108 protein-coding genes and 1 pseudogene (2 of these 109 cut by a window edge) are annotated in these 112834 nt (G+C 59.9%); 59 read left to right on the top strand and 50 right to left on the bottom strand.

What is annotated here, in order from left to right; all coding sequences use genetic code 11:
* Positions 1 to 442, bottom strand: partial view of an ABC transporter permease gene (locus tag ACYZT4_RS16765; protein WP_461981453.1) — the 5' portion only. It extends 275 nt beyond the left edge of the window; 442 of the gene's 717 nt are visible here — the first part of the coding sequence; the start codon lies at positions 440 to 442; its stop codon lies off the left edge, out of view.
* Positions 443 to 794: 352 nt separating this feature from the next.
* Here ACYZT4_RS16765 and ACYZT4_RS16760 point away from each other — a divergent pair, with 352 nt between their 5' ends.
* Positions 795 to 2378 (top strand): peptide chain release factor 3, encoded by a 1584-nt coding sequence (locus ACYZT4_RS16760; protein ID WP_461981451.1) that lies wholly within the window; start codon positions 795 to 797, stop codon positions 2376 to 2378.
* A gap of 248 nt (positions 2379 to 2626) precedes the next feature.
* Positions 2627 to 2878 (top strand): hypothetical protein, encoded by a 252-nt coding sequence (locus tag ACYZT4_RS16755; RefSeq protein ID WP_461981449.1) that lies wholly within the window; start codon positions 2627 to 2629, stop codon positions 2876 to 2878.
* A gap of 188 nt (positions 2879 to 3066) precedes the next feature.
* On the opposite strand, the gene ACYZT4_RS16750 is transcribed toward ACYZT4_RS16755, so the two are convergent.
* From ACYZT4_RS16750 to ACYZT4_RS16705, 10 genes are all read right to left on the bottom strand, one after another.
* A complete protein-coding gene (locus ACYZT4_RS16750) occupies positions 3067 to 4047 on the bottom strand; it encodes a peptide ABC transporter ATP-binding protein (RefSeq protein ID WP_461981447.1) in 981 nt (326 codons plus the stop codon).
* Positions 4047 to 5015: an ABC transporter ATP-binding protein gene (locus tag ACYZT4_RS16745; RefSeq protein ID WP_461981445.1), complete on the bottom strand. Its 969-nt coding sequence runs from the start codon at positions 5013 to 5015 to the stop codon at positions 4047 to 4049. The genes ACYZT4_RS16750 and ACYZT4_RS16745 overlap by 1 nt, the downstream gene beginning before the upstream one ends.
* Before the next feature lie 10 nt (positions 5016 to 5025).
* The gene (locus ACYZT4_RS16740) at positions 5026 to 5949 is read right to left on the bottom strand and encodes an ABC transporter permease subunit (protein WP_461981443.1); all 924 of its coding nucleotides are present in this window, start codon (positions 5947 to 5949) and stop codon (positions 5026 to 5028) included.
* A 10-nt stretch (positions 5950 to 5959) separates the two neighbouring features.
* The gene (locus ACYZT4_RS16735) at positions 5960 to 6970 is read right to left on the bottom strand and encodes an ABC transporter permease subunit (protein ID WP_461981441.1); all 1011 of its coding nucleotides are present in this window, start codon (positions 6968 to 6970) and stop codon (positions 5960 to 5962) included.
* A 72-nt stretch (positions 6971 to 7042) separates the two neighbouring features.
* Positions 7043 to 8638, bottom strand: a complete 1596-nt coding sequence (locus ACYZT4_RS16730) for an ABC transporter substrate-binding protein (RefSeq protein WP_461981439.1) — start codon at positions 8636 to 8638, stop codon at positions 7043 to 7045.
* 73 nt (positions 8639 to 8711) lie between these two features.
* Entirely contained in the window at positions 8712 to 10130 is a 1419-nt protein-coding gene (locus ACYZT4_RS16725) for an OprD family porin (RefSeq protein ID WP_461981437.1), read from the bottom strand.
* A gap of 176 nt (positions 10131 to 10306) precedes the next feature.
* Complete coding sequence (locus tag ACYZT4_RS16720) at positions 10307 to 11908, bottom strand: ABC transporter substrate-binding protein (RefSeq protein ID WP_461981435.1); 1602 nt, start codon at positions 11906 to 11908, stop codon at positions 10307 to 10309.
* 310 nt (positions 11909 to 12218) lie between these two features.
* Positions 12219 to 13844 carry an ABC transporter substrate-binding protein gene (locus ACYZT4_RS16715; RefSeq protein WP_461981433.1) on the bottom strand — a complete coding sequence of 542 codons (1626 nt, stop codon included), beginning with the start codon at positions 13842 to 13844 and terminating at the stop codon, positions 12219 to 12221.
* A 258-nt stretch (positions 13845 to 14102) separates the two neighbouring features.
* Positions 14103 to 15704 carry an ABC transporter substrate-binding protein gene (locus ACYZT4_RS16710; protein WP_461981431.1) on the bottom strand — a complete coding sequence of 534 codons (1602 nt, stop codon included), beginning with the start codon at positions 15702 to 15704 and terminating at the stop codon, positions 14103 to 14105.
* A 193-nt stretch (positions 15705 to 15897) separates the two neighbouring features.
* Positions 15898 to 16614 (bottom strand): SIMPL domain-containing protein, encoded by a 717-nt coding sequence (locus ACYZT4_RS16705; RefSeq protein ID WP_461981429.1) that lies wholly within the window; start codon positions 16612 to 16614, stop codon positions 15898 to 15900.
* Between the two features lie 227 nt (positions 16615 to 16841).
* Between ACYZT4_RS16705 and ACYZT4_RS16700 the strand changes: the two genes are divergently transcribed.
* From ACYZT4_RS16700 to ACYZT4_RS16685, 4 genes are all read left to right on the top strand, one after another.
* The gene (locus ACYZT4_RS16700; RefSeq protein WP_461981428.1) at positions 16842 to 18104 is read left to right on the top strand and encodes an ATP-binding protein; all 1263 of its coding nucleotides are present in this window, start codon (positions 16842 to 16844) and stop codon (positions 18102 to 18104) included.
* Positions 18097 to 18657 (top strand): response regulator transcription factor, encoded by a 561-nt coding sequence (locus tag ACYZT4_RS16695; RefSeq protein ID WP_003171731.1) that lies wholly within the window; start codon positions 18097 to 18099, stop codon positions 18655 to 18657. Before ACYZT4_RS16700 ends, ACYZT4_RS16695 begins: the two co-directional genes overlap by 8 nt.
* Before the next feature lie 97 nt (positions 18658 to 18754).
* Positions 18755 to 20482: an ABC transporter ATP-binding protein/permease gene (locus ACYZT4_RS16690; protein WP_461981426.1), complete on the top strand. Its 1728-nt coding sequence runs from the start codon at positions 18755 to 18757 to the stop codon at positions 20480 to 20482.
* A 112-nt stretch (positions 20483 to 20594) separates the two neighbouring features.
* Positions 20595 to 21344, top strand: a complete 750-nt coding sequence (locus ACYZT4_RS16685) for a FadR/GntR family transcriptional regulator (protein ID WP_461981423.1) — start codon at positions 20595 to 20597, stop codon at positions 21342 to 21344.
* A gap of 44 nt (positions 21345 to 21388) precedes the next feature.
* Here ACYZT4_RS16685 and ACYZT4_RS16680 read toward each other — a convergent pair whose 3' ends face one another.
* On the bottom strand, positions 21389 to 21766 hold the full coding sequence (locus ACYZT4_RS16680; RefSeq protein WP_461981421.1) for a hypothetical protein: 378 nt from the start codon (positions 21764 to 21766) through the stop codon (positions 21389 to 21391).
* 224 nt (positions 21767 to 21990) lie between these two features.
* Between ACYZT4_RS16680 and kdgD the strand changes: the two genes are divergently transcribed.
* The 5 genes from kdgD (at position 21991) to ACYZT4_RS16655 (ending at position 28567) form a co-directional block, all read left to right on the top strand.
* Complete coding sequence (kdgD, locus tag ACYZT4_RS16675; RefSeq protein WP_461981419.1) at positions 21991 to 22902, top strand: 5-dehydro-4-deoxyglucarate dehydratase; 912 nt, start codon at positions 21991 to 21993, stop codon at positions 22900 to 22902.
* A 60-nt stretch (positions 22903 to 22962) separates the two neighbouring features.
* Positions 22963 to 24408, top strand: a complete 1446-nt coding sequence (locus ACYZT4_RS16670; RefSeq protein WP_461981417.1) for an aldehyde dehydrogenase family protein — start codon at positions 22963 to 22965, stop codon at positions 24406 to 24408.
* Between the two features lie 167 nt (positions 24409 to 24575).
* Positions 24576 to 25946 carry an MFS transporter gene (locus ACYZT4_RS16665; RefSeq protein ID WP_461981415.1) on the top strand — a complete coding sequence of 457 codons (1371 nt, stop codon included), beginning with the start codon at positions 24576 to 24578 and terminating at the stop codon, positions 25944 to 25946.
* 11 nt (positions 25947 to 25957) lie between these two features.
* Complete coding sequence (garD, locus tag ACYZT4_RS16660) at positions 25958 to 27511, top strand: galactarate dehydratase (RefSeq protein WP_461981413.1); 1554 nt, start codon at positions 25958 to 25960, stop codon at positions 27509 to 27511.
* A 114-nt stretch (positions 27512 to 27625) separates the two neighbouring features.
* Positions 27626 to 28567: an AEC family transporter gene (locus ACYZT4_RS16655; RefSeq protein WP_461981411.1), complete on the top strand. Its 942-nt coding sequence runs from the start codon at positions 27626 to 27628 to the stop codon at positions 28565 to 28567.
* A 154-nt stretch (positions 28568 to 28721) separates the two neighbouring features.
* Here the strand turns inward: ACYZT4_RS16655 and ACYZT4_RS16650 are convergent, their stop codons facing one another.
* The 6 genes from ACYZT4_RS16650 to gatC form a co-directional block, all read right to left on the bottom strand.
* Entirely contained in the window at positions 28722 to 29102 is a 381-nt protein-coding gene (locus ACYZT4_RS16650) for a carboxymuconolactone decarboxylase family protein (RefSeq protein WP_461981410.1), read from the bottom strand.
* Positions 29099 to 30109, bottom strand: a complete 1011-nt coding sequence (locus tag ACYZT4_RS16645) for a calcium/sodium antiporter (protein ID WP_461981408.1) — start codon at positions 30107 to 30109, stop codon at positions 29099 to 29101. Before ACYZT4_RS16645 ends, ACYZT4_RS16650 begins: the two co-directional genes overlap by 4 nt.
* 100 nt (positions 30110 to 30209) lie before the next feature.
* A complete protein-coding gene (locus tag ACYZT4_RS16640) occupies positions 30210 to 30584 on the bottom strand; it encodes a septal ring lytic transglycosylase RlpA family protein (protein ID WP_461981406.1) in 375 nt (124 codons plus the stop codon).
* 154 nt (positions 30585 to 30738) lie between these two features.
* Complete coding sequence (gene gatB, locus ACYZT4_RS16635; RefSeq protein ID WP_461981404.1) at positions 30739 to 32184, bottom strand: Asp-tRNA(Asn)/Glu-tRNA(Gln) amidotransferase subunit GatB; 1446 nt, start codon at positions 32182 to 32184, stop codon at positions 30739 to 30741.
* A gap of 10 nt (positions 32185 to 32194) precedes the next feature.
* Entirely contained in the window at positions 32195 to 33646 is a 1452-nt protein-coding gene (gatA, locus tag ACYZT4_RS16630; protein WP_461981402.1) for an Asp-tRNA(Asn)/Glu-tRNA(Gln) amidotransferase subunit GatA, read from the bottom strand.
* Positions 33647 to 33662: 16 nt separating this feature from the next.
* The gene (gene gatC, locus ACYZT4_RS16625) at positions 33663 to 33950 is read right to left on the bottom strand and encodes an Asp-tRNA(Asn)/Glu-tRNA(Gln) amidotransferase subunit GatC (protein ID WP_008026876.1); all 288 of its coding nucleotides are present in this window, start codon (positions 33948 to 33950) and stop codon (positions 33663 to 33665) included.
* A 214-nt stretch (positions 33951 to 34164) separates the two neighbouring features.
* Between gatC and mreB the strand changes: the two genes are divergently transcribed.
* The 8 genes from mreB to tldD all read left to right on the top strand — a co-directional run bounded on the left by mreB (position 34165) and on the right by tldD (position 45445).
* Entirely contained in the window at positions 34165 to 35202 is a 1038-nt protein-coding gene (gene mreB / locus ACYZT4_RS16620; RefSeq protein ID WP_002555108.1) for a rod shape-determining protein MreB, read from the top strand.
* 188 nt (positions 35203 to 35390) lie between these two features.
* On the top strand, positions 35391 to 36455 hold the full coding sequence (gene mreC, locus ACYZT4_RS16615) for a rod shape-determining protein MreC (RefSeq protein WP_461988708.1): 1065 nt from the start codon (positions 35391 to 35393) through the stop codon (positions 36453 to 36455).
* Positions 36455 to 36946 (top strand): rod shape-determining protein MreD, encoded by a 492-nt coding sequence (mreD, locus tag ACYZT4_RS16610; protein ID WP_461981400.1) that lies wholly within the window; start codon positions 36455 to 36457, stop codon positions 36944 to 36946. Before mreC ends, mreD begins: the two co-directional genes overlap by 1 nt.
* 43 nt (positions 36947 to 36989) lie before the next feature.
* Positions 36990 to 37586 carry a Maf family protein gene (locus ACYZT4_RS16605; RefSeq protein ID WP_461981398.1) on the top strand — a complete coding sequence of 199 codons (597 nt, stop codon included), beginning with the start codon at positions 36990 to 36992 and terminating at the stop codon, positions 37584 to 37586.
* Between the two features lie 57 nt (positions 37587 to 37643).
* The gene (rng, locus tag ACYZT4_RS16600; protein ID WP_461981396.1) at positions 37644 to 39101 is read left to right on the top strand and encodes a ribonuclease G; all 1458 of its coding nucleotides are present in this window, start codon (positions 37644 to 37646) and stop codon (positions 39099 to 39101) included.
* A gap of 75 nt (positions 39102 to 39176) precedes the next feature.
* A complete protein-coding gene (locus ACYZT4_RS16595) occupies positions 39177 to 42980 on the top strand; it encodes a YhdP family protein (RefSeq protein WP_461981394.1) in 3804 nt (1267 codons plus the stop codon).
* Positions 42981 to 43135: 155 nt separating this feature from the next.
* Positions 43136 to 43984 carry a carbon-nitrogen hydrolase family protein gene (locus ACYZT4_RS16590; RefSeq protein ID WP_461981392.1) on the top strand — a complete coding sequence of 283 codons (849 nt, stop codon included), beginning with the start codon at positions 43136 to 43138 and terminating at the stop codon, positions 43982 to 43984.
* An 18-nt stretch (positions 43985 to 44002) separates the two neighbouring features.
* On the top strand, positions 44003 to 45445 hold the full coding sequence (tldD, locus tag ACYZT4_RS16585) for a metalloprotease TldD (RefSeq protein ID WP_461981390.1): 1443 nt from the start codon (positions 44003 to 44005) through the stop codon (positions 45443 to 45445).
* 48 nt (positions 45446 to 45493) lie between these two features.
* Here tldD and yjgA read toward each other — a convergent pair whose 3' ends face one another.
* Positions 45494 to 46018 carry a ribosome biogenesis factor YjgA gene (yjgA, locus tag ACYZT4_RS16580; RefSeq protein WP_007901505.1) on the bottom strand — a complete coding sequence of 175 codons (525 nt, stop codon included), beginning with the start codon at positions 46016 to 46018 and terminating at the stop codon, positions 45494 to 45496.
* Positions 46019 to 46126: 108 nt separating this feature from the next.
* Between yjgA and pmbA the strand changes: the two genes are divergently transcribed.
* Positions 46127 to 47473 carry a metalloprotease PmbA gene (gene pmbA, locus ACYZT4_RS16575; RefSeq protein WP_461981387.1) on the top strand — a complete coding sequence of 449 codons (1347 nt, stop codon included), beginning with the start codon at positions 46127 to 46129 and terminating at the stop codon, positions 47471 to 47473.
* 110 nt (positions 47474 to 47583) lie between these two features.
* Here pmbA and ACYZT4_RS16570 read toward each other — a convergent pair whose 3' ends face one another.
* From ACYZT4_RS16570 to ACYZT4_RS16525, 10 genes are all read right to left on the bottom strand, one after another.
* On the bottom strand, positions 47584 to 47856 hold the full coding sequence (locus ACYZT4_RS16570; protein ID WP_461981385.1) for an HPr family phosphocarrier protein: 273 nt from the start codon (positions 47854 to 47856) through the stop codon (positions 47584 to 47586).
* 15 nt (positions 47857 to 47871) lie between these two features.
* Entirely contained in the window at positions 47872 to 48729 is an 858-nt protein-coding gene (gene rapZ / locus ACYZT4_RS16565; RefSeq protein ID WP_461981383.1) for an RNase adapter RapZ, read from the bottom strand.
* 2 nt (positions 48730 to 48731) lie between these two features.
* Complete coding sequence (ptsN, locus tag ACYZT4_RS16560; RefSeq protein WP_461981381.1) at positions 48732 to 49196, bottom strand: PTS IIA-like nitrogen regulatory protein PtsN; 465 nt, start codon at positions 49194 to 49196, stop codon at positions 48732 to 48734.
* A gap of 12 nt (positions 49197 to 49208) precedes the next feature.
* Entirely contained in the window at positions 49209 to 49517 is a 309-nt protein-coding gene (gene hpf, locus ACYZT4_RS16555) for a ribosome hibernation-promoting factor, HPF/YfiA family (RefSeq protein WP_007941242.1), read from the bottom strand.
* 74 nt (positions 49518 to 49591) lie between these two features.
* A complete protein-coding gene (locus tag ACYZT4_RS16550; RefSeq protein WP_461981379.1) occupies positions 49592 to 51085 on the bottom strand; it encodes an RNA polymerase factor sigma-54 in 1494 nt (497 codons plus the stop codon).
* A 180-nt stretch (positions 51086 to 51265) separates the two neighbouring features.
* A complete protein-coding gene (gene lptB, locus ACYZT4_RS16545) occupies positions 51266 to 51991 on the bottom strand; it encodes an LPS export ABC transporter ATP-binding protein (RefSeq protein ID WP_027924532.1) in 726 nt (241 codons plus the stop codon).
* Positions 51991 to 52539 carry a lipopolysaccharide transport periplasmic protein LptA gene (gene lptA, locus ACYZT4_RS16540; RefSeq protein ID WP_461981376.1) on the bottom strand — a complete coding sequence of 183 codons (549 nt, stop codon included), beginning with the start codon at positions 52537 to 52539 and terminating at the stop codon, positions 51991 to 51993. Before lptA ends, lptB begins: the two co-directional genes overlap by 1 nt.
* Positions 52526 to 53098 carry an LPS export ABC transporter periplasmic protein LptC gene (lptC, locus tag ACYZT4_RS16535; RefSeq protein ID WP_461981374.1) on the bottom strand — a complete coding sequence of 191 codons (573 nt, stop codon included), beginning with the start codon at positions 53096 to 53098 and terminating at the stop codon, positions 52526 to 52528. Before lptC ends, lptA begins: the two co-directional genes overlap by 14 nt.
* 7 nt (positions 53099 to 53105) lie before the next feature.
* Complete coding sequence (locus tag ACYZT4_RS16530; RefSeq protein ID WP_461981372.1) at positions 53106 to 53630, bottom strand: KdsC family phosphatase; 525 nt, start codon at positions 53628 to 53630, stop codon at positions 53106 to 53108.
* Positions 53630 to 54604: a KpsF/GutQ family sugar-phosphate isomerase gene (locus ACYZT4_RS16525; protein ID WP_461981370.1), complete on the bottom strand. Its 975-nt coding sequence runs from the start codon at positions 54602 to 54604 to the stop codon at positions 53630 to 53632. The genes ACYZT4_RS16530 and ACYZT4_RS16525 overlap by 1 nt, the downstream gene beginning before the upstream one ends.
* Positions 54605 to 54880: 276 nt before the next feature.
* Here ACYZT4_RS16525 and ACYZT4_RS16520 point away from each other — a divergent pair, with 276 nt between their 5' ends.
* From ACYZT4_RS16520 to hisC, 10 genes are all read left to right on the top strand, one after another.
* Entirely contained in the window at positions 54881 to 55690 is an 810-nt protein-coding gene (locus tag ACYZT4_RS16520; protein WP_461981368.1) for an ATP-binding cassette domain-containing protein, read from the top strand.
* On the top strand, positions 55690 to 56487 hold the full coding sequence (gene mlaE / locus ACYZT4_RS16515) for a lipid asymmetry maintenance ABC transporter permease subunit MlaE (protein WP_461981366.1): 798 nt from the start codon (positions 55690 to 55692) through the stop codon (positions 56485 to 56487). Before ACYZT4_RS16520 ends, mlaE begins: the two co-directional genes overlap by 1 nt.
* Positions 56487 to 56954 (top strand): outer membrane lipid asymmetry maintenance protein MlaD, encoded by a 468-nt coding sequence (gene mlaD / locus ACYZT4_RS16510; protein WP_461981364.1) that lies wholly within the window; start codon positions 56487 to 56489, stop codon positions 56952 to 56954. Before mlaE ends, mlaD begins: the two co-directional genes overlap by 1 nt.
* Before the next feature lie 11 nt (positions 56955 to 56965).
* Positions 56966 to 57622 carry an MlaC/ttg2D family ABC transporter substrate-binding protein gene (locus tag ACYZT4_RS16505; protein ID WP_461981362.1) on the top strand — a complete coding sequence of 219 codons (657 nt, stop codon included), beginning with the start codon at positions 56966 to 56968 and terminating at the stop codon, positions 57620 to 57622.
* Positions 57619 to 57924 carry an STAS domain-containing protein gene (locus tag ACYZT4_RS16500; RefSeq protein WP_461981360.1) on the top strand — a complete coding sequence of 102 codons (306 nt, stop codon included), beginning with the start codon at positions 57619 to 57621 and terminating at the stop codon, positions 57922 to 57924. The genes ACYZT4_RS16505 and ACYZT4_RS16500 overlap by 4 nt, the downstream gene beginning before the upstream one ends.
* Positions 57925 to 58037: 113 nt before the next feature.
* Positions 58038 to 58277: a BolA family protein gene (locus ACYZT4_RS16495; protein ID WP_461981358.1), complete on the top strand. Its 240-nt coding sequence runs from the start codon at positions 58038 to 58040 to the stop codon at positions 58275 to 58277.
* Between the two features lie 22 nt (positions 58278 to 58299).
* Positions 58300 to 59565, top strand: a complete 1266-nt coding sequence (murA, locus tag ACYZT4_RS16490; RefSeq protein ID WP_461981356.1) for a UDP-N-acetylglucosamine 1-carboxyvinyltransferase — start codon at positions 58300 to 58302, stop codon at positions 59563 to 59565.
* Between the two features lie 142 nt (positions 59566 to 59707).
* Complete coding sequence (gene hisG / locus ACYZT4_RS16485) at positions 59708 to 60343, top strand: ATP phosphoribosyltransferase (protein WP_007901570.1); 636 nt, start codon at positions 59708 to 59710, stop codon at positions 60341 to 60343.
* 125 nt (positions 60344 to 60468) lie between these two features.
* Complete coding sequence (gene hisD / locus ACYZT4_RS16480) at positions 60469 to 61812, top strand: histidinol dehydrogenase (RefSeq protein WP_461981354.1); 1344 nt, start codon at positions 60469 to 60471, stop codon at positions 61810 to 61812.
* On the top strand, positions 61809 to 62861 hold the full coding sequence (gene hisC, locus ACYZT4_RS16475; RefSeq protein WP_461981352.1) for a histidinol-phosphate transaminase: 1053 nt from the start codon (positions 61809 to 61811) through the stop codon (positions 62859 to 62861). The genes hisD and hisC overlap by 4 nt, the downstream gene beginning before the upstream one ends.
* 119 nt (positions 62862 to 62980) lie before the next feature.
* Here the strand turns inward: hisC and ACYZT4_RS16470 are convergent, their stop codons facing one another.
* The 3 genes from ACYZT4_RS16470 to algW form a co-directional block, all read right to left on the bottom strand.
* Positions 62981 to 63700 carry a DUF4198 domain-containing protein gene (locus ACYZT4_RS16470; RefSeq protein ID WP_461988706.1) on the bottom strand — a complete coding sequence of 240 codons (720 nt, stop codon included), beginning with the start codon at positions 63698 to 63700 and terminating at the stop codon, positions 62981 to 62983.
* 17 nt (positions 63701 to 63717) lie between these two features.
* Positions 63718 to 65823 (bottom strand): TonB-dependent siderophore receptor, encoded by a 2106-nt coding sequence (locus tag ACYZT4_RS16465; protein WP_461981350.1) that lies wholly within the window; start codon positions 65821 to 65823, stop codon positions 63718 to 63720.
* Positions 65824 to 65909: 86 nt separating this feature from the next.
* Positions 65910 to 67070 (bottom strand): Do family serine endopeptidase AlgW, encoded by a 1161-nt coding sequence (gene algW / locus ACYZT4_RS16460; protein WP_461981348.1) that lies wholly within the window; start codon positions 67068 to 67070, stop codon positions 65910 to 65912.
* Between the two features lie 102 nt (positions 67071 to 67172).
* Between algW and ACYZT4_RS16455 the strand changes: the two genes are divergently transcribed.
* The 4 genes from ACYZT4_RS16455 (at position 67173) to cysN (ending at position 71496) form a co-directional block, all read left to right on the top strand.
* Positions 67173 to 67931: a Nif3-like dinuclear metal center hexameric protein gene (locus ACYZT4_RS16455; protein WP_461981346.1), complete on the top strand. Its 759-nt coding sequence runs from the start codon at positions 67173 to 67175 to the stop codon at positions 67929 to 67931.
* Positions 67932 to 68180: 249 nt separating this feature from the next.
* A complete protein-coding gene (cysD, locus tag ACYZT4_RS16450) occupies positions 68181 to 69098 on the top strand; it encodes a sulfate adenylyltransferase subunit CysD (RefSeq protein ID WP_461981344.1) in 918 nt (305 codons plus the stop codon).
* 104 nt (positions 69099 to 69202) lie between these two features.
* The gene (locus ACYZT4_RS16445; RefSeq protein ID WP_461981342.1) at positions 69203 to 69544 is read left to right on the top strand and encodes a four helix bundle protein; all 342 of its coding nucleotides are present in this window, start codon (positions 69203 to 69205) and stop codon (positions 69542 to 69544) included.
* A 53-nt stretch (positions 69545 to 69597) separates the two neighbouring features.
* Entirely contained in the window at positions 69598 to 71496 is a 1899-nt protein-coding gene (gene cysN, locus ACYZT4_RS16440; RefSeq protein WP_461981340.1) for a sulfate adenylyltransferase subunit CysN, read from the top strand.
* Between the two features lie 194 nt (positions 71497 to 71690).
* Here cysN and ACYZT4_RS16435 read toward each other — a convergent pair whose 3' ends face one another.
* From ACYZT4_RS16435 to ACYZT4_RS16425, 3 genes are read right to left on the bottom strand one after another with little or no spacing between them, the layout of a single operon-like run.
* On the bottom strand, positions 71691 to 72596 hold the full coding sequence (locus ACYZT4_RS16435; RefSeq protein ID WP_461981338.1) for an acyltransferase: 906 nt from the start codon (positions 72594 to 72596) through the stop codon (positions 71691 to 71693).
* On the bottom strand, positions 72597 to 74696 hold the full coding sequence (pta, locus tag ACYZT4_RS16430) for a phosphate acetyltransferase (RefSeq protein WP_461981336.1): 2100 nt from the start codon (positions 74694 to 74696) through the stop codon (positions 72597 to 72599).
* 59 nt (positions 74697 to 74755) lie between these two features.
* Positions 74756 to 75094 (bottom strand): DUF3565 domain-containing protein, encoded by a 339-nt coding sequence (locus ACYZT4_RS16425; protein ID WP_461981334.1) that lies wholly within the window; start codon positions 75092 to 75094, stop codon positions 74756 to 74758.
* On the opposite strand from ACYZT4_RS16425, the gene ACYZT4_RS16420 reads away from it, so the two are divergent.
* From ACYZT4_RS16420 to ACYZT4_RS16410, 3 genes are all read left to right on the top strand, one after another.
* A complete protein-coding gene (locus ACYZT4_RS16420; protein ID WP_150747628.1) occupies positions 75063 to 75548 on the top strand; it encodes an FKBP-type peptidyl-prolyl cis-trans isomerase in 486 nt (161 codons plus the stop codon). The two genes, ACYZT4_RS16425 and ACYZT4_RS16420, sit on opposite strands and share 32 nt — an antisense overlap.
* Positions 75549 to 75670: 122 nt before the next feature.
* Positions 75671 to 76153 carry a glutathione peroxidase gene (locus tag ACYZT4_RS16415; RefSeq protein ID WP_461981331.1) on the top strand — a complete coding sequence of 161 codons (483 nt, stop codon included), beginning with the start codon at positions 75671 to 75673 and terminating at the stop codon, positions 76151 to 76153.
* A gap of 218 nt (positions 76154 to 76371) precedes the next feature.
* Positions 76372 to 77475 (top strand): NADH:flavin oxidoreductase, encoded by a 1104-nt coding sequence (locus ACYZT4_RS16410; RefSeq protein WP_461981329.1) that lies wholly within the window; start codon positions 76372 to 76374, stop codon positions 77473 to 77475.
* Between the two features lie 112 nt (positions 77476 to 77587).
* Here ACYZT4_RS16410 and ACYZT4_RS16405 read toward each other — a convergent pair whose 3' ends face one another.
* Positions 77588 to 78787, bottom strand: a complete 1200-nt coding sequence (locus ACYZT4_RS16405; RefSeq protein ID WP_461981327.1) for a glycosyltransferase family 4 protein — start codon at positions 78785 to 78787, stop codon at positions 77588 to 77590.
* Positions 78788 to 78827: 40 nt separating this feature from the next.
* The gene (gene cysZ / locus ACYZT4_RS16400) at positions 78828 to 79580 is read right to left on the bottom strand and encodes a sulfate transporter CysZ (RefSeq protein ID WP_461981325.1); all 753 of its coding nucleotides are present in this window, start codon (positions 79578 to 79580) and stop codon (positions 78828 to 78830) included.
* A 314-nt stretch (positions 79581 to 79894) separates the two neighbouring features.
* On the opposite strand from cysZ, the gene trxB reads away from it, so the two are divergent.
* Entirely contained in the window at positions 79895 to 80857 is a 963-nt protein-coding gene (trxB, locus tag ACYZT4_RS16395; RefSeq protein ID WP_461981323.1) for a thioredoxin-disulfide reductase, read from the top strand.
* Positions 80858 to 81078: 221 nt separating this feature from the next.
* On the opposite strand, the gene ACYZT4_RS16390 is transcribed toward trxB, so the two are convergent.
* From ACYZT4_RS16390 to ACYZT4_RS16360, 7 genes are all read right to left on the bottom strand, one after another.
* Positions 81079 to 82329 (bottom strand): 2-aminoadipate transaminase, encoded by a 1251-nt coding sequence (locus tag ACYZT4_RS16390; RefSeq protein ID WP_461981321.1) that lies wholly within the window; start codon positions 82327 to 82329, stop codon positions 81079 to 81081.
* A gap of 227 nt (positions 82330 to 82556) precedes the next feature.
* On the bottom strand, positions 82557 to 82895 hold the full coding sequence (locus tag ACYZT4_RS16385) for a HopJ type III effector protein (protein ID WP_461981319.1): 339 nt from the start codon (positions 82893 to 82895) through the stop codon (positions 82557 to 82559).
* Positions 82888 to 83184 (bottom strand): DUF1244 domain-containing protein, encoded by a 297-nt coding sequence (locus tag ACYZT4_RS16380; RefSeq protein ID WP_461981317.1) that lies wholly within the window; start codon positions 83182 to 83184, stop codon positions 82888 to 82890. Before ACYZT4_RS16380 ends, ACYZT4_RS16385 begins: the two co-directional genes overlap by 8 nt.
* A 121-nt stretch (positions 83185 to 83305) precedes the next feature.
* On the bottom strand, positions 83306 to 83677 hold the full coding sequence (gene folX, locus ACYZT4_RS16375; RefSeq protein ID WP_461981315.1) for a dihydroneopterin triphosphate 2'-epimerase: 372 nt from the start codon (positions 83675 to 83677) through the stop codon (positions 83306 to 83308).
* Positions 83678 to 83679: 2 nt separating this feature from the next.
* A complete protein-coding gene (gene folE / locus ACYZT4_RS16370) occupies positions 83680 to 84270 on the bottom strand; it encodes a GTP cyclohydrolase I FolE (protein ID WP_461981313.1) in 591 nt (196 codons plus the stop codon).
* Positions 84271 to 84291: 21 nt separating this feature from the next.
* On the bottom strand, positions 84292 to 85002 hold the full coding sequence (gene folM, locus ACYZT4_RS16365; protein WP_461981311.1) for a dihydromonapterin reductase: 711 nt from the start codon (positions 85000 to 85002) through the stop codon (positions 84292 to 84294).
* A gap of 177 nt (positions 85003 to 85179) precedes the next feature.
* A complete protein-coding gene (locus ACYZT4_RS16360) occupies positions 85180 to 85749 on the bottom strand; it encodes an antibiotic biosynthesis monooxygenase (RefSeq protein WP_461981309.1) in 570 nt (189 codons plus the stop codon).
* Positions 85750 to 85960: 211 nt separating this feature from the next.
* On the opposite strand from ACYZT4_RS16360, the gene ACYZT4_RS16355 reads away from it, so the two are divergent.
* Positions 85961 to 86920 carry a MerR family transcriptional regulator gene (locus ACYZT4_RS16355; protein WP_461981307.1) on the top strand — a complete coding sequence of 320 codons (960 nt, stop codon included), beginning with the start codon at positions 85961 to 85963 and terminating at the stop codon, positions 86918 to 86920.
* 1 nt (position 86921) lies between these two features.
* On the opposite strand, the gene ACYZT4_RS16350 is transcribed toward ACYZT4_RS16355, so the two are convergent.
* Together ACYZT4_RS16350 and ACYZT4_RS16345 are read right to left on the bottom strand one after the other, a co-directional pair.
* Positions 86922 to 87527 (bottom strand): hypothetical protein, encoded by a 606-nt coding sequence (locus ACYZT4_RS16350; RefSeq protein ID WP_461981305.1) that lies wholly within the window; start codon positions 87525 to 87527, stop codon positions 86922 to 86924.
* A 54-nt stretch (positions 87528 to 87581) separates the two neighbouring features.
* Complete coding sequence (locus ACYZT4_RS16345; RefSeq protein ID WP_461981303.1) at positions 87582 to 88058, bottom strand: PAS domain-containing protein; 477 nt, start codon at positions 88056 to 88058, stop codon at positions 87582 to 87584.
* 102 nt (positions 88059 to 88160) lie between these two features.
* Between ACYZT4_RS16345 and ACYZT4_RS16340 the strand changes: the two genes are divergently transcribed.
* From ACYZT4_RS16340 to ACYZT4_RS16310, 7 genes are all read left to right on the top strand, one after another.
* The gene (locus tag ACYZT4_RS16340) at positions 88161 to 88619 is read left to right on the top strand and encodes a flavodoxin (protein WP_461981301.1); all 459 of its coding nucleotides are present in this window, start codon (positions 88161 to 88163) and stop codon (positions 88617 to 88619) included.
* Between the two features lie 157 nt (positions 88620 to 88776).
* Positions 88777 to 89559, top strand: a complete 783-nt coding sequence (locus tag ACYZT4_RS16335) for a class II aldolase/adducin family protein (protein WP_461981299.1) — start codon at positions 88777 to 88779, stop codon at positions 89557 to 89559.
* Positions 89559 to 90461 (top strand): alpha/beta fold hydrolase, encoded by a 903-nt coding sequence (locus tag ACYZT4_RS16330; RefSeq protein ID WP_461981297.1) that lies wholly within the window; start codon positions 89559 to 89561, stop codon positions 90459 to 90461. Before ACYZT4_RS16335 ends, ACYZT4_RS16330 begins: the two co-directional genes overlap by 1 nt.
* A 215-nt stretch (positions 90462 to 90676) precedes the next feature.
* Positions 90677 to 91588, top strand: coding sequence for an SDR family oxidoreductase (locus ACYZT4_RS16325; protein WP_461981295.1), 912 nt, complete (start codon positions 90677 to 90679; stop codon positions 91586 to 91588).
* A gap of 650 nt (positions 91589 to 92238) precedes the next feature.
* The gene (locus tag ACYZT4_RS16320) at positions 92239 to 94032 is read left to right on the top strand and encodes a DUF1302 domain-containing protein (RefSeq protein ID WP_461981293.1); all 1794 of its coding nucleotides are present in this window, start codon (positions 92239 to 92241) and stop codon (positions 94030 to 94032) included.
* 23 nt (positions 94033 to 94055) lie between these two features.
* Complete coding sequence (locus tag ACYZT4_RS16315; protein WP_461981291.1) at positions 94056 to 95423, top strand: DUF1329 domain-containing protein; 1368 nt, start codon at positions 94056 to 94058, stop codon at positions 95421 to 95423.
* Between the two features lie 139 nt (positions 95424 to 95562).
* On the top strand, positions 95563 to 98109 hold the full coding sequence (locus tag ACYZT4_RS16310; protein WP_461981289.1) for a LuxR C-terminal-related transcriptional regulator: 2547 nt from the start codon (positions 95563 to 95565) through the stop codon (positions 98107 to 98109).
* A gap of 24 nt (positions 98110 to 98133) precedes the next feature.
* Here ACYZT4_RS16310 and ACYZT4_RS16305 read toward each other — a convergent pair whose 3' ends face one another.
* Positions 98134 to 98919 carry an IclR family transcriptional regulator gene (locus ACYZT4_RS16305; protein WP_461981287.1) on the bottom strand — a complete coding sequence of 262 codons (786 nt, stop codon included), beginning with the start codon at positions 98917 to 98919 and terminating at the stop codon, positions 98134 to 98136.
* Between the two features lie 165 nt (positions 98920 to 99084).
* Here ACYZT4_RS16305 and hmgA point away from each other — a divergent pair, with 165 nt between their 5' ends.
* The 4 genes from hmgA to ACYZT4_RS16285 are packed head-to-tail and all read left to right on the top strand — an operon-like array spanning position 99085 to position 103752.
* Positions 99085 to 100389 (top strand): homogentisate 1,2-dioxygenase, encoded by a 1305-nt coding sequence (hmgA, locus tag ACYZT4_RS16300; RefSeq protein ID WP_461981285.1) that lies wholly within the window; start codon positions 99085 to 99087, stop codon positions 100387 to 100389.
* Between the two features lie 3 nt (positions 100390 to 100392).
* Positions 100393 to 101697 carry a fumarylacetoacetase gene (fahA, locus tag ACYZT4_RS16295; RefSeq protein ID WP_461981283.1) on the top strand — a complete coding sequence of 435 codons (1305 nt, stop codon included), beginning with the start codon at positions 100393 to 100395 and terminating at the stop codon, positions 101695 to 101697.
* A gap of 12 nt (positions 101698 to 101709) precedes the next feature.
* Positions 101710 to 102345: a maleylacetoacetate isomerase gene (maiA, locus tag ACYZT4_RS16290; protein WP_461981281.1), complete on the top strand. Its 636-nt coding sequence runs from the start codon at positions 101710 to 101712 to the stop codon at positions 102343 to 102345.
* Positions 102346 to 102390: 45 nt separating this feature from the next.
* Positions 102391 to 103752: an MFS transporter gene (locus ACYZT4_RS16285; RefSeq protein ID WP_461981279.1), complete on the top strand. Its 1362-nt coding sequence runs from the start codon at positions 102391 to 102393 to the stop codon at positions 103750 to 103752.
* Positions 103753 to 103817: 65 nt separating this feature from the next.
* Here the strand turns inward: ACYZT4_RS16285 and ACYZT4_RS16280 are convergent, their stop codons facing one another.
* The gene (locus ACYZT4_RS16280; RefSeq protein WP_461988705.1) at positions 103818 to 104621 is read right to left on the bottom strand and encodes a SirB1 family protein; all 804 of its coding nucleotides are present in this window, start codon (positions 104619 to 104621) and stop codon (positions 103818 to 103820) included.
* Positions 104622 to 104794: 173 nt separating this feature from the next.
* Here ACYZT4_RS16280 and ACYZT4_RS16275 point away from each other — a divergent pair, with 173 nt between their 5' ends.
* A complete protein-coding gene (locus ACYZT4_RS16275; protein WP_461981277.1) occupies positions 104795 to 105814 on the top strand; it encodes a Leu/Phe/Val dehydrogenase in 1020 nt (339 codons plus the stop codon).
* A gap of 143 nt (positions 105815 to 105957) precedes the next feature.
* On the opposite strand, the pseudogene ACYZT4_RS16270 reads toward ACYZT4_RS16275, so the two are convergent.
* Positions 105958 to 106212, bottom strand: a pseudogene (locus tag ACYZT4_RS16270) (YebG family protein); the annotation flags it as partial.
* Positions 106213 to 106498: 286 nt separating this feature from the next.
* On the opposite strand from ACYZT4_RS16270, the gene ACYZT4_RS16265 reads away from it, so the two are divergent.
* Complete coding sequence (locus ACYZT4_RS16265; RefSeq protein ID WP_461981275.1) at positions 106499 to 106999, top strand: phosphate-starvation-inducible protein PsiE; 501 nt, start codon at positions 106499 to 106501, stop codon at positions 106997 to 106999.
* Here the strand turns inward: ACYZT4_RS16265 and ACYZT4_RS16260 are convergent.
* On the bottom strand, positions 106996 to 107313 hold the full coding sequence (locus ACYZT4_RS16260; RefSeq protein ID WP_461981273.1) for a DUF3509 domain-containing protein: 318 nt from the start codon (positions 107311 to 107313) through the stop codon (positions 106996 to 106998). The genes ACYZT4_RS16265 and ACYZT4_RS16260 overlap by 4 nt on opposite strands.
* A gap of 512 nt (positions 107314 to 107825) precedes the next feature.
* On the opposite strand from ACYZT4_RS16260, the gene ACYZT4_RS16255 reads away from it, so the two are divergent.
* The 7 genes from ACYZT4_RS16255 to ACYZT4_RS16225 all read left to right on the top strand — a co-directional run.
* On the top strand, positions 107826 to 108233 hold the full coding sequence (locus tag ACYZT4_RS16255) for an HPF/RaiA family ribosome-associated protein (RefSeq protein WP_150710160.1): 408 nt from the start codon (positions 107826 to 107828) through the stop codon (positions 108231 to 108233).
* Positions 108234 to 108488: 255 nt separating this feature from the next.
* Complete coding sequence (locus tag ACYZT4_RS16250; protein WP_461981271.1) at positions 108489 to 108782, top strand: DUF3649 domain-containing protein; 294 nt, start codon at positions 108489 to 108491, stop codon at positions 108780 to 108782.
* Positions 108779 to 110359 carry a PepSY-associated TM helix domain-containing protein gene (locus ACYZT4_RS16245; RefSeq protein ID WP_461981269.1) on the top strand — a complete coding sequence of 527 codons (1581 nt, stop codon included), beginning with the start codon at positions 108779 to 108781 and terminating at the stop codon, positions 110357 to 110359. The genes ACYZT4_RS16250 and ACYZT4_RS16245 overlap by 4 nt, the downstream gene beginning before the upstream one ends.
* The gene (locus tag ACYZT4_RS16240) at positions 110360 to 110686 is read left to right on the top strand and encodes a DUF3325 domain-containing protein (protein ID WP_461981267.1); all 327 of its coding nucleotides are present in this window, start codon (positions 110360 to 110362) and stop codon (positions 110684 to 110686) included. It abuts the gene before it with no gap.
* A gap of 4 nt (positions 110687 to 110690) precedes the next feature.
* A complete protein-coding gene (locus ACYZT4_RS16235) occupies positions 110691 to 111254 on the top strand; it encodes an RNA polymerase sigma factor (protein ID WP_461981265.1) in 564 nt (187 codons plus the stop codon).
* Positions 111251 to 112237 (top strand): FecR family protein, encoded by a 987-nt coding sequence (locus tag ACYZT4_RS16230; RefSeq protein WP_461981263.1) that lies wholly within the window; start codon positions 111251 to 111253, stop codon positions 112235 to 112237. The genes ACYZT4_RS16235 and ACYZT4_RS16230 overlap by 4 nt, the downstream gene beginning before the upstream one ends.
* 170 nt (positions 112238 to 112407) lie before the next feature.
* Positions 112408 to 112834 carry the beginning of a TonB-dependent siderophore receptor gene (locus ACYZT4_RS16225; RefSeq protein WP_461981261.1) on the top strand. 1997 nt of this gene lie beyond the right edge of the window, so 427 of the gene's 2424 nt are visible here — the first part of the coding sequence; its start codon is at positions 112408 to 112410; the stop codon falls past the right edge of the window.

The following is a 112834-nucleotide window of genomic DNA, read 5'->3' as shown; positions in this document are numbered from 1 at the left end:
AAGGTGTCATGCCGATGCCGACAGCGGCTTCTTTCAAAGAACCCTGAACGTTTTTCAAGCCTTCATAAGTGTTGCGCACGATCGGCAACAGCGAGGCGAGGAACAGGGCGAGGATCGCCGGGCCGCTGCCGATGCCCAGAATCCCCAGGGCGATGGCCAGTACGGCGAGCGGCGGCACGGTGTTGCCGATGTTGAAGATCTGCATGAAGCGTTCAGCGCGATCCACCATGCTCGGACGGCTGAGGAAGACACCGGCGGGAATGCCCACAACGAGGGCGGCCAGCATTGAAACGAGGACGAGAACCAGATGAGCTTGCAGGTAAAACAACAAATCGTCGCGGTAATGTTCGATCGTGTTGATGCCAATCCAGTGGACCAGCAGGACCAGGAGCGCGACGACAACCGCACCTCCTATCAGCCCTTTGCCATAGCGAATAGCCACAGGCAGACTCCTTTTTTCTTTGTCGGCGACCGCAGTCCCACTTGGCAATGCCATTGCTGGCTGCCGGGAAATCAACGGTCGCGAGAAGCAGCTCTTCATGCGTGTGAAGTCGCATGAGATCGAGCCATAAGCGCAGCCTCGTCAGGCCAACTTGCTGATTTTCAGCCCCTGAAACGAGTGCTGTAACAGGGGAGTGGACGTCTGCACCTTTTAAAAGGTTCCATATTTAACAGCAGATAGCCACCCTTGATGTCCTGTCAAAGATCCGTGCGTCCGGGCGGGCGGTGGTCCGTGACGGTCGGTTTGCGCTATACTCGCCGCCCTTTTTTGAATCACCGCCAGGCGATTTCCCATGACCAGACAGGCCGCCGAAGTCGCGAAACGCCGCACTTTCGCCATTATTTCCCACCCCGATGCCGGTAAAACCACCATCACCGAGAAACTCTTGCTGATGGGCAAGGCGATTGCGATCGCCGGTACGGTGAAGTCGCGCAAGTCCGACCGCCATGCCACGTCCGACTGGATGGAAATGGAAAAGCAGCGGGGTATCTCGATTACCACGTCGGTCATGCAGTTTCCGTATCGCGATCACATGATCAACCTGCTCGACACCCCGGGCCACGAAGACTTCTCCGAAGATACCTACCGGACCCTGACGGCGGTGGATTCGGCTTTGATGGTGCTCGACGGCGGTAAAGGCGTAGAGCCACGGACCATCGCGCTGATGGACGTCTGCCGTCTGCGTGACACGCCGATTGTCAGCTTCATCAACAAACTTGACCGTGACATCCGTGACCCGATCGAACTGCTCGACGAAATCGAGGCAGTCCTGAAGATCAAGGCTGCGCCGATCACGTGGCCGATTGGTTGCTATCGCGATTTCAAGGGCGTTTATCACCTCGCCGACGACTACATCATTGTCTACACCGCCGGTCACGGGCACGAGCGCACCGATGTGAAAATCATCGAGAAGCTCGATTCCGATGAAGCCCGGGCGCACCTCGGTGATGAATACGATCGCTTTGTCGATCAGCTGGAACTGGTGCAGGGCGCCTGCCACGAATTCAACCAGCAGGAATTCCTCGATGGCCAACTGACGCCGGTGTTCTTCGGTACCGCACTGGGCAACTTCGGTGTCGATCACGTGCTCGACGCCGTGGTCAACTGGGCGCCGAAACCGCTGGCCCGTGTCGCCAACGAGCGCACCGTGGAACCGATAGAAGAGAAATTCGCCGGCTTCGTGTTCAAGATCCAGGCGAACATGGACCCAAAACACCGCGACCGTATCGCCTTCATGCGCATCTGCTCCGGCAAGTACGAAAAAGGCATGAAGATGCGTCATGTGCGCACGGGCAAGGACGTACGGATCGGCGATGCGCTGACGTTCTTCTCCTCCGAGCGTGAGCAACTGGAAGAAGCGTTCGCTGGCGACATCATCGGCCTGCACAACCACGGCACCATCCAGATCGGCGACACCTTCACCGAAGGCGAAGCCCTCGGCTTCACCGGCATCCCGCACTTCGCCCCGGAACTGTTCCGTCGCGTACGCCTGCGTGACCCGCTGAAGTCCAAGCAACTGCGTCAGGGCTTGCAGCAATTGGCCGAAGAGGGCGCGACCCAGGTGTTCTTCCCCGAGCGCAGCAACGACATCATCCTCGGCGCCGTCGGTGTGCTGCAGTTCGACGTGGTCGCCAGCCGCCTCAAAGAGGAATACAAGGTCGAGTGCTCCTACGAGCCGATCACCGTGTACTCCGCGCGTTGGATCGATTGCGACGATAAGAAGAAGCTCGAGGAATTGCGCATCAAAGCTGTGGAAAACCTCGCGGTCGACGGCGGTGGTCACCTGACCTACCTGGCCCCGACCCGGGTCAATCTGGCACTGATGGAAGAGCGTTGGCCAGACGTGAAATTCCGCGCGACGCGTGAGCATCACTGATCGCTGAGCTGCCACACCAAAACCCCGGTCGCGAAGGCACCGGGGTTTTTTAATGCCTGGCACAATCCCACCCATGTGCTACGCCGTTAGCGAATTCGGTGATAACGCTTATTCCAAACCAATCTCCCACCCACGGCATTTCCCGTCCACCGTTAGGGTCCTATTCAGGTAAACCCGGCCAATCGGCACTAGATTTCAATGAGTGCCGTCAGGCTCCCTCGCTTTACCTGCAAAGGATGGAATCGGCTATGAACATTTTTCAACGTATTGTGTTGGCGCTGAAGGTTTTGGTGATGTTGTCGGTGGGCATGTCGGCGGCATGGGCGGAGTGCCCGGAACATGGTGAGCAGGCGTCGAGCGGACAGGTGACCCAGGCTGTGTTGATGATCGCCAAATCTGAGTCTGAGCCCGGTGATCAGGGACAGGGCGGCAGTGCGGACGATGACGATTCGACCACTGAAGATCCCGATGCGGATACCGATGAAAATGAAGGGGCCTGATTAGGCAGGCAAAAGAAAACCCCTTCTTCCTCGGCTGATGCGCAGCCGGGAAGAAGGGGTTTGTGAAACAAACCGCAGATCCCGTGTAGGAGTGAGCCTGCTCGCGATTGCGGTGTGTCAGTCAGTATCTGCTGCTGATACATCGCCTTCGCGAGCAGACCCGTTCCTACAGGTTTTTCGTTAACCTGTTACGCCGCTCCGTCGAGGAACTGCTCAGCGTAATGGCACGCCACCTGCCGGCTATCAAGCAAGCGCAACGCCGGCTCTTCCGTGCTGCACCGCTCCGTCGCATACGGGCAGCGCTTGTGGAAAGCGCAGCCCGACGGCGGATTCAACGGGTTGGGCAACTCGCCGACGATTTTGATCTTCGGCTTGTTCGGGTCCGGGTGAATGGTCGGGGTCGCCGACAGCAGCGCCTGGGTGTACGGGTGCAGAGGACGGGCGTAGATGTCGTTCTTCGGGCCCATTTCCACCGGACGACCGAGGTACATCACCATCACGTCATCGGCGACGTGCTGCACCACCGCCAGGTTGTGCGAGATGAACACGTAGGCGGTGTTGAACTCTTGCTGCAGATCCATGAACAGGTTCAGCACTTGCGCCTGGATCGACACGTCCAGTGCCGACGTCGGCTCATCCGCCACCAGCACTTTTGGTTGCAGCATCATCGCGCGGGCGAGGGCGATACGCTGGCGTTGACCGCCAGAGAACATGTGCGGATAGCGCTGATAATGCTCAGGGCGCAAACCCACCTGCTTCATCATTGCCTGCACTTTCTCGCGACGTTCCGCGGCGCTCAGGCTGGTGTTGATCAGCAGCGGTTCGGCCAGCTGATCACCGACTTTCTGCCGAGGATTCAACGAGGCGTACGGGCTCTGGAACACCATCTGCACGTCTTTGCGCAGTTGTTTGCGCTGTGTCTTGTCGGCGCCGGTGACTTCCTGGCCGGCGATTTTCAAGGAGCCGGAGGACGGCTCTTCAATCAGGGTCAGGGCGCGGGCCAAGGTGGATTTGCCGCAACCGGATTCGCCAACGACGGCGAGGGTCTTGCCGGCTTCCAGTTCAAACGACACACCGTTCAGGGCGCGCACGGTCGCATGGCCCTTGAACAGGCCACGGGACACTTCGTAGTGACGGGTCAGGTCGCGGGCGGTTAGTACGACGGCCATTACGCCACCTCCTGATTCAGCGGGTAGAAGCAGCGGGCGAGGCTGTTGCTTTTCGGGTCAAGGGCCGGACGCTGCGCGCGGCAGCTTTCCTGCACATATGGGCAGCGTGGCGACAGCAGGCAGCCTTGCGGGCGGTCGTAACGACCGGGAACGATGCCCGGCAGTGTCGACAGGCGTGAGGCGCCGAGGCTGTGTTCAGGAATCGCCTTGAGCAGTGCTTCGCTGTACGGGTGCGCCGGAATGTCGAACAGTTGTGGCACCTGGCCGACTTCCACCGCTTGGCCGGCGTACATCACGCACACGCGCTGGGCGGTTTCGGCCACGACCGCGAGGTCGTGAGTGATCAGCACCAGGCCCATGTTCTGCTCTTTCTGCAACGCCAGCAGCAGGTCCATGATCTGCGCCTGAATCGTCACGTCGAGTGCCGTGGTTGGTTCGTCGGCGATCAGCAGTTTCGGCTCGCCGGCAATCGCCATGGCGATCGCGACACGCTGGCTCATACCGCCGGACAGTTGGTGCGGGTAGGCGTCCATACGGCTGGCGGCGCCCGGGATTTCGACTTTTTCCAGCAGCTCGATGGCACGCTTGCGCGCTTGCTTGCCAGACATTTTCAGGTGCAGGCGCAGCACTTCTTCGATCTGGAAACCGACGGTGTAGCTCGGGTTCAGTGCGGTCATCGGGTCCTGGAAGACCATGGCCAAGTCTTTGCCGACGATCTGCCGACGCTGGCGATTGCTCAGCTTGAGCATGTTCTTGCCGTCGAAATTCAGGGCGTCGGCGGTGACGATCCCCGGATGCTCGATCAGGCCCATCAGCGCCATCATGGTTACGGATTTACCGGAACCCGACTCGCCAACGATGGCCAGTACTTCGCCCTTGTCCACCGAGATGTCGAGGCCGTCGACCACCGGAACGGCGGTCTTGTCGCCGAAGCGAACGTTGAGATTCTTGATTTCTAACAGTGACATTTGAATCTCCTCAGGCGGCGTTCTTGAGTTTCGGGTCCAGCGCATCGCGCAGGCCGTCGCCCATCAAGTTGATTGCCAGCACGCTGAGCAAAATGGTCAAACCCGGCAGGCTTACCACCCACCATGCGCGTTCGATGTAGTCGCGGGCCGAAGCCAGCATGGTGCCCCACTCAGGGGTTGGCGGTTGTACGCCAAGGCCGAGGAAGCCCAGTGCGGCGGCATCGAGAATCGCCGAGGAGAAACTCAGGGTGGCCTGAACGATCAACGGCGCCATGCAGTTGGGCAGCACGGTGACGAACATCAGGCGTGGCAGACCGGCACCGGCCAGGCGTGCGGCAGTCACGTAGTCGCGGTTCAGTTCGCCCATCACCGCGGCGCGGGTCAGGCGAACATAAGACGGTAACGAAACCACGGCGATGGCAATGATGGTGTTGATCAGGCCAGGGCCGAGGATGGCGACAATCGCCACGGCCAGCAGCAGCGATGGCAGGGCCAGCATGATGTCCATGAGACGCATGATGGTCGGGCCTAAAACACGCGGGTAGAACCCGGCGAACAGGCCCAGCAGGATGCCCGGGATCAGCGACATCACCACCGACGACAAGCCGATCAGCAGCGACAGGCGCGAACCCTGGATCAGGCGCGACAGCAGGTCTCGACCCAATTCATCGGTGCCGAGCAGGAACTGGATCTGCCCACCTTCCAGCCAGGCTGGCGGGGTCAGCAGGAAGTCACGGTATTGCTCGCTCGGGTTATGCGGCGCAACCCACGGGGCGAACAGGGCGCAGAAAATCACCAGCAACATGAACATCAGGCCGGCGACGGCACCTTTGTTCTTGGAAAACGCTTGCCAGAATTCTTTGTACGGGGACGGATACAGCAGGCTTTGATCGACTGTTACCGCTGGATTTTGAGTTGAAGCTGGAGTGGTCATGGTCATGATCTCAGCGCTGGTGACGGATGCGTGGGTTGGCGAAGCCGTAGAGGATGTCCACCACGAAGTTCACCAGAATCACCAGGCAGGCGATTAACAGGATGCCGTTCTGCACCACGGGATAGTCCCGCGCGCCAATGGCTTCGATCAGCCACTTGCCGATGCCGGGCCAGGAGAAGATGGTTTCGGTCAGGACCGCACCGGCCAGCAACGTGCCGACTTGCAGGCCGACCACGGTCAACACCGGAATCAGTGCGTTGCGCAGGCCGTGCACGAACACCACGCGCGATGGCGACAGGCCTTTGGCGCGGGCCGTCCGGATGTAGTCTTCACGCAGCACTTCGAGCATCGAAGAACGGGTCATCCGCGCGATCACCGCCAGCGGGATGGTGCCGAGCACGATGGCTGGCAGGATCAGGTGATGCAGGGCATCGAAGAACGCACCGACGTCATCGGCCAGCAGCGTGTCGATGAGCATGAAGCCGGTACGCGGCTCGATGTCATAGAGCAGGTCGATCCGCCCGGACACCGGGGTCCAGCCCAGGGACACCGAGAAGAACATGATCAGGATCAGGCCCCACCAGAAGATCGGCATCGAATATCCCGCCAGGGAGATGCCCATCACCCCATGGTCGAACAGGGACCCTCGCTTGAGTGCCGCGATCACCCCGGCCAGAAGGCCAAGGATGCCGGCGAACAACAGGGCGGCCATGGACAGTTCCAGGGTCGCGGGGAATAGAGAGGTGAATTCGCTCCACACGCTTTCACGGGTCCGCAAGGATTCGCCGAGATCGCCGTGGGCCAGTTTGCCAATGTAATCCATGTATTGGGCATACAGCGGTTTGTTCAGACCAAGGCGTTCCATTGCCTGAGCATGCATTTCGGGGTCGACTCGTCGTTCGCCCATCATTACTTCAACGGGGTCGCCGGGAATCATGCGAATCAACGCGAAAGTCAGCAAGGTGATGCCGAAGAACGTGGGGATCAGTAACCCCAATCGGCGGGCAATAAAACTAAACATCTTGTGGTGTACCTCATCAGCCGGTTAGGCGTGCCCGGCATTCCTGGGTCAGGAATGCCGGTAGTTTCTTATCTACTTCACCTGGGTGGTGGCGAAGTTATTAGTGGTGAGCGGGCTAATGTTATAGCCCTCTACGTTCTTGCGCATTGCTGTGAACATTCTAGTGTGTGCGATGCTGATCCACGGTTGATCCTGGTTAAAAATAACCTGGGCCTGCTCGTACAGTGCTGCACGTTCCGCCGGATCGACTTTTTCACGAGCCTGATCGAGCAGGGTCTGGAACTTGTCATTGCACCAGCGTGCGTAGTTTTCGCCGTTCTTCGCCGCTTCGCAACTGAGCATAGGCGTCAGGAAGTTATCGGGGTCGCCGTTATCGCCCGCCCATCCGGCAGACACCATATCGTGCTCGCCGTTCTTCGCGCGTTTGAGCATTTCACCCCATTCCATGACGCGGATGTCGATTTTGATCCCGACTTTGGCGAGGTCGGCCTGCATCATTTGGGCACCGAGCATCGGGTTCGGGTTGGTCGCGCCACCGCCATTACGGGTGAACAGGGTGAACACGGTGCCTTCCGGAACGCCGGCTTCCTTCAACAGGGCACGGGCCTTGTCGAGGTCGCGAGCCGGGTTTTTCAGGCTGTGGTTATAGCCCAGCAGTGTGTCAGGGTACGGGTTCACCGCCACGGTTGCATTGCCTTTGCCAAACAGCGCGTTGACGGCCGCTTCCTTGTCGAAGGCAATATCGATGGCTTTGCGTACGCGCACATCACTCAGATATTTATGCGTGGTGTTGATGGCGATGTACGCAACGGTCATTGCGTTCATTTCATCGACTTTCAGCTTGTCGTCTTTCTTGATGCTCGGGATGTCATCCGGTTTCGGATACAACGCGATCTGGCACTCGTTGGCCTTCAGCTTCTGCAGGCGCACGTTGTTGTCGGTGGCGATGGCGAGGATCAGCGCATCAGCCGGTGGCTTGCCGCGGAAGTACTCCGGGTTGGCTTTGAAGCGAACCTGAGCATCCTTGTTGTAACGCTGGAAGATAAACGGGCCGGTACCGACCGGTTTGTTGTTGAGGTCGCCGGTCTTGTTCGCCTTGAGCAATTGGTCCGCGTATTCGGCGGAGTAGATCGACGAGAATGCCATGGCGATGTCGGCCAGGAACGGCGCTTCGCGGCGGGTCAGGGTGAAGGTGACCGTATTGTCGTCAACTTTTGCGACGCTTTTCAGCAGTTCCTTGAAGCCCATGCTTTCAAAGTACGGAAAGCCCACGCTCGACAGTTTGTGCCACGGGTGATTCGGGTCCAGCTGACGCTGGAAGCTCCAGACCACATCGTCGGCGTTCATGTCGCGGGTCGGCTTGAAGTAGTCGGTGGTGTGGAACTTGACGCCTTTACGCAGGTGGAACGTGTAGGTCAGACCGTCCTCGCTGATGTCCCAGGAATCGGCCAGTGCCGGAACCACTTCGGTGGTGCCAGGCTTGAAGTCCGCCAGACGATTGAAGATGGTTTCGGCCACCGCATCGGCTGTGACTGCAGTCGTGTACTGAACCATGTCAAAGCCTTCGGGACTGGCTTCGGTACAAACCACCAGGGGCTTGGCCGACACGCCAACGGCAACACTCAGCAACGCAGCCGCGATGGCCGCACGTAGGGGAAGCATTTTCATCAAAGAACCCTCTGCAATCGTTTAAAGGACAAAAGCCGAACGGCGGATTCGAATCAGCCGTTCGGCAGGTGCATTACAGAATGTTGAACGGGATGGTGGTCACGAGACGGAACTCATTCAGGCTGCCATCCGCCTGAAATTCACTGGCGCGGTGCGTGGTGTAGGTCGCGCGAACAGTGGTGGCTTTGAGCGGGCCAGTCTGCACGGCGTACGAAGTACCGATGCCGTATTCGTAGTGGTGCTCGCCATCCATCGCCTTCACGTCGGTGTAGCCGGTGCTGTTGTAGTGAGTACCGTCGATGCCCCAGCCGCGTGCCTGGTAGATGTTGAACTTCAGGCCTGGAATGCCGTATTCAGCCATGTTCAGACCGTAGGCGATCTGGAAGGATTTCTCGTTCGGGCCGTTGAAGTCCGACAGCAGGGAGTTGGCCAGGTAGATGCCGTTGGTTTCGTGCAGGTAGTCGAAGTACTCGTTACCGTTCACTTCCTGATACGAGAAGGTCAAGGAGTGAGCCGTGTGGGTCAGGCCAAACGATAGGGAGTAGGTATCGTTGTCGATCTGGCCAAGCTTGGCTTTGCCTTCGTCGACAGTTTTATAGTAGTTCAGGCCGGTGGTCAGACTTACGATCGAGCTGTCACCCAGTACATGGGTGGCGCCGAAGTAATACTGGTTCCACAGGTCTTCGGCCTGGGTGCCCCACACGCTCGTGGTCAGGCTGGCGAACGGCTGGTAGGTGATACCGGCGGTGTTGACGTGATCAGCTTCCGCACGGCCGTCGCCGTATTCGGAGCGGAACTTGCGCTGGCTTTGTTCGGTCCGCGGCGAGTTGCGATCGAAGGTGCCGAGGTCGAAGGACAGGTTTTCCAGTTCTTCGCTGTGCAGGGTCACGCCTTCAAAGCTCGAAGGCAGCGGACGGTTACCGATCACGTCTACTTGCGGGCTGCTGAAGTTCTGGCGGCCGGCAGTCAATGTGGTGTTGGAGAAGCGTGCCTTGACGTTGGCCAGGCCCAGTTTGCTCCACTGATCAACCGCGTCACCGCCGCTTTCGGTCAGGGTACGGTTGTTGCCACGGCCGCTGCGGCCAGGCTCTGGAGCACCGCCGTTGTTGGACGCGAGGTCTTTACGGTCGCGGTCCAGGGCGATGGCATTGTAGGCCGCCACTTCGGTGCTGAAGCCTACGGTGCCTTCGGTGAAGCCCGAGTTGTACTTGATGATGGTGCCTTGCACCCAGTTGATGCGGCGATCAGTGTCTTTGGTTACGCCATTGTCCCGGTAAGAAAGCGTCGCGCCGCGGCGGAACGACTCGTTGGCGTACCAGTTACGCGTGCTGCCGGTGACCGACTGGCCTTCGACAAAACCGGTGGCGGCGCTTTGGGCGCTCTTTTCCTTGACGGTGACTGGGGTGTAAGCCTGGCTTTGGGTTTCTGCGTAAGCCGTGGCGGTGATGCTGCTGATGGCCAAAGCCAGTAACGCAGTGCTGCTCAATTTCATGGGTGAAGCTCCTTACTTTCTATTTTTTTTATGCCGGTCTTTTTTGGTGATCCGGCTATTGGTTTACAACTCACTCAGGCATCGCAAACGTTTGCTATAAGCCATTTAGGCGAATTACGGCAATACGCCTGCGTGGGGGCAGAATTCCGCCCCCCGACGTTTCTTTGGTAATTCGGTTATTTTTCCAGGCTGACACCCGAGAACACGTTACGGCCGAACGGACTCACTTTGAATCCTTCGACTTTGGCGCTTAACGGCTGGTTGACCGTCGAGTGGGCGACAGGCGTGATCGGCACTTGCTGTTTGAGCAACTGCTGAGCCTGTTTGTAGAGCACGGTGCGCTGGTCACGGTCGGTGACGACCTTGGCTTGCTTGATCAGCTTGTCGTACGCCGGATCACACCATTGGGAATAATTGTTGCCGCCAATGGCGTCGCAGCTGTAAAGCGTGCCGAGCCAGTTGTCCGGGTCACCGTTGTCACCGGTCCAGCCAATCAGGCTGATGTCGTGTTCGCCATTCTTGGTGCGCTTGATGTACTCGCCCCATTCGTAGCTGACGATCTTCACTTTGAGGCCGATTTTCGCCCAGTCCGCCTGGAGCATTTCGGCCATCAACTTGGCGTTCGGGTTGTACGGACGCTGAACCGGCATCGCCCACAGAGTGATTTCGGTGCCTTCCTTCACGCCGGCAGCCTTGAGCAGTTCCTTGGCTTTTTCCGGGTTGTAGGCGGCGTCTTTAATGGTTTCGTCGTAGGACCATTGGGTCGGCGGCATGGCATTTTGAGCCAGTTGACCGGCGCCCTGGTAAACAGCGTTGAGAATGCTGTGCTTGTTCACCGCCATGTCCAGCGCCTGACGCACTTCGAGCTGGTCGAAGGGTTTGTGGCGCACGTTGTAGGCGATGTAGCCGAGGTTGAAACCGGGCTTTTCGATGAGCTTGAGTTTTGCGTCGTTCTTCAACGCGTCAACATCGGCAGGGCGCGGGTGCAAGGTGATCTGGCACTCGTTGGCCTTGAGCTTCTGCACCCGCACCGACGCATCGGTGTTGATCGCGAAAATCAGGTTGTCGAGCTTGACCCGGCTCGGGTCCCAGTACTGCTTGTTGCCGGTGTACCGGATGTTGGAGTCTTTCTGGTAACTCTTGAACGCAAACGGCCCGGTGCCGATCGGCTTCTGGTTGATGTCGCTCGGCTGGCCTTCGGCCAGCAGCTTGTCGGCGTACTCGGCGGACAGGATGGCGGCGAAGCTCATGGCAATGTTCTGGATGAACGCGGCGTCCACGCTGTTAAGCGTCATGACCACGGTCAGCGGCCCGGTCTTTTCGACCTTGGCGATGTTCTTGTTCAGGCTCATTCCGTTGAAGTACGGGAATTCGGTCGGGTAAGCCTTACGGAAAGGTTGCTGCGGATCAAGCATGCGATTAAACGTGAACAGCACGTCGTCGGCGTTGAAATCGCGGGTCGGCGTGAAGTACTTCGTCGTATGAAATTTCACCCCTTCGCGCAGGTGAAAGGTGTACGTGAGGCCGTCCTCGGAAATATCCCAGCTCGTTGCCAGGCCTGGTACGACGTTGGTAGCGCCTTTTTCAAACTCTGCCAGTCGGTTGTACAGCGGTTCGGCGGCGTCGTTATCGGTCGCGGTCGTGTACTGCGCGGTGTCGAAGCCAGCCGGGCTGCCTTCGGAGCAGAACACCAGGCTGTTATTGGCGGCCTGGCTGATGGAAGTGGCGGCCAACAGGCCGGTGCCCAGCAATGCGGATAAAATCAAGGTATGGCGCATGACGCTCCCTTTTCTCTTTTTCTTGTGTGTTTTTCAATGCGCCGCCGTCCCGTCCCTGGGGGTGGAAGCATCATTGATCTCAAGCCATGGCGTGCAGCAATAACCGAGGGCCCACGCATGAACGGGTCAGATCCCGACGGTATGAGCCGTGGGTCTGGCAGTAAATGCGAAGAGTCCTGAAGACTCGTAGGAAATGGCAACACGTCCGTTACCGCAGCTGTAGTACGCCACGGAAATAGATGTAGGTTGTTTCCTGCTTTCTCGGTAGATAAAGCAGCGGCGACGTCAGAAACGTCGCCGCTGCCCAATCTTATTTGCTGACGCTAACGCCGTAGAAGGAGTTCAAGCCGAACGGGCTGATCTTGAAGTCCTGCACTTCGTTGCGCATAGGCTGGAACACCGTCGAGTGAGCGATAGGTGTCATTGGAACGGCGTCCTTGAGGACGTGTTGCGCCTGTTTGTACAGTTCGGTGCGCTTGCCCTGGTCGGTCGTGCGCTTGGCTTCTTTGACGATGCCGTCGAACTTCTTGTCGCACCACTTGGAGAAGTTGTTGCCTTCCAGCGAGTCGCAGCCGAACAGCACGTTCAGCCAGTTGTCCGGATCACCATTGTCGCCGCTCCAGCCAATCAGCATTGCCTGGTTCTCGCCGCCTTTGGAACGCTTGATGTACTCACCCCATTCATAGCTGACGATCTTGACGTTCAGACCAATCTGCTTCCAGTCGGACTGGAGCATTTCAGCCATCAGTTTGGCGTTCGGGTTGTACGGACGCTGAACCGGCATCGCCCACAGGACAATTTCGGTACCTTCCTTGACGCCGGCTTCCTTCAGCAGCTCTTTGGCTTTTGCAGGATCGTACTTGGCGTCTTTGATGGTGGTGTCGTAGGACCACTGGGTCGGCGGCATGGCGTTGACGGCCAGTTGACCCGCACCCTGGTAAACAGAGTCAATGATCTGCTGCTTGTTGACGGCCATGTCCAGTGCCTGACGCACTTTCAGTTGGGCCAACGGGTTTGGCTCATTGCTGCCCTTGACCTTGTCCATCACGTTGTAGGCGATGTAACCCAAGTTGAAACCAGCCTGGTCAGGCACTTTCAGGGTCTTGTCTTCTTTCAACGCCTTCAGGTCGGCCGGACGCGGGAACAGAGTGATCTGGCACTCGCCCTTCTTCAGCTTCTGGATACGCACCGACGGGTCGGTGGTGATGGCGAAGATCAGGTTGTCGATCTTGACGTCGTCAGGCTTCCAGTAGTCCTTGTTCCCGGTGTAGCGGATGTTGGAGTCTTTCTGGTAGCTCTTGAATACGAACGGACCCGTGCCGATCGGCTTCTGGTTGATGTCGGCAGCTTTGCCTTCCTTGAGCAGCTGGGCAGCGTACTCGGCGGATTGCAGCGAGGCGAAACTCATGGCCATGTTCTGGATGAACGCGGCATCCACTTCTTTCAAAGTGAACTTGACGGTGTGGTCGTCGACTTTATCGATCTTGGTGATGTTGGTATCCATCCCCATGTCGGTGAAGTACGGGAATTCGGTCGGGTACGCCTTACGGAACGGATCATCCTTGTTAATCATGCGATTAAAGGTGAACAGCACGTCGTCGGCGTTGAACTCGCGAGTCGGCTTGAAGTACGAAGTGGTGTGGAACTTGACCCCTTCACGCAGGTGGAAGGTGTAAGTCAGGCCATCGTCGGAGATGTCCCACTTGGTCGCCAGACCAGGAATCACGGCGGTGCCGCCGCGCTCGAACTGAGTCAGACGGTTGAACATGGTTTCTGCAGAGGCGTCGAAGTCGGTGCCCGTAGTGTATTGACCAGGATCGAAACCGGCCGGGCTCCCTTCGGAGCAGAACACCAGATTACTCGCAGCTTGAGCGAACGGCGCGGCAGCCAACAAGCTGGCGCCGAATAAAAACGGAATGACCGTTTGTTTAAGCATGGTGGCCTCATGATTTGTTGTCATTTTTGAATTTGAGGACGACCTCGTGAGTCGTGCCTGCGGATACTTATGCAGGGGCCATACCCAATGCAAGATGTTGAATGGTCACAAGCCTTAAACAGTGGCACGAACGTACCTTAATGTCGCATATGTATAAATTGACGCGCATTTGACCGTTTGCGTGTCATTTTTTCGGTGCAAACCACGCACTGACGAGGTGCAACCGGGACGCATTGCGCACCCGGTTGGCGCGCGGTGTTACTTATTTATACCCACTCCATAGAAAGGGGTGAGGCCGAACGGGCTGATCCTGAAGTCGGTGACTTCCTTGCGCAGGGGCTGGAACACCGTCGAGTTCGCGATCGGTGTGATAGGTACTTGTTGCTTAAGGATTTGTTGCGCCTGTTGATACAGTTTGATCCGCTGCTCCCTGTCCGTGGACACCTTGGCTTGCTGGATCAGTTGGTCGTAGGCCGGGTCGCACCACTTGGCATAGTTGCTGCCCTTCACGGCGGCGCAGCTGTAGAGCACGCCAAGCCAGTTGTCGGGGTCGCCGTTGTCGCCGGTCCAGCCATAAATCATCGCGTCGTGCTCACCATTTTTGGCGCGTTTGATGTACTCGCCCCACTCATAGCTGACGATGTTGGCCTTGATGCCGATCTTCTCCCAATCCTGCTGGATCATTTGCGCCGACATCCGCGCATTGGGGTTCGAGGCACGCTGCACGGTCATGGCCCACAAATTAATGGTGGTACCGGGTGCAACCCCTGCTTCTTTCAGTAGCGCCTTGGCCTTGGTCGGGTCGTGGGGCGCGTCTTTGATGCTCAGGTCGTAGGACCATTGCGCCGGCGGCAAGGCGTTTTGCGCCAGTTGCCCGGCACTCTGATAAACCGCCTTGATGATCGCCGGTTTATCGATGGCCATGTCCAGCGCCTGACGGACTTTGAGCTGGTCCAGTGGCGGGTGGGTCACGTTGTAAGCGAGGAAGCCGAGGTTGAAACCGGCTTGCTTGAGGACGCGCAGGTTCGGGTCTTTCTCCATCACTTCGATGTCGGCGGGCCGTGGGTAGCCACTGACCTGGCACTCGCCGGCCTTGAGTTTCTGCAGACGCACGGCGGCGTCCGGGGTGATCGAGAAGATCAGGTTGTCGAGCTTCACGTCCTCGGGTTTCCAGTAGGCCTTGTTGGCGGCGTAGCGGATCTGCGAGTCCTTTTGATAGCGCTTGAACACGAACGGGCCGGTGCCGACCGGCTTCTGGTTGAGGTCCGGGGCTTTGCCTTCCTTTAAGAGCTGCGCGCCGTATTCGGCGGACTGCACCGAGGCGAAGCTCATGGCGAGGTTTTGCACGAACGCGGCGTCGAGGTTGTTCAGACTGAAACGGACGGTGTGGTCGTCGATTTTGTCGACGCTCTTAATGGTTTTGTTCAGGTCCATGTCGGTGAAGTACGGCGATTCGGCGGGGTAGGCTTTGCGGAACGCGTTCTGCGGGTCGAGCAGGCGCTGGAAGGTGAACAGCACGTCGTCGGCGTTGAAGTCGCGGGTCGGGGTGAAGTAGTCGGTGGTGTGGAACTTCACGCCTTCGCGCAGGTGGAAGGTGTACGTGAGGCCGTCCTGTGACACGTCCCAGGTGGTTGCCAGGCCGGGTTCGATTTCGGTGCCGCCGCGTTTGAATTGGGTAAGGCGGTTGAAAATGGTTTCGGCCGAGGCGTCGAAGTCGGTGCCGCTGGTGTATTGGCTGGGGTCGAAGCCTGCCGGGCTGGCTTCGGAGCAGTAGACCAGGGTGGTGGCGGCATGGACCAGTGGGGCTGTGGTGGCCAGGGCCAGGGCGATTAATAGTGGTTTGACGGTGATTCGTGGCATGGAGTCCCCGGGGGATTTGGGCGGCGGTATTTTCCTCAGCGTAGCGGTTTAGACGGGTTGGGCGAAAATATCCGTTTGTGCGGTGGACCTTGGTTTTGGGCATTGGCGTTGGTGGCTTTACCGCTTGTTTTACCCAAGCCATAAAAAAACGGCGATCATTTCGGTGATCGCCGTTTTTTTACGGGCTATCGAATCAAGGCATCAAGACTTCAATCGACCCATCCGCCGTCATGCTGACCTGGCTGGTGCCGGCTTCAACTTCCGGGGTCACCGGCGCTGCATCCATGCTGGCCGCTTTCATCATCATCGGGCCGCGCATGTACGGTTGTGGATAGCCGTTGCTGTTCAGGTTGAGGCTGACGATTTTGTAACCCTTGCCGCCCAACGCGTCGGTAGCCAGCTGCGCGCGGGCCTTGAAGGCGGTGACGGCGTCTTTGAGCAGGGCGTCTTCGCTGGCTTTGCGGGTCGGGGTGGCGATGGCGAAGTCCATGCCGCCCATTTTCAGGTCGGTCAACAGTTCGCCGGTGAGTTTCGACAGGGCGGCGAAGTCCGAGCTTTCCAGGCGCAATTCGGCGCGTTCGCGCCAGCCGGTGATTTTCTGGCCTTTGGTGTCGTAGATCGGGTAGCTGTTGCGGCTGCCTTGGCGCAGGGTGATGTCTTTGACTTGCTTGGCCTGGGCCAGTGCCTTGTTCATGGTGGTGCTGACGTCGGCTGCGAGTTTGGCCGGGTCGGTGTTTTGGTCTTCGGTGTAGAGGGTCACGATCATCAGGTCGCGAGCGACTTCCTGACTGACTTCGGCGCGCAGGGCGATCTGGTTGTAGTGAAGCTCGTCGGCAGCCAGTGCCGGGAGGCTGGCGACGGTGCCAGCGCTGAGGGCGAGTAGGGCGGCGCTGCGGCGGAAAGTGTGCATGAAAACTCCTTGGACGATGCGCAGGGGTTGGGTCCGAGCCTGCGTGAAACCATCAGACTCGATGGGGCAGCTGCAAGTTTCAAGCTGCACGCTACAAGAAAAAGCTTGCAGCTTGAAGCTAATAGCTCGCAGCAGCTGCTGTGGCGGTTTGCCGCACTTTTGCCTGTCAGCCCCCGTGCTTGGTTATACTCCGTACGATCCGCCTGGAGCGCTCATCAGGAGAGCTCATGCTCGCCGCCGTTCAAATCACTTCCGCCACCCGCCAGAATCTCTGGCGGCTGACGTTTATCCGCACGTTGGTGCTGGCGGCCCAGGCCGGTTCCGTGGGCCTGGCGTACTGGCTCGACTTGCTGCCGCTGCCCTGGTTTCAATTGGCCGCGACCCTCGGTTGTTCGATGTTGCTCTGTGCCTTCACGGCGATTCGCCTGCGCACTTCATGGCCGGTCACCGAACTTGAATACGCTGTGCAACTGGCGTGCGACCTGTTTATCCACAGCGCTTTGCTGTATTTCTCCGGCGGCTCGACCAACCCCTTCGTCTCTTATTACCTAGTGCCGCTGACCATCGCCGCCGTGACATTGCCGTGGCGCTACTCGGTGATTCTGTCGGGCATTGCGCTGACGATGTACACCTTGCTGCTGGCAGGTTTCTATCCGCTGCAAACTTTCCCGATTGCCCGGGAAAACCTGCAGGTCTACGGGATGTGGCTGAGCTTCGCGCTGGCGGCGGCGGTCATCACGTTCTTCGCCGCGCGCATGGCCGAAGAGCTGCGCCGGCAGGAAGAGCTGCGCGCGATCCGACGCGAAGAAGGCCTGCGTGACCAACAATTGCTGGCCGTCGCGACCGAAGCCGCCGGTGCCGCCCATGAACTGGGCACGCCACTGGCGACCATGAGCGTGCTGCTCAAGGAAATGCGTCAGGACCATCAAGACCCGATGTTGCAGGACGACCTGAGCGTGCTGCAGGATCAGGTCAAGCTCTGCAAGGAAACCCTTCAGCAGCTTGTTCGCGCGGCGGAAGCCAATCGGCGTCTGGCCGTGGAAATGCAAGACGTCACCGACTGGCTCGATGAGGCGCTGAACCGCTGGCACCTGATGCGTCCGGAAGCCAGTTATCGCTTCCAGCGTTTGGGCCAGGGCGTCGTGCCGCGCATGGCGCCACCGCCGGACCTGACCCAGGCGCTGCTGAATTTGCTCAACAACGCCGCGGACGCCTGTCCCGAAGGGCTGCAAGTGACGCTGGACTGGAATGCCGAGGATTTGACCATCAGCATTCGTGACCACGGCGCCGGTGTGCCGCTGGCCATTGCCGAGCAGATCGGCAAGCCATTCTTTACCACCAAGGGCAAAGGTTTCGGCCTGGGCCTGTTTTTGAGCAAGGCCAGCGTGACACGCGCCGGCGGCTCAGTGAAACTCTACAGTCATGAGGAAGGCGGTACGCTCACCGAGCTGCGCCTGCCCCGTGTCGCCCGAGGAGACGAACATGAGTGACGAGATCCAAGTCGAAGGCGAAGAACTGCCGCATTTGCTGCTGGTAGATGACGACGCGACGTTCACCCGCGTGATGGCACGCGCCATGAGCCGCCGGGGTTTTCGCGTCAGCACCGCCGGTTCCGCTGAAGAGGGCCTGACTATCGCCCAGGCTGACCTCCCGGATTACGCTGCGCTGGACCTGAAAATGGACGGCGATTCGGGTTTGGTGTTGCTGCCTAAATTGCTCGAACTCGACCCGGAAATGCGCGTGGTGATCCTCACCGGTTACTCGAGCATTGCCACCGCGGTGGAAGCGATCAAGCGCGGCGCCTGCAATTACCTGTGCAAACCGGCGGACGCCGACGACGTATTGGCCGCGCTGCTGTCCGAGCACGCCGACCTCGATACGCTGGTGCCGGAAAACCCGATGTCGGTGGACCGCTTGCAGTGGGAGCACATCCAGCGCGTGTTGACCGAGCACGAAGGCAACATCTCCGCCACCGCCCGCGCCCTGGGCATGCACCGCCGCACGCTGCAGCGCAAACTGCAAAAGCGTCCGGTCCGTCGCTGAACCTGCGCTGAACAAATGCCGGCCTCGCCTCGCGACAAACCGAACCGATCATCTATGATCGGTTCGTGCGTGTTTTTTTCTTTATCGAGCCTTTTTCATGAATCAGAACGCTGAATATTCCGCGGTCAATGATGCTGTGCGCGGGCAGTTCTTCCGCAAAGTCTGGGCGATGACCACGCCTTACTGGTTTAGCGAAGAGAAGGGCAAGGCCTGGACGCTGTTGATTGCGGTCATCGCGCTGTCGTTGTTCAGCGTAGGGATCTCGGTGTGGTTCAACACCTGGTACAAGGATTTCTACAACGCCTTGCAGCAAAAGGACGAAGCAGCATTCTGGCGGCTGATCCTGTATTTCTGCGGGATTGCGGCGGTGGCGATTGTCGGTGCTGTATACCGGCTCTACCTCACGCAAATGCTGACCATCCGCTGGCGGGCCTGGCTCACCGAAAAGTATTTCGCCCGCTGGCTCGGCGACAAGAATTACTACCAGCTGGAGCAGGGCGGTTACACCGATAACCCGGACCAGCGGATTTCTGAAGACCTGAATAACTTCACGTCCAATACCCTGGAACTGGGCATTGGCCTGCTGCGTAATATCGTCAGCCTGGTGTCGTTCTCGATCATTCTGTGGGGTGTTTCGGGCAGTATCGAAGTGCTCGGTGTGACCATCCCCGGCTATATGTTCTGGTGTGTGCTGGTCTATGCGGTGATCGGCAGCTGGTTGACGCATCTGATCGGTCGTCGCCTGATCGGCCTCAACAACCAACAACAACGCTTCGAAGCCGACCTGCGTTTCTCCATGGTACGGATTCGCGAAAACGCCGAAAGCATCGCGCTGTACAACGGCGAGCCCAATGAAAACCGTCGTTTGAGCGACCGCTTCGGCATGGTCTGGCACAACTTCTGGGACATCATGAAGGTGTCCAAACGCCTGACGTTCTTCACGTCCGGATACACCCAGGCTGCGATCATCTTCCCGTTCATGGTCGCCGCGCCGCGTTACTTTGCCGGCAAGATCGAACTGGGAGAACTGATGCAAATCAGTTCGGCGTTCGGCAACGTGCAGGAGAGTTTCAGCTGGTTCATCAGCGCGTACCAAAACCTCGCCGCGTGGCGCGCCACCTGTGATCGTCTGCTGAGTTTCCGTCAGGCCATGGCTGACAATGAAGACCGTGCACCGGCCATCGACGTGCAGAATTCGGGCTCGGCGCTGGAGGTGCACAACCTCGGCCTCGATCTGGCCGACGGTCGTCACCTGCTGACCAGCGCCGACATGACCGTGGAGGAGGGCGAGCGCGTCATGCTCAGCGGCCGTTCTGGCAGCGGCAAGTCCACCTTGCTGCGAGCGATGGGGCATCTGTGGCCTGCGGGTCATGGCAGCATTCGCCTGCCGGCGGCGCGTTACCTGTTCCTGCCGCAAAAACCCTACCTGCCAATCGGCACGTTGCGCGAAGCATTGAGTTATCCACAGCCTGGCGACACCTACAGCCACGAGCGCTACGTGCATGTGCTGGAAACCTGCCGTTTGCCTCATCTGGTTTCGCGACTGGATGAAGCCAACCACTGGCAACGCATGCTCTCGCCGGGTGAGCAACAACGCCTGGCCTTCGCCCGCGCGCTGCTTTATGCACCGCAATGGCTGTACATGGACGAAGCGACCTCGGCGATGGACGAAGAGGATGAAGCGTCGTTGTATCAGGCGTTGATCGATGAGATTCCGGGGCTGAGCATCGTCAGCGTCGGGCATCGCAGCAGTTTGAAACGATTCCATCCACGCCATGTGCGTATCGACAGCGGTCATCTGGTGGATCAAGCCGTGACCGCTTGATCACCCAAGCCCGCTCCCACACGGGAAACGGTGTTCATCCAGTGACTGTGATCGTACAACCGCGTTGAGCTATGATGCGGTTTCAGCCGAATTTTCGAGACAGACGTTACCCATGGAAAACCCGATCGACGTACCACGCCTCCCTCGCAAGCGCCGCAGCCTCGCACAGGAATTGGTGACGGTGCTGTCCGAGCAGATCCGCGACGGCCAACTCAAGCGCGGCGACAAATTGCCCACCGAGTCGGCCATCATGGATGCCCATGGCGTCAGCCGTACCGTGGTGCGCGAGGCGATTTCCCGTTTGCAGGCGGCCGGGCAGGTGGAAACCCGTCACGGCATCGGCACCTTCGTCCTCGATACCCCGAGCCCGAGCGGTTTCCGTATCGACCCGGCCACCGTGGTGACGCTGCGTGATGTGCTGGCGATTCTGGAACTGCGCATCAGCCTCGAAGTAGAGTCCGCCGGCCTCGCCGCACAACGTCGCAGCGCCGAACAGTTGGCGCTGATGCGCGCCGCGCTGGATGCCTTGAACGAAAGCGCGTCCCACGCCAGTGATGCCGTGGCCTCGGACTTTCAATTCCACCTGCAAATCGCGCTGTCGACCGGCAACCGTTACTTCACCGACATCATGACCCACCTCGGTACCAGCATCATTCCACGCACGCGCCTCAACTCGGCACGGCTGGCCCATGACGATCAGCAGCACTACATGGGGCGCCTGAGCCGTGAGCACGAAGAAATCTACGATGCGATTGCGCGCCAGGATTCCGATGCCGCGCGTGCAGCGATGCGTTTGCACCTGACGAATAGCCGCGAGCGGTTGCGCCATGCGCATGAAGAGGCTGAAGCCCAACGCGGCTAACCGCTGACCGAGATTGTTCCCACGCAGTGGGAACAATCATTGATTCAGCATTCAATCCGCATCAACAACGGTTCCGAGCAGGGCTCGAGGCTCGACTCATCCGCAAACTTGTAGCGCAATTCAACGGTCTGCCCTGCGTAACTCTCCAGAACCCCTTTCGGGATCTTCAGTTCGATCCCTGTCCGCTTCACCATGTCTTCAACGGTGTCGTCCCAAAACCCGGTGGACTCATCGACACCCCGCCACTCTGGCGCTTCCGGATTCCGCCCAAGCATCGGATACACATCCCAGTTCGGCGGAATATCGTTGGGCTCCGGCACCCGGGCGATCAAACAATCCCTCAACTGCGACAGCGTAACGACCGCGATCTGGTTGGGGGCGAGGCGTGGGAATTGGGGAAGTGTCGGGGGTAAAAAACTCATCGGTGGTGCGCTCCGTGCTAAGTCCGCCACGATCCATTCGCGGCAATGACAAACTCTAGGTGATGAATTCATGTCGTGCCGGTCACGACTTTTTCCAGGTATTTCCGTCCTGGCGATGAAATGCAGTTGACGGTTATTTTTTAAGTTGTACGATGACCTACAACTTCAGCGCAGGCTGAACGATTTCATCACACACACACGTTGCTACCCAGGGTGTTCGAATAATGAATCCACAAGAACTGAAGTCCATCCTCTCTTCCGGTCTGCTGTCTTTCCCGGTTACCGATTTCAACGCTCAGGGCGATTTCCATCGCGCGGGCTACATCAAACGTCTCGAATGGCTGGCCCCATACGGCGCCACGGCATTGTTCGCCGCGGGCGGCACCGGTGAGTTCTTCTCTCTGGCGGCCAGTGAATATTCGGAAATCATCAAGACGGCCGTCGACACCTGCGAAACCAGCGTGCCGATTCTGGCCGGCGTCGGCGGTTCGACTCGTCAAGCCATCGAATACGCACAGGAAGCCGAGCGTCTGGGCGCTAAAGGCCTGCTGCTGCTACCGCATTACCTGACCGAAGCCAGCCAGGACGGCGTTGCCGACCACGTTGAAGCCGTGTGCAAATCGGTGAAAATCGGCGTGGTGGTTTACAACCGCAACGTCTGCCGCCTGACTGCGCCGCTGCTGGAACGTCTGGCCGAGCGCTGCCCGAACCTGATCGGCTACAAGGATGGCCTGGGCGATATCGAGTTGATGGTGTCGATCCGTCGCCGCCTCGGCGATCGCTTCAGCTACCTGGGCGGTTTGCCGACCGCCGAAGTCTACGCCGCTGCTTACAAGGCACTGGGCGTTCCGGTCTACTCGTCCGCGGTGTTCAACTTCATCCCGAAAACCGCGATGGATTTCTACCACGCCATCGCCCGCGAAGATCACGCCACTGTTGGCAAGATCATCGACGACTTCTTCCTGCCGTACCTGGACATCCGTAACCGCAAATCCGGCTACGCGGTGAGCATCGTCAAGGCCGGGGCGAAAATTGCCGGCTATGACGCAGGTCCTGTGCGTGCACCGCTGACCGATCTGACTGGCGAAGAGTACGAAATGCTCGCCGCGCTGATCGACAAGCAAGGTGCGCAGTAACACAACCGATTAATAAGGCCGCTGAGCAATCAGCGGCTTTTTGCGTGAGGAGTCTTTCCAGTGGCTGATGCAAAACGTTTTGATAACTACATCAACGGTGAATGGGTTGCGGGCAGCGACTACTGCGCCAACATCAACCCGTCCGAACTGACCGACACCATCGGCAACTACGCCAAGGCCGACCTGGCTCAGGTTCATGCCGCGATCGACGCCGCGCGCGCCGCGTTCCCGGCCTGGTCCACTTCGGGCATTCAGGCGCGTCACGATTCGCTGGATAAAGTCGGTACTGAAATCCTCGCCCGTCGCGAAGAGCTCGGCACCTTGCTGGCCCGTGAAGAAGGCAAAACCTTGCCTGAAGCGATCGGCGAGGTGACCCGCGCCGGTAACATTTTCAAATTCTTCGCCGGTGAAACCCTGCGTCTGTCCGGCGACTACCTGCCGTCAGTGCGTCCGGGTGTGAACGTCGAAGTCACTCGTGAAGCGCTGGGCGTGGTCGGTCTGATCACCCCGTGGAACTTCCCGATCGCGATCCCTGCGTGGAAAATTGCCCCGGCCCTGGCCTACGGCAACTGCGTCGTGTTGAAACCTGCCGATCTGGTGCCGGGTTGCGCCTGGGCGCTGGCGGAAATCATCTCCCGCGCAGGCTTCCCGGCCGGCGTGTTCAACCTGGTGATGGGCAGCGGTCGTGTGGTTGGCGATGCCTTGGTGCAGAGTCCGAAAGTCGACGGCATCAGCTTCACCGGCTCGGTCGGTGTCGGCCGTCAGATCGCCGTCAGCGCTGTGTCGCGCCAGGCCAAGGTTCAGCTGGAAATGGGTGGCAAGAACCCGCAGATCATTCTTGACGACGCCGACCTCAAGCAAGCGGTCGAGCTGTCGGTACAGAGCGCGTTCTACTCCACCGGTCAGCGTTGCACCGCGTCGAGCCGCTTCATCGTTACCGCCGGCATTCACGATAAATTCGTTGAAGCCGTGGCCGAGCGCATGAAGTCGATCAAGGTCGGCCATGCACTGAAAGCCGGCACCGACATTGGTCCGGTGGTTTCGCAAGCGCAGCTTGAGCAAGACTTGAAGTACATCGACATCGGCCAGTCCGAAGGTGCACGTCTGGTGAGCGGCGGCGGTGTGGTCACGTGCGACACCGAAGGCTACTACCTCGCGCCAACGTTGTTTGCCGACAGCGAAGCCGCGATGCGTATCAGCCGTGAAGAGATCTTCGGTCCGGTGGCCAACGTGGTTCGCGTTGCCGATTACGAAGCCGCGCTGGCCATGGCAAATGACACCGAATTCGGTCTGTCGGCGGGCATCGCCACCACGTCGCTGAAGTACGCCAACCACTTCAAGCGCCATTCCCAGGCCGGGATGGTGATGGTCAACCTGCCGACGGCGGGCGTGGATTACCACGTGCCGTTCGGTGGGCGTAAAGGTTCCTCCTACGGGTCGCGCGAGCAGGGTCGCTATGCGCAAGAGTTCTACACCGTGGTGAAAACCAGCTACATCGGTTCGTAAACGTAACACCTTCTGTGGGAGCGATCCTGCTCGCGAAGGTCTCGAGGACGCGGCGTTCAGCCTGATACCCCGCGTTATCGTTGACGACCTTCGCGAGCAGGCTCGCTCCTACAGAAAATCAACACCGTTATTACCCGCATAAAAATAATCAGTGGGAGTACATCTACATGCAATCAACTCAGAAGCCGACTCACGTCCGCTATTTGATCCTGCTCATGCTGTTTCTGGTGACCACGATCAACTACGCCGACCGTGCGACTATCGCAATCGCCGGCTCCAGCCTGCAAAAAGACCTCGGCATCGACGCGGTCACCCTCGGTTACATCTTCTCTGCATTCGGTTGGGCCTACGTGGCCGGGCAAATTCCCGGTGGCTGGCTGCTGGACCGTTTCGGTTCGAAAAAAATCTACGCGCTAAGCATTTTCACCTGGTCGCTGTTCACCGTGTTGCAGGGCTGGGTCGGTGAGTTCGGCATGTCCACGGCAGTGGTTGCGCTGTTCATGCTGCGCTTCCTGGTAGGCCTGGCCGAAGCGCCATCCTTCCCCGGTAATGCACGCATTGTGGCGGCCTGGTTCCCGACTGCTGAACGCGGCACCGCTTCGGCGATCTTCAACTCGGCGCAGTACTTTGCCACCGTGTTGTTTGCACCGCTGATGGGCTGGATCGTCTACAGCTTCGGCTGGCAGCACGTGTTTCTCGTCATGGGCGTCATCGGTATTATCTTCTCCGGCATTTGGCTGAAGGTGATCTACAGTCCGCGCGAACACCCAATGATCAATGACGCCGAGTTCAAGCACATCGCCGACAACGGTGGCATGGTCGACATGGATCAGGACAAAGGCACACGCGCAAAAGGCGATGGTCCGAAGTGGGATTACATCCGTCAGCTGCTGACCAACCGCATGATGCTCGGCGTGTACCTCGGCCAATACTGCATCAACGGCATCACCTACTTCTTCCTGACCTGGTTCCCGGTTTACCTGGTGCAAGAACGCGGCATGACCATCCTCAAGGCCGGTTTCATCGCCTCGTTGCCGGCGATCTGCGGCTTTATTGGTGGTGTGCTCGGCGGGGTGATTTCCGATTACCTGTTGCGCAAAGGCCACTCGCTGACCTTCGCCCGAAAGGCACCGATCATCGCCGGTTTGCTGGTTTCCAGCAGCATCGTCGCCTGCAACTATGTCGATGTTGAGTGGATGATTGTCGGCTTCATGGCCCTGGCATTCTTCGGCAAAGGCGTGGGCGCGCTGGGTTGGGCTGTGGTGTCCGACACCTCGCCGAAACAGATCGCCGGTCTCAGCGGTGGCCTGTTCAATACCTTCGGTAATCTCGCATCGATCACCACCCCGATCGTGATTGGCTACATCATCGCTTCCACCGGCTCGTTCAAGTGGGCGCTGGTGTTTGTTGGTTGCAACGCACTGGTGGCAGTGTTCAGCTATCTGGTGATCGTCGGTCCGATCAAACGTGTGGTGCTCAAAGAGCCGCCAGTCAATGGTCCTGAAACCCACAACAAATTGTCACAAGCGCATTCCTGAGGAGCGGCGTCATGCAGTTGATTGAACATTCCGACTCGCCGCGCTACATCCGCCTGCACGAGCGGGACAATGTCGTGGTGGTGGTCAACGACCAGGGCGTGCCTGCCGGCACTGAATTCCCGGACGGTCTGGTGACCCTGGACTTCGTGCCGCAGAGCCACAAGGTCACCCTCGAGGACATCCCCGAGGGCGGCCAGGTGATTCGTTACGGCCAGACCATCGGCTACGCGTTGCAGCCGATTCCACGCGGCAGCTGGGTCAATGAAGATCAACTGCGCATGCCCACCGCGCCGCCGCTGGACAGCTTGCCGCTGTCCACCGAAGTGCCGGCTGCGCAGGCCCCGCTGGAAGGCTTCACGTTCGAGGGTTATCGCAACGCCGACGGCACCGTCGGCACGCGCAACATCCTCGGGATCACCACCACGGTGCAGTGCGTTACCGGTGTTCTGGATCATGCGGTCAAGCGCATCAAGGACGAGCTGCTGCCGCTTTATCCGAACGTCGATGACGTGGTCGCGATCACCCACAGTTACGGCTGCGGCGTGGCGATTACCGCCACCGACGCGTACATCCCGATCCGCACCGTGCGCAATCTGGCGCGCAACCCGAACCTGGGTGGCGAAGCGCTGGTGATCAGCCTGGGCTGCGAGAAATTGCAGGCCGGGCAGGTGATGCACGAGGGCGACAGTTCGGTGGATCTAAGCGATCCGTGGCTGTATCGCTTGCAGGATTCGAGTCACGGTTTCACTGAGATGATCGAGCAGATCATGGCGCTGGCCGAGACCCGGTTGAAGAAGCTTGATCAGCGTCGCCGGGAAACCGTGCCGGCGTCCGAGCTGATCCTCGGCATGCAGTGCGGCGGCAGCGATGCGTTCTCCGGGATCACTGCCAACCCGGCGCTCGGTTACGCCTCCGACCTGCTGTTGCGGGCCGGCGCGACGGTGATGTTTTCCGAAGTCACCGAAGTGCGCGATGCGATTTACCTGCTGACCTCCCGCGCAGAAACCGAGGAAGTGGCTCAGGAACTGGTGCGGGAAATGGACTGGTACGATCGTTACCTGGCCAAGGGCGAAGCGGATCGCAGCGCCAACACCACGCCGGGCAACAAGAAAGGCGGGTTGTCGAACATTGTCGAGAAGTCCCTCGGGTCAATCGTCAAGTCTGGCAGCAGCGCGATCAACGGCGTTCTGGGTCCTGGCGAACGCTTCAAGCGCAAAGGCCTGATTTTCTGCGCGACCCCGGCCAGTGATTTTGTCTGCGGGACGTTGCAACTGGCGGCGGGGATGAACCTGCATGTATTCACTACCGGTCGCGGTACGCCGTATGGTTTGGCGATGGCGCCGGTGGTGAAGGTGTCGACCCGCACCGAACTGGCGCAGCGCTGGCCGGACCTGATCGACATCGATGCCGGGCGGATTGCGACCGGGCGGGCGTCGATTGAAGACCTGGGCTGGGAGTTGTTTCACTACTACCTGGACGTGGCCAGCGGCAAGAAACAGACGTGGGCCGAGCAGCACAAGCTGCATAACGACATCACGTTGTTCAACCCGGCGCCGATTACCTGAGACCGCGTCGCCTGCATCGCTGGCTTGCCAGCGATAGCGGTCTACCAGACGCCAGAGGGCCGGGTGGCTTATCATTGGCGCCCTGACAACGCCCACCCAAGGTGAACCCCCGGCATGCTGGCTATCTTCCTCGAAACCCTGAATATCACCGCGCCGGTGTTTGCCATGCTGTTTCTGGGTGTGCTGCTCAAGCGCATCAACTGGATCAACGACAATTTCATTCACACGGCGTCGGCCCTGGTGTTCAACGTCACCATGCCGGCGTTGCTGTTTCTGGGCATCCTGCATGCCGACCTGCACGCGGCGCTGCAACCGTCGCTGCTGATCTATTTCTCCCTCGCCACGCTGGTCAGTTTCGCCATCGCCTGGGGCTGGGCGATCTGGAAATGTCCAAGAGAAGATCGCGGGATTTACACCCAGGGCGCCTTTCGCGGCAACAACGGCGTGATCGGTCTGGCGCTCGCGGCGAGCATGTACGGCGATTACGGGATCTCCCTCGGGGCGATTCTCGCGGCGCTGGTGATCTTGTTTTACAACACGCTGTCGACCATTGTGCTGGCGGTCTACAGCCCGGTGATCAAGTCCGATCCGTGGAGCATCTGCAAAAGCGTGATGAACAACCCGCTGATCATCAGCGTGTTTGCGGCGGCGCCGTTTGCGTATTTCAAGATCGGCTTGCCGGACTGGCTCGAGACATCAGGTCAGTACCTGGCGCAAACCACGCTGCCGCTGGCGTTGATCTGCATCGGCGGCACGCTGTCACTGGCGGCGATGCGCAAAAGCGGGTCGATGGCACTGAGTTCAAGTCTGGTGAAGATGATCGGCCTGCCGGTGCTGGCGACGCTGGGCGCTTGGCTCTGGGGATTTCGCGGGGCGGAGTTGGGGATTCTGTTCCTGTACTTCGGCAGTCCGACCGCCGCGGCCAGTTTTGTCATGGCACGGCAGGCCAACGGCAATCATGAACTGGCGGCAGCGATCATCGTCATCACCACGTTGATGGCGGCGGTGACCACCAATGTCGGGATCTTTTTGTTGCAGTGGGGCGGGTGGATCTAGGTTCATATCCTGCGATGTGTTCTCGGGCCTCATCGCGGGCAAGCCCGCTCCCACAGTTTTCTTTGTGGTTAATCAAATTGTGTTCACACCCAAAACCCTGTGGGAGCGGGCTTGCCCGCGATGACGGTCGATCAAACACCGTAAATACCGGGATTTACTCCGGCTTCTGATAGCTGTCGATCACTTCCTGCGCCGCCCGAAACGCATCGATTGCCGCCGGCACGCCGGCATATACCGCGCAATGCAGCAGCGCCTCGCGGATCTCTTCCACCGTGCACCCGTTGTTCAGTGCGCCGCGCACGTGACCTTTCAATTCTTGCGGACACTTCAGTGCGGTCAGTGCGGCGAGGGTGATCAGGCTGCGGGTTTTCAGCGGCAAGCCTTCGCGATTCCACACACTGCCCCAGGCGTGTTCATTGACGAAATCCTGCAGCGGCTGGGTGAACTCGGTGGCATTGCCCAATGCGCGATCGACGAACGCGTCGCCCATCACTTGGCGGCGCACTTCAACCCCCGCTTTTTTAGTCTCGGTCATGGCAATTCCCTCTTGTGGTGTTGGCGATGCCAGGCGCGCAGTGAAGTGAACAGCAGAAACGCCACCAGCGCCGGCAGGACGAAAAACAGCATCAGGTGTTCAAGCTTGCCGGCCAGCGGCATGCCGGTGGTAAATGACACCACGTGCAGCCCGTAGGCCAGGTACAAGCCGAGAAACAGCAAGCCTTCGGCGCGAGTCACCCGGTAGCCGGAATAAAACACCGGCAGGCACAGCGTTGCGACGCAGAGCATTACCGGCAAGTCGAAATCCAGCGCATTGGGCGAGACCGACAACGGCGACGGCGCAATCAGCGCGGTCACGCCCAGCACCCCCAGGAGGTTGAACAGGTTGCTGCCGATCACGTTCCCCACGGCAATGTCGCGCTGGCCGCGCAACGCCGCGATCAGCGAGGTGGCAAGTTCCGGCAGCGACGTGCTCACCGCCACGATGGTCAGGCCGATGATTCGCTCCGACAGCCCCAGGTCGGTGGCAACCGCCACTGCGGCGCCCAACAACAAGTGCCCGGCATACACCAGCATCGCCAAGCCGGCGACGATCATCAGCAAACTGCTGATCCACGGTACTTCAGGGCCGACCTGAGGGCTCGATTGCGGACGGGCCGAGTGCCGCGACTGACGCAGCAACAAGCCCAGGTACAGCGCCAGCGCGGTCAGCAGCATCACACCATCGGTACGGGTCAGCTCTTCATTCCATGCGAGAACGAACACCAGCAGGCTGGCGCCGATCATCAACGGAATGTCCAGACGCACCAATTGCCGCGACACCCGCAGCGGAATGATCAGCGCTGACAGCCCGAGGGTGACGAGGATGTTGAAAATGCTGCTGCCGATCACGCTGCCGACGGCGATGTCGGCGTTTTGCGCCAGCGTGGCTTGCAGGCTGACCGCCATTTGCGGGGCGCTGCTGCCGAGGGCGACGATGGTCAGGCCAATGATCAACGGCCGCACGTGCAGTCGCGCCGCCAGGCGCACGGCGGCGCGCACCATCAGCTCGGCTCCGGCGATCAATAGCACCAGGCCGCTGAGCAGTTCGATTACGCTGAGCAGGGGTATGTCGGCAAGTCCGAAAATGGTCGGGGCTCCGTGGTCAGTCGTCGATGGCTTGCACGCGAACCCGTGCGGTGCCGCTGCCGAGCATGCCCAATTGTTCGGCGGCTTCGTGGGACACATCGATCAGGCGCCCGCGAGTATGCGGCCCGCGATCATTGATCCGCACTACGCAGGATTTGTCGTTTTTCAGGTTGGTGACCTTTACCCGCGTGCCGAAGGGTAGCTGACGGTGGGCGGCGGTCAGGGAATTCTTGTCGAAACGCTCGCCACTGGCGGTGCGTTTGCCTTGGTGTTTGGCGCCGTAAAAGGACGCCACGCCTGTCTGGTCGTAGCCGTGTGGATCGACGATGTCGTTGCTGGCACAACCGGCCAGCAACGAGAGCAGGGCGCAGGCGCCGAGTAGACGCATCATTTAAAAGCTCCCACAAATGCTCCCCAAAACAACGGTAGGAGCGAGCCTGCTCGCGATGGTGGGTCAGCTACGAAGATGTCGACTGACACACCATCGCGAGCAGGCTCGCTCCTACAAGGATCTGAGCCAGACGTTAAACCTGGCTCCATGCTCATCAGCCTTCGAGCTTGCTTTTCAGCAGTTCGTTGACCTGTTGCGGGTTGGCTTTGCCTTTGGAGGCTTTCATGGCCTGGCCGACGAAGAAGCCGAACATCTTGCCGCGTTTGGCTTCGTCTGCCGCGCGGTATTGTTCGACCTGCTCGGCGTTGGCCGCGAGCATTTCGTCCAGCACCGCCGAGATCGCGCCGCTGTCGGTCACTTGCTTGAGGCCGCGCTTGTCGATGATCTCGTCGGCGCTGCCTTCGCCATTGGCCATGGCTTCAAACACCACTTTGGCGATCTTGCCGGAGATAGTGTTGTCCTTGATGCGCAGCAGCATGCCGCCCAGTTGCTCGGCGGTCACCGGGGACTGGTCGATGTCCAGACCTTGCTTGTTCAGCAGGCTGCCCAGTTCCACCATCACCCAGTTGGCCGCCAGCTTGGCGTCGCCGCTGATGCTCACGACTTTCTCGAAGTAATCGGCTTGCTCGCGGCTGGTGGCCAGGACGCTGGCGTCATAGACCGACAGACCGAACTGCTCCTGGAAACGCTCGCGTTTCTGCGGCGGCAATTCCGGCAGGGTGGCGCGCACTTCGTCGAGGAACGAGTTCTCGATGACCACCGGCAACAGGTCCGGATCGGGGAAGTAACGGTAGTCGTTGGCTTCCTCTTTGCTGCGCATCGGACGGGTTTCGTCTTTGTTCGGATCGTACAGACGGGTCTGCTGGATCACTTTGCCGCCGTCTTCGATCAGTTCGATCTGACGACGGACTTCGCTGTTGATCGCCTTCTCGATGAAGCGGAACGAGTTGACGTTTTTGATCTCGCAGCGAGTGCCATATTCAACCTGGCCCTTGGGCCGGATCGACACGTTGCAGTCGCAGCGCAGCGAGCCTTCGGCCATGTTGCCGTCGCAGATGCCGAGGTAACGCACCAGTGCGTGGATGGTCTTGACGTAGGCCACCGCTTCCTTGGCGTTGCGCATGTCCGGCTCGGAGACGATCTCCAGCAGCGGAGTGCCGGCGCGGTTCAGGTCGATACCGGTGGCGCCGTTGAACTCTTCGTGCAGGCTTTTGCCGGCGTCTTCTTCAAGGTGCGCACGGGTCACGCCGACACGTTTGATCGTGCCGTCGTCCAGTGCGATGTCCAGGTGACCCTTGCCGACGATCGGCAATTCCATCTGGCTGATCTGGTAGCCCTTCGGCAGGTCCGGGTAGAAATAGTTTTTACGGGCGAACACGTTGTGCTGGCCGATCTCGGCATCGATCGCGAGACCGAACATGACCGCCATGCGCACCGCTTCCTGGTTCAGCACCGGCAGTACGCCGGGCATGCCGAGGTCAACCAGGCTGGCCTGGGTGTTCGGCTCGGAACCGAAGGTGGTGGAACTACCGGAAAAGATTTTCGACCGGGTGGTGAGCTGAGTATGAATCTCCAGCCCGATCACGACTTCCCATTGCATGTGTTTCTCCTCAGAAGCCGGTTGGGGTGCGAGTGTGCCAGTCAGTGTTCTGCTGATACTGGTGCGCAACGTTGAGCAAACGGCCTTCCTGGAAATATGGAGCGAGCAGTTGCACGCCGACCGGCAGGCCATCGACGAAACCGGCAGGCATGGACAAGCCCGGCAGGCCAGCGAGGTTGGCGGTGATGGTGTAGACGTCCTCCAGGTACGCAGCGACCGGGTCGCTGTTCTTCGCGCCGAGCTTCCAGGCCGGGTTCGGCGTGGTGGGGCCGAGGATGATGTCGACCTCGTTAAAGGCGGCCATGAAGTCGTTCTTGATCAATCGACGGATCTTCTGCGCTTTCAGGTAATAGGCGTCGTAGTAACCGGCCGACAGCGCGTAGGCGCCGACCATGATCCGGCGCTGCACTTCCGGACCGAAACCTTCACCACGGGAGCGCTTGTAGAGGTCTTCGAGGTTTTTCGGGTGTTCGCAACGATGACCGAAGCGCACGCCGTCGAACCGCGACAGGTTGGACGAGGCCTCTGCCGGAGCGATCACGTAGTACGCAGGAATCGCGTGCTGCATGTTCGGCAGGCTGATGTCCTTGATCACGGCACCGAGGTTTTTCAGCGCTTCGACACTGGCCATGATCAGGTCAGCGATACGCGGGTCGAGACCCGCGCTGAAGTATTCCTTCGGCACCCCGATGCGCAGGCCTTGCAGCGAACCGTTGAGGTTGGCGCAGTAATCCGGCACGGGCTCGTCGATGCTGGTGGAGTCTTGCGGGTCGAAACCGGCCATGCCTTGTAGCAGGATCGCGCAATCTTCGGCGGTGCGCGCCAGAGGGCCGCCCTGATCGAGACTGGACGCGTAGGCAATCATGCCCCAGCGCGAAACGCGACCGTACGTCGGTTTCAGGCCGGTGAGGTTGGTCAGCGCGGCGGGTTGGCGGATCGAGCCGCCGGTGTCGGTGCCGGTCGCGGCAGGCAACAGGCGTGCAGCCACGGCGGCAGCGGAACCACCGGACGAACCGCCCGGCACGTGCTCCAGGTTCCACGGGTTTTTCACCGCGCCGTAATAGCTCGACTCATTGGCCGAACCCATGGCGAATTCGTCCATGTTGGTCTTGCCCAGCGTGACCGTGCCGGCCGCGGCGAGTTTGGCGACGACGGTGGCGTCGTACGGGGCCTTGAAGTTGTCGAGCATCTTCGAGCCGCAGCTGGTGCGGATGCCTTGGGTGCAGAACAGGTCTTTGTGGGCAATCGGCGCGCCGAGCAGGGCGCCGCTCTCACCCTTGGCCCGGCGTGCGTCAGCGGCTTTCGCCTGCTGGAGCGCCAGGTCTTCGGTGAGGCTGATGAAACTGTTGAGCTGAGGGTCGAGCTGGGCGATACGCGCCAGCAGGGTCTTGGTCAGCTCTTCGGCAGAAAACTTTTTATCGGCGAGTCCGCGGGCGATCTCGGCCAGAGTCAATTGATGCATTGCAGGCTCTTTCCCTTTAGTCGATGACTTTCGGAACCAGGTACAGGCCGTTTTCGACCGCTGGTGCGATGGACTGATAGGCCTCGCGATGATTGGTCTCGGTCACGACGTCGGCACGCAGGCGCTGGCTGGCTTCCAGTGGATGGGCGAGCGGTTCGATACCGTCGGTATTGACCGCCTGCATTTCGTCGACCAGTCCCAGAATGCTGTTCAGGGCCGAAGTGATGTGTGGAAGATCGGCATCATTAAGGCCCAGACAGGCCAGATGAGCGATTTTTTCCACGTCGGAGCGTTCAAGCGTCATGGGATTCTCCAGTGGAAGGAAAACAGAACGGATGCTATCCGTGTGTTAGATTGTCGGAACACTACCGCATTTCTACGGTCATAAGGCCGCGATTGTGGGGGTTGGTGCACAGAAAAGCGGCCAATTTAACATATTGGCGCCTTGCCCAAAATCCCTGTCGTTGTTAGAGTTTGCCGCACTTTTTTACCCACGCGTTGCCTAGGGTCCCTTTCCCATGTTCAAGAAACTGCGTGGCATGTTTTCCAGCGATCTTTCCATTGACCTGGGCACTGCCAACACCCTTATTTACGTGCGCGAGCGCGGAATCGTCCTGAATGAGCCATCGGTTGTGGCTATTCGGACACACGGTAACCAGAAAAGTGTCGTCGCTGTCGGCACTGAGGCCAAGCGCATGCTCGGCCGTACGCCGGGCAACATTGCTGCCATTCGTCCGATGAAGGATGGCGTGATTGCCGACTTCAGCGTCTGCGAAAAGATGCTGCAGTACTTTATCAACAAGGTTCACGAAAACAGCTTCCTGCAGCCAAGCCCTCGTGTGTTGATTTGCGTCCCGTGCAAATCCACCCAGGTTGAGCGTCGTGCCATCCGTGAATCGGCCCTCGGTGCCGGCGCACGTGAAGTGTTCCTGATCGAAGAGCCAATGGCTGCTGCGATCGGTGCCGGCCTGCCGGTTGAAGAAGCTCGCGGTTCGATGGTTGTCGACATCGGTGGCGGCACCACTGAAATCGCACTGATTTCCCTCAACGGTGTGGTTTACGCCGAATCCGTACGGGTTGGCGGCGACCGCTTCGACGAAGCGATCATCACCTACGTGCGTCGCAACTACGGCAGCCTGATCGGCGAATCCACCGCCGAGCGCATCAAGCAGGAAATCGGTACGGCCTACCCTGGCGGCGAAGTGCGTGAAGTCGACGTGCGTGGTCGTAATCTGGCGGAAGGCGTTCCACGCGCATTCACCCTGAACTCCAATGAAGTGCTGGAAGCTCTGCAAGAGTCCCTGGCCACCATCGTTCAGGCCGTGAAAAGTGCACTGGAGCAATCGCCTCCGGAGCTGGCCTCCGACATCGCCGAGCGTGGCCTGGTGCTGACCGGTGGTGGCGCCTTACTGCGTGACCTCGACAAGCTGCTGGCCCAGGAAACCGGTCTGCCGGTGATCGTTGCCGAAGATCCGCTGACCTGCGTAGCTCGCGGCGGTGGCCGTGCATTGGAAATGATGGATAAACACACCATGGATCTGCTGTCGAGCGAGTGATCTCGCCCGATGCATCTATGCTGTTGAGCGCGCAGGCGGCACTTTGCAGTGCTGCCTGTTGGCGTTTATCTTCTGTCAGTCTGTTTCCAGGCCGGTCTGCCGTATGAAAAAAGAAAATATTTGCCTGGGAGGAGCGGCTTATTAAACCGCTTTTCACCAAAGGGCCTTCACTGGGCGTGCGCTTGTTGGTGCTGGTCGTGCTATCGGTCGCGCTGATGGTCGTCGATGCCCGCTTCACACTGCTCAAGCCAGTGCGTAGTCAGATGTCGCTGGTACTGATGCAGTCTTACTGGATCACCGACCTGCCACAGCGGCTATGGCAAGGTGTGGCTAGCCAGTTTGGCAGCCGGACCGAGCTGGTCGCTGAAAACGAAAAACTCAAGACCGAAAACCTGCTGCTGCAGGGCCGCATGCAAAAGCTTGCCGCCCTCACCGAGCAGAACGTTCGGCTGCGCGAGTTGCTCAATTCTTCTGCGCTGGTCAACGAGAAGGTCGAAGTGGCCGAGTTGATCGGCATGGACCCCAACCCGTTCACCCACCGCATCATCATCAACAAAGGTGAGCGCGATGGTGTGGTCCTCGGTCAGCCGGTGCTTGATGCCCGCGGCCTGATGGGCCAGGTGGTCGAGTTGATGCCGTACACCTCCCGTGTACTGCTGCTGACCGACACCACCCACAGCATCCCCGTCCAGGTCAACCGTAACGGGCTGCGCGCGATTGCCAGCGGCACCGGTAACCCGGAGCGACTTGAACTGCGTCACGTCGCCGACACGGCGGACATCAAGGAAGGCGATCTGCTGGTCAGCTCCGGTCTTGGCCAGCGGTTCCCGGCGGGATACCCGGTCGCAACGGTCAAGGAAGTGATTCACGATTCCGGCCAACCGTTTGCGATTGTCCGTGCCGTGCCGACCGCTGCGTTGAACCGCAGCCGTTACCTGTTGCTGGTCTTCAGTGACAGTCGTACTGCCGAAGAACGCGCCAACGAAGCCGCTCAGGCCCAGGAAGCGCTGGATCAACACGGCGGCGGGCCGATGATTCCGCCCGTCGTGTCCAGACCCGCCACTATCCTTCCGGCGACAGTACCCGCTTCACCCGCTCCGGTTGCACCGACGCCGGCAGCTGCGCCTGTGCCGGCAGCACCTGCCGCAACCCCGGCGAAACCGGCCGCCAAGCCCGCTGCCAAACCTGCCGTTGTGAAGCCTGCTGCCAAACCGCCTGTCTCCGCGCCGGCTACCCCTGGGGGAAGAGAATAATGGTCGGTGCTACCGCCTCCCGAAACGGCTGGATGGTCTGGCTGACGTTCGCCATTGGCCTGTTGCTCAGCGTTTCGCCGCTGCCGCAATTCATGGAAATTCTCCGCCCGCTGTGGCTCGCCTTGTTGCTGGCGTTCTGGGCGTTGGCCATGCCGCAGAAAGTTGGCATGGTGACGGCGTGGTGCCTCGGCCTCGCCGAAGACGTGCTCTACGGCACATTGTTGGGCCAGAACGCATTGATCCTGACGCTCATCACTTTCCTGGTGCTGTCACTGCAACAGCGCCTGCGCATGTTCCCGATGTGGCAACAGAGTCTGGTCATCCTGGTGATCTTCGGCCTCGCGCAGTTGGTGCAACTCTGGCTCAGTGCCCTGACCGGCAACCGTCAGCCGACGCTGGCGCTGGTGCTGCCGGCGCTGGTCAGCGCGTTGCTCTGGCCATGGGTCAGCTACGGTTTGCGTGGTTTGCGCCGGCGTTACAAAATCAGCTAAACCGGTCAGGCATAAGCCCGTACCTCGACAGGGAGATGTCTGGATGAAACAGCTGTATCTCGCCTCTGGCTCGCCGCGTCGGCGTGAACTGCTCACGCAGATCGGCGTGCCGTTCTGCGCCATCAGCGCGGACATCGATGAAACCCCTGTGAATCATGAATCGCCATCGGCCTACGTCGAGCGTCTTGCGCGCGGCAAAGCCGAAGCCGGGCACGGGACGGTCGTGTCCAGCGCCGATTTTTGTGTGCTGGGCGCCGATACCGCCGTGGTGCTGAACGGGAAAATTCTCGGCAAACCGGTGGACGAAGCCGACGCGTGCGCCATGCTTATGATGCTGGCAGGACACGAACATGAAGTGCTCACCGCCATTGCCGTGCTCAATGCTGAGCGCTGCGAATCGCGTGTGGTACGCAGTCTGGTGCGTTTTCGCCCTATTGATCGCGCTGAAGCGGCGGCCTACTGGGCCAGCGGCGAACCAAGTGACAAGGCCGGCGGTTACGGCATTCAAGGCCTGGGTGGGGTGTTTGTCGCCGGGCTCGATGGCAGCTACTCAGCAGTGGTTGGACTGCCGCTGTGCGAAACCGCTGAGCTGCTCGGCCATTTCGGCATACCCTGTTGGCAAAACCTTAACGCGCGTTGAGCGTCGTACTGACAAGATGCGGCCATTATCGTGAACATGCCTGAACGAGACCCTGCCATGAGTGAAGAGATTCTGATCAACATCACGCCGATGGAATCGCGCGTGGCGGTGGTTGAAAACGGTGTCCTGCAAGAGGTCCATGTCGAGCGCACGCAGAAGCGCGGGATCGTCGGCAACATCTACAAAGGCAAAGTCGTGCGCGTTTTACCGGGCATGCAGGCGGCATTCGTCGACATTGGCCTGGACCGCGCGGCGTTTATTCATGCCTCGGAAATTTCCCTGCGAGAAGGCCCGACAGTCGAAAGCATCAGCGCGCTGGTTCATGAAGGTCAGAGCCTGGTGGTGCAAGTCACCAAGGACCCGATCGGTTCGAAGGGCGCGCGCCTGACCACTCAGCTGTCGATCCCTTCGCGGTATCTGGTGTACATGCCGCGCACCGCGCATGTCGGCATTTCGCTGAAGATCGAAGACGAAGCCGAGCGTGAACGCCTCAAGCAAGTGGTCACCGATTGCGTGGCCAAGGAAGGTATCAAGGAAGCTGGTGGTTTCATCCTGCGCACGGCTGCCGAAGGCGCCGGCGCCGACGAAATCCTCATGGACATCCGTTACCTGCGCAGGCTCTGGGACCAGATCAACGACCAGATCAAAACCATCGGTGCGCCGAGCGTGATCTACGAGGACCTTGGCCTGGCCCTGCGCACCTTGCGTGACCTGGTGAGCCCGAAGATCGAGAAGATCCGCATCGACTCCCGGGAAACCTTCCAGAAAACCACGCAGTTCGTCGCCGAACTCATGCCGGAAATCGCCGATCGCCTTGAGCATTATCCGGGTGAACGGCCGATTTTCGACCTGTACGGCGTCGAAGACGAAATCCAGAAAGCCCTCGAACGCAAAGTACCGCTGAAATCCGGCGGTTACCTGGTGGTGGACCCGGCGGAAGCCATGAGCACCATCGACGTCAACACCGGAGCGTTCGTCGGTCACCGCAACCTCGAAGAAACCATCTTCAAGACCAACCTCGAAGCCGCGACCGCCATCGCTCGCCAGCTGCGCCTGCGCAACCTGGGCGGGATCATCATCATCGACTTCATCGACATGGAAGACGAAGAGCACCAGCGTCAGGTATTGCGCACGCTGGAGAAACAACTGGAGCGTGATCACGCCAAGACCAACATCATCGGCATCACCGAGCTGGGCCTGGTGCAGATGACCCGCAAGCGCACCCGCGAAAGCCTCGAACAAGTGCTGTGCGAACCGTGCAGCAGCTGTCAGGGCCGGGGCAAGCTGAAGACGCCGGAAACCGTTTGCTACGAAATCTTCCGGGAAATCCTCCGCGAAGCTCGCGCCTATCAGGCTGAGGGCTATCGTGTATTGGCGAACCAGAAAGTCGTCGACCGTCTGCTGGATGAGGAGTCGGGCAACGTCGCCGAGCTGGAAGGTTTTATCGGGCGCACCATTCGGTTCCAGGTGGAAACCATGTATTCCCAGGAACAATACGACGTGGTGCTGCTCTGAAGCGCTGTATTTCAACTCGACTAGCAGGGCTGGCTTCAGCTTTTTGCAGTATTTTCGCCATGGGAGCCACCTGACATGGACCGTCTGACACGCATGTTGGCCGCACTGACCCGCTGGGGTCTGGGCCTGTGCGCGTTGGCTTTGGTGCTGATGGCGCTTTACGTCAGTCTCGGTCGCGAACTGACGCCGCTGGTGGCCGAGTATCGGGCGGAAGTCGAAACCCGGGCCGGCGCCGCGCTGGGCATGCCGCTGCACATCGGTGAACTGGAAGGTAACTGGCACGGTTTCGCACCGATTCTGCTGGCGCACGACGTGATGGTAGGCGAGGGCACCAACGCGCTGCGCCTGGATCAAGTGCGTGCGGTGCCGGACCTGTGGGCCAGCCTGCTGGCGCGCGAAGTGCGCATCGCTCATCTGGAACTCAATGGCCTGAAGATCAGCCTCAAGGAAGCCGCGGACGGTCAGTGGGCGCTGGAAGGTCTGCCGGTTCAGCAAGATCAGTCGCTGGACCCGGAACAATTGCTCAATCGTCTGCAAATGGTCCAGCAACTGTCGGTGCTCGACAGTCAGGTCACTTTGCAGCCACTGGATCAGCCGCCGCTGACCCTGACCTATGTGGCCCTGAACCTGAAAACCGGTGCCTCTCGTCAGCGACTCGACGCGCGGCTGACGTTGCCCGACGGTCAGCCCGTGGCCATGAGCCTGCGTACGCGCATTCGTGCCAGCGAGTGGAAGGACGGCGAAGCGGATGCCTACCTGAGCCTGCCGCAGAGCGACTGGTCAAAATGGCTACCGGAACGTCTGACCCGGCAATGGAATTTCTCCGAGATCAAGGCCGGTGGCGAGCTCTGGATCAACTGGAACAAGGGTGCGCTACAAAGCGCCGCCATTCGCTTGAATGCGCCGCAACTCAAGGGTGCCTACGCCGAGCGCAAGCCTGTACAGATTAAAAACCTGGCGCTCAACGGCTACTTCCAGCGCGGCTCTGACGGTGTCCTGGTCACTCTGGATTCCCTGGCCATGAACCTTGGGGAAACCCGCTGGGAATCGCACCTGCAACTCAAACAAAGCCTGGCCACCGACAAGGCTCAGGAGCTCTGGCACCTGCAAGCCGACCGGCTCGACCTCACGCCGCTGACCCCGTTGCTGAATGCCTTGGGCCCGTTGCCCGAAGGTGTCGCCATCGCCGTCGAGCGACTCAAGGTCACCGGTGGTTTGCGCAACGTGCTCGTCGATTTTCGGCCCAACGCCACCGACGACACCAAGGTCAGCTTCGCCGCCAACCTCGATCGGGTCGGTTTTAACGCTTATCACGGCGCGCCAGCCGCGCGGAATATCAGCGGCAGCATCAGCGGTGACCTTGGCCATGGCGAACTGCGCATGGACAGCAAGGATTTTGTCCTGCACCTGGACCCGATTTTCGCCAAACCATGGCAATACATACAGGCCAACGCCCGCCTGACCTGGAAAATCGACAAAGAAAGTTTCACCTTGATCGCGCCGTACCTGAAAGTTCTGGGCGAGGAGGGCAAGATTGCCGGCGACTTCCTGATCCGCCTGCATTTCGACCACACCCAGGAAGACTACATGGACCTGCGGGTCGGCATGCTCGAAGGCGATGGTAAATACACCGCCAAGTACCTGCCGGCGGTGCTCAGCCCGGGACTCGACGAATGGTTGCGCACAGCGATTCTCAAAGGCGCGGTAGACCAAGGTTTCTTCCAGTACCAGGGCTCGCTGAACCAAGGCGCGGCCGACGCTGATCGCAGCATCAGCCTGTTCTTCAAGGTTCACGATGCCGAACTGGCGTTCCAGCCGGGTTGGCCGCATGTCAGCAAGGTCTCGGGCGATGTGTTTGTCGAAGACAGCGGTGTGCGGATTCTGGCCAGCAAAGGCCAATTGCTCGACACCCAGGTGCGTGACATTTACGTCAACATTCCCCATGCCCCGGCCGGACAAAGCAGCCACCTGTTGCTCGACGGCGCGTTCGCCGGCGGGCTCGGTGATGGCCTGAAAATTCTTCAGGAAGCGCCAATCGGCACTGCCGACACCTTCGCCGGATGGGAGGGTGACGGTGATCTGCAGGGCAAGCTGAAACTGGATATCCCGCTGGCCAAAGGTGAGCAGCCGAAAATCCTCGTCGACTTCAAGACCGCCAAGGCGCGCCTGAAACTGGCGGATCCGGTGCTTGAGCTGACGCAACTCAAGGGCGATTTCCGTTTCGACAGCGCCAAAGGTTTGAGCGGTCAGAACATCATTGCGCGTGCCTTTGACAAACCGGTCACCGCACAGATTTTTGCTGATGGCAGTCCGGGCAGCCTCAAGACTCGTGTTACGGCTTCGGGGCAGGTCGAGGTGAAGAAACTTACCGACTGGCTGAGCGTCACGCAGCCGTTGCCGGTGTCCGGCCTGATTCCGTATTCGTTGCAGCTGAATCTGGACGGTGCCGACAGCCAGTTGATGGTCAACTCCAACCTTCAAGGCGTGGTGGTTGATCTGCCGGCGCCGTTCGGCATGGCCGCCGATGTCGGGCGCGACACGATGTTCCGCATGACCCTGCAAGGGCAGGAGCGGCGTTACTGGGTCAAATACGGCGACCTGGCGAGCTTCACCTTTGCGGCACCGCCCGGCAGTTTTGCTGACGGTCGTGGCGAGCTGTTCCTCGGCGGCGGCGACGCCACATTGCCTGGGGCCAAAGGCCTGCGCGTGCGCGGCGTGCTCTCGGAACTGGACGTCGGCCCGTGGAAAGACCTCGTCGACAAGTATGCCGGTCAGGACCCGGGCGGCAGCGCCAAGCAGTTGCTCAGCAGTGCGGATTTGCAGGTTGGCAAGCTCAGCGGCATGGGCACCACACTTGATAAGGCGTCGGTGCAGTTGAACCGCAAGCCGAACGCGTGGGCCTTGCAACTCGACAGTCAGCAGGTCAAGGGTGCCGTCGGAATCCCCGATACGAAAGCCACGCCGATCGCGGTCAATCTGCAATACGTTCGCCTGCCGGCGCCGGACCCGACCGTCCTCGCCGATGAAAACTCGCCGGATCCGTTGGCAACCGTGGACCCAAGCAAAATCCCGGCGCTGGACATCACCATCAATCAACTGTTCCAGGGGCAGGATTTGGTGGGGGGCTGGTCGCTGAAAGTACGTCCGACCGCCAAGGGCATCGCGCTCAATACACTGGATATGGGCCTAAAAGGCATTCTGCTGCAAGGCAATGGCGGCTGGGAAGGAGCGCCGGGCGCGTCCACCAGTTGGTTCAAGGGCCGGATCAGCGGCAAGAATCTCGCCGACGTGTTGAAAGGCTGGGGTTTTGCGCCAAGTGTCACCAGCGAAGATTTTCATATGGATGTCGACGGTAACTGGCCTGGCTCACCGGCCTGGCTGGCGTCCAAGCGTTTCTCCGGCACGTTGGATGCGTCGCTGAATAAAGGCCAGTTTGTCGAAGTCGAGGGCGGCGCGCAGGCGTTGCGGGTGTTTGGCCTGCTCAACTTCAACTCCATTGGCCGCCGTTTGCGCCTGGACTTCTCCGACCTCTTCGGCAAAGGCTTGAGTTATGACCGGGTCAAGGGGCTGCTGGTCGCGACCAACGGGATGTACGTGACCCGCGAGCCGATCGTGTTGACCGGGCCGTCGAGCAATATCGAGCTTAATGGCAAGCTGGATCTGGTCGGTGATCAGGTCGATGCAAAACTGTTGGTGACTTTGCCGGTGACCAACAACCTGCCAATTGCCGCGTTGATCGTCGGCGCCCCGGCCATCGGTGGCGCGTTGTTCCTGATCGACAAACTGATCGGTGATCGCGTAGCGCGCTTCGCCAGCGTGAAATACACCGTTAAAGGCCCGTGGAAAGAGCCGAAAATCACCTTCGACAAACCTTTCTGAAGCGAGGCGATGGAGTAGCATGGCTCAAACGACGTCCCCCCTTGTAGGAGCGAGCTTGCTCGCGAAAAACGCAGGGGTAACGCGTTTAACCTGGCAACCCGCGTTATCGTTCACGTCCATCGCGAGCGAGCTCGCCCTACAAGGTTGATGTCGATATGTCTTTTGCGGTGATTCAAATGGTCAGCCAGAGCGATGTGCTGGCCAATCTGGCCCAGGCCCGTCGCCTGCTCGAGCAAGCCGCGGCCTCGGGTGCGACGCTTGCCGTGCTGCCGGAAAACTTCGCCGCCATGGGCCGTCGCGACATCGCTGACATCGGCCGCGCGGAGGCTTTGGGTGACGGTCCAATCCTGCCCTGGTTGAAACAGACCGCCCGCGCCCTCAAGTTATGGATAGTCGCCGGCACATTGCCGTTGCCGCCGGTGGATCAGCCGACGGCGAAGGTGCATGCCTGTTCGCTCCTGGTCAATGACCACGGCGAGACAGTGGCGCGATACGACAAGTTGCACCTGTTCGACGTAGACGTGGCGGACACCCGCGGGCGATACCGTGAATCCGATGACTATGCTTATGGCAGTGGCGTGGTGGTGGCGGACACGCCCGTCGGTCGGGTCGGCCTGACGGTGTGTTACGACTTGCGCTTCCCCGAGCTGTACAGCGAATTGCGTGCTGCCGGCGCAGAATTGATTACCGCACCGTCGGCGTTTACCGCAGTGACCGGCGCGGCGCATTGGGAGGTGCTGATTCGTGCGCGGGCCATCGAGACCCAGTGTTATGTGCTCGCGGCGGCGCAAGGCGGAACGCACCCGGGGCCACGGGAAACCTATGGCCATGCTTCGATCGTCGACCCGTGGGGCCGTGTGCTGGCGCAACGGGATCAGGGCGAGGCCGTGCTGCTGGCCGAACGCGATAGCAGCGAACAGGCGTCCATCCGGGCGCGGATGCCGGTGTCCAGTCACCGGCGCTTTTTCTCGCAGGGCGCCCAGCGACCTGCCTCAGAACGATGAATTTAAGGCGTAAAGCATATGAGCGAGTTGTTGTCCTCAGTCAGTGACCACCTGTTAGCGCCCGGCGGCGTGACGATCGAGAGCCTGCAAGGTGTGCTCGGCGATCTGGCCGGCCCGGGCATCGACGCCGCCGACCTGTATTTCCAGGGGCAGATTTCCGAGTCCTGGGCGCTGGAAGACGGCATCGTCAAGGAAGGCAGCTTCAACCTCGACCAAGGCGTTGGCGTGCGGGCGCAATCGGGTGAGAAAACCGGTTTTGCCTACAGCAATGCCATCACCCTCGAAGCCCTCGGTGCGGCGTCTCGCGCGGCCCGTTCGATCTCGCGCGCCGGCCAGAATGGCACGGTGCAGGCGTTCACCACTCAGGATGTCGCCCAGCTGTACGGGCCGGACAACCCATTGGAAGTGCTGACCCGCGCCGAGAAAGTCGATCTGCTCAAGCGCATTGACGTCGCCACTCGTGCGCTCGATACGCGTATTCAGCAAGTGACCGTGAGCATGGCCGGCGTCTGGGAACGCATTCTGGTGGCGTCCACCGACGGCAGTCTGGCCGCAGATGTGCGGCCGTTGGTGCGCTTCAATGTCAGCGTGATCGTTGAGCAAAACGGCCGCCGCGAACGTGGCGGCCATGGCGGCGGCGGTCGTACCGATTACCGTTATTTCCTCGCCGAAGACCGTGCCATGGGTTATGCCCGTGAAGCCTTGCGCCAGGCACTGGTCAACCTTGAAGCCATTCCGGCACCGGCGGGAACATTGCCAGTGGTGTTGGGCTCTGGCTGGTCCGGCGTACTGTTGCATGAAGCCGTCGGCCACGGTCTGGAAGGCGATTTCAACCGCAAGGGCAGCTCTGCCTACAGTGGGCGCATGGGCGAAATGGTTGCATCCAAACTCTGCACCATCGTCGATGACGGCACGCTGGCCGGTCGTCGCGGTTCGCTGAGTGTCGACGACGAAGGCACGCCAACCGAGTGCACCACGTTGATCGAAAACGGCGTCCTCAAAGGCTATATGCAGGACAAACTCAATGCCCGCCTGATGGGCGTGGCCCGCACCGGCAACGGTCGCCGTGAATCCTACGCGCACCTGCCGATGCCGCGCATGACCAACACCTACATGCTGGCGGGCGAAAGCGACCCGGCGGAAATCATCGCCTCGGTGAAACGGGGCATCTACTGCGCCAACTTGGGCGGCGGCCAAGTGGACATCACCAGCGGCAAATTCGTGTTCTCCACCAGTGAGGCGTATTTGATCGAAGACGGCAAGATTACCGCCCCGGTCAAAGGCGCGACATTGATCGGCAACGGCCCTGAAGCGATGAGCAAGGTGTCGATGGTCGGCAACGATTTGTCGCTGGACAGCGGTGTGGGTACGTGCGGCAAGGATGGGCAGTCGGTGCCGGTAGGTGTCGGCCAGCCAACGCTGAAAATTGATGCGATCACTGTGGGTGGCACAGGATCGTAGGGGATGGAGCTTCGGGTGAACCGCTTAGCGGCTCACCCGATACGAGATTTAACGCAGACCGCGTTGCGTCTCGTCCAGCTCACGGATGTACTTGAAGATTTTACGGCTCGATGCCGGTGGCTTGTTGGTCGCCAGTTCGTGCTGGGCCTGACGGATCAGGGAGCGCAACTGCTGACGATCAGCCTCAGGGTAGTCGAGCACGAACTTCTCCAGGACTGCATCGTCGCCCGCGATCAAGCGATCGCGCCAGCGTTCCAGGCCATGGAAACGTTCGTTGTACTGCCGGGTGGAGGCATCGAGTTGATCGAGCAAAGTGAGAATGGCGTCAGTGTCCTGATCGCGCATCAGCTTGCCGATGAACATGAGGTGCCGTTTACGCGCGATATTCGCGGTGTGCTTGGGCGCATCGGCCAGTGCCCGGCGCATGGCGTCGGTCAACGGCAGTTTTGCCAGCAAGTCAGGCTTGAGCGTTGTAAGGCGTTCGCCGAGGTCAACCAGAGCATGCAGCTCGCGTTTAACCTGGGATTTGCTTTTTTCTCCCGTATCGAGGGAGTCGTCGTAAGAATCAACCATGGTGGCCGTCCGCAAAGAAACGCCGCCATGATAACCAGTCGGGGGCCGCTTGTCCGGCCCGGTCGCTCGAAGGCCTTTACCGAAAGCAGAATTTGAGTGGAGAACAGCATGAGTGCAGTTGAAAGCGTCGGCCCGCAAGCGTTGCCGGCACTGCAGGAACAGGTCGAGCAAATCATCGCTGAAGCCAAACGCCAAGGCGCCAGTGCCTGTGAAGTGGCGGTGTCCCTGGAGCAGGGCCTTTCGACTTCAGTACGCCAGCGTGAAGTGGAAACCGTTGAATTCAACCGCGATCAGGGCTTTGGCATCACCCTGTATGTGGGCCAGCGCAAGGGCTCGGCCAGCACCTCGGCCAGTGGGCCTGAAGCCATCCGCGAAACCGTCGCGGCGGCGTTGGCCATCGCCAAGCACACCTCCGAAGACGAAGCCTCGGGCCTGGCAGATGCCGCGCTGATGGCCAGGGACCTGCAGGATTTCGATCTTTTCCACGAATGGGATATCACGCCGGAGCAGGCCATCGAAAAAGCCTTGCTCTGTGAAGCCGCTGCATTCGATGCCGATGCACGGATCAAGAACGCCGATGGCACTACGCTGAGCACCCACCAGGGCTGCCGCGTCTACGGCAACAGTCACGGTTTTATCGGCGGTTATGCGTCGACTCGTCACAGCCTGAGCTGCGTTATGATCGCGGAAGCTGACGGCCAGATGCAGCGCGACTACTGGTACGACGTGAACCGCCAGGGCAACTTGCTCGCCGACCCGGTGAGCATCGGCCAGCGTGCCGCGCAACGTGCCGCGAGCCGTCTGGGCGCGCGGCCGGTGCCGACTTGTGAAGTGCCGGTGCTGTTTTCCGCTGAGCTGGCCGGTGGTTTGTTCGGCAGTTTCCTCTCGGCGATTTCCGGTGGCAGCCTGTATCGCAAATCGTCGTTCCTTGAAGGCACGCTCGGGCAGAAGCTGTTCCCGGAATGGCTGACCCTCGATGAGCGTCCGCACCTGATGCGGGCGATGGGCAGCTCGGCGTTCGATGGCGATGGTCTGGCAACCTACGCTAAACCGTTCGTCGAGAAGGGCGAGTTGGTGTCCTACATTCTCGGGACGTACTCCGGGCGCAAGCTCGGCATGCCGAGCACCGCCAACGCCGGCGGCGTGCATAACCTTTTCGTGACCCACGGCGACGAAGATCAGGCCGCCCTGATCCGTCGCATGGGCCGTGGCCTGCTGGTTACCGAACTGATGGGGCAAGGCCTGAATATGGTCACCGGCGATTACTCGCGCGGTGCGGCGGGTTATTGGGTGGAAAACGGTGAAATCCAGTTCGCCGTGCAGGAAGTGACCATCGCCGGGAACATGCGTGACATGTTCAAGCAGATCGTAGCGGTGGGGAATGACCTGGAACTGCGCAGCAACATTCGCACGGGTTCGGTACTGATCGAACGGATGATGGTGGCGGGTAGCTAAACCTCACCGTTGCACAAAAGGCGCGCCACCCATTGGGTGGCGCGCCTTTTTTATGTGCGGACTTTTGCAGCAACTGCCGAAGGCTGCCTTCGACAACTGCTACAACGGGGTTATTCGCCTTCGTCGAAGAAATTGTTGATCAGTGCCACCAGTGCATCCAGCGCTTCCTGTTCCTGCTCGCCTTCCGTGCTCAGATGGATTTTCGTGCCCTTGCCGGCCGCCAGCATCATCATGGCCATGATGCTTTTGCCGTCGACCATGGACTCAGGCGTGCGCCCGGCTCTGATCTGGCAGGGGAACTTGCCCGCCACCCCAACGAATTTGGCGGAAGCGCGGGCATGCAAACCCAGCTTGTTGATGATTTCGATTTCCAGAGCAGGCATCGCGATGTGGATCCTTTAGCTGAGGTCGCGGTGGCGGACCTGGACGTTCTTCAGGGATTTTTGCAGGACCTGGCCAAGACGTTCGGTCAGGTAGACGGAGCGGTGATGCCCGCCGGTGCAACCAATGGCAATGGTGACATAAGCGCGGTTGCTGGCGGCAAAGCGGGGCAGCCATTTAAGCAGGTACGAGGAAATGTCCTGGAACATTTCTTCGACATCCGGCTGGGCTGCCAGGTACTCGGCAACGGGTTGATCAAGTCCTGACTGCTCGCGCAGCTCGGGCTTCCAATAAGGGTTCGGCAGGCAACGCACGTCGAACACCAGGTCGGCGTCCACCGGCATGCCGCGCTTGAATCCAAAAGACTCGACCAAAAATGCGGTACCGGGTTCCGGCTGGTTCAGCAGCCGCAGCTTGATGGTATCGCGCAGTTGGTACAGGTTCAGGTTAGTGGTGTTGACCTTGAGATCGGCAAGGTCGGCAATCGGCCCGAGCAAGCTGGTTTCGTAGTTGATCGCCTCGGCCAGCGAGCGATTGGCACTGCTCAGCGGGTGACGCCGGCGGGTTTCCGAAAAGCGTTTGAGCAAGGTTTCTTCGTCGGCATCCAGGTACAGGACATCGCACTGGATATGCCGGCCGCGGAGTTCTTCGAGCAATTCCGGAAAACGACTTAAATGGCTCGGCAGGTTGCGCGCGTCGATGGAGACCGCAACCAGCGGCTGAGCCAGTTCGGTGTTAATCAGCGCTCGTTCGGCCAGTTCCGGCAGCAACCCGGCAGGCAGGTTGTCGATGCAGTAATAGCCACTGTCCTCGAGCACATCGAGCGCAGTACTTTTACCTGAGCCGGAACGGCCACTGACGATGATCAAGCGCATGATTAGTGCCCGTTTTGCTCGTCCAGGACAACCTGATACAAGGCTTCATTGCTCGAGGCGCTGCGCAGGCGATCACGGACTTCCTTGCGATCAAGCATGCTGGCGATCTGCCGGAGCAATTCAAGGTGCGCATCGGTAGCCGCTTCCGGGACCAGCAAAACAAACAGCAGGTCAACCGGGGCGCCGTCGATGGCGTCGAAATCGATGGGGGCGTCCAGGTGCATCAAGGCACTGATGGGCGAGGTGCAACCTTTGAGACGACAGTGAGGAATAGCGATGCCGTTACCAAACCCCGTCGAGCCGAGTTTTTCGCGGGCAATCAGAGCCTCGAAGACATCTTGCATCTCCAGACCCGGCACTTCGCGGGCGATCAGATTGGCAATTTGTTCGAGGGCTTTCTTTTTGCTGCCGCCCGGCACGTTCACGAGGGAACGGCCGGGGGTCAGGATGCTTTCAAGTCGGATCATGGGTAGGGAGTGTTAACGACCGGTCGCGCCCTGGAGTAGGCTCTGGGTCTTTTCCTTATGCTTTTTGAGTTGTTTATCCAGCTTGTCGGTCAATGCGTCGATCGCCGCGTACATATCGGTATGTTCCGCGTTGGCGACCACTTCATTACCGGGAATATGCAGCGTGGCTTCGATTTTCTGCTTGAGCTTTTCGACCGTCATCGTGACTTGCACGTTGGTGATCTTGTCGAAATGCCTCTCTAATCGTTCGAGTTTTTCGCCGATGTAGGTGCGAAGAGGTTCGGTCACTTCCAGTTGGTGTCCACTGATGTTGACTTGCATACAGCTTCTCCTTCGTTGCCAGTGCATAAAGCGGTAGATCAGATGATCTACCACTGGAACGCTGTGGCGTGGCTCTACATCAACCGCTTGCGTTCGCTCGAAGGCGCGATCCCGAGGGACTCGCGGTACTTGGCGACGGTGCGGCGAGCCACCTGAATGCCTTGTGCCTCCAGTAAACCAGCGATCTTGCTGTCACTCAACGGCTTTTTCTGATTTTCCGCGGCAACCAGTTTTTTGATGATCGCGCGGATGGCCGTGGACGAGCATTCACCGCCTTCGGAGGTACTCACGTGGCTGGAGAAAAAGTATTTCAGCTCATATATTCCCCGAGGGGTATGCATGAATTTTTGCGTGGTGACCCGGGAAATCGTCGACTCATGCATGCCTACCGCTTCGGCGATGTCATGCAGCACCAATGGTTTCATCGCTTCGTCGCCATACTCCAGAAAACCGCGCTGATGCTCGACGATCTGGGTGGCTACCTTCATCAGGGTTTCATTGCGGCTTTGCAGGCTCTTGATGAACCAGCGGGCTTCCTGCAGCTGATTGCGCATGAAGGTGTTGTCGGCACTGGTGTCGGCGCGGCGCACGAAACCGGCGTATTGGGCGTTGACCCGCAACCGTGGCACCGACTCCTGATTCAGTTCGACCAGCCAGCGCTCGTTATCCTTGCGCACGATCACGTCGGGCACCACGTATTCGGCCTCGCTGGACTCGATCTGCGAGCCCGGGCGCGGGTTAAGACTCTGCACCAGTTCAATGACCTGGCGCAGTTCATCTTCCTTGAGCTTCATGCGGCGCATCAACTGGCTGTAGTCGCGGCTGCCGAGCAGGTCAATGTAGTCGCTGACGAGGCGCTTGGCCTCGGCCAGCCATGGTGTCTTGGCGGACAGCTGACGCAATTGCAGCAGCAAGCATTCGCTCAGGTTGCGGGCACCGATGCCGGCCGGTTCGAATTGCTGGATGCGATGCAGGACGGCTTCGATCTCATCCAGTTCGATATCGAGTTCCGGGTCGAAGGCTTCGAGGATTTCCTCGAGTGATTCGTCCAGGTAACCCTGATTGTTGATGCAATCGATCAGGGTCACGGCGATCAGGCGATCGGTGTCGGACATCGGCGCAAGGTTCAGCTGCCACAGCAGGTGGCTTTGCAGGCTTTCGCCGGCCGATGTGCGGGTGGTGAAATCCCACTCGTCGTCATCGTTGCTCGGCAGACTGCTGGCGCTAGTCTGGTAGACATCTTCCCATGCAGTGTCGACGGGCAGTTCGTTGGGAATGCGCTCGTTCCAGTCGCCTTCCTCGAGGTTATCCACCGTCGGGGCGGTTTCCTGGTAGGAGGGTTCTGAAACGTCGGCGTTGGGTGGCTGTTCGGCTTTGTCGGCCAAGGGGTCGGCGTTATCGAAGTCGTCGCCTTCTTCCTGGCGTTCGAGCATCGGATTGGACTCCAGGGCCTCCTGGATTTCCTGTTGCAGATCCAGGGTCGACAATTGGAGCAGGCGGATGGCCTGTTGCAGCTGCGGTGTCATCGTCAGCTGCTGGCCCATTCTCAAGACTAGCGATGGTTTCATGGCAGGGGCTTAACACCTTATTCCCGGCGCACATGCGCCATCCACTACAGGGCGCCGGAGCGCCAAACATAAGCAAATTATATGCCTGAAACCCTAACGTTTGCCTAGAGCGCTGTAACAATAAAAAACTATTGATTTTTTATCGAGACAAACGCTCGGCGACAGCCAGCCAACTGGCGCTTACAGGCGGAACTCGTGGCCCAGATACACTTCCTTCACCAAGTCGTTGGCCAGGATGGTGGCAGAGTCACCTTCAGCGATCAGTTGGCCGTCGTTGACGATGTAAGCGGTTTCGCAGATATCCAGTGTTTCACGGACGTTGTGGTCCGTGATCAGCACACCAATGCCCTTGGCCTTGAGGTGGTAGATGATCTGTTTGATGTCGCCGACCGAAATCGGGTCCACACCGGCGAAAGGTTCGTCGAGGAGGATGAATTTCGGGTTGGTCGCCAGTGCGCGGGCGATTTCCACGCGGCGGCGTTCACCACCGGACAGGCTCATGCCGAGGTTGTCGCGAATGTGGCTGATGTGGAATTCCTGCAGCAGGCTTTCCAGCTCCTTGCGACGACCGGCCTTGTCCAGTTCCTTGCGCGTCTCGAGGATGGCCATGATGTTGTCGGCGACCGAGAGCTTGCGAAAGATCGACGCTTCTTGCGGCAGGTAGCCGATACCGGCTTTTGCACGGCCGTGCATCGGCTGGTGGCTGACGTCCAGGTCATCGATCAGAACGCGGCCCTGATCGGCCTGAACCAGGCCGACGATCATGTAGAAGCAGGTGGTTTTGCCGGCACCGTTCGGGCCGAGCAAGCCGACGATCTGACCACTGTCGATCGACAGGCTCACGTCACGCACGACCTGGCGGCTCTTGTAGCTCTTGGCCAGATGCTGAGCTTTCAGAGTTGCCATTACGGGGCCTTCTGCTCGCCGGCTTTCGGCTTGGGCTGAATCACCATGTCGATGCGCGGGCGCGACTCGGTGACTTTGGTGCCTGTGGCGCGACCGGCGGTGGCGAGCTTTTTGTTGGTGTCGTAGACGATTTTCTCGCCTTGGGTGACGTTACCGTCCTTGTCGACGACCTTGGCGCGATCGATCAGCACGACGCGGTCTTGCGAGGCGTGATACTGAATGGTGACGCCCCAGCCCTGAACCGGCTTGGTGTCGCCCGCCGTCTGCAACTGCTCGAAGTAGGCAAGGTTGCCCACCGAAGTCACGACGTCGATGTCGCCCGCAGGGGTGCGAGTCATGGTGACAGTATTGCCGGTGACCTTCATCGAGCCTTGGGTGATGATCACGTCACCTTTATAGGTGGCAATGCCGTTCTTGTCGTCCAGTTGGGCGTCGTCGGCCTGAATGCGGATGGGCTGCTGTTGATCGTTCGGCAGAGCCCAGGCGCTCACGCTTCCCAGTGCTGCGCCCAGACCGAGCAAAATAGGGAGAGTTTTAACGAGCCTCATACTGTCCTCTTACGTTCGATAGCAGGTGTATCCTGCTTTCTTTCAAATACGCTTTCATTCCCTTGCCAGTCGATACACCGCCAGCGCCGTCGATTCTAACGGGTTGCTCGGTCTGCGCATATTGCTGTTGCGGGAACACGGTCATGCGGGTGGAAGTAATCAGGGTCTTGCGGTCTTTCTCGTCGAAACGGGTGATGCGCACCGAGTCGATCAATTCGACCTGGGTCCCGTCCGGATTGACTTCGCCTTTTTCGCTCTGGACGTGCCAGGGGAACTCGGTGCCCCGGAACAGATTGAGGTCCGGATTGGTCAACAGCGTCACTTCAGTCGCCTTCAAGTGTTCAACCTTGTCCGACGTCATCTCGTATTGCAGGCCGCCATCCGGCAGGTACTGCACGCTGTGAGCGTTGGTGGCGTAATAGTCGATCGCGGTTTCGTCGACCTTTGCCGCTGGCTGGTCGAGGAAGCGTTCCGGACTGATGTTCCAGTAGCCGACCGCGGCAAAAATAGCGGCGATGCAACCGAACACCAGTATGTTGCGAAATTTCTTGCTCAGCATAGTTGGCTCACAGGTACGCGGCGTTGGCCGCATCGAGGCGGCCCTGGGCGCGCAGGATCAATTCGCAAAATTCGCGGGCAGCACCTTCGCCACCACGGGCCTGGGTGATGCCGTGGGCGTGTTCACGCACGAAGCTGGCGGCATTGGCCACCGCCATGCCCAGGCCGACGCGGCGAATTACCGGCAGGTCGGGCAGGTCGTCGCCGAGGTAGGCGACCTGTTCATAGCTTAGGTTGAGTTGGGCAAGTAGCTCGTCGAGCACCACCAGTTTATCTTCGCGACCCTGATAAACGTGAGGAATGCCGAGATTCTTCGCCCGACGCTCGACCACCGGGGTCTTGCGGCCGCTGATAATAGCGGTCTGAACGCCGGCCGCCATCAACATCTTTATGCCTTGGCCGTCGAGTGTGTTGAAAGTCTTGAATTCGCTGCCGTCTTCCAGAAAATACAAACGCCCGTCGGTCAGGACGCCATCGACGTCAAATACCGCCAGTTTGATGTTTTTGCCGCGTTGCAGCAGGTCATTGCTCATCACATTACTCCTGCACGCAGCAGATCGGACAGGTTGAAGGCGCCAATTGGGCGATCCTCCTTGTCCACCACCACCAATGCGTTGATTCGATGATCTTCCATGATTTTCAGTGCTTCGGCAGCCAGCATGTCGGCCCGGGCGGTCTTGCCGTGAACGGTCATGACCTCGTCGATGGTCGTGTGATGGATATCGATCGTGCGATCCAGGGTGCGGCGCAAATCACCGTCCGTGAAGATTCCGGCGAGTTTGCCGTCGGCTTCCACGATCGCGGTCATGCCCAGGCCCTTGCGGGTCATTTCCATCAAAGCGTCTTTGAGCAGGGTGCCACGTTGAACCTGCGGCAACTCTTGCCCTGCATGCATCACGGTTTCCACTTTGAGCAGCAGGCGGCGGCCGAGCGCGCCACCCGGATGGGAAAACGCGAAATCTTCCGCGGTGAAGCCGCGGGCTTCAAGCAATGCGACGGCCAAGGCGTCGCCCATGACGAGGGCGGCGGTGGTCGACGACGTGGGCGCCAGGTTCAGCGGGCAGGCTTCATGCTCGACGTGCACGTTGAGGTTGACCTCGGCCGCCTTGGCCAGCGGTGAATCGGGGTTGCCCGTTACGCTGATCAACTGGATGCCCAAGCGCTTGATCAACGGCAGCAGGGTGATAATTTCATTGGTGGAACCGGAGTTCGACAAGGCCAAAATGATGTCGTCGCGGGTGATCATGCCCATGTCGCCGTGGCTGGCTTCGGCCGGATGGACGAAAAAAGCCGTGGTGCCGGTGCTGGCCAGGGTCGCGGCGATCTTGTTGCCGATGTGTCCCGATTTGCCCATGCCGACCACAACCACGCGGCCTTTGCTGGCCAGAATCATCTCGCAAGCGCGTACGAAATCTGCGTCGATATGGGGCAGCAAGCCTTGTACGGCTTCCAGTTCGAGGCGGATGGTGCGTTGAGCTGATTGAATCAGGTCGCTGGATTGGCTCATGTCGGAAATCGTATAGCCTGATGAAAAGGCGGCGATTATAGCGGTAATGATCGAAACCCTCACGCAAGTTCGTCGTGCTTTGACAATCCCTGTAACCGAAACCCACTGATATGAAGCTTTTTGCCGATAACACTGGCGAACATGGCCCGCCTTGGCGCTTGGGCGCCGGGCCTTTGCAGTGATATAGTTCGCCGCCAGTTCGGCCCGCCCGGAGGGGATGTGCTTTCGTCAGAGAGACAGGCGTCCGAGTGAGAGGCTGCATCGCAAGGAGTTTAGATGAGTGCCGATAACGCCTACGCGGTCGAGCTGAAGGGACTGACCTTCAAGCGCGGTGCGCGCAGCATTTTCAATAACGTCGATATCCGTATTCCACGCGGCAAGGTCACCGGCATCATGGGACCTTCCGGGTGTGGCAAGACCACATTATTGCGTTTGATGGGCGCCCAGTTGCGCCCGACCAAGGGCGAAGTCTGGGTCAACGGTCAGAACCTGCCGAAGTTGTCGCGCAGCGATCTGTTCGATGCGCGCAAGCACATGGGTGTGCTGTTTCAGAGTGGCGCACTGTTTACCGATCTCGACGTGTTCGAGAACGTCGCCTTTCCGTTACGCGTTCATACCGAGCTTCCGGAAGAAATGATCCGGGACATCGTGCTGCTCAAATTACAGGCCGTCGGCCTGCGCGGCGCCATCGATTTGATGCCCGAGGAGCTGTCCGGCGGCATGAAGCGCCGCGTCGCGCTGGCCCGGGCGATTGCCCTCGATCCGCAGATTCTCATGTATGACGAACCCTTCGTCGGCCAGGACCCGATCGCCATGGGCGTATTGGTGCGCCTGATCCGTCTGCTCAACGACGCCCTGGGCATCACCAGCATCGTGGTCTCCCACGACCTGGCCGAGACCGCGAGCATCGCCGACTACATCTATGTAGTCGGCGAAGGCCAGGTGTTGGGGCAGGGCACGCCTGAGGAACTGATGAACTCGCAAGAGCCACGGATTCGCCAATTCATGACGGGCGAACCCGACGGCCCGGTCGCATACCACTTTCCAGCGACGGATTACCGCGCAGATCTTCTGGGGAAGCGTTGATGCGCAAGATTTCACTCATAGAACGTGTGCGCCGGTTTGGCCACGCGGCCATCGACGTGCTGGCGGTGTTCGGCCGTTCGACGATATTCCTGTTTCACGCCTTGCTCGGCCGTGGCGGCATCGGTGGCGGTTTCGGCCTGATGATCAAGCAGTTGCACTCGGTGGGCGTGATGTCCCTGGTGATCATCGTGGTCTCCGGGGTGTTCATCGGCATGGTGCTGGCGCTGCAAGGGTTCAACATCCTCTCCAGCTACGGTTCGGAGCAGGCGGTGGGGCAGATGGTTGCCCTGACCTTGTTGCGCGAGTTGGGCCCGGTGGTCACGGCATTGCTGTTCGCCGGACGCGCCGGTTCGGCCCTGACGGCGGAAATCGGCAACATGAAGTCCACCGAGCAGCTGTCCAGTCTGGAAATGATTGGTGTCGACCCGCTCAAATACATCGTTGCCCCGCGCCTGTGGGCCGGCTTCATTTCCCTGCCGGTGTTGGCGATGATTTTCAGCGTGGTGGGTATCTGGGGCGGTTCGTGGGTAGCCGTCGACTGGCTGGGTGTGTATGAAGGTTCCTACTGGTCCAACATGCAAAACAGCGTGACGTTCACTGACGATGTGCTCAACGGCATTATCAAAAGTATCGTTTTCGCCTTTGTCGTGACCTGGATCGCCGTATTCCAAGGCTATGACTGCGAGCCCACATCCGAGGGGATCAGTCGTGCCACTACCAAGACCGTGGTGTATGCCTCTTTGGCTGTGCTCGGCCTGGACTTTATTCTGACCGCCTTGATGTTTGGAGATTTCTGATGCAAAACCGCACCCTGGAAATCGGTGTCGGCCTTTTCTTGCTGGCTGGCATCCTGGCTTTGCTGTTGCTGGCGTTGCGGGTAAGTGGCCTGTCCCCGAGCGCAACCACCGATACCTATAAACTTTATGCGTACTTCGACAATATCGCCGGTTTGACGGTCAGAGCTAAAGTGACCATGGCCGGTGTGACCATCGGCAAGGTCACGGCGATCGATCTGGACCGCGACAGTTTCACCGGTCGGGTGACGATGCAACTGGAAAAGCGCGTAGATAACCTGCCGACTGACTCCACTGCATCTATTCTGACTGCTGGCCTGTTGGGCGAGAAATACATCGGCATCAGCGTGGGTGGTGAAGAAACCCTGCTCAAGGAGGGTGGGACCATTCATGACACCCAGTCGTCGCTGGTGCTCGAGGACCTGATCGGTAAATTCCTGCTCAATACCGTTAGCAAAGACGCCAAATGAGGAGCTTTTGAATGATCTCTACCTTGCGACGTGGGCTGTTGGTATTACTCGCAGCGCTGCCGATGCTGGCTAACGCCGTGGCTGCGCCTTCCGCGCATGATCTGGTGCAGGACACCACGACCCGGATGCTCGCCGACCTGTCGGCCAACAAAGACAAGTACAAGCAGGATCCGCAGGACTTTTACACGGCGCTGAATACGATTGTCGGGCCTGTTGTCGATGCCGAAGGCATTTCCAAGAGCATCATGACCGTCAAGTATTCGCGCAAAGCCACGCCTGCGCAGATGAAGACCTTTGAAGAAAACTTCAAGAAAGGCCTGTTCCAGTTTTATGGTAATGCGCTGCTCGAGTACAACAACCAGGGCATCACCGTCGAACCTGCCAAGGATGAGTCCGGCGACCGCACCAGCGTTGGCATGACCGTCAAAGGCAGCAACGGCGCGATCTATCCCGTGTCTTACACGCTGGAGAAGATCGATGGCGAGTGGAAGCTGCGCAACGTGATCATCAACGGCATCAACATTGGCAAGCTGTTCCGCGATCAGTTCGCCGACGCGATGCAACGCAATGGCAATGACCTGGACAAGACCATCAATGGTTGGGCCGGGGAAGTTGCCAAAGCCAAGCAAACCAGCGAGAAACAAACCACCGAGAAGCAGTCGCAATGAGTGTGTCGGCCATTCGCATGAGTGAATCCGGTGAGCTGATGCTCAGCGGCATGCTGGACTACCGCACCGGCCCGGGCCTGCGCAAGCAGGGCCAGGCGCTGATCAAGGCCAGCAAAGCCGCTGCATTTGTGGTGGATTGTTCGGCGGTGTTGAAATCCAGCAGTGTCGGTTTGTCGCTGCTGCTGTGTTTCATGCGTGATGCACAGGAGGCCGGCAAGGCGCTGAGCATCCGGGCGATGCCCGAAGACATGCGCGAAATCGCTCAGGTCAGCGAATTGACCGAGCTGTTGGCGCATCCCTAACCGCATCTATTAAGAAGCCCCCCGTCAGAGTCCTGCTTCGCGGGGTTCGCAGGCGCGGGGCTTTTTTGTATGATGTCCGACCCGCGCGCACAGGGCGCCGATTGAGGTTGAGCATGCAGGCCGTAGAAGTGAAGAGCTTCCTTGAAGGAAAGCTGCCAAACACGCTGGTGGAAGTTGAAGGCGAAGGCTGCAATTTCCAGCTGAACGTGATTAGCGATGAACTGGCGGCGTTGAGCCCGGTGAAGCGTCAGCAGCAGGTCTATGCCCATTTGAACCCATGGATTACCGATGGCAGCATCCATGCGGTCACTATGAAATTTTTCAGCAGCGCGGCCTGGGCCGAGCGCACCTGAGCCCAAGGGCGTCGAGATTCTTATGGATAAATTGATTATTAGCGGTGGCGCTCGTCTTGATGGCGAGATCCGCATTTCCGGGGCAAAAAACTCTGCCCTGCCGATCCTGGCTGCCACCTTGCTGTGCGATGGCCCGGTAACCGTTGCCAACCTGCCGCACCTGCACGACATCACCACCATGATCGAGCTGTTCGGTCGCATGGGCATTGAGCCGGTGATCGACGAGAAACTCAGCGTCGAAATCGACCCGCGCACCATCAAGACCCTGATCGCTCCGTACGAACTGGTTAAAACCATGCGTGCGTCGATCCTGGTACTCGGCCCGATGGTTGCCCGTTTCGGCGAAGCCGAAGTTGCACTGCCTGGCGGTTGCGCCATCGGTTCGCGTCCGGTGGACCTGCACATCCGTGGCCTTGAAGCCATGGGCGCGGTCATCGACGTTGAAGGCGGCTACATCAAGGCGAAGGCCCCTGAAGGTGGCCTGCGCGGTGCGCACTTCTTCTTCGACACCGTCAGCGTGACCGGTACCGAAAACATCATGATGGCCGCCGCCCTGGCCAAGGGTCGCAGCGTCCTGGCCAACGCCGCGCGCGAACCTGAAGTTGTCGACCTGGCGAACTTCCTGATCGCCATGGGTGCCAAAATCACTGGCGCCGGCACCGACACCATCACCATCGATGGCGTTGAGCGTCTGCACCCGACCACTTACAAAGTGATGCCGGACCGTATCGAAACCGGGACTTACCTGGTCGCTGCTGCCGTGACCGGCGGTCGTGTGAAGGTCAAGGACACCGATCCGACCATCCTCGAAGCCGTTCTCGAAAAACTCCGCGAGTCGGGTGCTGAAATCACCTGCGGCGAAGACTGGATCGAGCTGAACATGCACGGCAAGCGGCCGAAAGCCGTCAACGTGCGCACCGCTCCGTACCCGGCATTCCCGACTGACATGCAGGCGCAGTTCATCTCGCTCAACGCCATTGCCGAAGGCACCGGTGCCGTGATCGAGACGATCTTCGAAAACCGCTTCATGCACGTTTACGAACTGCACCGCATGGGCGCCAAGATCCAGGTCGAAGGCAACACCGCCATCGTCACCGGTACCGAGAAGCTGAAAGGCGCGCCAGTGATGGCCACCGACCTGCGTGCTTCGGCCAGCCTGGTGATCTCGGCGTTGATCGCTGAAGGTGACACCCTGATCGATCGCATCTACCACATCGACCGTGGTTACGAGTGCATCGAAGAGAAACTGCAGATGCTCGGCGCCAAGATCCGCCGCGTACCGGGCTAGTTCCTGCTGCATGGGCGCAAGGACGCGCCCGCTGGTTTCGTTTCAAATCGGGGCTGTCTTTTCATTATTGAGAAAGCCTCGATGTGTGTCCGGCGCCATTTGCGACCGGGCATCAGTAGCCTGATAAGGACTGACGTTTCCCATGTTGACCATCGCACTGTCCAAGGGCCGCATCCTTGACGACACCCTGCCGCTTCTGGCTGAAGCGGGCATCGTGCCGACCGAGAATCCGGACAAGAGCCGCAAGCTGATCATCCCCACGACCCAGGCCGATGTGCGCCTGCTGATCGTGCGCGCCACCGATGTGCCGACGTATGTCGAGCATGGTGCCGCTGACCTGGGCGTCGCCGGTAAAGATGTGTTGATGGAATATGGTGGCCAGGGTCTGTACGAGCCTCTGGACCTGCGAATCGCCCTGTGCAAGCTGATGACCGCTGGCCGTGTCGGCGATGTCGAGCCCAAGGGCCGTCTGCGGGTCGCGACCAAGTTCGTCAACGTTGCCAAGCGCTATTACGCCGAACAGGGCCGTCAGGTCGACATCATCAAGCTGTACGGCTCGATGGAACTGGCGCCGCTGATCGGTCTGGCGGACAAGATCATCGACGTGGTCGACACCGGCAATACCCTGCGCGCCAATGGCCTGGAACCTCAGGATTTCATTGCCGACATCAGTTCCCGGCTGATCGTCAACAAAGCTTCGATGAAAATGCAACACGCCCGTATCCAGGCGTTGATCGACACCCTGCGCAAGGCAGTGGAGTCTCGACACCGCGGCTGATTCACCTGCGCGACCTTGAGTCGCGCCCGTCTATCCGCCTCATAGCCAGAATCTCAGGTGCCCAAGCGGAAACGACTGCTAAGTTAGGGCGCCTGAGTTTTTGCCATTCCTATGAGGCTCTCGCTATGACCGCACCGACTGCAATTCGCCGACTCAACGCTGCTGACCCGGATTTCGCACATCATCTGGATCATCTGCTGAGCTGGGAAAGTGTGTCTGACGACTCGGTCAATCAGCGGGTGCTGGACATCATCAAAGCCGTGCGCGAGCGCGGCGATGCGGCGCTGGTGGAGTTCACCCAGAAGTTCGACGGCCTGGAAGTCGCCTCGATGGCCGACTTGATCCTGCCGCGCGAACGCCTGGAACTGGCGTTGACCCGTATTACAGTGCCTCAGCGTGAAGCGCTGGAAAAAGCCGCGACCCGCGTGCGCACTTATCACGAAAAACAGAAACAGGATTCCTGGAGCTACACCGAAGCCGACGGCACGGTGCTGGGCCAGAAGGTCACGCCGCTGGATCGCGCCGGCCTGTACGTGCCGGGCGGCAAGGCGTCGTACCCCTCGTCGGTGTTGATGAACGCGATTCCGGCCAAGGTCGCCGGCGTGACCGAAGTGGTCATGGTGGTGCCGACCCCGCGCGGTGAAATCAACGAACTGGTGCTGGCCGCCGCCTGCATCGCCGGCGTCGACCGCGTGTTTACCATCGGGGGCGCACAAGCGGTTGCCGCGCTGGCTTACGGCACCGAAAGCGTGCCGAAGGTCGACAAGGTCGTCGGCCCGGGCAACATCTATGTCGCCACCGCCAAGCGTCACGTATTCGGCCAGGTCGGTATCGACATGATCGCCGGCCCGTCGGAAATCCTCGTGGTGTGCGACGGCAAGACCGATCCGGACTGGATCGCCATGGACCTGTTCTCTCAGGCCGAGCACGACGAAGACGCTCAGGCGATTCTGGTCAGCCCGGACGCCGAGTTCCTCGACCAGGTTGCCGCCAGCATCGCCAAACTGCTGCCAACCATGGAACGCGCCGAGATCATCGAAACCTCGATCAATGGCCGTGGCGCCTTGATCAAGGTGCGCGATATGGAACAAGCCATCGAAGTGGCCAACCGCATTGCGCCGGAGCACCTGGAGTTGTCGGTCGCCGATCCGCAAGCGTGGTTGCCGCAGATCCGCCACGCGGGCGCGATCTTCATGGGCCGTCACACGTCTGAAGCCTTGGGCGACTACTGCGCCGGGCCGAACCACGTGCTGCCGACTTCTGGCACAGCGCGCTTCTCGTCGCCGCTGGGTGTGTACGACTTCCAGAAACGCTCGTCGATCATCTTTTGCTCCGAGCAGGGTGCGTCGGAACTGGGCAAGACCGCTTCGGTGCTCGCCCGTGGCGAGTCGCTGACGGCCCACGCCCGCAGCGCCGAATACCGCATCATCGACGAGCTCTCCATTGAAGGGCAGGGAAAACTGAAATGAGTAAATTCTGGAGTCCGTTCGTCAAGAACCTGGTGCCTTACGTGCCGGGTGAGCAGCCGAAACTGGCCAAACTGGTGAAGCTCAACACCAACGAAAACCCTTACGGTCCGTCGCCTAAAGCCTTGGCCGCGATGCAGACCGAACTGAATGACAACTTGCGTCTGTACCCGGACCCGAACAGTGATCTGCTGAAGAACGCCGTTGCCGACTATTACGGCGTGCAAAGCAATCAGGTGTTCCTGGGCAACGGTTCCGACGAAGTCTTGGCGCACATCTTCCACGGGTTGCTGCAGCACGATAAACCGCTGTTATTCCCGGACATCAGCTACAGCTTCTATCCGGTTTACTGTGGGTTGTACGGCATCAAGTTCGACGCGGTGCCGCTGGATGAGCAGTTCCGGATCGCCCCGGCGGACTACGCCAAACCGAACGGCGGGATCATTTTTCCCAACCCGAATGCGCCGACCGGTTGCCTGTTGGCGCTGGACGCGGTGGAGCAGATCCTCAAGGCCAGCCCGGATTCGGTGGTCGTGGTGGATGAGGCTTACATCGACTTCGGTGGCGAGACGGCAATCACCCTGGTGGACCGTTATCCAAACCTGCTGGTGACCCAGACGTTGTCCAAGTCCCGTTCACTGGCCGGCCTGCGGGTGGGTCTGGCGGTGGGGCATCCGGACCTGATCGAAGCGCTGGAGCGGATCAAGAACAGCTTCAACTCCTATCCGCTGGATCGTCTGGCGAATGTCGGGGCGGCGGCGGCGTTCGAGGACCGTGAGTACTTCGACAAGACGTGCCGGTTGGTGATCGAGAACCGTGAGAAGGTCGTCGCGCAATTGCAAGCGAAGGGCTTTGACGTGTTGCCGTCGGCGGCGAACTTCATCTTCGCCCGTCACCCGCAGCACGATGCGGCGGGACTGGCGGCGAAGTTGCGCGAGCAGGGCGTGATCGTGCGGCACTTCACGCAGGAGCGAATTGCCCAGTTCCTGCGGATTTCCATCGGCACGCCTGAGCAAAACCAGGCACTGATCGACGGTCTCGGCGACCTGTAAATCGCTTTCGCTGGCGAGCCAGCGCCTACAGATAATTGTGTCGTCCACAACGCTTGTGATTGACACAAATCCTGTAGGCGCGGGCTTGCCGGCGAAAGATCCGCCGCAGAATCGATGCCTTACTCGTGATGCGCCTCGCCGAGGAACGTCAGCGAACTGAACAGCCCCCGGCTGCTCACATCAGCGCTGCCCTGCACCGGCACTTCCATCTGCGCCGCAATCACATTCAGCCCCTCATTACGCACCTGCACCTGCGCTCGACCTTCCGAATCTGTTTCGGTACTCAGCGTATTCGGCGCACTGCGATAGTCGCCAATCAACTTCACGCCCGCCGCCGGTTTGCCGTCCAGCAGCACGCGCACCGGCAACGACTTGCCTGGCCCGACCGTTAACGGGTCGACCTCCGGCAGAATCAGCAATTTCATCTGCTCAAGCGCCGGCAACTTCGCCCCCGGTTGATAAATCGCCAGGCTGTACTTGAACGTCTGGATGGATTCAACCGCCCCGGGCACTTTAGTGCGTCCTTTGTTGACCCACTTTTTATCAGCGGTCCGCGACCACATGCCGTTGTTCAGCGCCACGGCCATGACGGCCGGTGGTTTCAGCGGTTGCAGGCGGGCGTGGTCGGCGAGGCGCTGGACGGACACCGGGATCATGTTGCCGCTGACGTCATAGGCCCAGGCACCGCTGATTTTCTGTGGTTTGAAGGTGTTGTCTTCGGCGCCGTGGCCGTAAACCACTTCGACAGTGCCGCGGCGCTGTTCGGTCCACAGGCCATGGGCCGAGACTTCAGCGGCGAAGAGCAGGGCGAGCAGCGCCAAGGGCTTGAGAGATTGCATTTGCATGGTGACGTCCTTTACAGGTTGAGTGTCAGGCTGACGGTGAAATTGCGCGGCTCACCGGGGCTGACCCAGTAGTTGCTGTAAGAGCGCTCGAAGTATTTCTCGTCGAAAAGGTTGTTCAGGTTCAGACCCACGATGACGTTGTCGCTGGCCTTGTAATGGGCCAGCAGGTCGACGGTGTGGTAAGCCGGTAGTTCGAAGTCGCTGCCGGCTTCACCCGAGCGATCGCCGACAAAGGTGAACGCCGCGCCGAGGTCTGAGCCGCGCAAGTAACCCTCCTGAAATTCATAAACCCCCAGCAGACTGCCGCTGCGCCTGGCCACGCCGAGGATGCGGCTGCCCGCAGGAATGGCTCTATCGCCCTTGGTGACTTCAGCATCGATATAGGCGAATGCGCCGATCACCCGCACGGCGTCGGTTACCTGGCCGGTGACTTGTAGATCGAAACCCTGGCTGCGAGCCTTGCCCATGGCGCGGCTGGTATCGGTGCCCGGATCGAGGGCGAGGACGTTTTCCTTGTCGATTCGAAACGCGGCGAGGGTACTGCTCAGGCGGTTGTCGAACAGCTCGCTCTTGATCCCCACCTCGTAGCCGACACCTTCTTCCGGGTCGAAGGATTTGCCAGCGGCGTCCAGTCCGTTGTTCGGTTTGAATGAAGTGGAGGCGTTGGCGAACAGACCGACTTCAGGTGTCAGTTGATAGAGCAGGCCTGCCCGTTGAGTCAGCGCATCGTTGCTCTGGCGGCTGGCTGTGCTGCGGGTGTGATCGTCGATGCCTTGCTCGAAATGTTCGAAGCGCGCACCGATCATGCCGCGCAGTTTGTCGGTGAAGATGATCTGATCCTGCAGGTTCAACGCATGGCTTTCGACGTGTTCGAAGATGTCCGTGCCGGAACGCGCGCCGTCGGGTTTGCGCTGGCCGTAGACGGGTTGGTAAATGTCGATGGTGTAGGGGGTGCCGGCAATGGTCGTGACCCGCTCATCCTTGCGGTAATTCTCGTATTCGCTGCCGATCAGCAGTTCGTGCTGCCAGGTGCCAAGGTCGAACACGCCGCTCAGTTCGAGTTGGGTGATGCTGTCGTGCCAATTGTTGTCACGCTCACGGTAGCGGCGGTTGACCGTGTGGCCGTTGGCATTCAACGGCCGGGTTTCCGAAGCGAAGCCCCAGAGTTTTCCTTCTTTGTAATGGCTGGCCAGGCGCAGCTTCCAACGGTCGTCGAGCTGATGTTCGAGCGCGGCTTGCAGACTATTGTTGTGGTTATCGATGTCGCCATCGTTGGGTTCGCCGAGGAAGGTCGAGCGCGAGACGCCGCTCCATTTATTGTTCGGCGCGACAATGCCACGGTCGAAGGTGGAGCTGTGGCGGACGAATTCGCTCTCCACCAGCACATGCGTGTCGGGGTTCAGTTGCCAACTGAAGGAGGGCGCGACGAACACGCGCTGGCTCTCGACGTGATCGCGGAAACTGTGGTTGTCCTCGACGGCCAGATTGACCCGCGAGAGCACATTGCCGTCGGTATCCAGCGGTGTGTTGACGTCCAGTGCGGTGCGATAGCGATCCCAGCTGCCAGCACTGGTCTGCAGCGTGGTGAAGGCGTGCGGTTGGGGTTTCTTGGTCACGATGTTCAACGTGCCACCCGGATCGCCTCGGCCATAAAGGCTGGCAGCCGGACCTTTGAGCACTTCTATTCGCTCGATGTTCGCCACGTCCGGCGTGCTCGGGTAGCCGCGATTGGCACTGAAACCGTCCTTGTAGAACTCCGATGTGCTGAAGCCGCGCACGCTGTATTCGTAGAGCGTCAGGCCACCGAAATTGTTCTGCTTCGATACGCCGCCGGCAAAGTCCAAGGCGCGTTCAACGCTGGTGCTGCCCAAGTCTTTGAGCACACTCGCAGGTACAACGCTGATCGATTGCGGGATGTCGCGGATAGCCGTGTCGGTCTTGGTCGCGCTGGAGGAGCGGGAGGCGCGATAGCCTTTGACGGGGCCGGTGGGGGATTCGTAGTCAGAGGTGACGCTGATCGCGTCCAGTTCGAGCGGGCTGGAATCTTCGGCGAAGACCGGATCTGCCAATAGACCAAGGGCCAGACCTGCCGCAGAAACCATGGTTCGAGACGACATGTTATGTTGTTCCAATAGTGATATTGAAACAATATAACATGTCTAATGAGAATGTCTTCCAACAGCCCGAGAATCTCGGGCCGGGCTTAGTTCTCTTCTTTTTCCTTCACGGGCGCGGGCGGTGGACGCAAGCCGATTTCCGCGGTCAGCTTCAATTCCTTGCCGTTACGCATCACCTGAACCGTGACCTTGTCGGTCGGTTTGATCCGCGCAACCTGGTTCATCGAGCGACGACCATCACCGGCCGGCTCGCCGTCGATGGCAAGAATCACGTCACCCAATTGCAAGCCAGCCTTCTGCGCCGGTCCGTCGCGGAAGATCCCCGCGACCACGATGCCCGGACGTCCCGACAGGCCAAACGACTCCGCCAGTTCCTGGGTCAATGGCTGTACTTCGATCCCTAGCCAGCCACGAATCACCTGGCCGTGTTCGATGATCGACTTCATTACTTCCATCGCCAGCTTCACCGGGATCGCGAAACCGATGCCCTGCGAACCGCCGGACTTGGAGAAGATCGCCGTGTTGATGCCGGTCAGGTTGCCATTGGCGTCTACTAGCGCACCGCCGGAGTTGCCCGGGTTGATCGCCGCGTCGGTCTGGATGAAATCTTCGTAGTTGTTCAGGCCCAACTGGTTGCGACCGGTGGCGCTGATGATGCCCATGGTCACGGTCTGGCCGACGCCGAACGGGTTGCCGATGGCCAGGGCCACGTCGCCGATGCGGATGTTATCGGAGCGACCCACGGTGATCGCCGGCAAGTTTTTCAAATCGATCTTCAACACCGCGAGGTCGGTTTCCGGGTCGCTGCCGATTACGCGGGCCAGGGTTTCACGGCCGTCCTTCAACGCCACCACAATCTGGTCGGCGCCGCTGGTCACGTGGTTGTTGGTCAGCAGATAACCTTCCGGGCTCATGATCACGCCGGAACCCAGGCTCGATTCCATGCGCTTCTGCTTCGGCGAGTTGTCGCCGAAGAAGCGCCGGAATTGCGGATCTTCAAACAGCGGATGGTTGGGCTTGTTGATGACCTTGGTGGTGTACAGGTTGACCACCGACGGCGCGGCGATGGTCACTGCGTCGGCATAGGACACCGGACCCTGTTGCACGAAGGTGGATTGCGGGGCTTGTTGCAGGTTGACGTCGAGGCTCGGCAACCCGACCCACTGCGGGTAACGCTGGATAATCAACAGAGCGATAAGCACGCCGGCCAACAGCGGCCAGCTGGAAAAACGCAGCGCCTTGAGCATTAAGCACGTCCTGAAAGGTTGCAGGCGGTATGAGACCGCCCATAATGTCGCGCATTATACGAGGCCGCGCGCGCCTCTGAACGGGATATTTAGGAGTCTTTTATGGCCGTCGCCCTGAGCACCCTGGTCGAAGAAGCCGACCGTTATCTGAACAGTGCCAAGATTGCCGATTATTGCCCCAACGGACTGCAGGTCGAAGGCCGGCCGCAGGTGATGCGCATCGTCAGCGGCGTTACTGCGAGCCAGGCATTGCTGGACGCCGCGGTCGAAGCGCAGGCCGATCTGGTGCTGGTGCATCACGGCTATTTCTGGAAGGGCGAGAACCCGTGCATCACCGGCATGAAACAGCGCCGCTTGAAAACCCTGCTTAAGCACGACATCAGCCTGCTGTCCTATCACTTGCCCCTGGACCTGCACCCGGACGTCGGCAACAACGTGCAATTGGCGCGTCAGCTGGACATTACCATCGAAGGCCCGCTCGATCCGGATAACGTCAAGGTGGTCGGTCTGGTCGGCTCGTTGAGCGAACCGGTGACGCCACGCGATTTCGCTCGCCGGGTGCAGGAAGTCATGGGTCGCGAGCCGCTGTTGATCGAAGGCAGCGAGATGATTCGCCGGGTCGGCTGGTGCACCGGTGGCGGCCAGGGTTACATCGATCAGGCCGTATTGGCCGGGGTCGACCTCTACCTCAGCGGCGAAGCCTCCGAGCAGACCTTTCACAGCGCCCGGGAAAACGACATCAGCTTCATTGCCGCCGGCCACCACGCCACCGAGCGCTACGGCGTGCAGGCGCTGGGGGATTACCTGGCGCGACGGTTTGCGCTGGAGCACATCTTCATCGATTGCCCGAATCCGATCTGAAAGTGCTCTCGATCAAACTGTAGGAGCGGGCTCGCGAAAACGATTCAACATCCAGCAATGGTGTCGACTGACTCACTGCTTTCGCGAGCAAGCCCGCTCCCACATTGACGGCTGGCGCCCAAACGGCGGGGTATATTCATATACCCTTTCGATCTAGCCCGCGTCCTGAATAGAAGAGGTCGCTGTGCTAGGATTCCCCGCTCGAACACGGCCCGCAGGCCGTCCATAAGATCGTTTTCGTGAGTAGCCATGGTCGACAAACTGACGCATTTGAAACAGCTGGAGGCCGAAAGCATCCACATCATCCGTGAGGTCGCCGCCGAGTTCGATAACCCGGTGATGCTGTACTCCGTCGGTAAAGACTCCGCCGTGATGCTGCACCTTGCGCGCAAGGCATTCTTCCCGGGCAAGCTGCCGTTCCCGGTGATGCACGTCGACACCCGGTGGAAGTTCAAGGAAATGTACGCGTTCCGCGACAAAATGGTCGAAGAGCTCGGCCTTGACCTGATCGTGCACGTAAATCCCGATGGCGTCGCGCAGGGCATCAACCCGCTGACGCACGGCAGTGCCAAGCACACCGATATCATGAAAACCGAAGGCCTCAAGCAGGCCCTCGACAAACACGGCTTCGACGCCGCGTTCGGTGGCGCCCGCCGCGACGAAGAAAAATCCCGTGCCAAAGAGCGCGTGTATTCCTTCCGCGACACCAAGCACCGCTGGGACCCGAAAAACCAGCGTCCAGAGCTGTGGAACGTCTACAACGGCAACGTCAACAAGGGCGAGTCGATTCGCGTGTTCCCGTTGTCGAACTGGACCGAACTTGATATCTGGCAGTACATCTACCTCGAAGGCATCCCGATCGTGCCACTGTATTTCGCCGCCGAGCGCGACGTCATCGAGATGAATGGCACCTGGATCATGATCGACGACGAACGCCTGCTCAATCACCTGAGCGACGAAGACAAGGCGCGCATCGTCAAGAAAAAGGTCCGTTTCCGCACATTGGGCGACTACCCGTTGACCGGTGCGGTCGAGTCCGAGGCGACCAGTCTGACCGACATCATTCAGGAAATGCTCCTGACGCGAACTTCCGAACGCCAGGGCCGGGTCATCGACCACGACGGCGCAGGCTCGATGGAAGAAAAGAAACGGCAGGGGTATTTCTAAGCTTTGAGTTACAAGCGGCAAGCTGCAAGTTAACGGCGGTATGCGTAACTTTGTAGTTTGGTGCTTGTGACCGGTTGCTGCGAGCCGTGCTTGGGTTGCTCGTTATGGATTTCGAGAGGCTGGTTGTCTGGCAGCGTAGCAAGTGTTTGGCGGTGGGTATTTACAGAGAGTTTGCGCGTTGCCGGGACTTTGGTTTCAAGGATCAAATCACCCGCTCCGCGCTTTCAGTACCTTCCAATATTGCTGAAGGCATGGAACGGCGCAGCGCAAAGGAAAAAGTTCGTTTTCTTTGGATTGCCAAGGCTTCCTGTGGAGAGTTACGCACGCAACTCCTCATTGCCCGTGAAATTGCTTACATCGCCGATCCACTGGCTGAAAATTGGATTACAGAAACTCGCGAGCTTTCAAGAATGCTCTGCGGCTTGATCAACACAATTTCTGACTAGCTGTACGCCGACAAGCTTGCCGCTTGAAGCTTACAGCTTGGAGCTCGAATGCAATGAGTCACGTATCTGATTTGATCAGCGAGGACATCCTCGCCTACCTGGGCCAGCACGAACGCAAGGAAATGCTGCGCTTCCTGACGTGTGGCAACGTCGATGACGGCAAGAGCACCCTCATCGGGCGCCTGCTGCACGACTCCAAGATGATCTACGAAGATCACCTGGAAGCCATCACCCGCGACTCGAAAAAAGTCGGCACCACCGGCGACGACATCGACCTGGCATTGCTGGTCGACGGCCTGCAGGCCGAGCGTGAGCAGGGCATCACCATCGATGTCGCCTACCGCTATTTCTCCACCGCCAAACGCAAATTCATCATCGCCGACACCCCTGGCCATGAGCAGTACACCCGCAACATGGCCACCGGTGCGTCCACCTGTGACCTGGCGATCATCCTGGTCGACGCCCGTTACGGCGTGCAGACCCAGACCCGTCGCCACAGCTTCATCGCCTCGTTGCTCGGCATCAAGCACATCGTGGTCGCCATCAACAAGATGGACCTCAATGGCTTCGACGAAAGCGTGTTCGAGTCGATCAAGGCCGATTACCTGAAGTTCGCTGACGGCATCGCCTTCAAGCCGACCACAATGGCCTTCGTGCCGATGTCGGCGCTCAAGGGCGACAACGTAGTGAACAAGTCCGAGCGCTCGCCGTGGTACACCGGCCAGTCGCTGATGGAAATTCTCGAGACTGTCGAGATCGCCAACGACCGCAACTACACCGACCTGCGTTTCCCGGTCCAGTACGTCAACCGTCCGAACCTGAACTTCCGTGGCTTCGCCGGCACTCTGGCCAGCGGCATCGTGCACAAGGGCGACGAAGTCGTTGTGCTGCCGTCGGGCAAGAGCAGCCGCGTGAAATCCATCGTCACCTTCGAAGGTGAGCTGGAGCATGCAGGTCCCGGTCAAGCGGTGACGCTGACCATGGAAGACGAGATCGATATCTCTCGCGGCGACTTGCTGGTGCACGCCGACAACTTGCCGCAAGTGACTGACGCGTTCGACGCCATGCTGGTGTGGATGGCTGAAGAGCCGATGCTGCCGGGCAAGAAATACGACATCAAGCGCGCCACGTCGTATGTGCCGGGCTCGATCACCAGCATCGTCAACCGCGTTGACGTGAACACCCTGGAAGAAGGTCCCGCCAGCTCGTTGCAGTTGAACGAGATCGGTCGGGTCAAGGTCAGCCTCGACGCCGCCATCGCGCTGGACGGTTATGCGAGCAACCGCACCACCGGTTCGTTCATCGTCATCGACCGTTTGACCAACGGCACCGTCGCCGCCGGCATGATCATCGCTCAGCCGTTGGCGCATGGCAGCAGCACGCACCACGGCAAACTGGCGCACGTCGCCACCGAAGAACGTGCTCAGCGCTTCGGCCAGCAGCCGGCCACCGTGTTGTTCAGCGGCTTGTCGGGCGCCGGCAAAAGCACCCTGGCCTATGCGGTTGAACGCAAACTGTTCGACCTCGGTCGCGCGGTTTTTGTACTGGATGGCCAGAACCTTCGTCATGACCTGAACAAAGGTCTGCCGCAGGATCGCGCCGGGCGTACCGAGAACTGGCGTCGTGCCGCGCACGTTGCGCGGCAGTTCAACGAAGCCGGGTTGCTGACACTGGCCGCCTTCGTCGCGCCGAGTGCCGAAGGGCGTGAGCAAGCCCGGGACCTGATCGGCAAGGAGCGTTTGCTGACGGTCTACGTCCAGGCCTCGCCGACAGTCTGCGCCGAGCGTGACCCGCAAGGCCTGTACGCGGCGGCCGGGGATAACATCCCGGGCGAGTCCTTTCCGTACGACGTGCCGCTGGATGCCGATCTGGTGATCGACACCCAGACCGTGTCGCTGGAAGAAGGCGTCAAGCAAGTGCTGGACCTGCTGCGTCAGCGCGGCGCGATCTAGGACAGGATCAGCGACAAGCTTCTAGCTTCAAGCTGCAAGAAAAAACCCGCAGATGAGTGATCATCGGCGGGTTTTTTTGTGCTTCTGAAATCGCCATCGCTGGCAAGCCAGCTCCCACAGGTGGTGAGCTGATTTCGAAAACGCGTAGATCCTGTGGGAGCTGGCTTGCCAGCGATGAGGCCAGCCCAGGGAACTCAAGACTTGGCGGGATATTCCCGATGCATCTGCCCCAGCAGCGCATCCTTGTCTTCCCACAACTGATTGATCCACCCCTGAAACTGCAAGCGATACTCCCCATCCTGGTCGTAATTCTTGCCAATGAACTGCGGCGGAATCTTCAGTTCCTGAAAATGCACCACCACGTCCGCAACGTTGCCGCAGAGTAAATCCCAGTACCCCGGACGCCCGCCCGGATAGTGAATGGTCACGTCGACGATAGACTCCAGCTGCTCACCCATTGCATCCAGCACAAACGCAATGCCGCCGGCCTTGGCTTTGAGCAGGTATTTGAACGGTGATTTCTGCTGCGTATGCTTGCCGTCGGTAAAGCGCGTGCCTTCGACGAAATTGAAAATTCCTACCGGGTTGTTGCGAAACTTCGCGCAGGTCTTTCGCGTGGTTTCCAGGTCTTTGCCTTTCTTCTCCGGGTGCTTTTCCAAGTAGGCCTTGGAGTAGCGCTTCATGAACGGAAAGCCCAGCGTCCACCACGCCAGGCCAATCACCGGCACCCAGATCAGCTCTTGCTTGAGAAAGAACTTCAACGGCTGGATACGGCGGTTGAGCACGTATTGCAGCACCATGATGTCGACCCAGCTCTGGTGGTTGCTGGTGATCAGGTAGGAGTGCCGATAGTCCAGCCCTTCGAGTCCGCTGAGGTGCCAGCGGGTGCGGCGGACCAGGTTCATCCAGGCCTTGTTGTTGCTGATCCAGGCTTCATGGGTATGACTCATCAGCCAGCGGGTGAAACGCTGGGTGATGGCGAATGGCAGCACTTTGAAGATCGCCACGCAGAACAGAAACGAACACAGCAGAATCGTGTTCAGCGCCAGCAGCAACGATGCGATCACGCCGCGCACGGCGGCAGGCAGGAAATCCAGCATTTAAAGATCCAAAGGTCGGTTGGCAGCTTGAATCGCGGTCAACGCGATGGTGTAGACGATGTCGTCGACTTGCGCGCCGCGCGGCAGGTCGTTGACCGGTTTGCGCAGGCCTTGCAGCATCGGCCCGAGGCTGACGCAGTCGGCACTGCGTTGCACGGCTTTGTGCGTTGTGTTGCCGGTGTTCAGGTCGGGGAACACGAACACCGTGGCGCGACCGGCGACCTGGCTGTTCGGCGCCAGTTGCCGGGCGACGGTTTCGTTGGCGGCTGCGTCGTACTGCAAGGGCCCGTCGATCAGCAGCGAATTCTGCTGTTCGTGGGCGAGCAAGGTCGCTTCGCGGACCTTCTCGACCTCTTCGCCACTGGCCGATTCGCCGCTGGAGTAGCTGATCATTGCCACCCGCGGGGTAATGCCGAAGGCCGCTGCCGAGTCGGCACTTTGCAGCGCTATCTCGGCCAGTTCGGTGGCGCTCGGGTGCGGGTTCATCACGCAGTCGCCGTAGACCAGCACTTCTTCGGGAAACAACATGAAGAACACCGACGACACCAGCGTGCAGCCCGGCGCCGTTTTAATCAGCTGCAGTGCCGGGCGAATGGTGTTGGCCGTGGAGTGGATGACGCCGGACACCAGACCGTCGACTTCATCCAGCGCCAGCATCATGGTGCCGATCACCACGGTGTCTTCGAGTTGCTGTTCGGCCATCGGCGCATTGAGGCTTTTGCTTTTGCGCAGGGCAACCATCGGTTCGACGTAGCGTTGGCGAATCAGGTCGGGATCCAGAATCTCCAGCCCCGGCGGGAGCACGATATCGTGAGCGCGCGCGACGGCTTCGACATCTTCCGGTTTCGCCAGCAGCACGCAACGGGCAATGCCGCGCGCCTGACAGATCGCCGCCGCCTGCACGGTCAGCGGCTCGCTGCCTTCCGGTAACACGATGCGCTTGTTGGCAGCCTGGGCACGCTGGATCAATTGATAACGGAACACCGCCGGTGACAGGCGCATTTCCCGTGGTGTGCCGCAACGCTGGTGCAGCCAGTTGGCGTCGAGGTGGCTGGCGACGAAGTCAGTGATGATCTCCGCACGTTCGCGGTCGTCGATCGGGATTTCCTTGTTCAGGCCGTTCAACTGGTTGGCGGTGTCGTAGGAGCCGGTGCTCACCGACAACACTGGCAGGCCGGCCTGCAAGGCGCCGCGGCACAGGTCCATGATCCGTGGGTCGGGCAGGGTGTCGCTGGTCAGCAGCAGCCCGGCCAGCGGCACGCCGTTCATGGCGGCGAGGCTGACGGCGAGGATGATGTCGTCGCGGTCGCCGGGCGTCACCACCAGCACGCCGGGCTTGAGCAGCTCCACGGTGTTGCGCATGGTGCGCGCGCAGATAATGATTTTGGTCATGCGCCGGGTTTCGTAATCGCCGGCATTGAGGATTTGCGCGCCCATCAGATCGGCCACGTCGCGGGTGCGCGGCGCGTTCAGTTCGGGCTGGAAAGGAATGCAACCGAGCAACCGGAAATCACCACTGCGCAGCAATGCCGAATGGTCTTTCAGGCGCGCGGCGAACGCCTCCATGCTCTCGTCGGTCTTGACCTTGTTGAGGATCACGCCGAGGACCTTCGGGTCTTTAGGGCCGCCGAAGAGTTGCGCCTGCAATTCCACGCGGCCGGAGAGTTCGGTCAGTACGTCGTTTTCCGGTGCCGAGACCAGGATCACGTCGGCGTCGAGGCTCTTGGCCAAGTGTAGATTGACCCTCGCGGCATAGCTGGCGCTGCGGGTCGGAACCATGCCTTCGACGATCAGCACGTCTTTGCCGATGGCCGCTTGCTGATAGAGCGTGATGATTTCTTCGAGCAGCTCATCGAGCTGACCGTCGCCGAGCATGCGTTCGACATGAGCCAGACCCAGCGGCTGTGGCGGTTTCAAACCGTGGGTGCGCGCCACCAGTTCGGTGGAACGCTCAGGCCCGGTGTCACCCGGATGGGGCTGGGCGATCGGTTTGAAAAATCCGACTTTGAGGCCGGCTCGCTCAAGGGTACGTACCAGCCCGAGGCTGATAGAGGTCAGACCCACACCAAAATCGGTGGGCGCGATAAAAAAAGTTTGCATGCGGATTCTCTAAGGGAGCAGGCAAAGGTGATCATCTATAACTGACGATCTACCGACATTCAGTCGCCAAGGTTATCGCTAACCGAGCCTTGTGCGCACCATCCACAATCAAAGGGCAGGCCTATTTTTTCAATACGTTGCGCCGGATCGAGGACCCAGGCACGCGATTGCCACGGCGGCTGGTGGCGCAGGTGCTGCGTATGGCCGCAGGACAGCTCGACTACCCAATGCCCGTCCCCATCCTGATGGAAACCGGTGAATGTCGTGCCTTTCGCCATAATCCGTCCGTCCGGGTTGTGTTCGCTTTCGGACGATGGCTTCGCTAAACTTGGCCTTTCTAAATTCTTATGCAAAAGGTCTCGCCCCATGCTGATCGCCGCCAATAAGGCTGTCTCCATCGACTATACCCTGACCAACGACGCTGGTGAGGTCATCGACAGTTCCGCCGGCGGCGCGCCGCTGGTCTACCTGCAAGGCGCAGGTAACATCATCCCGGGTCTGGAAAAGGCACTGGACGGCAAAGCAGTCGGCGACGAGCTGACGGTCGCCGTAGAACCTGAAGACGCGTACGGCGAATATGCTGCCGAACTGGTCAGCACCCTGAGCCGCAGCATGTTCGAAGGCGTCGACGAACTGGAAGTGGGCATGCAGTTCCACGCGTCCGCTCCGGACGGCCAGATGCAGATCGTGACCATTCGCGATCTGGACGGTGACGACGTTACCGTCGACGGCAACCACCCGTTGGCCGGTCAGCGCCTCAATTTCCAGGTCAAGATCATCGACATCCGTGAAGCCAGCCAGGAAGAAATCGCTCATGGCCACGTCCATGGCGAAGGTGGCCATCACCACTGATTTTCTGCGCTAAGCTCAGAGAACTGGAGAGGCGCCCGAGGGCGCCTTTTTAGTCCGCGGCTGTCCTTGGTGATATTCCCAAGAGGCTGTTTCGAGAAGAACACGGGAATCTGGAGTCCGTCATGAGTGCTTTTCACGACCTTAAATTGACAGGCCTGAATGGTCAGGAGCTTCCTCTGGCGCCCTTCAAGGGGCACGTCGTGCTGGTGGTCAACGTCGCCTCCAAATGCGGTTTGACCCCACAGTACGCGGCGCTGGAAAACCTCTATCAGCAATACAAAGGCAAAGGCTTCAGCGTCCTGGGCTTGCCGTGCAACCAGTTTGCCGGGCAGGAGCCGGGCAGCGAACAAGAGATTGAGGCGTTTTGCAGCCTCAACTATGGCGTGACCTTTCCGTTGTCCAGCAAGCTGGAAGTCAACGGCCATGATCGTCATCAGCTCTACCGTCTGCTGGCCGGCGAGGGGGCTGAATTCCCGGGCGACATTACCTGGAACTTCGAAAAATTCCTGCTGGGCAAGGACGGTCGCGTATTGGCGCGGTTCTCGCCGCGCACGGCACCGGATGATCCGACGATCATTCATGCCATCGAAAAAGCCCTCGGCTGAAATCCCTCCACTGTAGGAGCGAGCTCGCTCGCGATGGACGTTAACGATAACGTCGAAAAGCCTGAACCCCCCGGTGTTCTCAGGTTTTTCGCGAGCAGGCTCGCTCCTACAGTTTCGTGTGGCTTCTGAATCTTAATCACTGCAATCAATAGTGCTGTTCATTCCGTTGAGCTCTCCATATTATCGCCGTCATAAAGTATTTTCCCGTGGAGCGCCTCATGTCCGTCAAAGCCCTGTTCAAACCGTTCCACCTCGGCAGCCTCGAATTGCCGACCCGCGTCGTCATGGCGCCGATGACCCGTTCGTTCTCGCCGGGTGGCGTGCCCAATTCCAAAGTGATCGAGTACTACCGTCGTCGCGCTGCCGCCGGCGTTGGCTTGATCATCACCGAAGGCACTACCGTCGGTCACATTGCCTCCAATGGCTACCCGAACGTGCCGCATTTTTATGGTGAGGCCGCACTGGCAGGCTGGAAAAAAGTCGTCGACGCGGTGCACGCCGAGGGCGGCAAGATTGTTCCGCAGTTGTGGCATGTCGGCAGCGTGCGGCGCATCGGCACCGAGCCGGACGCCAGCGTGCCGGGCTACGGTCCGTCGGAAAAATTGAAGGACGGTCAGGTCGTGGTTCACGGCATGACACAGCAAGATATCAAGGATGTGATCGCCGCATTCGCCCAGTCCGCCAAGGATGCGCAAAGCATCGGCATGGACGGCGTGGAAATCCACGGTGCCCACGGCTATCTCGTCGATCAGTTCTTCTGGGAAGGCACCAATCAGCGCACCGACGAATACGGCGGCGATCTGGCCAACCGTTCGCGTTTCGCCATCGAACTGATCCAGGCGGTGCGTGCGGCAGTCGGTGAAGGTTTCCCGGTCATCTTCCGTTTCTCCCAGTGGAAGCAGCAGGATTACACCGCGCGCCTGGTGCAAACCCCGGAAGCGTTGGGCGAATTCCTCAAGCCGTTGTCCGACGCCGGCGTGGACATTTTCCACTGCTCGACGCGGCGATTCTGGGAGCCGGAATTCGACGGTTCCGAACTGAACCTGGCCGGCTGGACCCGCAAGCTGACCGGCAAGCCGACCATCACTGTGGGCAGCGTGGGGCTCGATGGCGAGTTCCTGCAGTTTATGGTCAACACCGACAAAATCGCGCAGCCCGCCAGCCTGGAAAAACTACTGGAGCGTTTGAACAACGACGAATTCGATTTGGTGGCCGTTGGACGTGCGCTGCTGGTGGACCCGGACTGGGCGCTGAAAGTGCGTGAAGGGCGTGAAGAAGACATTCTGCCGTTCAGTCGTGAGGCGTTGATGACGCTGGTTTAACCGGCGCTCTCACTGACGCCATCGTTGGCAAGTCGGGTCGCCGCATCGCAGCTCCCACAGGTTTTGTGCTGTAACGCACATCCCTGTAGGAGCGGGCCTTCCAGCGATGCTCTCAAGGCAGCAATGCAACATCAGGTAGAACCTGCTCTTGCGAACAAGCCCCCCGCAACTGCCCCTCAAACTGCTCGATAATCGCCGCCCAACCCTGGCGACTCGCATGCTGGCGTGCATTGAGCCGGATGCAGCGCAAGGTCTCGCGCTCCTCCAGCAGCCACACCGCGGCATCGCTGAACGCCTCTTCATCCCCCGGCATCGCCAGTACGCCGTTGTAGCCATGGCGAATATGCTGGGCCGCTGCGGCCTGATCGTAAGCCACCACCCCCAGGCCTGAGGCCAATGCTTCAAGCACCACGTTGCCGAAGGTTTCGGTCAGGCTCGGAAACAGAAACACATCCCCGGACGCATAGTGGCTGGCCAGTGCTTCGCCCCGTTGTGCGCCGCAGAAAATCGCCTCGGGCAGCTCCTTCTCCAACGCCGCGCGTTGCGGGCCGTCGCCGACGATGATCAGTTTTATTTTTCGCTGTGGATAAGTTTTTTCCAGCGTGTCAAAACTGCGCTTGAGCAAGCCAAGATTTTTCTCCGGCGCCAAGCGTCCTACGTGGATAAGCGCAATGTCCTTGTCGCCGAGGCCCCACTGCTCACGCAGCAATTGCAGGCGTCTGGTCGGATGAAATAACTGGCTGTCGACCCCGCGAGACAGCAATGCCAACCGCTCGAATTGCCGGCGCTCCAACTCCAGGCGCTGGCTGACGCTCGGCACCAGGGTCAGGGTCGAACGGTTGTGAAACCAGCGCAGGTAGTGGGTCAGCAGGCGGGTGAGCAAGCCGAGTCCGTACTGGTTGGAGTACTGCTGGAAATTCGTGTGAAAACCGCTGACCACTGAAATCCCCAGGCGCCGTGCCGCGCGCAATGCCGACAAGCCCAGCGGTCCTTCCGTGGCGATGTACAGCACATCCGGGCGCTGGCGTGTCCAGCGCCGCAGGAGTTTGTGCATCGACGACTGACCCCATTGCAGGCCGGGATACCCTGGCAGCGGCCAGCCCCTGCACAACAGCAATTCATCGTCGCTGCCCAGTTGCTGATCGCAATCCTGTCGTGGCCTTACCAGCTCCACCTGATGCCCGCGCGCGCGCAAACCGTCGCACAAGCGGCCAAGGGTATTGGCCACGCCGTTGATTTCGGGAGGGTAGGTTTCGGTGATCAGGGTGATATGCAGAGCTGTCGTCATGACCTCAGTGTCGGCTGAGGCCATGTCGCCGTTGTGGCGTTTTGATGATGGATTTGTGACGGGCTCAGCGTTGCGTCACCAGATTCTCGGCCCCGCGTTCACGCACCCAGAACAAAGTCGCCCCGGCCACGGCCGCCGGCATCATCAGGATGTTGACCACTGGTATCAGCAACACCAGGTAAACGCTGCCGCCGAAGCTCATGCTCTGCCAGCGTTTCTCGCGCAACCACGCGAGCATCTCGTTCCAGCCCAACTTGTGGTTGTCCGCCGGGTAGTCGATGTACTGGATCGCCATCATCCACACCCCGAACAGCAGCCACAGCGGCGCGGCAATGATGTTCACCACCGGGATGAACGACAGGATGAACAACCCGATCGCCCGCGGCAGAAAGTAGCCGAGTTTGCGCATTTCCCGAGCAAAGGTGCGCGGGACCATGGCAATTAATTCTCCCCAGCTGAAGGTCGGGAAATCGTCGGTGCCGCGCACCACCACTTCGACTTTCTCCGCAAGGAAGCCGTTGAACGGCGCGGCGATGACATTGGCCAGCATCGTGAAGGTGAAAAACACCATCAGCACTACCAGCACCCCGAAAATCGGCCAGAGGATGTAACTGAGGAAACTCAGCCAGTCGGGCAGGGACGGCATCAGCGTGTCGACCCACAGGCTGAATTGATGGCCGGCCAGGTAAATCAATCCGACGAACAGCACCAGATTGATTGCCAGCGGCAACAATACGAACAATCGCAGGCCGGGGCTCAGGACCAGCTTGAGGCCTTCGCGCAAGTATTGCGGGCCGGACAGAACAGGGGCGGGCATATCGTGCTCCGAGCAGTGGGGAAACGCGCCGACCTTACCGGCTTTGCCGCCAGGGCGAAAGCGCGGTCGCAGCATCGACATCAACAGTAACAAAGGCGTCTATATTGTCGCCGTGTCGGGATAGAGACCACCTATGAGCTGGATTGTTAATCCGTATTTCCTTAATCTTCGCCCCCTCGATACGCTGCACCCATTCTTTTACAGGACTGTCGAGTTCGAGCCTTCCCCAAGTGCTTTCAACGGTCCTTTTTTATTCCCGCCGTTCACCCGGCGTTCCGCGCCAGGTGTTTCGGGCCGGTCAACAGGAGCAGGTCATGTCTGAAGTCCGTCATTCGCGAGTGATTATTCTCGGTTCCGGCCCTGCCGGTTACAGCGCCGCGGTGTATGCCGCCCGTGCCAACCTCAAGCCGTTGCTGATCACCGGCATGCAGGCCGGCGGTCAACTGACCACCACCACCGAAGTCGACAACTGGCCGGGCGACGTCCACGGCCTGACCGGCCCGGCGCTGATGGAACGCATGAAAGAGCATGCCGAGCGCTTTGAAACCGAGATCGTATTCGATCACATCAATGCCGTGGATTTCGCTTCAAAACCGTACAGCTTGACTGGCGACAGCGCGACCTACACCTGCGACGCCCTGATCATTGCCACCGGCGCCAGCGCGCGTTACCTCGGCCTGCCGTCGGAAGAAGCGTTCATGGGCAAAGGCGTTTCGGCCTGCGCGACCTGCGACGGTTTCTTCTACCGCAACAAGCCGGTTGCGGTGGTCGGTGGCGGTAACACCGCTGTCGAAGAAGCGCTGTACCTGGCCAACATCGCCAGCACCGTGACCCTGATTCACCGTCGCGAAACCTTCCGCGCCGAGAAAATCCTGATCGACAAGCTCAACGCCCGCGTGGCCGAAGGCAAGATCATCCTGAAGCTGAATTCAAACCTGGACGAAGTCCTGGGCGACAACATGGGCGTGACCGGTGCCCGCCTGAAGAACAACGACGGCAGCTTCGACGAGCTGACAGTCGACGGCGTGTTCATCGCCATCGGCCACACGCCGAACACTTCGTTGTTCGAAGGCCAGCTGACGTTGAAAGATGGCTACCTGGTGGTGCACGGCGGCCGTGAAGGCAATGCGACCGCGACCAACATCGAAGGTATCTTCGCGGCCGGCGACGTGGCTGACCACGTTTACCGCCAGGCGATCACCTCGGCCGGCGCGGGTTGCATGGCGGCACTGGATGCCGAGCGTTACCTCGACGACTTGCAGAACGTTTCGTTCTGATCGGTCTGAAATAAAAAAAACCGGCTTCGGCCGGTTTTTTTGTACGCCTTGTAGGAGCGAGCTCGCTTGCGACGGACTTCAGGGCAACGCGTTTGTCCAGAACACCCGCGTTTACGTTAACGTCCATCGCGAGCTCGCTCCTGCAATGAGTATCGCGACGCAAAATCTGCGACCGCAAGCGATCACAATTCGCTACGTCAGTCCCGGATCGCAGCTTGCTATCAGTTCAACTTACCGAGGCACGCCTCAAGAATATCCAGGCCTTCGTCGAGCACAGCGGCCTCGGTGGTCAGCGGCGCGAGCAGCCGGATGATGTGCCGCGACTTGCCGCTGGGCATCAGCAGCAACCCTGCCTCACGGGCCAGCGCCAGCAGTTGCGTGAGCTGCGCCGGTGCCGGGGTGCCGTCGGCGTTGGACAGTTCGATGCCACGCATCGCGCCGACACCGGTCATGCGTCCCAGATACGTCGACAGGTTGCGGGCGCGCCAGGTTTCGTAGCGACTGACAATCGCTTCCTCCTGCTGCGAGCCCCAGGCGTGCAGGTTGGCATCGGTCATTTCCTCCAGCGTCGCCAACGCTGCGGCACAGGCAATCGGGTTGCCCGAATACGTGCCGCCAAGTCCCCCCTTGGGCAAAACGTCCAGCAATGCCTTGCGCCCGACCACCGCGCCCAGCGGCACGCCGCCGGCGATGCTCTTGCCCAGCAGGATCAGGTCGGGCTCGATACCCAGTCGTGAAAACGCAAAACGCTGGCCGGTGCGGCCGAATCCGGACTGGATTTCATCGGCGATCAACAGGATATTTTTTTCATCGCAGAAACGTCGCAGCGCCTGGGCGAACTCGATGTCCATCGCCAGAAAACCGGCCTCGCCCTGCACTGGTTCGACGATGAAACACGCCACGTCGTCGACGTCGATTTCGATGCTGAACAGTCGATCCATTGCCTTCAACGCCTCGGCGCAGGTCACACCGTTGTCCTTGCTTGGGTAGGGCAAGTGGAACACCGGGCCGGGCAGCACACCGACCTTCTGCTTGTAAGGCGCGACTTTGCCGTTGAGGTTGAGCGTGGCGAGGGTGCGTCCGTGGAAGGCGCCGTCGAAGGCAATCACGGCGGTGCGACCGGTGGCGCCACGGACAATTTTCAAGGCGTTTTCCGCCGCTTCCGCGCCGCTGTTGGTGAGCATGCCGCTGACCGGGTAATCCACCGGAATGAACGCGGCGAGGCGATCCATGAAGTCGAGATACGGCACGTGCTGTGCGGCGTTGAACGCGTAGTGCGTCAGCCGGGTGGCTTGCTCGCGGATGGCGTCGACAATGCGCGGGTGGCAATGGCCAAGGTTCAACACGCCGATGCCGCCGACAAAGTCGATGTAGCGTTTGCCATCGGTGTCCCAGACCTCGGCATTTTTGCCATGGCTGAGGGTGACGGGATGCACGATGTTGATCGACCGGCTGATGGATTCGCTGCTCATGAATGATCGACTCTGAAGAAGGGAGGCTCTTCTTTTATCTAAGCCGTGAGCAGACCTGACCCGCAAACGAAATAAATTCGCCGGGTCAATCTTAAAAGTCGGGATGTGGGATGACACCACTGTAGGAGCGAGCTCGCGATGGACGTGAACGATAACGCGTGAAACCTGGAACCCATCGGCGCCTGGAGGTTTTTCGCGAGCAAGCTCGCTCCTACAATGGTTTTGTTTTAGCGGCGGGTCAGGGGTTGTTGGGCGAACTTCACGCCGGCCAAACCGTGGGCCATCAACGCACGGATATTGCCGTGGTCGCTGCCGTCTGGCGTGGCCACCACCGAGCGGTAATGCTCGCCGAATGCCAACAGCGCTTCTTCATCGCTCAGACCTTCCAGCAAAGCCAGGCCCAAAGTCTTGCACGAACCTTCGTTCTGCCCGGCCGCGTTTTCCACGCCGCCATTATTGAACGCCTGAGGCTGGTAGTCGTAGTTCGCGGCGATGAACGCCAGGGTGTCGGCGAAAACATGTTCGCCGCTTTTGAGGCTAAGGCGCAGGGGGTTCAAATCACTCATTGGGTTTTCCTTTGGCGAACGCCGCTTGTTGTTCGGCGCTGGCTTCTTGCTGGTGCTGGGCTTTCCACTCGGCGTACGGCATGCCGTAGACGACTTCGCGGGCGTCATCGAGGCTGACCTCGATCTGGCGTTCGTCAGCGGCGGCCTTGTACCACTTGGACAGGCAGTTGCGGCAAAACCCCGAGAGGTTCATCAGGTCGATGTTCTGCACATCCTTGCGGCTGTCCAGGTGCGCGACCAGCCGGCGGAAGGCGGCGGCTTCAAGTTCCAGACGTTGTTGGGCAGTCATAGGGGGGGCTCTTCGAGCAGCTGCAAGCTTTGAGCTTCAAGCTGCAAGTGGGGTTGTGGAGGGTTGATAGCTTACCGCTTGAAGCTTGAAGCTTGAAGCTTGAAGCTTGAAGCTTGAAGCTCTAGCGGCTCGCCGCTAGCGTAATCGACACCGACTCGGCGAAACGCAGGGCATGGGGTTTGTCCACTTCCACTTCGGCATAGAGTACCGACGTGTTGGCCATGACCAGCTCAAGAATTTCCTGGGTCAGGCGCTCGAGCAGGGCAAAGCGATTGCCTTCCACGTGAGCGATGATCGCCTTGGTGATGGTGCGATAGTTCAGCGCGTGATCGATGTCATTGTCACGCACCGCTTCCTGGGCTGCGTACAAAATGGTCAGGTTGATCAACACGTCCTGCTTGTTGAGGATCTCATCCTCGTTGATGCCGATGAACGTGCGCAGGCACAGGTCCTTGACCCGAATGCGTGCCATTCCTGGTTGAAGTTGTGGCATTGCTACTTGCTCCGTCCAATCAATTGCAGAAACTCCTGGCGGGTGTTGCTCGACTCGCGAAAGGCGCCGAGCATCACTGAGGTGTTCATGGTCGAATTCTGTTTCTCGACGCCGCGCATCATCATGCACATGTGCCGGGCTTCGATGACCACCGCGACACCGGCGGCGTCAGTCACTTGTTGCACCGCATCAGCGATCTGCCGGGTGAGGTTTTCCTGGATCTGTAGGCGACGGGCGAACATGTCCACCAACCGCGCGATTTTCGACAGGCCGAGCACTTTACCCGTTGGAATATAAGCCACGTGCGCCTTGCCGATGAAGGGCAACAGGTGATGCTCACACAGCGAGTACAGTTCGATATTGTCGACGATGATCATTTCATCGTTGTCGGAGGCGAACAACGCGCCGTTGACGATTTCTTCGACGCTCTGTTCATAACCGTGACACAGGTATTGCATGGCTTTGGCCGCGCGCACCGGCGTGTCGAGCAGGCCTTCGCGATCGGGGTTTTCACCCACACCGATGAGGATCTCGCGATAGCTCTCGGACAGAGCATTCTCGGACAGGGCGTTCTGGGGCATTGATAACGTCATGGATGATCCTCGCGGGGCAAGCTACTTGAGGTGCCTTCCGCCGTTGACGGTCAAGGTCGTGCCGGTGACATAAGGGTTGTCGAACAAATAACGCAGGCTCTGGTAGATCACTTCACTGCCGGGTTCGATGCCCAGCGCGGACTTGGCCAGGGCCTTGGCGCGATACGCTGCGTCGTCTTCGGGATTGAACAGTAGCAGGGCCGGAGCGATTCCGTTGACCTTGATGTGCGGGGCGTACTTCGCGGCAAATGACAGCGTGAGGCTGTCGAGCCCTGCTTTGCTGGCGCAGTAGCCGATGTGCTGGCTGCTGCCCTTGCGGGTCACGTCGTCGCTGATGTGCACGATGTCGGCAGGGATCGAGCGTTGCAGCAAGTCGGCGCAATGCAGGTTGATCAGGTAGGGCGCCAGCATGTGCACGCTGAACAGCCGGGTGAAAGCCGCCGCGTCAGTGTCTGGCGTTTCAGCCAGCCATTCAGAGGCATTATGGATAATCGCCCGCAGGCTGTCGGTGTGAGTCTTCAGTTCGCGGATGAAGGCGAAAATTCCGTCTTCGGTAGAAAAGTCGGCGAACACCGCCGTCGCGCCCAGGTTACGCAATGCCTGTACGCCGGGGCGTTCAGACCGATAGCTGAAGATCACGGCATGACCGTCTTCGATCAAACGCTGCGCGCAATGCAGGCCGACACGCTGGCCAGCACCGGTAATGAGGATCGGGGCGGATGAAGAAGTCATGAACAGCTCGCGTCGCGGTAAGAGCAAAACTATACCAGCGACGGGAGATCTTCAGCTACGAAGGAAACTCTGTAGGAACGAGCTTGCTCGCGATGGTTTTGAACGAAAACGCTGGGAACCTGATACGCCCGCGCCGCCAATGCGTCCATCGCGAGCAAGCTCGCTCCTACATAGGCATCATCGATTTTGAGGGGAGGGTTCAATTGGAAGCCGTCGTGTCGGGGCACTGTTCAGCCAACTCGCCAAAATCCGCGTCGACAGCGGAATAAAGAAGTAGACCATCAACGGCGTCAGGCACAGCGTGCTGATCAATACCCGGGGCAGCAGGCTCATTTCTCCGAGCAAAGGCCCCAGTACAAAGTTGAACAGTAACGACACAGGAAAGAACGCCAGCCAGATCGCCGCCGCCTGTTTCCAGCGTGGCGGACGGGTGCCGGCAGCGCCGAACCAGCCTTCGATGCCGCTCACGCGATGTTCGGTCTTGTGTGCGAACAGGTCGCTGCCGCGTGCGAGCCAGGCGGTACGTGAGGCGGAGTGCTCCCAGGCGTGCAGGGTCTGCGCATTGGCGAAGCGGAAAATAATCTGGAATTCGTCATCGTCGGGGGGCGGGGCGAGTACTCCGGAGCCGAGATAACCCTGGAAGTCAGTGGCCAGTTGTTCGCCTTCGTGCAGCCAGGCCATCAAGTCCTGATAGCGCCCATCGGCGACGCGGCGCGCAACCATCAACGTGACGGGTGAAGTAGACATTGTGTATCTCCGTAAGTCTGAGGCGTCATTCCGGGTAGGAGTTTCGCCAGGCGCAGCGCCGGGGTGGTGGGCTGCGTCTCGGAACAAGCAAGGATTATTCCGGATTCTACAGGGAATGCCACTGATAATCGTTGCTCATCTATTCCTTGAAGGAAGGTGGGGTAGGCGAGGTACTATAGGATCCAATCTACACAAGGACGTTGACCGCCAAATGCCTGTCTCGACTGACGATGTCACTGTTGCCCAGACCGCTGTTTCCCTCGAACAGGAAGAGTTGTTCCCGATTCGCGAAGTCGCTCGACGAACCGGAGTCAATCCGGTAACGCTGCGGGCGTGGGAGCGTCGTTATGGTTTGATTCAGCCTGCGCGCACTGATAGCGGGCATCGGTTGTATGCCATGACCGATATCGAGCGGGTGCGCAGCATCCTCGGCTGGATTGATCGCGGTGTCGCCGTCAGCAAGATTGGCAAGATCCTGGCCAAGACCGCGCCACTCCAGGCGCTGTCACACATTATCCCCAATGAACTGGTGCAAGCCGATTACGCGCAGTGGCAGCAGCAGATCCATGCGGCCGTGAGTGCCTTTGACGATGTTCAACTGGACCAGGTCTACGGACAGATTTTTTCCAGTTACCCGCAGGCAGTGGTCTTCCAGGACATTCTGATGCCGCTCTGGAAGCTGCTGCTACAGCGCCAGGATCAATTCGGCCAAACCAGTGAATGGCTGTTTTTCGATGGTTATCTGCGCACTCGCGTGCTGCAACGCTTGTTGCTGATGCGCACCTCCTCGCCTCGGCGGGTAATCATCAGCGCGTTGGCGGGTCAATGCCGTGAGCTCGAATTGCTGGTAGCGGCGTTATTTTTGAGCAGCAATGAGATGGGCGTGCGCTTGCTGACCATTGGCCAGCCGCTCGATGAGCTGACGCTGGTGTGCGAAAAGATAAAGCCACAAGCGCTGGTGCTTTTTTCCAATCACACACCGGCTCCCGAATTGACGCGACGTCTCAATCGACTGGCGATGAGCCTGGATTGCCAATTACTGCTGGCGGGTGATGCGTCCGATCTGGTGCAGGAAAGCCTGGCCGGAACGTCGATTGGCTGCCTGGGTAACGAAGGAACATTAATGCGTCAGCGTTTGAAGCAGTTCCTGGCGGGCAGCCTGGATACCTGAGTCACAGGTGCAGGGCGGGGTGTGTCAGGCGGTGCTGCTGAAGGATGTACTGGCGCAGACGCTCGGTCTCATCGGTGTCGCTCTGACTCAACTGATACGCGTAGAAACCGTTCTCGGTTTCCTTCTCGAACGTGCCGCGCATCGCGATCCGTTCATAACCTGACGGGCTGAACCACAACGCGAAATGCTTGGGCGGTTTGGTCTTGTTGCGAACTTCCAGCAGCACGCCTTTGAACGACACCTCATGCACCCACATCGTACCGGGATGGCCACTGGCGTTTTCCAGGGCAACCGGCTCTTCGAGCACCAGGCGCCATGGCCGGACCAATGGTCCATCTTCGTAGATGCTAGGGACGCCCAAGCGTAGATGCAGCGCATGAAATTCGTCTTCCACCAGATGCAGTGGAAAGGTCATTTGCTGGTTTTCAAAGTTGGCCTGGATGGTGACTTGCTCATGCGCGGCGAGGCGCGTGAGCAGATCACGGATCTGCGAACCACCGTTGACGAGCAGGCTCGACGTCGCATCCCGCACATTCAGTTGCGGGTTGTGTTGCATGGTCTGGATGAAATCCAGCTCATCCTGGGTCAGGAGTGCGTCACGTTGCATGATCTGCTCGAAAGGAATAGTTACAAAGCCAATGGTGATTGTAGTTAATGACAATCAATTCATTGAATTGTTTTTGCCGTTCGTCGCTTTTAATTCTGCGAGCTCTTTCTGAAGCTCGGCCACTTGCGCCTCCAACTGGGCAACTCGCTGCTGCGCCTTGACCTGGACGCTCACGTCTTTTTGCACACCGATGAAATACGTCTGACCGTCACTCGGATTTTTCACCGTCGAAAGCGACAGCTCATTCCAGAACGGCGTGCCGTCCTTGCGGTAATTGTGCAGGATTTCCCTGCACGAACCGTCGTTGTCCAAGGTGTTTCGAATTATCGAAAGCGCTTCTTGATCACGGTCCCCCGCCTGCAGAAACCGGCAATCCTGGTAGAGGATTTCTTCGCTGCTGTAACCGGTCATGCGCTCGAAAGCCGGGTTGACGTAAATCAGGATGCTGTCGTGCTCACCTTCTTTCTCGGCGATCACGACGCCATCGTTGGAGGCGTTGATCACCATTTGCAGCAGTTGGGCGTTGATCATTGAAGAGACCGTTGCTGATTGATTGACGTTACGCATTCTAAAAGAACAACGGCGGCTCTGCTGTTAATATCCCGGTCTTTTATTCGCTTCAGGATCAGATTGATGAAAGTCGCCATCCTTTCCGGCTCGGTGTACGGCACGGCTGAAGAAGTTGCCCGCCACGCTGCGAACATTTTGAAAACCGCGGGTTTTGAAACCTTCTACAACCCGCGCGCGAGCCTCGCCGACTTGCAGGCCTTCGCCCCCGAAGCCTTTCTTGCGGTAACCTCGACCACCGGCATGGGCGAACTGCCGGACAACCTGCAACCTTTATATTTTTCCATTCGCGATCAGTTGCCGGCGACCTGGCGTGACTTGCCGGGCGCAGTGCTAGGCTTGGGCGATACCAGCTACGGTGATACGTTCTGTGGTGGCGGCGAGTTGATGCGCGAATTGTTTGACGAGCTGGGCGTGCGCGAAGTAGTACCGATGCTGCGTCTGGACTCTAGCGAAAGCGTGACCCCGGAAACCGATGCAGAGCCTTGGCTGGCGGAGCTGATCACGGCGCTGCGCAGCTGCTGAAACGGTTCTTTGCGCCGGTACATTGACATGGATCCAAGCGAGTTGGCGCACTGACTCGCTAGGCCATCAAGCTGGCTGCCAATGCAACTACGCGAATCTTGAGGGCTGGCTAGACTGCATCACGTGAGCAAAACAATAAGAACAGGAGTTCCTTGTCGTGAGCGTAGCCCCCCTCCAAACGCCCTACAGCGTCAAAGACCAGGTCAGCGCCGCCGAGTGGCAGACCCGAATCGATCTGGCTGCTTGTTATCGCCTCGTCGCCCTGCACGGTTGGGATGACCTGATATTCACCCATATTTCGGCCAAGGTGCCCGGCACCGAAGACTTCCTGATCAACCCGTTCGGCCTGATGTTTCACGAGATCACCGCGTCGAGCCTGGTGAAGGTCGATCAGGCCGGCAACAAGTTGATGGACAGCCCTTACGAAATCAATCCGGCCGGCTACACCATCCACAGCGCCGTGCATGAGGTCCGTCACGATGTGGTCTGCGTGCTGCACACCCACACGGCATCGGGTGTTGCGGTGTCGGCGCAGAAACAAGGCATCTTGCCGATCAGCCAGCAGTCGTTGTTCGTCCTGTCCAGCTTGGCTTACCACGCCTACGAAGGCGTCGCGCTGAACCATGATGAGAAGGCGCGGCTGCAGGCCGACCTCGGTGAAAACAATTTCCTGATGCTACACAACCACGGTCTGCTGACGTGCGGCGGCACCATCGCCGACACGTTCCTGATGATGTTCACTTTTCAGCGCGCTTGCGACATCCAGGTGATGGCGCAGAACGGTGGCACGGAGCTGATCGCCATCGAGCCGCAAATTCTGGCGGGCGCCAAGGCGATGATCGCTGGGGTCACCAAAAGTGCACAAGGCATGGGCGGTGCACTGGCCTGGCCGGCGCTGCTGCGCAAACTCGATAAACAGGATGCGGGGTACAAACTCTAATGCCACTCGCCGAGATCCCCCTGTGTGTCTGGCGCAAGCGCGGCCAGACCTTCGTATTCCGCGGCCAGACCATTCGTTACTGGACAGCGGGACAAGGTGAGCCGCTGTTGCTCATCCATGGCTTTCCGACCGCCAGTTGGGACTGGCATTACCTGTGGCAGCCGCTGGCCCAGCGCTATCGGCTGATCGCCTGCGACATGCTCGGTTTTGGTGACTCTGCCAAACCGGTGGACCACGAATACAGCCTGCTGGAGCAAGCCGACCTGCAACAGGCGTTGCTGGCGCATTTGAGCGTTGAACAACCGGTGCATGTGTTGGCTCATGATTACGGTGACAGCGTGGCTCAGGAACTGCTGGCGCGGCATTACGAGGAACGTATTCATCTCGCCAGTTGTGTGTTCCTCAATGGCGGCCTGTTTCCGGAAACCCATCGGCCTGTACTGATGCAAAAACTGTTGCTCAGCCCGTTGGGCTGGATGATTGGCCGAGCCTTTTCCCGTGATGCACTGGTGAAGAGTTTTCAGCAGATTTTCGGTCCGCAAAGCCGGCCGACCGAGAGTGAGATGGATGATTTCTGGAGCCTGGTGGACAGCAATCACGGGCCACGGATCCTGCACAAACTGATCGCCTACATTCCCGAGCGACGTGTCCAGCGCGACCGTTGGGTCCGCGCGATGCAGCGCGGTGACGTGCCGTTACGGGTAATCGATGGCGAGGTTGATCCGATCTCCGGCGCGCACATGGTCGAGCGATACCGGGAGCTGATCCCGAACGCGGATTCGGTACTGCTTCCCGGTGTGGGTCACTACCCGCAGACGGAGGCGCCAGCGCTGGTGCTGAAACACTATCTGGCGTTTCGCGACCGGCTGGTTTCTGCGCCGCTCAAGGTGGCCTGCTCGTAGCGAATTAATGCCTGAACCCTGTCGGAGCCGGCTTGCCGGCGATGGCGTCCTCGAGCCATGCGGTGCTTTTAAGATCGCCCCCGCAACCCGGCCAATCAGCTCATCATCCCCGTGCCTTATCGCGCACCATTCAGCCTCCCCCGTGTTCATTGTGACCAGCCGCTGCGTGCCTGACACTCGGACTCATTGTCCCCCTGGCCTGCTGGAGTCCCCCAATGAACGAGCCTGTGCGCTTCGAAGATAAAGTCGTGATCATCACCGGCGCCGGTGGCGGCCTGGGGCGTGCGCATGCGCTGCTGTTCGCGAAACAGGGCGCCAGGGTGCTGGTCAACGACCTCGGCGGCTCCGCTCAAGGCGAGGGCGCAAATGCTTCGGCAGCCGACCGCGTCGTGGCGGAAATTCGCGAGGCCGGTGGCACTGCCGAGGCCAACCATGATTCCGTCACCGATGGCGACAAGATCGTCCAGCATGCACTCGACGTTTTTGGCCGTGTCGATGTAGTGGTCAACAACGCCGGGATCCTGCGGGATAAAACCTTCCACAAAATGGACGACGGCGATTGGGACCTGGTTTATCGCGTTCACGTTGAGGGTGCCTACAAAGTCACCCGTGCCGCGTGGCCGCACCTGCGCGAGCAAAACTATGGCCGTGTGATCTTCACCGCGTCGACCTCGGGCATCTACGGTAACTTCGGCCAGTCCAACTACGGCATGGCCAAGCTCGGCCTCTATGGTTTGACCCGCACGCTGGCCATCGAAGGCCGCAAGAACAACATCCTGGTCAACGCCATCGCCCCCACCGGCGGGACGCGCATGACCGAAGGCCTGATCCCTCCGCAAGTCTTCGAACAACTCAAACCTGAACTGGTCAGCCCGTTGGTGGTGTACCTCGCCAGCGAGAACTGCCAGGAAACCTCCGGGCTGTTTGAAGTCGGCGGCGGCTGGATGGGCAAGGTGCGCTGGGAGCGCAGCCTCGGCGCCGGGTTCGATCCGCGAGTCGGGTTTTCACCGGAAGATGTGGCGGCGCACTGGCAGCAAATCTGCGACTTCGAGGGTGCGGCGCATCCGAAGGACAACATTGAAGCGCTGAAGGAAATGATGGGGAATCTGCAAAAGTACGCCCGCTGATACCCGCGTTTTCGCCAGGCCGTTCGGGTCCTGCCGCCCCTCAAAAACCATCGCCCATAAAAAAGGCCGCTGCAAACGCAGCGGCCAAAGCAAGACGTTGGATCAAGGAGCGACAAATCAACGTCAGTGAACACGGGGTGATGAATCGAAAAACCTTCGAATCATGCAAATTTGGCGACAACGGGATGGACAACTCACATCCCTGATTCTGGCGCTTTCCAACCGTTCGCCTTGAAAGCACTGGCAGAATAACTGCTTGAACGGAAAGGAAAAATAGCGATTCGTGACATGAACTGTTGCAGCATGAGTAACAGTGCGCCCCGTTCCCTGTAGCAGTTGCCGCAGGCTGCGTTCGGCTGCGAAGCAGTCGCAAAACCTGCGTACGCGGTCACTCTGAAATACCGAGGCGCCTGAATTGACGACTGCTTCGCAGCCGGACGCAGCCTTCGGCAGCTGCTGCAGGTGTGTTTACTCACTTCATGCGATTCGTTGATAACGCCCCATCCAGACTGTCCATGGCTCACGCAATACCCCGTGCCATAGGGCCATTCATCCTTTAGAGCGACACAACGAATACCTCCTTGGTGCGCTTATCGCCCCCGAGCTGCGGCAGTAGGGTGTGGCCTTCTGTCACTCACCGGGGAAGACGCATGACAAAAACAACAATGCGCGCCATCTTCACACCGCAGGCGCTGGCCGTTGCGGTGGCCTTGGGCAGTTGTGCCCAGGCGCAGGCCGTTTCATTCAACATTGGCGAAATCGAAGGCACATTCGACTCCTCGTTGTCCGTTGGCGCGAGCTGGGGCATGCGCGATGCCGATCAATCGCTGGTAGGCACCGTCAACGGCGGGACCGGCCAGGCGTCGACAGGTGACGACGGGCGACTGAACTTCAAGAAGGGCGAGACCTACTCCAAGATTTTCAAGGGCATTCACGACCTTGAGCTGAAGTACGGCGACACCGGGGTGTTCGTCCGTGGCAAGTATTGGTACGACTTCGAACTGAAGGACGAAGACCGCGAGTTCAAGCCGATCAGCGACCACAATCGCAAGGAGGGCTCCAAGTCTGCCGGCGCCGAGATCCTCGACGCCTTCGTCTATCACAACTACTCCATCGCCGATCTGCCGGGCACCGTGCGTGCCGGTAAACAGGTGGTCAGTTGGGGCGAAAGTACCTTCATCGGCAACTCGATCAACAGCATCAACCCGGTCGACGTTTCAGCGTTCCGTCGGCCTGGCGCGGAGATCAAGGAAGGCCTGATTCCGGTGAACATGCTGTTCGCTTCCCAGGGCCTGACCGACAAGCTCACCGTGGAAGGTTTCTATCAACTGGAGTGGGACCAGACCGTTCTCGACAACTGCGGCACCTTCTTCGGCGGTGACGTGGCGGCGGACGGTTGCACCACCGGCTACACCGTCGCGAGCCCGGCGATCGCACCGCTGCAACCGATCGCCGCGGCCTTTGGCCAAGGCTTCCAGGTCGGCAGGGAAGGGGTTATCGTGCCCCGTGGTGGCGACCGCGACGCCCGCGATTCCGGGCAGTGGGGTACCGCGTTGCGCTGGTTGGGTGACGACACCGAATACGGTCTGTACTTCATGAACTACCACAGCCGCACGCCGAATGTCGGCACCACCACCGCCGGGCTGGGCACACTGGCCCGTATCCCTGGCATCGTCGCCGCAGCCAACGCGATTGCACCCGGCTCCGGTGCCGGCCTGGCTCAAAGCGTGATGCTAGGTCGCGGTCAGTATTACCTCGAATACCCTGAAGACATCCGCCTCTATGGCGCGAGTTTCTCCACCACCTTGCCCACCGGCACCGCGTGGACCGGCGAAATCAGCTATCGCCCGAATGCGCCGGTGCAGGTCAACAGCACCGACCTGACCCTTGCCATGCTCAACCCGATTGCCGGCGGCGCAGCCTCGCCCATCGCCACCCGGCCAGGGGCTGACAACAAAGGCTATCGCCGCAAGGAAGTGACTCAGGTCCAGAGCACGCTGACGCACTTCATCGATCAGGTTGCTGGCGCGGATCGTCTGACCCTGGTGGGCGAGGCGGCAGTAGTTCATGTCGGCGGGCTGGAGGATAAAAGCAAGCTGCGTTACGGCCGCGACTCGGTGTACGGGCAATATGGTTTCGGCGGTGACACCGACGGTTTCGTCACGTCGACGTCCTGGGGTTATCGCGCCCGCGCCATCCTCGATTACAACAACGTGATCGCGGGGATCAACTTGAAACCCAACCTGTCGTGGTCCCATGACGTCTCCGGCTACGGCCCCAATGGCCTGTTCAACGAAGGCGCCAAGGCCATCAGCGTCGGCGTCGATGCGGACTATCGCAACACCTACACCGCGAGCCTCAGTTACACCGATTTCTTCGGTGGTGACTACAACACCCTGGAAGATCGCGACTTCCTGGCGTTGAGCTTTGGCGTGAACTTCTGATCTGGCTGAGAAGGATGATTTCAATGCGCAAGATGATTCTGCAATGCGGCGTTCTGGCCCTGAGCCTGTTGGCCGCCAATGTAATGGCTGCGGTCTCGCCGGAAGAAGCCAACAAGCTCGGCACCAGCCTTACCCCGTTGGGCGCCGAGAAAGCCGGGAATGCCGATGGCTCGATTCCGGCCTGGACTGGCGGTCTGCCGAAAAATGCCGGCGCGGTGGACAGCAAAGGTTTCCTGGCTGACCCGTTTGCCAATGAAAAGCCGCTGTTCACCATCACCGCGGCCAACGTCGATCAATACAAAGACAAGCTCTCAGACGGCCAGATAGCGATGTTCAAGCGCTACCCTGAGACGTACAGGATTCCGGTCTACCCGACCCACCGCACTGTATCCTTGCCGTCGGAAATTTATGAGTCGGCCAAGCGCAGCGCACTGAACGTGACGCCGATCAACGACGGAAATGGCCTGGCCAATTTCACCGGCAATCGCTACTACGCCTTCCCGATTCCGAAGAACGGCGTCGAGGTGATCTGGAACCATGTCACCCGTTATCACGGCGGCAACCTGCGTCGCACCATCACCCAGGCGACGCCGCAGTCCAATGGCGACTTCACCGTGATTCGCTTCAAGGACGAGGTGGCTGTGCCTTCGCTGCTGGGTGATCTGAAGCCGGGCAGCGACGAAAACGTCCTCAGCTATTTCAAGCAGGAAGTGACGGCGCCGGCGCGGCTGGCGGGCAACGTGTTGCTGGTTCACGAGACCCTCGATCAGGTCAAGGAACCACGCAAGGCCTGGATCTACAATGCCGGCCAGCGCCGCGTCCGGCGTGCTCCGCAAGTGGCGTATGACGGCGTTGGCACCTCGTCTGACGGCCTGCGCACCACCGACAACTTCGATATGTTTTCCGGTGCGCCGGATCGCTACGACTGGAAGCTGGTCGGCAAGAAGGAAATGTACATCCCCTACAACAGCTACAAGCTCGACTCGCCCAACCTCAAGTACACCGATGTGATCAAGGCCGGGCACATCAATCAGGATTTGACCCGCTACGAGTTGCACCGGGTCTGGGAAATCGTCGCCACGGTCAAGCCGAACGAGCGGCACGTGTATGCCAAACGGCACATGTACATCGACGAAGACAGCTGGCAAGTGGCACTGGCCGATCACTATGACGGTCGCGGTCAGCTCTGGCGCGTTGCCGAAGGTCACGCCCAGTTCTACTACGATCATCAGGTGCCGGCCTACACCGTCGAAGCACTGTATGACCTGATTGCCGGTCGCTACATTGCCCTGGGGATGAAAAACGAGGAGAAGCGCAGCTTCGAATTCAACATCGACGCCAAAGCGGGTGACTACACGCCGGCGGCCCTGCGGAGTACAGGTGTGAGGTAAACGTCCTACATGTTTTACAGACAAAGGTGACTTTTCGGTCACCTTTTTTATAGGGGGCGATCAGTGCGTTGAATACTTCTTCAATAAGCGAGGTTTAGAAGACTAGGGTGGCGCCACAACAACAAAAAGGCGCACCACTATGACCGCCATGACCCCGTGTCTGGACCGTCCTGGACTCCTGCCCCGTTTGTCTCCTCATCACCTGTCTCGCGACCGGTTGGTCGAGCCGCTGCTCGCCTCGACGGCGCGGGTGAAGTTGCTCTGTGCACCGGCCGGCAGTGGCAAGAGTGCGTTGCTGATCGAGTGCCTGTTGCGGGCACCCGCACACGTTCAGGTGTGCTGGCTGCCGCTGGCGGGGGCGTCGATGACGGCTGGCGAATGGCGCCAGCGACTGTCGCAAGCGCTGGGCATGGACGCGGCGGACGAATCCGGATTACTGGCGCATCTGGCGCACTGGCAGACGCCGCTGTGGTTAGGCCTGGATGATTACTGCCGCACGCCCAACCCGGAACTGGACCTGTTGCTTGACCGCTTGCTGGCCATCAGTAACCCGATGATCACCTGGTGGCTGAGCGCCCGTCGTCGTCCGTCCTGCAATTGGCCGCGTCTGTTGCTGGCGGATGAACTGTACGATTGCGAGCGCGCCACGCTGGCGTTCACTCAAGATGAAATCGCCGGACTGTTGCATTACCTGGAACCGGAGCAGGCCGCCAGTCGCGCCAGCAGGATTATCGAGCTGAGCGGCGGCTGGTGCGCCGGGGTGCGGATTGCGTTGCTGCAAAAATGCGACTGGTCGCGTAACGAGCGAATGCACGGCCGGCCGGACACCCTGCACGATTATCTCGACCATGAACTGTTCGGCATGCTGACTCCGGAGCTGACGGAAGCCTGGCGGGTACTGGCGCACCTGCCGCGATTCAATGCCCGGCTTTGCGACCACTTGTTCGGTGCGGGAGAGGGCGCCCAGAGCCTAAACACCCTGCAGGCGTTGGGCTGCTTCATCGAGCCCTGGCAGGACTCGCCAGACTGGCTGCAAATTTTCACGCCCCTCACACAGTTGATGCGCGAAGAGCAATGGCCGGAGGGACGCTCGTGGCATCGTCGTGCTTGTCAGTGGTTCGCCGCCGAGCTCGACTGGAAAGCCGCGTTTGAGCAGGCCCTGCTGGCGGAGGAATTCGAAGTCGCGGTCAGCCTGCTGCAACACTTCAGTTTCGCGCACCTGTTCGAGGAGCAGACTGTGGTGCTGTTGTTGCGTTTGCATGAACGCCAAGGCGAGGCATTGATGCTGGGTTCACCGCAACTGGTGGGGCTGATCAGTGCCGCATTGATGTTCGCCGGGCGATTCGATCAGGCAGATGAATGCATCGGCAATTTATCGCGCTTCATGCCTCAGCCGTCGGTGCTCGAACAGCGGCAGCTGATCGCACGCTGGCAAGCCTTGAATGGTTGGCTCCTGCATTTGCAGGGACGCATGCAACCGTCGCAGGCGCATCTGCAGGAAGCGCTGGACGAACTCGGCCCGGCGCTTTGGAATGCCCGGTTGATGTGCCTTTCCGGCCTGACCCAGCAAGCGCTGCTGCGCGGCGAACTTGACCTGGCGCAGGCGATCAACCGAGACGCATTGTGCCTGGCGCGTGCGCAAGGTTCGCTGATGTTCGAGGGGCTGCTGGAACTCGATCACGCGCAATTGCTCGAGCAGCGCGGAGCGTGCGGCAGAGCGGAGCAATTGCTGGCCAACATGCACGACTTGCTCCTCCAGCAGCAACCACTGGCCCAGCCGCTGTTTGGACGGATAGCCTTGCGTCGCGGGCGCTTGAGTCTGTCTCAAGGCCGGGATGCCGAGGCCGCCGGGCATTTCGAAAGCGGGCTGCAAATTTGCCTGCGCAACCACGACAAACGTGGGCTTTACGGTTTTCTCGGTCTCGCACAACTGGCCGCCAATCGACTGGACTACGCCCAGGCTTTTGTCCTGCTGCGTGACGCTGAACGGTTGATGCAACAGCGACGGATTCCGGACACGGTCTATCGCGGTGTGCTGTTGCAATTCAGCAGCCATTTCTGGCTGCAACAGGGGCGCCCGGAGCTGGCCCGTGAAGCCTTGACCCGGGTGCTGCGCCACTATCACGGGCCGCATGCACGACAGGCTCCACCCGCCACGCTGGAACTGATTCCCGGCCTCGAATACCTGCTGGTGCTGACCGAGGTTTACCTGGGGCAAGCGCCAACGTCCATGAACCGCCTTGAGTGTCAGTTGCAATGGGCGCGGCAGCGCGGGATGTCGGGGCTGCAAGCGCAATTGCATTTGGTCCAGGCCGAAGTGTCCTGGCTGGCGGGCGACACGCCTTTGGCTCGCCAGTCTTTGCAGGATGCGCTGATCCTGATCGAGCGCTGCGATCTGCGACAGACTCTGCGCGAATTGCAGTTGCGCCAGCCACGGTTGCCACAGGCCATTGAGTCGGTCGTCGCTGGCGAGCCGCTCGCTTCGCTGCGCAACGGTTTGAGTCAGCGAGAAATCGAAGTGCTGAAACTCGTCGCCTTGGGCTGCTCGAATCAGCAGATAGCCGATCAGTTATTCATCTCGCTACACACGGTCAAAACCCATGCGCGCCGCATTAACGGGAAGTTGGGCGTGGAGCGCCGGACACAAGCGGTGGCCAAGGCGAAAGTGTTGGGATTGGTGGTTTAATTCAAACGCTGGCGAATTGGACGCTTACGCAGTCGCCTCAAAGCCCATCCGCCAACTCACGGCCCGCGTCGCTGCAAGCAACCGCTGTGCCGCCGGGCCGTCTTCATCAGCATGGAACAGCGAGGTCGGGCCGACAATGGTCATGACCGCCGCGACGTTGCCGACGGCGTTGAACACCGGGGCCGACAACGCGTCGACGCCCGGCATCAACAAGCCATGCACATGGTGCAGGCCGCGCGCGCGGATCTGTTCACACAACGTGGCATACGCCTGATCGTCCGCCAGCACATGGGAATCAGCGTTGTGCAATTCCTGATCGCGCAAATCCACGGTCTCGCGCTCTGGCAGGTAGGCGCCGAACACCAGCCCGGTGGATGAACTGAGCAACGGCAGCACCGAGCCCAGTTGTGTCACCACTGTCACCGCACGCACCGCCGGTTCGATATGCACCACGGTAGCGCCCTGATTGCCCCACACCGCCAGAAAGCAGGTTTCGTTCAATTCATCGCGCAATTCGGCCAAGGGGAGGGCGGCGACTTTCAGCACGTCCATACTGTTGAGTGCCGCCAGCCCCACGCGCAAGGCTTCGCGACCGAGGCCGTAGTGGTTGGTGGCGGCGTTCTGCTCCGCGAAACCGCTGGCAATCAAGGCCTGCAAATAGCGATGGACCTTGCTCGCCGGCATCTGCACGTGTTCGGCCAGGCGCGACAGCGAGGTCGATGGCGACAGTTCGGCCAACGCCTTGAGGATGTCGGTGCCGACCTCGGCCGAGCGGACTTTCTGTTTGTCGTTGGTGCGCGGCGTTTCCATGGAGGCAGTCTGATCCCGGGACGAATGGGCGTCTTTATAACTTGACGGTCACTACCAATCAAATTACGTTATGCGTAATTGAATTACGATAAAAATAACCCGGGCGTGCCGAGAGCTCTGCACAAGAGTGACGGGCCATTGCCTACTCCCTGCTCAGGAGGGTCCATGAACCTCGATTCAACGGCGCCAGCGCTGGCTTATCAGTCCGGCTTCGGTAACGAATTCAGCAGCGAAGCATTGCCCGGTGCGCTGCCCGTAGGCCGGAATTCTCCGCAAAAAGCCCCGTATGGTCTCTACACTGAATTGTTCTCCGGCACCGCGTTCACCATGGCCCGCAGTGAAGCGCGACGCACCTGGATGTACCGCATTCAGCCGTCGGCCAATCACCCCGCGTTCGTCAAACTGGAGCGGCAATTGGCTGGCGGCCCGCTGGGTGAGATCACCCCCAACCGCCTGCGCTGGAACCCGCTGGACATGCCCACCGAACCGACCGATTTTATCGACGGGCTGGTGAGCATGGCCGCCAATTCGAGCGCGGACAAACCGGCCGGGATCAGCATCTATAACTACCGCGCCAACCGTTCCATGGAGCGCGTGTTCTTCAACGCCGACGGCGAATGGCTGCTGGTGCCAGAGCAAGGGCGTTTGCGGATTGCCACCGAGCTGGGGGTGCTGGAACTTGAGCCGCTGGAAATCGCCGTGCTGCCGCGCGGCCTGAAATTCCGCGTCGAACTGCTCGACCCGCAAGCGCGTGGCTACCTCGCCGAAAACCACGGCGTGCCCTTGCGCCTGCCGGACCTCGGCCCGATCGGTAGCAACGGCCTGGCCAGCCCGCGTGATTTTTTGAGCCCCGTCGCCCATTACGAAAACCTCAAGCAGCCGACCACTCTGGTGCAGAAATTCCTCGGCCAGTTGTGGGGCTGCGAGCTTGATCATTCGCCGCTGAACGTGGTCGCCTGGCACGGCAACAACGTGCCGTACAAATATGACCTGCGCCGTTTCAACACCATCGGTACAGTCAGTTTCGATCACCCCGATCCGTCGATTTTCACCGTCCTGACTTCGCCGACCAGCGTTCACGGTCTGGCTAACCTCGACTTCGTGATCTTCCCGCCGCGCTGGATGGTGGCCGAGAACACCTTCCGTCCACCGTGGTTCCACCGCAACCTGATGAATGAATTCATGGGTCTGATCAAAGGCGAGTACGACGCCAAAGCTGAGGGTTTCCTGCCCGGCGGCGCGTCGCTGCACAGCTGCATGAGCGCCCACGGCCCGGACGGCGAAACCTGCACCAAGGCGATCACCGCCGAACTGGCGCCGGCGAAAATCGACAACACCATGGCTTTCATGTTCGAGACAAGCCAGGTGCTGCGCCCGAGCCGATTCGCCCTCGACTGCCCGCAATTGCAATCCACTTACGATGCCTGCTGGGCCACGCTGCCCGCCACGTTCGACCCGACCCGGAGATAACACATGACTCAGACTTCCATCACTCGCAGCTGGGTTGCCTCCGCCAATGGCCACGCCGACTTCCCGCTGCAGAACCTGCCGTTGGGCATGTTCAGCGTCAAGGGTTCCGCACCCCGCAGTGGCGTGGCACTGGGTGACCATATCGTTGATCTGCAAGCGGTGCTGGATGCCGGCCTGTTCGAAGGCGTCGCGCGCACTGCCGTGGAAGCCACTCGCGGCGGTCAGCTCAATGCGTTTTTCGAACTGGGCCGGGAAGCTCGCGTTGCGCTGCGTGAACGCTTGATCGAACTGTTCCGGGAAGGCAGCAGCCTGCACGGCAAGATCGAAGCCCAAGGCGCAAAACTGCTGCCACTGGCGGCGAACTGCGAGCTGCACCTGCCGGCAAGAATCAACGATTACACCGACTTTTACGTCGGCATCGAACACGCACAAAACGTCGGCAAACTGTTTCGCCCCGACAACCCGTTGCTGCCGAACTACAAGTACGTGCCCATCGGTTATCACGGTCGCGCGTCGACCATTCGCCCGTCCGGCACTGACGTGCGCCGTCCGAAAGGCCAGACCTTGCCGGCCGGTCAGACCGAGCCGAATTTTGGCCCCTGCGCGCGTCTGGATTATGAGCTGGAATTGGGCATCTGGATCGGCCAAGGCAACGACATGGGCGACTCGATTGCCATCGGTGACGCCGCGGATCATATTGCCGGTTTCTGCCTGCTCAACGACTGGTCGGCGCGGGACATCCAGGCCTGGGAATACCAGCCGCTGGGGCCGTTCCTGTCGAAGAGCTTCATCACCAGCATCTCGCCGTGGGTGGTAACGGCCGAAGCGCTGGAACCGTTCCGTCGCGCGCAACCGGCCCGCCCGGAAGGCGATCCGCAGCCGCTGCCGTACCTGTTCGACAAACGCGATCAGGCCGCTGGCGCGTTCGACATCGAGCTGGAAGTGCTGCTGCTCACCGAAACCATGCGCGAGCAGAACCTGCCGGCCCATCGCCTGACCCTGAGCAACACCCAGCATATGTACTGGACCGTGGCGCAACTGGTGGCGCACCACAGCGTCAACGGCTGCCAATTGCAGGCCGGTGACCTGTTCGGTTCGGGCACTTTGTCGGGGCCGGAAAACGGTCAGTTTGGCAGCCTGCTGGAAATCACCGAGGGCGGGAAAAAACCGATCGAACTGGCCTCTGGAGAAATGCGTAAATTCCTCGAGGACGGTGATGAAATCATCCTGCGTGCGCGCTGCCGCCGCGACGGCTTTGCGTCCATCGGTTTCGGTGAGTGCCGCGGCAAAGTACTGCCGGCGCGTTAAGAGGATTGGGTCATGGAACTCTATACCTACTACCGCTCGACCTCGTCTTACCGGGTGCGCATCGCACTGGCATTGAAAGGTCTGGATTACCAGGCACTGCCGATCAATCTGATCGCACCGCCCGGTGGCGAGCACCGTCAGCCGTCGTATCTGGCGGTTAATCCGCAGGGTCGGGTGCCGGCGTTGCGCACAGATGCGGGTGAATTGCTAATCCAGTCGCCGGCGATCATCGAGTACCTGGAGGAACGTTATCCACAGGTGCCGCTGCTGGCCAACGACCTTGCCGCTCGCGCCTGTGAGCGCGGTGTGGCGGCGGTGATCGGTTGCGATGTTCATCCGCTGCACAACATCAGTGTGCTCAACCGGTTGCGCCAATTGGGTCATGACGAAGCCCAGGTGGTCGAGTGGATCGGCCACTGGATCAGCCAAGGACTGGCGACGGTGGAGCAGTTGATTGGCGATGAAGGGTTTTGCTTTGGCGATGAGCCGGGACTGGCAGATGTTTACCTGATCCCGCAGTTATACGCGGCAGAGCGTTTCAATATTCCGCTTGAGGCGTATCCGAGAATTTGTCGGGTGGCAAAGCTGGCGGCCACGCATTGCGCGTTCATAAAAGCGCACCCTGCCAACCAGCCCGACACCCCCTGACGCATCACCGCAATCCAACTATAAAAACAAAACAGGTACCTTGCGATGCACAATCAGATTGCCAGCTTCCGAGCTGCGCTCGACGCCCGTCCGGTGTCGCGTTATCAGTGGTTGATCCTGTTGCTCCTGGCGTTGCTGCTGGTCACCGACGGTTATGACGCGCAGGTGCTGGGTTATGTGGTGCCAGCACTGGCGCAGGATTGGGGGCTGGAAAAAGCCGCCTTCGGGCCGGTGTTCAGCGCCAACCTGCTGGGCCTGACGTTGGGCTCCCTGGCGGTGACACCCTTGGCGGATCGATTCGGCGTACGACGGATCCTACTCTGCTGCGTGCTGATCTATGCCTGCCTGACCGTTTTGATGGTCTTCGCCGATTCGCTGAACACGTTGATGGCGGCGCGGTTTATCTGCGGCATCGGCATGGGCGGCGCGATGCCCAGTGCGATGGCGTTGATGTCGGAATACTCGCCGCCGCGCCTGCGCACCTTGATGGTGACGCTGGCCGCTTGCGGCTTTTCGTTCGGCGGTGCGGCGGGCGGATTTGTCGCCGCCGGGTTTATCGACAGCTTCGGCTGGCAAGCGGTGTTCCTCGCGGGAGGCGTCACGCCCTTGCTGCTGTTTCCGTTTCTCGTCTGGTGGTTACCGGAGTCATTGCCGCGCTTGCTGCGTGACGCTCCGCCCTATGCTCGCTTGCGTAAAGTATCCGCGCGCATGCTGCCGGACTGGGAGCCACCAGCCGCTTCGACTGTGCAAAACGAGCAAGAGCAGGGCAGCAAGCTGACCGTGGTGGAACTGTTCCGCAATGGCTACGCGCGACCGACTTTGCTGATCTGGGCCACGTTCTTCGTCAGTCTGATTCTGTTGTATTTCATGATCAGTTGGCTGCCATCGTTGCTGCTGGAAAGCGGCCTGAAGCTCAACGAAGCTAATCTGGTGACGTCGATGTTCCTGTTTGCCGGCACGCTGGGTGCGATCGGCATGGCCTGGTACGCCGACCGGCTCAAAAGCAAGGTGCGCCTGTTGTCGGGGATTCTCGCGGCTGCGGCGGCGTGCACGATTTTGCTCGGGCTGAATCACGACAACCCACGCTATCTGGTGGCCAGCGTGTTTGCTGCGGGGTTCTGCATCATTGGCGGGCAACTGACCCTCAATGCTTTCGCGAGCAATTTCTACCCGGCCCACGTCCGCGCTACGGGCACCGGTTGGGCGCTCGGTGTCGGCCGCTTCGGTTCCATCCTCGGGCCGTTGTTTGGCAGCATGCTGCTGGCGATGCACATCCCGGTGCAGCAGATTTTTTTCTTCTGCGCGATCCCGGCTGTCATCGCCGCGTTGCTGATCATCCAGGTGCGCTCGCCCTCAGAACCTGCACGGCTCTCTGCAGGAACCCGGCTTGCCGGCGATGAACGATAACGCGGTGTTCCTGATGGACCGAGGCGCCTGGATCGCCAGCAAGCGGGTTCCTGAAAGAAGAAGGATCAATGCACGATCGAGTTGGGTGGCAGGTGCCCGAGTCGTTCAGTCAGGCGGATGCGCTGGATCGGATCATCGCTGAGCAGCAGCGCATGCTCGAGGTCGAAGCGCTCGGCATTCGGACAGTCCAGCCGTTGATAGAGGCTGGCTCGGGCCAGGTAGTCGGAAGCACTGGCGTTACCCAGTTCCAGCACGCGCTCTGCGTCGATCAGCGCACCGATGTAATCCTCGTGGGACAGGTGCAACTGGCGCAGGTTGCGCGATAAGCGCTGGAGCATGTGCACAGGCTCGGCCGTCAGCAAGTGCTCGGCGGTGAGTTTCATATTCGGGCCGTACTGGCGATGCAGCAGTTCACGGCAATCGTTGGGGTACAACCGGCGCCCGCCACAAGGGTCGAGCAAATGATCGGCCCCCGGTACGCGAAGCAGGAAATGTCCGGGGAAGTTGACCCCGACCAAAGGGATCTCCAGGCCTCTGGCCAGTTCCAGGGCGATCAGGCCCAATGCCAGCGGTTGCCCGCGCCGACGCTCCAGCACCTTGTCGAGCAAGGCCGCTTGCGGGCGCAAAGGCGTGTAGTCATCCTGGGCAAACCCCAGGTCATTCAGGCGACGCAACAGCGGCTGGGCCAGCTCGCTCACCGGCAACATCGGCAAGCCGTGGCTGACGCGTAATTGCAGGTCCTTGAAGTTGGCCAGGACCGTCGTCGGGTTCACGTCCTTGTCATGTTCGACAGCCATCCACAGCGCCGCTTCGAACAGCGCGGGCGGTGAACGATGCAGGCAGTCGAAGAAGCGTTGGCGCGGCGTCATCAAAATCTCCGGGGCATGCCCCGTTTTAGCCTCGTCCGCGGCGTTCGTCCAGTGGTACGCCGGGATATGCCCGAAACCGCTGATTAGCGGCACGGCTTATTCCGGTGCGCTTCTGCAATTTTTGGGCGCGAGCCTATACTGGCGACTACAAGAAGTGATTCGGGAGCCCTACGATGTTCGCTCTCATGCAAAGCACTCGCCTTGAATCGCTGCACCTGAGCGTGGACCCGGTCACCGGGTTGAAGGCGGTCATTGCCATTCATAACAGCCATCTCGGGCCTGCCCTGGGCGGTTGTCGTTACCTTGCCTATCCGAGCGACGAGTCTGCGGTCGAGGACGCCATTCGCCTAGCCCAAGGCATGAGTTACAAAGCGGCGCTCGCCGGTCTGGCACAGGGCGGGGGCGTGGCGGTGATCATTCGCCCGGTTCACGTGGAAAACCGTGCAGCACTGTTTGAAGCGTTCGGCCGCTGCATCAATCAACTCGACGGTCGCTACATCACCGCCATCGACAGCGGCACTTCAGTGGCGGACATGGATTGCATCGCCCAGCAGACCCAACACGTCACCAGTACCACCTCGGCGGGCGACCCCGCGCCGCACGCAGCGATGGGCGTGTTCGCCGGCATTCGTGCCACCGCCATGGCTCGTCTGGGCAGCGATAACCTCGAAGGCTTGCGCGTGGCCATTCAAGGCCTGGGCAACGTGGGTTATGCCCTGGCCGAGCAGTTGCACGCTGCCGGAGCCGAACTGCTGGTCAGCGACATTGATCACGGCAAGGTGCAACTGGCCATGGAGCAACTCGGCGCCCATCCGATTGCCAACGACGCGCTGCTCAGCACGCCTTGCGACATCCTCGCACCGTGCGGCCTTGGCGGCGTGCTCAATAGCCACAGCGTGACGCAATTGCGCTGCTCGGCGGTGGCTGGCTCGGCGAACAATCAGCTGACGCATCTCGACGTCGCCGATCAACTGGAGCGGCGCGGCATCCTGTACGCACCGGATTATGTGATCAATTCCGGCGGGCTGATTTATGTGTCGCTCAAGCATCGCGGCGAAGAGCTCACCACCATCACGGCGCACCTGTCGAAGATCAGCTCACGACTGACCGAAGTTTTCGCCCACGCTCAAGCCGAAAAACGTTCGCCGGCACGGGTAGCGGACGAGTTGGCGGAGAAGGTGTTGTACCGCTGATTTCTCGGCATGAAAAAGGCCCTGAGCCATTCGACTCAGGGCCTATTCAATTCGGGCGTTTCTTACTTGGGTGTCTTGGCTGCTTTAGCGGGCTTGGCCGGCTCGGCAGCTTCCTCTGTTTCACCCATGGGTTCGGCTATTTCAGCCGGCGCGCTCAGCAATTCGGACAACGCGTCCGGCTGGCTCTTGAACGCCTTGGCGAACACATCGCGGTTCTTCGCCATGTAGATCCCGGCTTCTTCCACTTGCTGCTCGCTCAGGGACGGAACGGCTTTTTGCAGCACTTCAGCCAGCAATTCTGCCAGTTCGAGCATCTTGTCATGACGGTCAGCTTCGGCTTTATCCATGAACAAGCGCTCCAGATCTCGGCTGCTGCGGTATACCACTTCGACGGCCATTCACCACCTCACATGCCTTCACGATAGTTGTCTGTTTCGACCACTGTGTTTTTATACAGCGAAAAGGATAAGCGAATCCCTGCGCTTTGGGTAGTGGCTTTTTAATGTAGACCGAAATCAGCGTTTGTCAGTTAGAACGCGAAAGGGTGCGACCAAACGCCACGGAGCGCGTTTTAGAGCACCTCGCCATCATGTTGCGGGCGTCTCTGGCCTTTTTTCTGCATGCAGAACAACCGTCACGTCCAACCCGCATCATCCGCTCGAACCGAGCTAAGGAAGAATCATCGTGAAAATCAACTGGGCCGAGAACCTGCGGCAGAACGTGCACCAACTGGCCGAATCCCTGGGCAATCTGTTCGTCGAGACCTTCCACTACCTGGCGCTGTTCGCCATAGGTGCGGTAACCGCGTGGGCGGCGGTGATGGAGTTTTTGGGGATGATCGAGGCAGGACACATCAAGATCGATGACATCTTGTTGCTGTTCATCTATCTGGAACTGGGGGCCATGGTCGGGATTTACTTCAAGACCAACCATATGCCGGTGCGCTTTCTGATCTACGTGGCGATCACTGCGCTGACGCGATTGTTGATCTCCAACGTCTCGCACCACAATCCGCCGGACGTCGGGATCATCTACCTGTGCGGCGGTATTCTGTTGCTGGCGTTTGCCATTCTGGTGGTGCGTTACGCTTCCTCGCAATTTCCTTCGGTGAAGATCCAGTACCCGCAACGCACAACCGGTGCCGGTTCCGGTGAACATCCGGAAGTGGAAAAAGGCGAACTTTAAAAGCGCATGGCGAGCCGTTGCTGGTCTTTGACGGACGGCGGCGGCAGGTTGCGGTTGTCGCCGTCGGTCATCGCTTCAAGGATCGACAGGGCGCTGTGGCCCTGCTCGATGGCAATCCCGAACTGGATGCTCTGCACCAAGCGTTTAAGGCGCTTGGGGTCATTGCGTTGTTCGGCGCTGATCATCCGTTTGGCCACGACGTGGCCGCTGTTGGACAGGGTCAGCATGATGCTGCCGTCCAGACCCTGAATGCTCAGGTTGATCTGGTATTCCGGTGCAAAGGCATCGGTAATGAGCTGAAAAGGGTTGTCCATGATGCGTCACCGCCTGATTGAACGTGCAGTTGTTGACCGGCCATGATCGGGTTGGTTCGCAACACCGGACCATTGGCAGGCCGCTCGCAGTCTCACAGGGGATGTAGCAAGGGGCATGCCGTAAGCATTGTCGGACAATCTCGCCCCCTGTAGGAGCGAGCCTGCTCGCGATGGTCGCCAACGTTTACGCGTGCTTACCGCTTAAAACGCAGTGCCGTGAAGCCCATCGCGAGCAGGCTTGCTCCTACAAGAAACCTGCCCGTTTCGGGGCATGTGTTCGCCGACGGTGCAATTTTTGGAGCGGCGAGCGACAGGAAGTGAGGCGACCCAACTCCCGACCTTAACAGCGCTTTTGCTCCGTGTCCGGCTTTTTTTGCGAATGAAAATTTATCTTTTTTCAGGGGTTGAAATGTTCAGCGCACAGACCGATTGTGTAAGTAAGAGGTCACGGTGACGACGCCCAAGGGCCAGCCGAAGGGCCTCTCGCGAGCTAGCTGAATAAGGGATGAACTATGCAAATCCAAGTCAACAGTGATAACCATATTCAAAGCAGCATCCGACTGGAGGAGTGGGTACGTACTACCATTGAGAGCACGCTAGAACGTTATGAAGAAGACCTGACACGCGTCGAGGTCCATCTGCGGGACGAGAACGGCGACAAGCCCGGTCCCCATGATTTGCGCTGCCAACTGGAAGCGCGGCCAAAAGGCCATCAACCGATTTCTGTCACCCACAAGGCCGACACCCTGGAGCAAGCGATCGACGGTGCGGCGGAAAAACTTGAACATGCGCTGGAGCATCTGTTCGGCAAACTGCGGGGCAAACCCCGTGCCGCCGTGGTGCCGTTCGAGAGAGTCGCAGCCGATGCGCTGCTGGAAGACGAGTTCCTCGAAAACGAACAGGCTGCACAAAACGGCTGAGGCCTGAATTACTTATTACCTTTCCACCACTGAAAACGGGCCTGCTGATGCAGGCCCGTTTCTTTTTGTGCCCCATCGCCCTCGGAATCCGCAATCCCCTGCAGGAGCAAGCTCGCTCCTACAGTGGGTATCGATGTTGCGGGCGTCCGGCAATCGGCGCTGATCAGATCTCTTTGCGTATGAGAATATTTATCATTAGTATCGCTGCCCTGGCCTCGTGATATTCCCGAGACCTCACTCGCCCCAGGCCGAAGCATGAAAGCAATCCCCGTGTCCCACCGACTGGCCGTCACTTCCCGTGTGCTCGCCGCCGTGCTCGGCGGTTACATCGTCGCGGCGCTGGCCAGTGTCAGCCTGAGTCTGTGGGTGCCGATGGCCCGCGCCGACGCCGTGGTGACCGGGATGATGACCTCGTTTCTGGCCTACCTGAGCGCGGTGATCTGGTGCTTTGCCTGTCGCAGCGCGGGGCGAGCCTGGCTCGGGTTGATGGTATCGAGCCTGATGCTGGCGGCGTCGTCAGGTCTGGCGAACTGGGTGGGTCACTCATGAAAGGCAGCTTTCGTCCTGCGATGGCCTGGCTGCATACCTGGGCCGGGTTGATCTTCGGCTGGTTGCTGTTCGCCATTTTCCTGACCGGCACGCTCGCCTATTTCAAGGATGAAATCAGCCACTGGATGCAGCCGGAAATCCCGGCCCGTTCAGTCACTGCCGAAGCCAGCCTCAGCGTTGCGCAGAACTATCTTCAGCAACACGCCGCCGGCGCCTCGCGCTGGCTCATCGACCTGCCCGATGCCCGTAAACCTGGCCTGTCGGTGCGCTGGCAGCAAACCCCGGCCAAGCGTGGCGAGCGCGGTCAGTTCACGGAAAAAATTCTCGACCCGCAGACCGGCGCCCAAGTGCAGGGGCGCGACACCAGCGGCGGCGAGTTTTTCTATCGTTTTCACTTTCAACTGCAAATGCCTTATCCGTGGGGCCGCTGGCTGTCGACCATCGCGGCCATGGTGATGTTTGTCGCGCTGATCAGCGGGATCATCACCCACAAGAAAATCTTCAAGGACTTCTTCACCCTCCGCCCGCGCAAGGGCCAGCGCTCGTGGCTCGACGGGCACAACGCGGTGGGGGTTCTGGTATTGCCGTTTCACCTGATGATCACTTACAGCAGTCTGGTGATTTTCATGTCGATGGTGATGCCGGCAAGCATTCTGGCCTCGTATAACGGTGATGCCCGAGCGTTTTTCGATGAGGTATTCCCGGCGTCCACTGCGTCGGAGCGGGCGGGCAAACCGGCTGAATTGGCGCCGTTGGCACCGCTGCTGGAAAAGGCTCGCGAGCAGTGGTCGGGCGGCCAGGTCGCGCGGCTCACCGTGAACAATCCGGGCGATGCGAACGCGTCGGTGGTGTTGGTGCGTGACAGTGCCGATCGCGTGGTCCACGACTTCGGCCGCGCGGCGACCTTCAACGGCGTGACCGGACAGTTGCTCGGCACGTCGCCGGAGCAATCGCTGCCGAAGGCGATTGCCGGGAGTTTCTACGGGTTGCACATGGGCCGTTTCGCCGACCCGGTATTACGTTGGTTGTACTTTATTTTCGGCTTGGCGGGCACGGCAATGATCGGCACCGGGTTGGTGATCTGGCTCGGCAAGCGTCAGCTCAAGCCTGTCAAAAGCGTGGTGATGCCGTTCGAATTACGACTGGTGGAAGTGCTGAACATCGCGAGCATGTCCGGGCTGATGCTCGCGGTGGCGGCGTTTTTTTGGGCCAATCGCGTGTTGCCTGCAGGCACGGCAGGGCGGGCGGATTGGGAAGTGAACTGCTTCTTCATCGTCTGGGGCCTGAGCGTGTTGCACGCCATGGTCCGCCGAGGCCGCACCGCTTGGATCGAGCAGTTGGCATTGGCGGCATTGCTGTTCGGCGCGGTGCCGCTGCTGAATGCCCTGACCACGCCGTATCACTTGGGCGTCACGCTGGCGCAGGGCGACTGGGCGATGGCCGGTTTCGATTTGACGTGCCTGGGCAGCGGCGTGTTTTTCGCCTGGGCTGCGTGGAAAATGCAGCGTGCGGGACAGGCGACAATCGCCAGCCGTCCAGGTGCTCAACCGATCACTCTTGAGCAAGAGGCGAACTGAATGTTGCTGGCCTTTTTGCTCTGTTACGGCGGCTTTACTGCGCTGTGTTTGTCCATGGATCGGCATCACGCCGAGCTGTTGGGTCGCAAACCGACGGCTCGTCGCCGGCAACTGATGAAACTCGCTGGGTGGCTGCTACTGGCCGTGTCGCTGTGGGCGGCGGTGTCCTCGAGCGGTTGGGGACTGGGGCTGGTGGAGTGGTGTGCGGTGTTGATGCTCAGTGCGTTGCTGCTGGTGTGGTTGAGGCCCTATCGCCCGCGCTTGGCTTTGGCGCTGGCGGGGGCGAGCCTGCTCGTCAGCCCTGTTGCCGCGTTCGCGCAGTGTTGAATCGATGATCAGCAGCCCACCGGATTCCCACGACGAAGAGCCGTGCGGCGCCCGTGCGCATTTCCTCCAAGTGTTTTTGTCCCAACGCTCGCAAATGGAAGCACTGGTGAACCGTCGCGTGGGCTGTCGGGCCACGGCGGCGGACCTGGTGCAGGATTTGTTTGTGCGCTTCTGGCGTCGGCCGCTGGTGCAGGTCGAGGAGCTCAGTACCTACTTGTTGCGTTGCGCCGGCAACATCGCCATCGACCATTTGCGCAGCGAAGGCACGCGGGTGCGGGTCACTGAAGGCTGGCAACCGGATCAGCCAGACAGCCACGGCAGCGAACCGCAAGCCGCGCTGGAAGCCGGCAATGATTTGCGCCACGTCGAAGCGGCATTGCGCGCGTTGCCCGAGCGTACGCGGCAGATCTTCCTGCTCAACCGCATCCATGGCCGCAAATACGCCGAGATCGCCCAGGCCATGGGAGTGTCCCAAAGCGCCGTGGAAAAACATATGATGCGCGCCCTCGAAGCCTGCAAGGCCAGCCTGCGAGACCCCGAACCACGCACGCCAGGGAAAGCACCGTGAATCACCTCGAACGCGTCACCCCGACGCCCGCTCAGGAACAGGCGGCTTTTGCCTGGCTGAGTCTGTTGCATGACCAGCCCAGCAGCCGCGACCAGGCAACGTTCATCCATTGGTTGCAGGCCGACCCTGCGCACGCCGAGGCTTACGCTCGGGCGCAAGTGGTGTGGGAGTTGAGCGAAGCGCCGGCGCGGACATTGGCCAACGAAGACGCGTTTGCCCTGCAGGGCTATCTCAATACGATGAATCAATCGCGCCGTGGCAGTCTTCCGCGTTGGTCCGCTGCGCTGGCGATGGCGGCGTGCCTGATGCTGATGATCAGCCTCGGTTCAGGCTGGCAACCGATGCGCTGGGCCGATGACCTGGGCGCTGATTATGTGTCGGCACCGGGGGAAATACGCACCGTCACGTTGGCGGACCAATCGCAAGTGACCCTGGATGCCGACAGCGCCATCGCGGTGGATTTCAGTCGTGGCGAGCGCCACGTGCAGTTGCGGCGCGGCGCCGGTTTTTTCAGTGTGACCCATACGGGAGAGCCGTTTGTGGTCGACGCGGCGAAGGGTCAGGCGCGGGTGCTCGGCACTCAGTTTGAAGTGCGCCTGCAACCCGCTGGCGCGCAGGTGACGGTGTTGTCCGGCCGGGTCGGTGTGACGGCGGACATGCACGCCGAGCAGCAGATTCTGACGGCAGGGCAGCAAGTGGCTTACGCCGACGGTGTCGCGCAAAAGCTGCATGGCGTGGACAGCGAAGCGCAGTTGGCGTGGCGCCAGGGCTGGCTCAATTACTACAAGGCGACCCTGGCCGACGTGGTAGAGGATTTGCGCCGCTATTATCCAGGGCGGATTGTGCTGCTCAGTGATGAACTGGCGGCGCGGCGGGTCAGTGGCAGTTTTCCGAGCAAGGACCCGCAGGCGGTATTGGGGTCGTTGCGGGGGGTGATGGGGTTTGAACAGCACAGCGTGGGACGTCTGATTATTTTGCAGTGAAGTCTCTGGCCTCATCGCTGGCAAGCCAGCGATGGCGTCAGATCAAACACCAGCGATCTCAAATAAAAATATTTTCAAAATGAAAGTGAGGTAAACCCCGGCCCCATCCGTGTAGTGACTGAAACTGCGAGTCATTCGCATCCGTATCGGTTCTACACAGGTCATGAGCAATGAAGTCCAGGGCAAAATCGGGTTCGGTCAAACAGTGGTTGGGTGCCTCGGCGCTGAGCTTTTCGGCATTGGCGTTGCTGCCCCTGAGCGTGGCACTGGCCGCCGAGGCTGGCGCCCCGCAGCAGCGCTCGCCATTCAACTTTGCCCTGGCCGCCAAACCGCTGCCCCAGGCCCTGAGCGATTTCAGCCGGATCACCGGCATCAGTGTGGTCTACACCGATGAAGCGCCGTACGGGATTACCGCGCCAGCCGTCAGCGGGCAGATGAGCGCCGAACAGGCGATCCAGCGTTTGCTCAGCGGTTCGGGCCTGAGCTTCCGTCGCACCGATGCGCACACCATGGCGCTGGAGCCGCAGCCCAGCGACGGCGCCCTGAACCTCGGCGCTACCACCATCACCTCGGTGATGGGCATGAGCTACCAGCCGC

The organism is Pseudomonas sp. GB2N2 (genome assembly GCF_054897705.1).
This window is presented reverse-complemented; position numbering and strand designations above follow the sequence as displayed.

Bases quoted from the DNA above. Each gene is read 5' to 3' on its own strand.
- ACYZT4_RS16505 (WP_461981362.1), top strand. From the start codon at position 56,966: ATGATCTCTACCTTGCGACGTGGGCTGTTGGTATTACTCGCAGCGCTG.
- ACYZT4_RS16320 (WP_461981293.1), top strand. From the start codon at position 92,239: ATGACAAAAACAACAATGCGCGCCATCTTCACACCGCAGGCGCTGGCC.
- ACYZT4_RS16665 (WP_461981415.1), top strand. From the start codon at position 24,576: ATGCAATCAACTCAGAAGCCGACTCACGTCCGCTATTTGATCCTGCTC.
- ACYZT4_RS16425 (WP_461981334.1), bottom strand. From the start codon at position 75,094: ATGGAGACAGCCTTATTGGCGGCGATCAGCATGGGGCGAGACCTTTTG.
- ACYZT4_RS16390 (WP_461981321.1), bottom strand. From the start codon at position 82,329: ATGAGCAGCGAATCCATCAGCCGGTCGATCAACATCGTGCATCCCGTC.
- ACYZT4_RS16360 (WP_461981309.1), bottom strand. From the start codon at position 85,749: ATGTCTACTTCACCCGTCACGTTGATGGTTGCGCGCCGCGTCGCCGAT.
- ACYZT4_RS16745 (WP_461981445.1), bottom strand. From the start codon at position 5,015: ATGTCACTGTTAGAAATCAAGAATCTCAACGTTCGCTTCGGCGACAAG.
- ACYZT4_RS16550 (WP_461981379.1), bottom strand. From the start codon at position 51,085: ATGAAACCATCGCTAGTCTTGAGAATGGGCCAGCAGCTGACGATGACA.
- ACYZT4_RS16525 (WP_461981370.1), bottom strand. From the start codon at position 54,604: ATGAGCCAATCCAGCGACCTGATTCAATCAGCTCAACGCACCATCCGC.
- mreD (WP_461981400.1), top strand. From the start codon at position 36,455: ATGGTCGGTGCTACCGCCTCCCGAAACGGCTGGATGGTCTGGCTGACG.
- ACYZT4_RS16520 (WP_461981368.1), top strand. From the start codon at position 54,881: ATGAGTGCCGATAACGCCTACGCGGTCGAGCTGAAGGGACTGACCTTC.
- ACYZT4_RS16500 (WP_461981360.1), top strand. From the start codon at position 57,619: ATGAGTGTGTCGGCCATTCGCATGAGTGAATCCGGTGAGCTGATGCTC.
- ACYZT4_RS16410 (WP_461981329.1), top strand. From the start codon at position 76,372: ATGTCCGTCAAAGCCCTGTTCAAACCGTTCCACCTCGGCAGCCTCGAA.
- ACYZT4_RS16680 (WP_461981421.1), bottom strand. From the start codon at position 21,766: ATGAGTTTTTTACCCCCGACACTTCCCCAATTCCCACGCCTCGCCCCC.
- gatA (WP_461981402.1), bottom strand. From the start codon at position 33,646: ATGCATCAATTGACTCTGGCCGAGATCGCCCGCGGACTCGCCGATAAA.
- ACYZT4_RS16455 (WP_461981346.1), top strand. From the start codon at position 67,173: ATGGCCGTCGCCCTGAGCACCCTGGTCGAAGAAGCCGACCGTTATCTG.
- ACYZT4_RS16275 (WP_461981277.1), top strand. From the start codon at position 104,795: ATGTTCGCTCTCATGCAAAGCACTCGCCTTGAATCGCTGCACCTGAGC.
- ACYZT4_RS16255 (WP_150710160.1), top strand. From the start codon at position 107,826: ATGCAAATCCAAGTCAACAGTGATAACCATATTCAAAGCAGCATCCGA.
- ACYZT4_RS16705 (WP_461981429.1), bottom strand. From the start codon at position 16,614: ATGCACACTTTCCGCCGCAGCGCCGCCCTACTCGCCCTCAGCGCTGGC.
- ACYZT4_RS16690 (WP_461981426.1), top strand. From the start codon at position 18,755: ATGAATCAGAACGCTGAATATTCCGCGGTCAATGATGCTGTGCGCGGG.
- ACYZT4_RS16570 (WP_461981385.1), bottom strand. From the start codon at position 47,856: ATGCCTGCTCTGGAAATCGAAATCATCAACAAGCTGGGTTTGCATGCC.
- ACYZT4_RS16685 (WP_461981423.1), top strand. From the start codon at position 20,595: ATGGAAAACCCGATCGACGTACCACGCCTCCCTCGCAAGCGCCGCAGC.
- ACYZT4_RS16325 (WP_461981295.1), top strand. From the start codon at position 90,677: ATGAACGAGCCTGTGCGCTTCGAAGATAAAGTCGTGATCATCACCGGC.
- tldD (WP_461981390.1), top strand. From the start codon at position 44,003: ATGAGCGAGTTGTTGTCCTCAGTCAGTGACCACCTGTTAGCGCCCGGC.
- ACYZT4_RS16695 (WP_003171731.1), top strand. From the start codon at position 18,097: ATGAGTGACGAGATCCAAGTCGAAGGCGAAGAACTGCCGCATTTGCTG.
- ACYZT4_RS16445 (WP_461981342.1), top strand. From the start codon at position 69,203: ATGGATTTCGAGAGGCTGGTTGTCTGGCAGCGTAGCAAGTGTTTGGCG.
- ACYZT4_RS16350 (WP_461981305.1), bottom strand. From the start codon at position 87,527: ATGCAACGTGACGCACTCCTGACCCAGGATGAGCTGGATTTCATCCAG.
- mlaD (WP_461981364.1), top strand. From the start codon at position 56,487: ATGCAAAACCGCACCCTGGAAATCGGTGTCGGCCTTTTCTTGCTGGCT.
- ACYZT4_RS16710 (WP_461981431.1), bottom strand. From the start codon at position 15,704: ATGCCACGAATCACCGTCAAACCACTATTAATCGCCCTGGCCCTGGCC.
- ACYZT4_RS16645 (WP_461981408.1), bottom strand. From the start codon at position 30,109: ATGGTGCGCGCCGCCGTGCGCCTGGCGGCGCGACTGCACGTGCGGCCG.
- cysN (WP_461981340.1), top strand. From the start codon at position 69,598: ATGAGTCACGTATCTGATTTGATCAGCGAGGACATCCTCGCCTACCTG.
- algW (WP_461981348.1), bottom strand. From the start codon at position 67,070: ATGCTCAAGGCGCTGCGTTTTTCCAGCTGGCCGCTGTTGGCCGGCGTG.
- ACYZT4_RS16725 (WP_461981437.1), bottom strand. From the start codon at position 10,130: ATGAAATTGAGCAGCACTGCGTTACTGGCTTTGGCCATCAGCAGCATC.
- ptsN (WP_461981381.1), bottom strand. From the start codon at position 49,196: ATGATCCGACTTGAAAGCATCCTGACCCCCGGCCGTTCCCTCGTGAAC.
- ACYZT4_RS16235 (WP_461981265.1), top strand. From the start codon at position 110,691: ATGATCAGCAGCCCACCGGATTCCCACGACGAAGAGCCGTGCGGCGCC.
- ACYZT4_RS16280 (WP_461988705.1), bottom strand. From the start codon at position 104,621: ATGACGCCGCGCCAACGCTTCTTCGACTGCCTGCATCGTTCACCGCCC.
- ACYZT4_RS16245 (WP_461981269.1), top strand. From the start codon at position 108,779: ATGAAAGGCAGCTTTCGTCCTGCGATGGCCTGGCTGCATACCTGGGCC.
- ACYZT4_RS16655 (WP_461981411.1), top strand. From the start codon at position 27,626: ATGCTGGCTATCTTCCTCGAAACCCTGAATATCACCGCGCCGGTGTTT.
- ACYZT4_RS16605 (WP_461981398.1), top strand. From the start codon at position 36,990: ATGAAACAGCTGTATCTCGCCTCTGGCTCGCCGCGTCGGCGTGAACTG.
- folE (WP_461981313.1), bottom strand. From the start codon at position 84,270: ATGACGTTATCAATGCCCCAGAACGCCCTGTCCGAGAATGCTCTGTCC.
- ACYZT4_RS16735 (WP_461981441.1), bottom strand. From the start codon at position 6,970: ATGTTTAGTTTTATTGCCCGCCGATTGGGGTTACTGATCCCCACGTTC.
- ACYZT4_RS16435 (WP_461981338.1), bottom strand. From the start codon at position 72,596: ATGCTGGATTTCCTGCCTGCCGCCGTGCGCGGCGTGATCGCATCGTTG.
- hisG (WP_007901570.1), top strand. From the start codon at position 59,708: ATGTTGACCATCGCACTGTCCAAGGGCCGCATCCTTGACGACACCCTG.
- ACYZT4_RS16530 (WP_461981372.1), bottom strand. From the start codon at position 53,630: ATGAGCAATGACCTGCTGCAACGCGGCAAAAACATCAAACTGGCGGTA.
- ACYZT4_RS16385 (WP_461981319.1), bottom strand. From the start codon at position 82,895: ATGAGTGATTTGAACCCCCTGCGCCTTAGCCTCAAAAGCGGCGAACAT.
- lptB (WP_027924532.1), bottom strand. From the start codon at position 51,991: ATGGCAACTCTGAAAGCTCAGCATCTGGCCAAGAGCTACAAGAGCCGC.
- ACYZT4_RS16465 (WP_461981350.1), bottom strand. From the start codon at position 65,823: ATGTCGTCTCGAACCATGGTTTCTGCGGCAGGTCTGGCCCTTGGTCTA.
- lptC (WP_461981374.1), bottom strand. From the start codon at position 53,098: ATGCTGAGCAAGAAATTTCGCAACATACTGGTGTTCGGTTGCATCGCC.
- garD (WP_461981413.1), top strand. From the start codon at position 25,958: ATGCAGTTGATTGAACATTCCGACTCGCCGCGCTACATCCGCCTGCAC.
- ACYZT4_RS16305 (WP_461981287.1), bottom strand. From the start codon at position 98,919: ATGGAAACGCCGCGCACCAACGACAAACAGAAAGTCCGCTCGGCCGAG.
- ACYZT4_RS16760 (WP_461981451.1), top strand. From the start codon at position 795: ATGACCAGACAGGCCGCCGAAGTCGCGAAACGCCGCACTTTCGCCATT.
- lptA (WP_461981376.1), bottom strand. From the start codon at position 52,539: ATGAGGCTCGTTAAAACTCTCCCTATTTTGCTCGGTCTGGGCGCAGCA.
- ACYZT4_RS16700 (WP_461981428.1), top strand. From the start codon at position 16,842: ATGCTCGCCGCCGTTCAAATCACTTCCGCCACCCGCCAGAATCTCTGG.
- hisD (WP_461981354.1), top strand. From the start codon at position 60,469: ATGACCGCACCGACTGCAATTCGCCGACTCAACGCTGCTGACCCGGAT.
- ACYZT4_RS16715 (WP_461981433.1), bottom strand. From the start codon at position 13,844: ATGCTTAAACAAACGGTCATTCCGTTTTTATTCGGCGCCAGCTTGTTG.
- hmgA (WP_461981285.1), top strand. From the start codon at position 99,085: ATGAACCTCGATTCAACGGCGCCAGCGCTGGCTTATCAGTCCGGCTTC.
- folM (WP_461981311.1), bottom strand. From the start codon at position 85,002: ATGACTTCTTCATCCGCCCCGATCCTCATTACCGGTGCTGGCCAGCGT.
- ACYZT4_RS16240 (WP_461981267.1), top strand. From the start codon at position 110,360: ATGTTGCTGGCCTTTTTGCTCTGTTACGGCGGCTTTACTGCGCTGTGT.
- trxB (WP_461981323.1), top strand. From the start codon at position 79,895: ATGTCTGAAGTCCGTCATTCGCGAGTGATTATTCTCGGTTCCGGCCCT.
- ACYZT4_RS16250 (WP_461981271.1), top strand. From the start codon at position 108,489: ATGAAAGCAATCCCCGTGTCCCACCGACTGGCCGTCACTTCCCGTGTG.
- ACYZT4_RS16750 (WP_461981447.1), bottom strand. From the start codon at position 4,047: ATGGCCGTCGTACTAACCGCCCGCGACCTGACCCGTCACTACGAAGTG.
- ACYZT4_RS16330 (WP_461981297.1), top strand. From the start codon at position 89,559: ATGCCACTCGCCGAGATCCCCCTGTGTGTCTGGCGCAAGCGCGGCCAG.
- ACYZT4_RS16315 (WP_461981291.1), top strand. From the start codon at position 94,056: ATGCGCAAGATGATTCTGCAATGCGGCGTTCTGGCCCTGAGCCTGTTG.
- mreB (WP_002555108.1), top strand. From the start codon at position 34,165: ATGTTCAAGAAACTGCGTGGCATGTTTTCCAGCGATCTTTCCATTGAC.
- ACYZT4_RS16345 (WP_461981303.1), bottom strand. From the start codon at position 88,058: ATGATCAACGCCCAACTGCTGCAAATGGTGATCAACGCCTCCAACGAT.
- hisC (WP_461981352.1), top strand. From the start codon at position 61,809: ATGAGTAAATTCTGGAGTCCGTTCGTCAAGAACCTGGTGCCTTACGTG.
- ACYZT4_RS16720 (WP_461981435.1), bottom strand. From the start codon at position 11,908: ATGCGCCATACCTTGATTTTATCCGCATTGCTGGGCACCGGCCTGTTG.
- ACYZT4_RS16380 (WP_461981317.1), bottom strand. From the start codon at position 83,184: ATGACTGCCCAACAACGTCTGGAACTTGAAGCCGCCGCCTTCCGCCGG.
- ACYZT4_RS16740 (WP_461981443.1), bottom strand. From the start codon at position 5,949: ATGACCACTCCAGCTTCAACTCAAAATCCAGCGGTAACAGTCGATCAA.
- yjgA (WP_007901505.1), bottom strand. From the start codon at position 46,018: ATGGTTGATTCTTACGACGACTCCCTCGATACGGGAGAAAAAAGCAAA.
- rng (WP_461981396.1), top strand. From the start codon at position 37,644: ATGAGTGAAGAGATTCTGATCAACATCACGCCGATGGAATCGCGCGTG.
- pta (WP_461981336.1), bottom strand. From the start codon at position 74,696: ATGCAAACTTTTTTTATCGCGCCCACCGATTTTGGTGTGGGTCTGACC.
- mlaE (WP_461981366.1), top strand. From the start codon at position 55,690: ATGCGCAAGATTTCACTCATAGAACGTGTGCGCCGGTTTGGCCACGCG.
- ACYZT4_RS16415 (WP_461981331.1), top strand. From the start codon at position 75,671: ATGAGTGCTTTTCACGACCTTAAATTGACAGGCCTGAATGGTCAGGAG.
- ACYZT4_RS16355 (WP_461981307.1), top strand. From the start codon at position 85,961: ATGCCTGTCTCGACTGACGATGTCACTGTTGCCCAGACCGCTGTTTCC.
- ACYZT4_RS16405 (WP_461981327.1), bottom strand. From the start codon at position 78,787: ATGGCCTCAGCCGACACTGAGGTCATGACGACAGCTCTGCATATCACC.
- ACYZT4_RS16340 (WP_461981301.1), top strand. From the start codon at position 88,161: ATGAAAGTCGCCATCCTTTCCGGCTCGGTGTACGGCACGGCTGAAGAA.
- ACYZT4_RS16595 (WP_461981394.1), top strand. From the start codon at position 39,177: ATGGACCGTCTGACACGCATGTTGGCCGCACTGACCCGCTGGGGTCTG.
- ACYZT4_RS16470 (WP_461988706.1), bottom strand. From the start codon at position 63,700: ATGCAATCTCTCAAGCCCTTGGCGCTGCTCGCCCTGCTCTTCGCCGCT.
- ACYZT4_RS16730 (WP_461981439.1), bottom strand. From the start codon at position 8,638: ATGAAAATGCTTCCCCTACGTGCGGCCATCGCGGCTGCGTTGCTGAGT.
- ACYZT4_RS16495 (WP_461981358.1), top strand. From the start codon at position 58,038: ATGCAGGCCGTAGAAGTGAAGAGCTTCCTTGAAGGAAAGCTGCCAAAC.
- fahA (WP_461981283.1), top strand. From the start codon at position 100,393: ATGACTCAGACTTCCATCACTCGCAGCTGGGTTGCCTCCGCCAATGGC.
- pmbA (WP_461981387.1), top strand. From the start codon at position 46,127: ATGAGTGCAGTTGAAAGCGTCGGCCCGCAAGCGTTGCCGGCACTGCAG.
- ACYZT4_RS16755 (WP_461981449.1), top strand. From the start codon at position 2,627: ATGAACATTTTTCAACGTATTGTGTTGGCGCTGAAGGTTTTGGTGATG.
- ACYZT4_RS16590 (WP_461981392.1), top strand. From the start codon at position 43,136: ATGTCTTTTGCGGTGATTCAAATGGTCAGCCAGAGCGATGTGCTGGCC.
- folX (WP_461981315.1), bottom strand. From the start codon at position 83,677: ATGCCACAACTTCAACCAGGAATGGCACGCATTCGGGTCAAGGACCTG.
- gatB (WP_461981404.1), bottom strand. From the start codon at position 32,184: ATGCAATGGGAAGTCGTGATCGGGCTGGAGATTCATACTCAGCTCACC.
- kdgD (WP_461981419.1), top strand. From the start codon at position 21,991: ATGAATCCACAAGAACTGAAGTCCATCCTCTCTTCCGGTCTGCTGTCT.
- rapZ (WP_461981383.1), bottom strand. From the start codon at position 48,729: ATGCGCTTGATCATCGTCAGTGGCCGTTCCGGCTCAGGTAAAAGTACT.
- ACYZT4_RS16310 (WP_461981289.1), top strand. From the start codon at position 95,563: ATGACCGCCATGACCCCGTGTCTGGACCGTCCTGGACTCCTGCCCCGT.
- maiA (WP_461981281.1), top strand. From the start codon at position 101,710: ATGGAACTCTATACCTACTACCGCTCGACCTCGTCTTACCGGGTGCGC.
- cysZ (WP_461981325.1), bottom strand. From the start codon at position 79,580: ATGCCCGCCCCTGTTCTGTCCGGCCCGCAATACTTGCGCGAAGGCCTC.
- ACYZT4_RS16650 (WP_461981410.1), bottom strand. From the start codon at position 29,102: ATGACCGAGACTAAAAAAGCGGGGGTTGAAGTGCGCCGCCAAGTGATG.
- ACYZT4_RS16640 (WP_461981406.1), bottom strand. From the start codon at position 30,584: ATGATGCGTCTACTCGGCGCCTGCGCCCTGCTCTCGTTGCTGGCCGGT.
- hpf (WP_007941242.1), bottom strand. From the start codon at position 49,517: ATGCAAGTCAACATCAGTGGACACCAACTGGAAGTGACCGAACCTCTT.
- gatC (WP_008026876.1), bottom strand. From the start codon at position 33,950: ATGACGCTTGAACGCTCCGACGTGGAAAAAATCGCTCATCTGGCCTGT.
- ACYZT4_RS16420 (WP_150747628.1), top strand. From the start codon at position 75,063: ATGCTGATCGCCGCCAATAAGGCTGTCTCCATCGACTATACCCTGACC.
- cysD (WP_461981344.1), top strand. From the start codon at position 68,181: ATGGTCGACAAACTGACGCATTTGAAACAGCTGGAGGCCGAAAGCATC.
- ACYZT4_RS16285 (WP_461981279.1), top strand. From the start codon at position 102,391: ATGCACAATCAGATTGCCAGCTTCCGAGCTGCGCTCGACGCCCGTCCG.
- murA (WP_461981356.1), top strand. From the start codon at position 58,300: ATGGATAAATTGATTATTAGCGGTGGCGCTCGTCTTGATGGCGAGATC.
- ACYZT4_RS16260 (WP_461981273.1), bottom strand. From the start codon at position 107,313: ATGGACAACCCTTTTCAGCTCATTACCGATGCCTTTGCACCGGAATAC.